This is a genomic window from Paractinoplanes pyxinae (assembly GCF_026626335.1).
In the GTDB taxonomy this organism is placed as follows: Bacteria; Actinomycetota; Actinomycetes; order Mycobacteriales; family Micromonosporaceae; genus Actinoplanes; species Actinoplanes pyxinae.
In genome coordinates, this window is the sequence record NZ_JAPNTZ010000007.1 from 1 (window position 1) to 112,988 (window position 112,988).

Here is a 112,988-nt window from a genome sequence, read left to right on the forward strand (position 1 = left end):
ATCGTCGCGAGCAGGCATCGTCGCGAGCAGGCATCGTCGCGAGCAGGCATCGTCGCGAGCAGGCGCCTTCGTGAGCCCGCCCCCTTCGCGAGCCAGCGCCTTTGTGAGCTGGCTCCTTCGGGAACCGGCGCTTTCGGGAACCGGCGCTTTCGGGAACCGGCGCTTTCGGGAACCGGCCTGAGAGCGGGCCGACCCCGTCGCGAGTCGGCGCCTTCGGGAGTCGGCGCCTTCGGGAGTCGGCGCCTTCGGGAGCCGGCCCCCGCGCCGCGAGCCGGTCCCCGCGCCGCGAGTCGGCCCCCGCGCCGCGAGCCGGCCCCGCCTTGAACCGGCGCCGCCGTGAACAGGGTCCAGCGCGAGCCGGCCACATTGCGGACCGGCCCTTCGCGGACCGGTCCTATCGCGAGAAGGACTTAGCTGATCATGCGTTCTCATCGTGCAGGCACCTCCGCGGCAGCCGGTCCGGCGAACCGGCCGCCGTTAACGGAGGCCGCCCCGGCACGACCCGGCCAGCGGGCCGAGTCGTCTTCCGCCGTGAGCACCGACCGGACGGTGTCCCGCGGTTCCGCGAGCTTCGGCCCGGGCCGCCCCGCAATGGCTTACCGCCACATCAACCTGCACCACTGGTGAACCCCGCTTGACCTGGCTTCGGCTTGAGGCAGCCGCAGCCTGATGGGGTGCCGCGGGCGGAACGGTTTCACGTGGCGCGGCCACGGTCCGGCTCCACGAGGCCGGGCCCCTGGACGCGCCCTTCGCCCGCCGCGACAGGCATCCTGGGGGAACCACCGACATGACGAACCTTGAGCAACCGCCCGACCGCCCGGCTGACGGCGCCGACAGCCCGAATGCCAGGCCGACCGAAACCGCTGCGCCCGCTCACGCTGCCGCGCCCTCTCGCGCTGCCACACCTACTAGCGCCGCAGCGCCCCATCCCTCCGCGGCACCTTCCCAGGCCGCAGCACCCAACAGCGCCGCAGCGCATTCCCACGCCGCGGCGCCTACTTACGCCGATGCGCCTTCTCGCGGTGCTGCGCCGTCTCATTGGGGCGAACCGGCTCGGGCGACGGCGCTATTGAGTCACTTGAATGATCGACCGAGCTGGATCTGCGCCACGTGCGGCGATCCGTGGCCGTGCGCCACTGTGCAGGATCGGTTGCTGGCGGAGTTCCGGGCTTTTCCGTCTGTGTTGACCGTCTATCTGAGTGCTCAGATGTATGACGCCATCGGGGACCTGATCTCGAATGGGCAGATGGCGCCGAACAACCTCTTCGAGCGGTTCGTGGCGTGGGCTCGGAAGGCGACCGTCGTGCCGAAGGACGCCGAAGAGGACGACCTTGTGTCGGCTTTTCGCGAGCAGTGACGCGAGCAGTGACCGGGCCCTGTGGTGCTCCCGCGGGCGAGGCTCGCGGGAGCGGAAGAACGGGCGACGGCTCGGCCGTTCGCGGAGTGCCCTGGGGCACCTCGTGGTGCGGCTTTGCCGCCGCCCGTCCTGCCGCCCGATCAAGTCTCAGCCTTCTCAGTGCGGCGACATCATCATACCTACATGGCTTCGTACGGACAATCCGATGGAGCATCGTGATCACGTAGACTGGCTGGCATGATCGATCCTTCCGCCGACCGCGCGGTCTTTCGCCAGCTGGCCGATCTGCTGCGCAATCAGATCGAGTCGGGCGAGCTGGGGCCGGGCGAGCCGCTGCCCAGCGAGCTGCGCCTGGCGCAGGAGTACGGGATCAGCCGCACCACCGTCCGCCAGGCGATCGGCCAGCTGCGCACCGAGGGGCTGGTGACCGTCGACCGGCCGCGCGGCACCTTCGTCCGGGTGCCCGAGCCGATCGAGGTCATCGCGCTGGCCCGCGGCGACAAGGCGGGCGCCCGCATGCCCACCGACGCCGAGCGCCGCAAATACCGCCTCGGCGAGGGCGTGCCCGTCCTGGTCGTGACGGCCACCGACGGCACCGAGACCGTCCACCCAGCCGACCGCGTGCAACTCACCCGCCCGTAGAACCGGCGCCGCGGCTTGCGAGGCCGCGCCACTGCCTGCCGGGCCGGCTACTTGTGAGGCCGCGCCGCCGATTGCGAGTCCGCCCGTAAGCCGCGCACTCTTGTCGGTCTGAGCCGCCCGTAGAACCGGCGCCACACCTTGTGAGGCCGGGCCACTGCTTGCGAGGCCGCCCGTAAGCCAGCCGTCTCTACGCGCGAAGCCGACGCCTTCTACGCGCAACGCTGCCCCCAAGCCCAGCTTCCCTGCGCGCGGAGCTCGCAAAGCCGACCCCTACGCGCAACGCCGCCCGCGGGCCCGACTTCCCCACCCCCGAAGCCCGCAAAGCCGACACCCCCTACGCGCGACGCCGCCCGCGAGCGCGACTCGCCTACGCGAAGCCGCTCACAGCACCGGCGCCGGTGCGCGCGGAGGCGGCTTCGCTATTTGCGGGTGCGGCGAGTGTGGCCCCGGCCCGTGTGCCACGACTCGATGACCAGGTGGTCGGCCGGGACGCCCACGTAGGTCAGCGCCACCTCGTGGATGTCGATGCGGAAGAGGCCAGCCCCGTCGCCGTGGGGCCAGTCGGGTGGGTGGGGCAGCTCGACCACCACGCCGGAGAGCTTGGCGTCGCCTGGGCCGGATTCCGGGTTGTCGGTCGGTGGCTCGATGGTGGGGGCGTGCATGGCGATGCGGGGGTCGCGGCGGATGTCGCGCAGCTTCATCGAGTCGGCCATCATGCCGAAGGTGAGTTCGCCGTCCTGGAAGGCGGCCTCGGTCGCGCTGATGCGGGGGGAACCGTCGCGCCGGAGGGTGGCGATCGTCTTGTTGGTGCCCGCGTCGAAGAGGGCCTTCACACGCTGGGCGAAGGCCGGTGCGTCTTTCTCGATCTCATGCCAGCTAGCCATGCCGCCGACCCTAGGGCGGGGGTACGACAGAACCGGCGCCGATCAGAAGAGGGTGTAGCGCGACGCGGCGAGCGTGAAGCCGTGGCCGGTGTTCTCGTCCTTGCATGTGAGGCCCAGGCTCTCACTGTCGCAGCGGACCGTACCGGCGCGTAGGGCCTGCCCGTAGTCGAGGGTCGTCTCGGACGTACCCACCAGGGTGTCCCCCGCGCAGGTGAAAGTCACCTTGCCGCCGGTGACCACGAGGCCGTTGCCCCAGTCGAGTTCGCAGTCGGCGGGCTTGGCCGGCGGCTTCCACGACTTGCGGACTATGTCGCATCGCACGTCGGACGGCGTCAGCGCGCACGCGATGTTCTGCGACGGCGTACGGAACATCGCCTCGTCGACCACCGAGGCCTCGACCGGGGCGGGCGCCGGCCCGCCGAAGCCGACGTTCGCCGAGGGCAGCGCCGACGAGTTCGTGGTCGGGCCGTCGTCGTCCGGGGAGCCGGACAGGGAACAGCCGGCGAGCGCGCCCAGCAGGGCCAGCGGGAGAAGGCCGCGGATCATCGGTGCCATGGTGAGGGCAGTCTAGGAAGCTCGGGCAAGACGCGCGTGGCCGCTTGACGATCACGCCCGGAACGAAGACCGTCGACCTGATGGGTACGCGGGACATGCACGAAGGACTGCCGGACGCACTGCGCCAGGCGGTCGACGACTTCGGCCACCACCTGGCCCGGGTCGACAACCGCTCGGAGCAGACCGTCCGGGCGTACGTCGGCGACGTCGTCTCGTTGCTCGACCACGCCGCCGACTCGGGCCTCACCACGCTCGCCGAGATCGACATCGTGCTGCTGCGGGGCTGGCTGGCCGCGCGCATGCGACAGGGCGCAGCCCGGGCCTCGCAGGCGCGCCGGGCCGCCGCCGCCCGGGCCTTCACTGCGTGGGCCTTCCGGGACGGCCGCCTCGCCACCGATCCGGGCGCGCAGCTGGCCAGCCCGAAGCCGCTGCGCACGCTGCCGACCGTGCTGCGCGCCGATCAGGCGGCCACGCTGGTCGAGACGGCCGGCCCGGAAGAGACCGAGGGCCTGCGCGACCGGGCCGTGCTGGAGCTGCTGTACGCCACCGGCGTACGGGTGAGCGAGCTCTGCGGTTTGGACCGCGCCGACCTCGATGAGGGCCGCCGAGTCGTCCGCGTCTTCGGCAAGGGCGCCAAGGAACGCACTGTCCCCTACGGCCTGCCCGCCCAGCGCGCGCTCGACGACTGGTTGCGCCACGGCCGCCCGGAACTCGCCACCAAGGCCAGCGGCGACGCGCTCTTCCTCGGCATGAAGGGCGGGCGCCTGCAGCAGACCGTGGTGCGCCGCATCGTCGACGGCGCCGCGCGGGCCGCCGGGCTGCCGCACACCAAGCCGCACGACCTGCGCCACTCGGCCGCCACCCACCTGCTCGACGGCGGCGCCGACCTGCGTGCCGTGCAAGACCTGCTGGGTCACGCCTCGCTGTCGAGCACGCAGATCTACACCCATGTGTCCACCGAGCGGCTCCGGGCGGCCTTCAAACAAGCGCACCCCCGAGCGTGACCCCGTACGATCGGTTCTGTGAGCGCCCCCCAACCGCCCGTGACCATCCCCGGCGCCCGCCTTCTGTTCTCGCTCGATCCGGGCGTGTCCTATCTCAACCACGGCTCGTTCGGCGCCGTGCCGATCGGGGTGCAGCGCGCCCAGCAGAGGCTGCGCGACGAGATCGAGTCGAACCCGCTGCGCTTCTTCGCCCAGGGCCTGAGCGACCGCATCATCCACACCCGACGCCACATCGCTTCTTTCCTGGGCGCCGACCCTGAGCTGAGCGCGCTCGTGCCCAACGCGACGACCGCAATCTCGCTGGTGCTCAACTCCGTGCGCCTCGAGCCGGCCGACGAGGTGCTGCTGACCGACCACAGCTACGGCGCCGTTGCGATGGCGGCCCGCCGCCGCTGCCGCCGGGCCGGCGCGACCGTGCGGACGGTCGCGCTGCCGATGCCCGCCGCCGACGCCGAGCTGATCAGCCGGGTGCGGGCCGCCCTGCGCCCGGGCCGCACCAAGCTGCTGATCATCGACCAGCTCTCGTCGGCGACGGCGATGACCTTTCCCGTACGCGAGATCGTCGCCGCCGCTCACGAGCACGACATTCCGGTGCTGGTCGACGCCGCCCATGTTCCCGGCATGCTGTCCGTCGAGGTGGCCGCGATCCGGGCCGACTTCTGGGTGGGCAACCTCCACAAGTGGGCCTTCGCCCCGCGCGGCACGGCCCTCATCTCGGTGGCCGCCGAGTGGCGCCGCAAGGTCGAGCCGCTGGTGACCTCGTGGGATCACGACCAGGGCTTCCCCCACGCCGTGGAGTCGCAGGGCACTGTCGACTACACGCCCTGGCTGGCCGCCCCGGCCGGGCTGTTCACGCTGCGCACGCTCGGCTGGGACGAGGTGCGGGCCCACAACACGGCGCTCGCCGCCTACGGCCAGCGGGTGGTGGGCGAGGCGTTGGAGGTGCCGGCCGACGAGCTGCCGCAGCCGGCCGGGCCCGACGTCTCGATGCGCGTCGTGCCGCTGCCGGCCGGGCTGGCCACCACCACGCCCGAGGCCCACGCGTTGCGTCAGCACATCGCCGACAAGCTCGCCGTCGAGACCGCGGTGAACGCCTGGGGCGGCCGCGGGCTGCTGCGGCTGAGCGCCCAGGTCTACAACCGCGCCGACGAGTACGACCGGTTCGCCGAGCGCCTGCCTCAGCTGCTGCACGACTACCGCGCCTGATCGAGCGGGAGCAGCCGCACCCGGCCCAGGCCGAGCAGGGCCAGCGGGTCGAGATAGAGCGGGCCGCGCCGCAGACCCCAGTGCAGGCAGGCCGCCTGCGCGCAACCGCGATGGCCCGCCTCGAGGCGCCCGATCGGGTCGCCCTGGCCGACGAGCGCCCCGAGCTTGACCGAGGCGGTGACCGGCTCGTACGTGGTTCGCAGCCCACCGGCGTGGCCGACGCTGACGACACCGCGACCGGCCACCGTGCCGGCGAACAGGACGATGCCCGCCCCGGCCGACCGAATGACCGCCGACGGCGGCGCCGCGATGTCGACGCCACGGTGCCCGGCCAGCCACGGCTGAGCGGGCGGGTCGAAGGGCCGGACGACGGCGGGCGGCGCGACCGGCCACCCGAAGGACGAGACAACCAGCAGGATCAGCAGACGAAGCATGCCGACCAACCTGCCGGACCAGACCCGCGAAAAACGGGCCTGTGGATAACTACGGCACTAGCCGCCGAAGCCCGGCTCGTCGGGCAGGGAGATGTCCGGCTTCTCGAGCTCTTCCACGTTGACGTCCTTGAACGTCATGACGCGGACATTCTTCACAAACCGGGCCGGACGGTACATGTCCCAGACCCAGGCGTCGTGCATCTCGACCTCGAAATACACCTCGCCGTCGGAGTTGCGCACGTGCAGGTCGACCTGGTTGGCCAGGTAGAACCGGCGCTCCGTCTCCACCACGTAGGAGAACTGGCGGACGATGTCGCGGTACTCCCGGTAGAGCTGCAGCTCCATCTCGGTCTCGTACTTCTCGAGATCCTCTGCGCTCATCGCTTCTCGCCCTCCATGGCCTCATCTTCCCCCACCGACGGCGACGGCTGAGGCTGCTCGCCCGACGCCACGCCGACGGTACTCCGAGGGGTCTGCGGAAGCACCAAGGACGCGGTGGCGGATGCATCAAACAGTACTGGTTGAACCGTCTCGGGCGACACGCGCTGCACCGGCCGGCGTGCCCGGGGCGGACGGTTTCCCCGGCCCGAGGCGGCGGCGACGTTGACGTACGAGAAACGGTGTTCGGCACACGGCCCGTGCTGCTTCAACGCGGCGCTGTGCTCCTCGGTGATGTAACCCTTGTGCACCGCGAAACCGTACGCCGGGAACTGGTCGTCCATCTCGACCATGATGCGGTCCCGGGTGACCTTGGCCAGCACACTGGCCGCGGCCACGCACGCGGCCACCCGGTCGCCCTTCCAAACCGCGAGCCCGGGCACGCCCAGCCCGTCGACCGGGAAACCGTCGGTCAGGACGTACTCGGGCGAGGCGGTCAGCGAGGCCAGCGCGCGGCGCATCGCGGCCAGGTTGCAGACGTGCAGCCCGCGCGCGTCGACCTCGGTGGCCGGGACGATCACCACCGACCAGGCCAGGGCCCGGGCGACCACCTGGTCGTAGACGCGCTCGCGGGCGGCCGGGGTCAGCAGCTTGGAGTCGGCCAGCTCGTCGATCTCGCCGCGCTTGCCCTCGGGCAGCATGGCGGCCGCGGCCACGAGCGGCCCGGCGCAGGCGCCCCGGCCGGCCTCGTCGGCGCCGGCCACGTTACGGAAGCCGCGGCGCTGCAGGGCGCGCTCGAGGGCGTAGAGGCCGCCCTCACGACGGACCACGGTGCGGGGTGGGGCCAGCATCAGGACAGCCGCCGCAACAGGCCGGGCAGCTCGACCGGGAAGATCGACTCGGAGCTGGCCTCGATCTCGTCGGCCGACCACCAGCGGTGCGCGGTGATGGTGGCCTGCTCCTCCTCGTCCATGCCGGCGAAGTCGGCCTGCCAGCCGGGGACGCGCAGGATGAAGAACTCTTGTTCCTGCTCGTACTGCCGGCCGCCGTAGCTGAATTCCGTCCGCTGGCGCCAGAAGGGCTCGCCCAGCTCGGCGGCGTCGACCCGCAGGCCGACCTCTTCGAAAAGCTCGCGGGCGGCGCCCTGCGCGGGCGTCTCGCCACTTTCCAGCCCGCCGCCGGGGGTGAACCACCAGTGGGTGCCGGGACGGGCCGGGTCGCCGCCGTAGAGGAGCAGGGTGCGCCCGGCCGGGTCGACCAGCAGCACGCGGGCGGCGCGGCGTTCGACAACGGTCACGCGAACCAGCCTATTGCGCGAACAGTGGATCTTACGACTGCGGGTCGGGAATCGCTTTGAACCCGTCCGGCACCGACAGCCACGTGGCCCGGTTGACCGGCCAGAACACGGTGAAGGCGCGACCGACGATCGACTTCTCGGTGATGGTCGCCTCTTGCACGTCACCGCCGGAGTCCTGCCAGTGCTCGAGCGAGTCGCCGGAGGCCGAGCGGTGGTCGCCCATCACCCACAGCCTGTCCGGCGGCACGGTCACGTCGAACTTCACGTCGGCCGGGTCGTCCTGCTGGCCGGCCTCGTCGGTGAAGACGTACGGCTCGTCGAGCTTCACGCCGTTGATCGTCAGCTTCTTGTCGGCGGCCTCGGGGTCGTACGAGATGTGGTCGCCCGGCACGCCGATGATCCGCTTGATGAAGTCCTCACCCTCGGCGCCCGACTGCCAGGCGGCCGGCGCCTCGAAGACGATGATCTCGCCGCGGCGGGGCTCACGGAAGTCGTACACCAGCTTGTTGACGAGCACCCGGTCGAGCACGTTGAGCGTGTGCTCCATGGACGGGGACGGGATGTAGAACGTCTGCAGCACGAAGGCTCGCACCAGCACGGCCACCAGGACCGCCACGCCCAGAAGAATCGGAAGCTCGCGCCAGAACGAACTGCGCTTCTTTTCCGTCTGCTCGTCAATCACGAGCGCAGCCTACGTCGCCGGGTCACGAACGGCAGTCCGGAACGCGCGGATATCGCAGCACTTAACAGAAAGGGAAGGGCGAAAATCTCGGTCGCCGGATCGTTCTCGCGCACCGGAACAGTGCCCGGCGCGGCCGCTGTCGGGTGGTCGGCGGCGAACGCCTTCCACTCGTCCGGCACGGACAGGCTGGTGAAGCGGTTGCTCGGCCAGACGATGACGAATGCCCGCCCGATGATGTTGCTGATCGGCACCGGGCCCTGGCAGCGAGCGTCCTGTGAGACCTGGCGATGGTCGCCCATGATGAACATCTCACCCGCCGGAACGACCACCTCGGTGAAGCGCCGGCTCGTGCACTGGTTGGGGTTCGGCGGCTGGTTCAGGTCGGAGTTGAACCCGTCGGCGATGTACGACTCGTCGATCGCGATGCCGTTGACCGTGATCCGCCCCTTGGCGTCGCAGCAGGCGACCTTGTCGCCCGGCAGGCCGATCACCCGTTTGATGAAGTCGCGCTCACCCGGGCGGCTGACGCCGACGAGGTCGCCGATCGTGCGCCCGAGCTTGGCCGCGAAGCTGTTGCTGACCGGCTCGCTGACCTCGGGCGTCCAGTTCTCGTCGCCCCGGAAGACGACGATCTCGCCGCGGACCGGGTCCCGCATGTCGTAGATGACCTTGTTGACCAGCACCCTGTCCTTGACGAGCAGAGTGTTCTCCATCGACCCGCTGGGGATGTAGAACGCCTGCACCAGGAACGTGCGGATCAGCACGGCCAGGCAGAACGCCACCACCAGCAGCAGCGGAAGCTCCTGCCAGAGCGGCATCTCCTTACGCCGGACCAGTCCCTGTCGCCGCCGAGAAGCCGGGCCGTAGCCCTCCATCGGTTCCACGCTTCGTCTCTCCCGCCGCCGACCGGCCGAACCACCCCGGATACAGCACTACCGCCCGAACATTTCCCCTCGCGGGGACTTACGGGCGGTAGTGCTGGAAGGGTTCACAATGATCCCATCCGGCACACGGCAAGAGTAATGCGCGCATGCTGAGGGATCGATGAGATCAGACCGTCTGCTTCTCGCGAAGCTCCTTGATCTTGGCCTTCTTGCCGCGGAGCTCACGCAGGTAGTAGAGCTTGGCGCGGCGGACGTCACCGCGGCTCACGACCTCGATCCGGTCGATGGCGGGGCTGTTGAGCGGGTACGTGCGCTCGACGCCGACACCGAAGCTGATCTTGCGGACCTTGAAGGTCTCGCGGAGGCCGGAACCCTGGCGGCCGATCACGACGCCCTGGAAGATCTGGACGCGGGAACGGTTACCTTCGACGACTCGGGCGTACACCTTCAGGGTGTCGCCGGCCCGGAAACCCGGGATGTCGGTGCGCTGCGACTGGGCGTCGAGAGCGTCCAGCGTGTTCATCGCTGCATCCTCGTTCTTTTTGAAGCGCATCGGGAGTTCGGTGCGCGCTGGGTACTACTGATCCCCCGCCACTCCTGGGGATCCTCGATCTCGAACCACGGCGTGGGCCGAAATCGGCAACCTCACTACTTTGCCACAGACGGCGGCGTGATCTGAAATCCGCCCTCGGTGAGCGTCTTCCTGTCCGCTTTGTCCAAGTCGTCGACAGGGTAAACCGACATCATGTCGGGCCGGCGGGACGCCGTACGCAGCAAGCTCTGGTCCCGTCGCCAGCGCGCGATCCGGCCGTGGTCACCCGAACGCAGGATTTCCGGCACGTCCCGCGATCGCCACGACGCCGGCTTCGTGTACACGGGCGCCTCGAGCAGCCCGGCCGCGTGCGACTCCTCGGTCAGCGAGTCCGCGTTGCCCAGCACGCCCGGCAGCAGCCGCACGATCGCTTCCATGATCACGATGACCGCGACCTCGCCCCCGAACAGGACGTAGTCGCCGAGCGAGACCTCACGGACCGGCATCCGGTCGGCGGCGTCGTCGATCACCCGCTGATCGATGCCCTCGTACCGCCCGCAAGCGAAGATCAAACGGTCGAGCGAGGCGAGTTCGTGCGCGTCGGCCTGAGTGAACGGCTTGCCCACGGGCGACGGAACGACCAGCGTGCCCGGCCCGACCGCGTCGAGCGCCTGCCCCCACGGCTCCGGCCGCATCACCATGCCCGGCCCGCCCCCGTACGGGGTGTCGTCCACCGTGCGATGCACGTCCGAGGTCCAAGTACGCAGATCGTGCACGGCCACGTCGAGCCGCCCGGTCTGCCGCGCCTTGCCGATCAGCGACAGCTCGAGCGGGCCGAAATAGTCCGGGAAGATCGAGATGATGTCGACGCGCATCTACAGATCCAGCAGACCCTCGGGCAGATCGACGACGACGCGGCCCCCGGCCAGGTCGACCGTCGGCACGATCGCGCTCACAAAGGGGATCAGAGCCGTGCCGCCGCCGGTCTTCTTCAGCACGATCAGGTCGGACGAGGGCGCGTGGTCGATCCGCTCAACGGAACCGTGCACAGTGCCGTCGGCCGACTCGACCCGCAGACCGACCAGCTGGTGGTCGTGGAACTCGTCCGGGTCGTCCGGCGGGGTCAGCTCGTCGCTGTCGACCTGCAGGAACACGCCGCGCAGCTCCTCGGCGACGTTGCGGTCGTAGATGTTCTCGAACACCGCGATACCGCGACCCTGATGCCAGCGGATCGACTCGAGCACGAGTTGCTTCGGCACGTCGAACTTGACGCCGGGAACGGCCGCCGGGCCGGTGCTCACACGGCGGTCCCGGGGGACCTCCGTCACGAACACCGACCCGGGGACGAAACGTTCTTCCGGTTCGTCGGTTCGCACGACCACCGAGACCTCGCCCCGGATGCCGTGCGGTTTGCCGATCTGACCGACTACCAGGAGCATCTCAGTACGCGTCGACGATGTCGACGCGGATGCCGCGCCCACCGATCGACCCGATGACCTGCCGCAGGGCCTTGGCCGTACGCCCGCCGCGCCCGATGACCGTTCCCAGGTCCTCCGGGTGCACGCGAACCTCGAGCCGCTTGCCGCGACGCGAGTCGACCAGCCGGACCCGGACATCGTCCGGGTTGTCGACGATGCCCTTGACGAGGTGCTCCAGCGCCGGCCGGAGCGCCCCGTCAGCTCGCGTCGGCGCCGGCACCGGCCGGGTCCTCTGCGGTCTCAGCGACAGCCTCGCGGTTCGGCTCGGCCGGGTCGGCGGCCTTGGTCTGCGCCGGCTTGGCCTCGGCGGCCTCCGGAGCAGCGGCGACCTTCTTGGCCGGCTTGGTGCTCTTGGCCGGGGTGTCGGCGACACCGGCGGCCGACTTGGCCTCGGCCTCGTACACCTCGGTGCGGGACTGCTTCGGCTCCGCGACGAGCAGCGGCGGCGGGGCGGGAAGGCCCTTGAACTGCTGCCAGTCGCCGGTCTTCTCGAGGATGCGCTGCACGGCCTCGCTCGGCTGGGCGCCGACGGAGAGCCAGTACTGCACGCGCTCGGACTTGACCTGGATGATCGAGGGGTGTTCCTTCGGCTGGTAGATGCCGACGTACTCGATGGCGCGGCCGTCGCGCTTGGTGCGCGAGTCGGCGACGACGATGCGGTACTGCGGGTTGCGGATCTTGCCCATCCGCAGGAGCCGGATCTTAACGGCCACGGTGTTTCGCTCCTGATAAATACGAGGCGAGCCAGGGCGCTCCCGTGGGGACAGGAGAGCTGATGTCTCATGGACTGGCAGCACGGAGGGGTTAGAGGGCGCCTCACGCGAGCCGGATACCAGGGGACCATTCTGCCAGACGAGGGTGGGTTGCTCCCAATCGGCCTCGGAAAAGTCAACTTCCAGGTCAAGAGCCACTTCAAGATCAAGATCTGGATGTCCCGGCGGGGTGGGTGGTGCTGACCGTCGTTCCCGCGGGGGCCCGGGCGGGCTTCGCTGGCCGCTGGCGCGTCCAGAACGCGAAACCCACCCGGGCGACGTGCGTGAGTGGTTGCGCCCCGCAACCCCCTGTGGATAAACGCCCCGCCTGTGGACAACGCGCCACGCACCGCGGCCAAGCCTGCTAGCTTCCCCACCCTGGGTGGGGCGGCAGAGAAGGTTTCAGATTCGCGCGACGACCGGGCGGTCCCAGCCTGGGGGCAGGTCGGTGGGGATCGGCCAGGACGGGTCGGGGTGGAAGTTGGTCCAGGTGCCGTCGAAGGGGAACTCTCCGGCCTCGAGCAGCTTGATCACCCGGTGGCCTTCCGCCCAGACTGCCTGCTCGTCGGGGACCCAGTAGAGGTCGGGGCGGGCCAGGCGTTCGGCGAACTCGTCCTCGTCCTTCCAGTGCCAGGACAGGTCGGGGTAGGCGACGATGTCCAGGTCCTGGTCGACCACGTCGATGCCGGCCAGCTCGCCGTCGTCCCAGCGGACGGCGTTCTCTTCGAGGTTGATGTAGTAGTTCTTGAAGTCGTCGGTCTCGGTGCGGAACAGCCAGACGGAGTGGTCGGCGCCCGCGGGGAAGAAGCGGAGGACGCCAGGGCCACGCCAGGTGGTCGGCGTCATCCGCTTTGGGGCGGCTTCCCAGTCGATGAACGAGGGCATGTCGCGGGGGCCGCGGCCGTCCGTCGTGGTTTCGATCGCGGCCGCGGCGCCGCGGGCTATCCAGAGGAGCAGCCCGCGGTCGTCGTCCGACACGACCCGGGCGACGTGCACGAAGCCGAGCCGGCCGCGGTGCGTGTCCCGGTGCAGGACGAGCCGGCCCGGCTCGAAGCGCATCAGTAGGAACGGGCCAGGTAGGCGACCAGGCCGGGTTCCTCGTCGGAGTCGGGCATGCCGCCGTCGGCGCGGGTCAGGCAGCGGACCGTGACGGCCTTGCCGTTCGCCTCTTTCTCGCCGGCCTCGCCCACGGCCGACCACGGCACCCGGGCCCAGCCGGTCTGCGCCGCCTCGATCGCCTCGCCCAGCGTCTTGACCTCGACCGTGTTCGCCTCACGGAAGGCCACCGCCTCGTCGTACAGGCGCTGCTGGTCGGCCTTGAGAGCGCTCGTCACCGCGTCCAGCACCTCGCCCAGCGCGGTCGGGGTCTTGGAGCCGTCGATCCGGCGGGCGATCGTGACGCTGCCGTTGGCCAGGTCACGCGGGCCGACCTCGATGCGGATGGGCACACCCTGCAGCTCGGCGTCCACCGCCCGGCGGCCGAACGGGATGTCGGCCCGATCGTCGAGTTTCACCCGTACGCCGGAAGCCTTCAGCTCGTCGCGCAGCTTGGCCGCCGCCTCGACGACGCCCTCGCCCGCCTTGACCACCATGACCTGCACCTGGATCGGCGCCAGGCGCGGCGGCAGCCGCAGGCCGTTGTCGTCGCCGTGCACCATGATCAGGCCGCCCACCATGCGGGTCGACGTGCCCCACGAGGTCGTCCAGGCGTGCTCGACCTTGCCGTCCTTCGACGAGTACGTGATGTCGAAGGCCTTGGCGAAGTTCTGGCCCAGCTCGTGCGAGGTGCCCATCTGCAGCGCCTTGGTGTCGCCCATCATGGCCTCGACGGTCATGGTGTTCGTGGCGCCGGCGAACCGCTCGCCCTTGGTCTTGCGGCCGGGGATGACCGGGACGGCCAGCAGCTCCTCCATGAACGCCTGGTAGACGTTGCGGTGGATGTTGCGGGCGTGCTCGCGGGCGTCGGCCTCGGTGGCGTGCGCGTCGTGCCCCTCCTGCCACAGGAACTCGGTGGTGCGCAGGAAGGTGCGCGGGCGCAGCTCCCACCGCACGACGTTGGCCCACTGGTTGAGCAGCAGGGGCAGGTCCCGGTACGAGTCGACCCACTTGGCCATGAACTCGCCGATCACGGTCTCGCTGGTCGGGCGGACCACCAGCGGCTCGGCCAGCTGCTTGCCGCCGGCGTGGGTGACCACGGCCAGCTCGGGCGAGAAGCCCTCGACGTGGTCGGCCTCGCGGCGCAGGTAGCTCTCGGGGATGAACAGCGGGAAGTAGGCGTTCTGCACGCCCTCTTCCTTGATGCGCAGGTCCATGTCGGCCTGCATGCGCTCCCAGATGGCCCAGCCGACGGGCCGGATGACCATGGTGCCGCGCACCGGGCCGTTGTCGGCCAGCTGCGCCTTGGCGATCAGGTCCTGGTACCAGCGGGGAAAGTCCTCCGCACGGGGAGTGAGCACACGAGCCATGAGGCGACATCCTAGTCGGGCCGGCTGCGCAACCTGCCGGGCGGGCATCGCGTGTCCTAGGTGGAAGGGCGGTGGGGCAGTGACAGCAGCCGAGGAATTCGACGATTTCTACCGGGACACGTCCCGGCGCCTGGCCAGATACGCGTACGGCCTGACGGGCGACCCCGGCGACGCGCAGGACCTCGTGCAGGAGGCCTACGCCCGCGCCTGGCAGCGCTGGAGGCGCCTGGCCGACTACGAGGACCGCGAGGCCTGGTTACGCCTGGTGGTCAACCGGCTCTCGGCCGACCGGTGGCGCCGGTTGGGCGTACGCCGGGCCCGAGCCGCCGCCGAACCGCCCCCGCCACCTTCGCCCCCACCCTCGGAAGACGCCGTGCTGCTGATCCGCGCGATGCGCACCCTGCCCCTGGCCCACCGCCGCGCCCTCGCCCTGCACTACCTGCTCGACCGCTCGGTGGCCGAGATCGCCCACGAGACCGGCTCGTCCGTCGGCACGGTCAAGTCGTGGCTGTCCCGGGGCCGGGCCGGGCTGGCCGCCGCGCTCGGCGGCGACCACCCCGCCTTCGTCACGAACGGAGCCGACGATGCCCACTGACCTCGACGACATCTTCGGTTCGCTGGGCCGCCAGGCCGACGCGATCCCGCTCGGCACCGCCGAGCAGGCCCGTAAGCGGGGCCGGCAGCGCAGCCGCAACGGCGCGCTGATCGCGGCGGGCGCCGCCGTGTGCCTGGTGCTGGCCGGCGTCGGTGTCATGGTCCGACCCCAGCGCCACGCCGACCATCCGGTCACCCCGGCCCCCTCGGCCGGCCCGTTGCCGGTGGTGGGCTCGCCACTCGAGTTCGACCCGCCGGTGCGGGAATCGTCGGCCCCGGACGTGGCCGGCGGCAAGGTCTACACCGCGTGGAAGGCGGGCGACGGCAAGGTGACCGTGGCCGGAGCCGACCTGCACACGGGCCGGCTCGACTGGAAAGTGACCGGCATGGGCCTCGACGACGAGATCGTCTCGTACGGGGTCCGCGCGGCCGAGCAGGGAATCATGGTCGCCGTCAACGACCAGATCTACGTGTACGACCCGGCCCACGAGAACGCGAACGACTGGGTGCTGACCGCCGGCGATCTCGACGAGGTCGTGCCGTTCGACCAGGCGCTCATCCGCCGGTGGGACATCAACGGGCAGATCGACGCGCACAACTGGCGCACCGGCCGGAAGCTGTGGACGCTCGAGCCCCAGGCCGACAAGGCTGTACGCCTGATCGGGGTGCGGGCCCCCAGCGACGGCCTCACGGCCGACAGCCACTCCGACGGCCGGATGCTGGCGGTGACCAGCAGCGGCAAGATCCAGGTGCGCGACGCCGCGAGCGGTCAGTTGCAGAGGACGATCACGCCCGCGTCACCGGCCCAGGCGGGCAGCATGTTCGTGGCGTACGACGGGTGGCTCTACGAGGGCGGGCCGCCGTGCTGCGACAGTTCGGCCTACCGGGTGGTCGCCACGAATCTGGCCACCGGGGAGTCGTCGGTCGTGCTCACCGAGGGGGTCGGTCACGCGCTGGGCGGGCTGGACGTCTGCGGGCCGGACCGGGTGTGCGTGCTGGATCAGAAGGACGGCGGCACATCGGTGTCGGCCGTCGACGTGCGGCAGCGCAAGAAGATCTGGACGGTGGCCGGCCCGCCCGACGGAAGCTCGCTCTCCTCCTACAACGGCACCATGCTGATCGGTGGCGGCCAGAACATCGTGCTGCTCGACGCGAAGGGCGACGAGCTGTTGAGCACCCCCGCCATCCACGTCGACTGGCTCGACCCGAACCGGCTCCTGGTCATGCCCATCACGGGCGCCGGCACCGTGTCGGTCTTCGACATCACCACCCGCAAGCTGACCGAGCTCGGCACTGTCCCCCAGCGCGTCGACATGTGCGCCCACTCGGCCGACCGCCTAGTCTGTCCCACCACCACCGACCTGCGCATCTACAGCCTGACCGGCTGATCCGCTCAGCGGATGACGCGGCCCTTGAGCACGATGCGGCTCGGCGCGCGGACCACTCGCAGGTCCGCGCGCGGGTCGGCCTCGTAGACGATGAGGTCGGCCAGGCCGCCTTCGACCAGGCCGGGGAAGCCCAGCCAGTCGCGGGCGCGCCAGGAGGCGGCGGCGAGGATGTCCTCGGCGGGGAGGCCGGCCTCTTCGAGGATCAGCATCTCTTCGGCCACGAGGCCGTGGCGGATGCCGCCGCCGGCGTCGGTGCCGACGTAGATGGGGACGCCGGCCTCGTGGGCGGCGCGCACCACGCCGGGGAAGCCGTCGCGCAGGCGGATCATGTGGTCGGCGTACTTGTCGAACTTGCCCCGGGCCCGGTCGGCGATGCCGCCGAACGTGCGGATGTTGATCATCGTGGGGACCAGGGCGGTGCCGCGGCGGGCCATCTCGTCGATCAGGTCGAGAGACAGGCCGGTGCCGTGTTCCACAGAGTCGACGCCGGCCCGGACCATGATGTCGACGCCCTCCTCGGAGAACGTGTGCACGGCGGCCCGCACCCCGGCCGCGTGCGCGGCGTCGACCGCGGCGGCCATGGTCTCGGCGTCCCAGGACGGCGCCAGGTCGCCCTTGTCGCGGTGGATCCAGTCGCCGACGAGCTTGACCCACCCGTTGCCGGCCGCGGCCTGATCGGTGACGGCCGCCCGTACGTCGGCGACCCCGTCCACCTCGATGCCGACGTCCCGTAGATACCGCTTCGGCGGCGCCACATGCCGTCCGGCCCGGGCCAGCCGCGGAATCTCCGGCTCGTCCTCCAGTTCCGGGTACGGGAAGGGCGACCCGGCGTCCCGCAGCGCCAGCACCCCGGCGTCCCGGTCGGTCACCGCGAGTTCGCGCGCCTGATCGAGGCTGGTGATCGGCTTGGCCCCGAACGCGATCCCCAGGTGGCAGTGCGCATCGACCAGCCCCGGCACCACGAACCCGCCGTCACTGATCGTCTCAGCGTCCTTGACCGGCTCGAACGTGACCCGATCCCCCACCAGCCAGAGATCTCTCACATCACCGTCGGGCAGCACCGTGCCCCGCACATGCAAAGCCATGGAACAGTCTTACCCGACGACTACATCACTTGCCCGGGCGGCCGACCTTCTCGAGGAAGTCGCGCCTGCGCGTCCACCCCGGGAGATCCAACGTGATCTCCCACGGCTCGCGCACCGTGACCAGCTCATCGGTGTGCAGCTGCTGGTGGTAGTTGCCGTCCGCACCAAGGCGGTACTGCGTGAAGGTCACTCGCTCTTCGAGCGGATCGATGATCCAGTAATGCGAGATTCCGGCCATTGCGTATTTCTTCATCTTGCTCGTTCGGTCGTCGTGCTTCGAGGACCGAGAGATGACCTCCACGACCAGCGGCACGTCGTCGGGCAGCACCGGCGACCGGTTGGCGCCCTCCACCCGGATGAGGACGACGTCGGGTTTGAGCTCAGTGCGCCGCCCGATCGCGACGGCCTGCTCACCGTTTACGACGAACTCATATTCCGGACAATGTTCCTCGATCGCGACAGCCGTCCGCATCGCGATGACTTGGTGCAGGGGAAGCGCGTGGGGGGTCAAGACGAGCCTTCCGTCGATCAACTCGTAGCGAAGATCCTCGGGAAGGTCAGCCAGGTCGTCGACGGTCAAGTCGTGCCGCTCGAGCAGATGAGGGTCGACCAGAGAGAGAACAGCGGTCATCGAATCCTCCTCGATGGAATCGCGTTCGATCATACTAGTCACCCGACAAGCTGCTCTATGCCAATGTTGAGCAGGCCGGCGACGGCGCCGGCCTGACCGCAGCCTATTTCTTGTCGTCGTCCTTCTTCTGCTGCTTCATCAGCTTGTTGAAGTCGAGGTTGGGCAGATTGAAGCCGCCGCCGGCACCGCCCAGGGCATTCGGGTCGAGGCCCGGGGGCAGCTGGGGCATGCCGCCCGGGAAGCCCGCCGGCAGGCCGCCGCCACCGCCCGTACGGGGACGGTTGTTTCCGCCCTTGGTGCCCTTGCGCTTGTTCTTCGGGCTCTTCGTGGCCTTGCGCCGGTTGCCGCCGGGCAGGCCCATCATGCCGCCCATCTGCTTCATCATCTTCTGCGCGTCGGCGAAGCGGTTGAGCAGCTGGTTGACGTCCATGACCGTCACGCCGGAGCCGTTGGCGATGCGGGCGCGGCGGGAGCCGTTGAGGATCTTGGGGTTGGTGCGCTCGCCCGGGGTCATCGAGCGGATGATCGCCGCGACCTTGTCGAAGTGCTTGTCGTCCAGCTCGGCCAGCTGGTCCTTCATCTGGCCCATGCCGGGCATCATGCCGAGGATGTTGGCGATCGGGCCCATCCGCCGCACGGCGATCAGCTGGTCGAGGAAGTCTTCCAGCGTGAAGGTCTCACCGGCGAGGAGCTTGCCGGTCATCTTCTCTTTCTGGTCCTCGTCGAAGGCCGCCTCGGCCTGCTCGATGAGGGTCAGCACGTCGCCCATGCCGAGGATGCGGCTGGCCATCCGGTCGGGGTGGAAGAGGTCGAAGTCCTCGAGCTTCTCACCGGTCGACGCGAACAGGATCGGCTCGCCGGTGACGTGCCGGACGGACAGCGCGGCGCCACCGCGGGCGTCGCCGTCGAGCTTCGAGAGCACCACGCCGGTGATGCCGACGCCGTCACGGAAGGCCTCGGCCGTCTGCACCGCGTCCTGACCGACCATGGCGTCGATGACGAACAGGACCTCGTCGGGGTCGACCGCGTCGCGGATGTCGCGGGCCTGCTGCATCATCTCTTCGTCGATGCCGAGACGACCGGCGGTGTCGACGATGACGATGTCTTTGGCGGTGCGCACGGCGACGTCGATCGAGTCCTTGGCGACCTTCACCGGGTCGCCGACGCCGCTGCCGGGCTCGGGCGCGTACACGTCGACACCGGCCCGGCCGCCGACCACCTGAAGCTGGTTGACCGCGTTGGGACGCTGCAGGTCGGCCGCGACCAGCAGCGGCTGGTGGCCCTGGCCCTTGAGCCAGCGCGACAGCTTGCCGGCCAGGGTCGTCTTACCGGCGCCCTGCAGACCGGCCAGCATGATCACGGTGGGTGGCTGCTTGGCGAACTGCAGCCGCCGCCCCTCGCCGCCGAGGACGTTGACGAGCTCCTCGTGGACGATCTTGATGATCTGCTGGGCCGGGTTGAGCGCCTGCGAGACCTCGGCCCCGCGGGCACGCTCCTTGAGGTTGAAGATGAAGGCCTTGACCACGGGCAGCGCGACATCGGCCTCGAGCAGCGCGAGACGGATCTCGCGCGCGGTGGCGTCGATGTCGGCGTCGGTGAGCTTGCCCTTGCCCCGGAGCTTGGTGAAGATCCCGGAGAGGCGGTCACTCAGAGTGTCAAACACAGTGCGACTTCCCGTTGGTCAGAAGAGAGCGGCGATAGGGCAAGCCTAGCCGCCCGCGCGACGCCTCACCGGTTCCGCATGCGGTACGTCTTCTGAGCCGCCTCGATACGCCGCTGGGTGCGGGTTCCCGGGGCCAGGCCCTTCTTGGCCTTCGAGTACAGGTAGTACCCGCCGCCGACCGCGAGAGCCCCCACGATCAGGTAGAACAGCACGGGGCCGATCAGCGAGCTGACCACCCAGCCGACTGCGATCACTCCGGCGATCAGCGCCACCAGAAATGCCACGGCCTTACCCATCCCGGCCTCCCAAGATAAAAGTTCGACCTCCACCATGACCCAGCCGGGCAAGCTCGCGCATCGGCCGTAACCCTGAGCGTTTCCCCGTAGGGGTTGAACACGATTGAGTACTCGAAATCGCCCATAACCGGCCGAACCGGATGGAGCCTCGCAACTAGCCAACAAGGGCGCCGTTGGGCGGACCGTGAGCCCCCGGATCCTCCAGTTGACGCCGTGGCCGGTGCGCCGGCGCCTGCTCGGCCAGGTGCAGCGCCGGTTGCTGCCGCTCGTCCCCGAGTCCCGCCGTCTGCGAACGGCCCGGCAGATCGTCCCGCTCAGCCCGGCCTCCCGGTCCACGAGGGCGGCGCGCCGGCTCGATGCGCACCCCGCAGGCGTACGCCGGGAAAATTGCGACCGGGTGCTCGACGCCCTGACCAGCGCCGGCATCGAGTGGTTCCGCATTCCCGTGGCGGCATTGACGCGTACGGGCGTGGCGGTGGCCGAGACCGACCGGCATCGCGCCGTCGGTGTCCTCAAGAGCCTCGGCGCGCACCTGCAGGTCCTCGCGCCCCGCGTGTGGCGGCTGAGCTGGCCCGTCACCGATCCCGAGGGCCGCCTGACGCTGGGTTCCGAGTACGGCTGCGAGATCGAGTTCTGGCGGGCCGAGGGCGGCAACCTGGTCGGCCCGCGCGGCAACCCGGTGGCCGACGTGGTGCCGGCCGGCGAGCCCGGGATCGCCGTGGCCGAGCCGGTGTTCGGCCCGTTCCGAACGGCCGGGAACACCCGCCGCTACCGCACCCGTGAGGTGTTCACGATGGTCAGCCCGGACCGGGTGGCCTTCCCGATCGACGCCGTCTACACCTGGGTCGACGGCGACGACCCGGCCTGGCGGGCCCGCAAGGCCCGGGCGCTGCGCGAGAACGGCTGGGTGGCCGGCTCCAACGAGCAGACGGCCAACGACTCACGCTTCCTCTCCCGCGACGAGCTCCGGTTCTCGCTGCGCTCGCTGCACGCGTACGCGCCCTGGATCCGCCACGTCTTCGTGGTGACCGACGACCAGGTACCCGCCTGGCTGGACACCTCGCGCGACGACCTGACCGTGGTGAGCCACCGCGAGATCTTCGGCGGCACCGGGCGGCTGCCCACCTTCAACTCGCAGGCGATCGAGTCGCGGCTGCACCGGATCCCCGGGCTGAGCGAGCACTTCCTCTATCTGAACGACGACGTCTTCCTGGGCCGGCCGGTGGCGCCCGAAATGTTCTTCACCCCGGGCGGGCTGACCCGCTTCTTCCCGTCCGGCGCGCTGGTCGGCTCGGCCCCGCGCACGCCGTGCGACACCCCGGCCGACTCGGCCGGCAAGAACAACCGCGACCTCATCCAGAGCGCGTTCGGGCGGGTGCTGACGCGGAAGATGAAGCACACGCCGCACCCGTCGCGGCGCAGCGTGCTGGCCGAGATCGAGGAGCGTTTCGCCGACCGGGTGGCGGCGACGGCCGGGCACCAGTTCCGGCACCCCGAGGACATCGCGCTGCTGTCGTCGCTGCAGCAGTACTACGCGTATCTGACCGGGCGGGCCGCACCGGGCCAGATCCAGTACCTCTACACGGATCTGGCCGACCCCCAGACGCCGTTCCGGCTGGCCCGCCTGCTGCACGACCGGCACCTCGACGCGTTCTGCCTCAACGACACGTATTCCAGTCCCGAGGCGATCGCCGAACAGGCCGCGCTGCTGGCCGAGTTCCTGCCGGCCTATCTGCCTTTCCCGTCCCGCTGGGAATTGGCGCAGCCCCGGACGACCACGCGTCCGGTGGTGGCTCGCCAGAAAACCCGCGCGCCGCAATGGGAGGCCGCGCGGTGAGCTTCGACGTGGTCATTCTGGGTCTGGGGTACGTCGGTCTGCCGCTCGCCCATCAAGCGGTGCGCGCGGGGCTGTCCGTTGCGGGTTTCGACGTGCAACCCGATGTGGTCGCGGCGCTCGCCAACGGCCGCTCACACGTCGACGACCTGAGCGATGCCGACATCGGGCAAATGCTCGCCGGCGGTTTCACCCCGACCACCGACGAAACGCTGATCGCCGATGCCCGCAACGCCGTGATCTGCGTGCCCACGCCGCTGAGCGAGGGTGACGGGCCGGATCTGCGAGCGGTCACGGGCGCCGCCGCCGCGATCGGCCGGAATCTTCGTACGGGAATGCTGGTGGTTCTGGAATCGACGACTTATCCCGGCACGACGGACGAGGTGGTGCGGCCCCTGCTCGAACAGGAATCGGGACTGGTGGCGGGATTCGACTTCCACCTGGCGTTCTCGCCCGAACGCATCGACCCCGGCAACGAGCAGTTCGGCCCGAGCAACACGCCCAAGGTGGTCGGCGGGTACACGCCGGCCTGCACCGAACGCGCTGCCGTTTTCTACGAACGATTCGTCGACACCGTCGTGCGTACGCGGGGAACTCGCGAAGCCGAAACCGCCAAGCTGCTCGAGAACACGTACCGGCACGTCAACATCGCCCTGGTCAACGAGATGGCCCGGTTCTGCCACGAGCTCGGCATCGATCTGTGGGACGTCATCCACGCCGCGTCGACCAAACCGTTCGGCTTCCAGGCGTTCTATCCGGGCCCCGGCGTGGGCGGCCATTGCATTCCGATCGACCCGAATTACCTTTCGCACAACGTGCGCAGCAAGCTCGGCTATCCGTTCCGCTTCGTCGAGCTGGCCCAGGAAATCAACACCACCATGCCCGCGTACGTGGCCCGGCGCGCCCAGAATCTGCTGAACTCAGACGGCCAGGCCGTTCACGGCGCCACGATCCTGCTGCTGGGCGTCACCTACAAGCCCGACATCGCCGACCAGCGCGAGTCCCCCGCCACTGCCCTGGCTCGCCACCTGGTTGCCTTGGGCGCCAACGTTATTTTCCACGACCCGCTCGTACCACAGTGGATGGTGCCACGCGCCGACGACCTGGAAGGCACGGTCACGTCGGCCGATCTGGTGATCCTGGTGCAGAACCATCGTGCCTACGACGCCGACCACCTGGCCCGTCTGGCGAAACGCTTCTTCGATACCCGCGGCGCCACCACGATCCCGGACGCGCACCGCCTCTAGCCGGCCACGTGGGCGGTGCTGTCGAGCCAGTGCTGGGCGAGGCCGGCCTCCCCGTCGACGCTGACGCCGGCCAACGGGAGCCGCCGGGTGAGGGTCAGCAGCAGTGCGCCGGCCGGCCCGCTCACGGTCACGTCGGCCGGCTGGGAACCGCGCCGCCAGACCGCCCCGTCCGGCCGCCGTTCCACGAACCAGGCGGCGTCGGAGTCGGTAGCCCGCCACTGCAAGGTCTGGCCGGTGCCGCTTATCGCGTCGGCGGATTCGGACCGGAGCATCCGCCACGTGGGCGAGGTCAGCATCGCGAGGTGGTTGTCGATGAGCGCGGCCGCCACGGCAGGATCGACGTCGGTCGCCCGGCCCGCGGCGCTGTCGGCGTCGGCGCCGTGCACCACCGCCTCGTTGAGGGAGCTGGACATCCAGAACTGCGTGCCGGTCCGCTCGTCCCCCGCCGCGTTGAACACCGGAGCGGCGGCGAGCGCGTCATCGGTGCACGCGGCCGCGACCCGCCGCGACGAAGTCGCAAGCCAGGCCGGCCACTCGCCGGGATCAGTGGGCAGCACGGCCATCTCGGTGGGCAGCCGGGTGGGGTCGGTGATGCGCCGCTCGATGATCTCGGCGACCCAGTTCTGCGTCTGGCCCAAGTGCTCGACCAGTTCCTTGACGGTCCAGCCGGGCGTGGTCGGCACCACGGCGCCGGGCCCCGCCGCGGCAGCCGATTCGGCCAGCCGCCGGGTGTGCTCGACGATCGCCTGCCGGGCCTGTTCCGCGTTCAGCTCGTTGGTCTCCATGCCGCTACAGACCAGCCGACCCACCAGAACTCATCGGCCGGCAGGTCCGTCAACGCAAGCGGACGGGCGTCGGGCCGTGCGTTATTGAGTGCGGCCCAGCACTCGGTTGAGGGCTTCGGTCAACGTACGGGAAGGGTCGTCGGTCAGGGTGAAGCTGCGGAAGCAGACGTAGTTGTCCGGGCGGACCAGCACGCAGCCGGAGTCGGCCACCTCGCGCAGGCGGGCCCAGTCGCCGTAGATGTCTTCGTAGTCGGCTCCGGGGCCGATCGTCACCGCGACGACCGGCAGGCCCTCGGCTGCGGCCACCCACGCTTCTCCGCCCAAGCCGGTGAAAAGCGTGAAGCGGCCCTGACCGCCGATGTCCAGCGTGGACAAGCGGCGGCGGTTGAGGCTGACCCAGGCGTGCGGCAGCTTCGCGCCGGGCCAGGTGGTGGCGTGGTGATACAGCTCGTCGTCGCGGGGGTTGGCCGGCATCTCGGTGCCGTCGGGGATGACCGCTTCCGAGGCGTAGCGCTGGTTGAGTTCGACGCCGTGGGTGTTGAACTCGTAGTTCTTGAACTCGATGGCCTCGCGCAGGGCCTGGCGCTGCTTCTCGGCGGCGGGGGTGGGCAGCTTGCGCGCGTCCATGTTCGCCTGCAGCTGCTCGGGATCGTCGGTCGAGAGCAGGCCCAGCGCCTCGAAGATGCGGGTGGTCTCGCCGATGCTGCGGTTGGCCCGGTCGACGATCTGCTTGCCGATCGGGGCGCGTTCGGCGGTGTACGAGTCGAGCAGCGCCGGATCGGCCGTGCCGTCCAGCACGAGCTTGAGCTTCCAGGCCAGGTTGTACGCGTCCTGGATCGAGGTGTTGGAGCCGAGCCCGTTCGATGGCGGGTGCCGGTGCACGGCGTCGCCCATGCAGAACACCCGGCCGTTCTGGTAGTTCTCGGCGTACAGGTGGTTGACCGTCCAGGCCGAGGACGACTTGATGGTGACGGGCACGGTGTCGTCGCCGATGAGGTGGTGGGCGATGCGGCGGGCGTAGTCCTCGGTGAGGTCCGGCGGCTCGCCGTTGATGTCGTAGCCCCACACGATCAGCCACTCGTGCCACGGGCGGACGCAGCGCACCAGGCCCATGCCGATGCCGCCCACGTCGGATCCGGTCTGCAGCACCCAGTAGAGCGTGCTCGGCCGGTACGCCGTGTACTGGGTCAGGTCGGCCTCGAAGACGATGTTGATGCTGCCCGCCACCCCCATCTGACCCACCATGGGCAGTCCGATGTCCTCGGCCACCTTGCTCCGCCCGCCGTCGGCGCCGATCACGTACTTCGCCCGGATGGTGTACTCGTCACCGCGGAGCCGATCGCGAACCCGAACCTCCGCGAACTCCGGGGACTGGGCCAGCGACAGATACTCGGTCTCGTACCGGAAAGCCGTCCCCCGCGCGATCGCCGCCGACGCCAGCACCGGTTCCATCAGGTGCTGCGGCATGTCGCAGATGCTGGACGGCGAGGCCAGCGCATGGTCGGCCAGCCGGGACGGGTGGGTGTACCAGGTGTGCAGCCGGCCCAGTTCCTCGCCGGCCAGGCTCGAGCAGAACGTCGTGTCGCCCATCAGGTGCTGCGGGGTGGCCAAGGCGACCACCTGCTCCTCGATCCCGGCGTCGCGCAGCACTTCCATGGTGCGCTGGTTGGTGATGTGCGCGCGGGGCGTGTCGGAGAGCCGGCCGTACTTGGTCACCACCATGTTCCGTACGCCGTAAGTGCTCAGCAGCAGCGCGGCGGCCCCACCGGCCGGCCCGCTGCCGACGATGAGGACATCGGTCTCGACGACTTCAGCCATCGGAGGCTCCCAACCTGAAGGTGAACTCGACAGTGCGGCTGCCGTCGGCGGCCGGGGGAAACTCGACGATCAGCTCGTCCTTGACCCCGAACACGGCGTCGGAATCCAGATAGCGCCCACCGGCCACGAACAGCTGAGTGATCAGCTTCCGATAGCCGGGCGCGCTGATCATGAAGTGCAGGTGCGGCGCCCGGTACGGATGACGCCCGGTCGCCCGCAGCATCTGCCCCACCGGTCCGTCGTCCGGGATCGGGTATTCCGACGGCAGGATCGAGCGGAACCACAAAGTGCCGTCGGCCTCCGAGCGCAGCCGGGCCCGCAGCACCGGCCCTTCCAGCTCGGGCAGCTGCACGTCGTAGAAGCCGTCCTGATTGGACTGCCACACGTCCACGACCGCGTCCGGGATGGGCCGCCCGTCGAGGTCGGTGATCCGGACGTCGGCCCGCAGCGGAACCCCCGGCAACCCCTCGGCCAGGTTGGCGCCCGACGGCACCGCGGGCGGCCCTTCGACGTAGAACGGCCCGAGCACGGCCGACGGCGTGGTGTCGGGCGACCGCGAGTTGGTCAGCAGGTCGACCGCGCTCGAGATGCCGAGCGTGTCGCTGAGCAGCACGAACTCCTGCCGGGTGGGCGAGCACAACTGCCCGGTGCGGGTGAGGAAGTCGATGGCCGCCTTCCACTCGTCCTCGGTGAGGTCGTTGTCGACCACGAAGCCGTGCAGCCGCCGCACGAGGTCGCCCAGCAGGCCGGCCAGTCTCGGGTCGGCGGAGGAAGCGAAGCTGGCCACGACCTGCTCGGTGAGGCCGCTCAGGTCGGGCCGGTCGTCGAGCGGCGCCGGCCGGTCGCCGCGCCATGCCTCTTCGAGCAGTGCCAGCAAGCCCGTGTCCTCGCCGGCGATCGTGACCAGGTCGCCCTCGCCCAGCCCCAGTTCGACCAGCGAGCCCGGGGCGCCGAGCCGGGTGGCCAGGTCGAAGACGGCGGTGGGGGCGTCGGGAGCGCCGAGGGCGGCCGCGACCCGCCGCATGACCGCCGGTGCGGAACGCGCCATGACATGCGGCAGCAGCACCGCGTGCGTCTCGGAGTGCGGCAGCCCGTACGTTCCGCCCAGCTGATGGCACAGCTTGTGGTGCAACCCCATCTTGACGGTGCCCAGGCAGATCCCGGCCAGCCACGCGCCGAGCAGGGCGTCCGCGCGCGCGTCCGGATCGTCCGGCCGCGAAGCCAGAACGGGCAGGGCACGGCCGAGCCGGGTGATCGACTCGAGAGCGAAGTTGTCGGTGGCCGGGTTGGCGTCGGGCGAGTAGAGCGCCTCGACCGCGTGTGCCATCGCGTTGAGCCCGCTGGTCACCGTGAGCCCGACCGGCAGCCCGAGGGTGAGCTCGACGTCGTAGATGACCGTCCTCGGCGCCAAGGCCGGGTCGCTGCGCGTCGTCTTCTTCCCGTCGGCCGTCTCACCCAGGATCGGGGTCATTTCCGATCCCGCGTACGTGGTGGGGACGGCGACCTGGGGCAGGCCGGTGCGCGCGACCAGCGCCTTGCCGAGGCCGGTGCTCGACCCGCCGCCGACCGACACCAGGCAGTCCACGTCGTGCGTACGCGCCAGTTCGAGAGCCCGCTCGGTGACCTCGACCGGGGTGTGCATGGCGACGCCCTCGAACCGGGCCACGACCAGCGATCCCAGCACCTCGGCGGCCCGGTCGGCCCGGCCGCCCAGCAGCAGCACCCGGGTCGCGCCGAGCCGTTCCACCTCGTCGCGCAGCCGCTCCAGCGTGCCGGTCCCGAAGACCACCCGCGCCGCGGACCCGGTGTAAACGAAGGACTCCACGGGCTCAGTCTCGGCTCGCCGGCGCGGCAGTTCCTGCACGTACGCGCTGCACAAATCAGGCGCGGCGCAACGCTCCCGGCGTGGTGCCGAGGTGGGCCCGCAGCGCCCGGGTCAGGTGTTCCTGGTGCGAGAAGCCGCAGCGCTGGGCCACCTCGGCGATCGGCCGGTCGGTGCAGCGCAGCAGCAGGCAGGCCGCGTCGACCCGGCGCTGGATGAGGAACTGGTGCGGCGACATCCCGGTGCGCGCCTTGAACTGCCGGGCGAACTGGCTCACGCTCAACCCGGTCGCCGCGGCCAGTTCCCGCAACGGCAGGGCTTCCGACAGACGGTCCTCGACCATTTCCCGTACGGCGTTGAGCTGGCGGTCGGTCAGGCCGGCGCGCACGCTGCCGGCGGGCGGCGCCACCCGGGCCCGGACGCTGTGCCGCCGCACGAGCTGGGCGGCCAGAGCCTGCCCCAGAAGGTCCACATAGGTGCGGGCCGACGGCTCCCAGTGCCGCATCACCTCGTCCAGGTTGAGCAGCAGTTGCTCGACCAGCGGGTCGAGGCTGCCCAGCTCCTCGGCCAGCTCCACCGGTTCGCCGTCGCCGGCCGCGCGCAGCAGCTCGTCGCTGAGGTAGGCGTGCACGGTGTCCAGGTCGCCGCCGAGCTCCACCGTCAGGTCTTTGCCGGCCGGGTGCACGAACAGGCCGCCCGGCGGAACCGTGCGCGAGCTGGTCAGGCCGAGGTGCCCGCGGCGCACGGTGACCGGGCCGTTGCGGTGCAGGATCACCAGGTGGCTGGGGGCGCCGCCGAAGCTGGCCTGATACGGCTGCTCACTCTGGGTCGAGACGTAGAGCTGCTCCCAGCCGAGGCCCCGGCTGGTGCGGTCGGGCCGGACCCAGGGCTGCCGGAGGATCCCGTTGGTGTCGGAGACCGTGAGCTCTGTCACTCGACCATGACACCTCAGCCGGAGCGGAACGTCCAGCGCGAGTTGAGGCCGTAGTTGACGACCGGGATGGCCACCAGCGCGATCCCCTGCACGATCAGATAGGGCCCGGCCACCAGGCCCAGGATCGCCGCGTTGAGGGCGAAGGCCACCGCGGTGACGGTCAGGAAGCGCCCGCCCGCGCTCAGGTGCCCGCTTGAGGATCGGAAGACCCAACTGCGTTGCAGCCCGTACGAGACCAGGACGCTGGCCACGAAACCGGCCGACGAGGCCATGACCGGCCGCACACCGAGCACTTCCGCGAGCAGCAGGCCGCCGCCGAGGTGGGTCACCGCACTGGCTGCTCCACTCACGCCGTACCGGAAAGCTTGTCAACGCTCGGCACGGTCGGCCCGCACCCACTGCTCCGGCAGCGAGGCGACCTGACCCGACCGCTCCTGCACGAGATAGCGGGGACGGCCGCGAACCTCCTCGTGGATGCGGGCCAGGTACTCCCCGATCACCCCGAGACCGAGCAGCAGGAACGTGCCCATCACCAGCAACAGCAGGATCACCGTGGGAAAGCCGGCCACCGAGTCGCCGCCCAGCCAGCGGATCAACGTCTGCGCGCCGAGCAGCACGGCGAACCCGGCGAAGGCCAGCCCGACCATGGTCACCAGGTGCAGCGGGGCCGAGGTGAACGAGGTGAGCCCGTTGACGGCCAGCCGGAACAGCGAGCCGAAGGTCCAGCGCGACCGGCCGCCCGCCCGCTCGTCGATGTCGACCTCGATGGTGCTGCGGCGGAAGCCGATCCAGCTGCTGGTGCCGCGGAAGAACGAGGAGTGCTCGGGCAGCCGCAGCAAGGCCTCCAGAGCCGGGCGGCCGAGCAGCCGGAAGTCGGTGGCGTCGATCAGGTCGACCCGGGTCAGGCCGGTGAACGCCTTGTTGAAGGCGCGCCCGCCGAGCCGGCCGACCAGGCCCTGGCCGGTGCGGTTGCGCTTGACCGCCTCGACCACGTGCGCGCCCTCGCGCCAGCGGCGGACCATCTCGGGGATGGCGTCCGGCGGGTGCTGCAGGTCGGAGTCGATGACCACGACGGCGTCGCCCGCGGCGTGCTCCAGCCCGGCCAGCACGGCCGACTCCTTGCCGAAGTTACGGCTGAGCTTGAGACCGCGTACGGGCGCGTGGAGCACGGCCTGGGCGGCCACCCGGTCCCACGAGTCGTCGGTCGAGCCGTCGTCGACCAGCACCAGCTCGTAGCTCAGCCCGGCCGCCGTCAGCACCTCGGTGAGCCGGCCCACGAAGCGGTCCACGCCGGCGCCCTCGTTGAAGATGGGCGCCACCACGGAGATCATCGGGCTCGATACCGTCACGCTCAGCCAACGACGGCGTGGGAACAAAAGTTACATAAGCTCAGCCTTCAGTCCGGACAAGGGCGGCGGGCGGGGCGGTTGGACGGGTCAGCGCAGCAGCTCGGACAGGGTCGGCGGGTGCGCCCTGTTCACGAAGATCGTGCGGACGGTTCCGTGGTCGCGGTACAGGCGGGACAGCCGTTCCGAGAGCACGTCCTCCCACGACCGGTCCGGCCGGTGCCGCTCCCAGATCCCGCGATCCGGCAGGTACTCCAGCACCACGCCGAGGTCGCGCAGCAGGGCGAAGGCCGAGCAGTCGGTCAGCACGACCGCGCGGTGGTCCGGCTCGATCACCTGGCGCTGCCGCAGGGTCAGCACGAACTCGCGCAGCGGCTCGAAGTCGAGCCCGATCACCACGTACAGGCAGGCCGGCGCCCGCTCCACCGGCTTCGGCCGCGCGGGCGGGAACAGCCGGCCCAGCCACGACCGCCCGGCCCGCAGCCGGTCCCGCTCGCGGCGCAGCTTCTCGCTCCGCCGGCGCTCGTCGACCAGCGTGGCCTCCAGCGTCCGCAGCCGCCCGGCCATGGCGCTCAGCTCCCAGCGCGCCCGTTGCATCGCGTCGAGCGGCTCCCGCACCGACGGCACCTGCACTGCTGTCTCGTGCACCTCAGCCTCCGATCCGTCTGCGGCCCGCGGCCAGCCCGCTGAGCCAGGTCGCCGCCCCGGTCGCGCCGTTGGCGAACGTCAGTTCCTCGCAGCGGCGGCGCAGGGCCTCCCGCACCTCGGGCCGGGTGGCCCGGTCGAGGTCGGCGACGTCGAGCGCGACACCGGCCGCCTGCGCGAACCGGGCCCGGGCGCCGCCGGGGTCGCTCGGACCCGGCACGAACACGCTGGGCACGCCGAAGCGCAGCTGCTCGTGGAAGCCGTGATAGTCGGCCGGGCCGACCACCAGGTCGAACGCCCGCAGGTGGCGGCCGGCCCGATCCCGCCGGACGACCTGGAAGCCGCGCTCGGCGACCGTGCCCGCCCACTCGCCGAGCCGCACCAGCGCGGCCGGGGTGTCGTCCAGCCCGAGTTCGGCCCGGGCGGCCGCCGCGTCCAGCAGGTCGCTCGCGTCGAGCAGCGTGATGGGTTCGGCCCCGTCGGCCAGTTCGCCCGGCACCAGCACGTGGTCGAACCCCACGCCGGCCTCGGCCCCCAGCCCGACCCGGACCACACCCGGCACCTCGGGCAGGTCGCCGAGGTCGAGCCCGCCGGCCACCACGACGTCGGGCCGGTGCAGGTCGACCAGATGGGCCAGACGGTCGCGACGCATCGCGCGGGACGGGATGTGCTCGGTGAGGAAGCCGTCGACCGGGCCGGTCGACAGCGTGACGATCACCGGCGCCACCTGCGGGGGCAGCCGCCGGGCGATCGCCGTCAGCTGGATCAGGGAGTCCTCGTCCCCGCCGACCAGCAGCATCCGCCGGGCGGGCGCGGCCGGCGGCGGCCCGGCGCCCAGGGTGCGGGCGGGCGCGCTGATCCGGGGGCGGATGCCGAAACCGGCCAGCCAGCGCAGATGGGACCGGCCCGACCGCTGTTCCGGATCGTCGACGGCGACGGTGCGCTGCGCCCGTACGTCGGGAAGGTCCTCGACGATCGGGCGGCGGCCCCGGATCACCAGCAGGCGTGCCGTCACCGGCCGGTCGTCGCGGGCCAGGTCGGCCAGGCCGTCGCGGATCAGGTCGCGCACGGGCGGCTCGAACGGCAGCGGCCGCTCGTCACCCGGCAGGGGCACGTGCACCAGAACGGTGCTCAGCGCCGCGTCGGCCTGGGCCCGCACCTCGGTCGCCACCTCGGGCCCGGCGAAACGGAAGTCGGCCAGGATCGCCACGTCGTGAACGGTGGTCGGCACGGCGGATCCCCCTTCTGCGGCTCCTGCAGGGCCTAACGATCTTGAGCACCCAACGTCACGGAGTCGTCACTGAGGGGTCAACCGGAGCGCAACCGAAGGGCATCGGTCGCGCCACCAAATGATCGGGCCCGACGCCGAACTTGAACGGTGAGAGCCCCGGTAGCCACCGGGACCGCTTACCGGAAGGCAGTCGATGCGTTCTTCGATCACCAAGCGTCTGGCCCTGATCGCGATGATCCCCGCCACCCTGCTCGTCGTGGTCGCGTTCGCCTCGTCCGCCCAGGCCGCCGTCACCGGCACCGCCAAGCTGCAGAGCGACATCGCGGTCCTGACCAACAAGCAGCGCGCCGCCCACGGTTGCAAGGCCGTCGTCGTCAGCCCGGCCCTGACCCGCGCCGCCGTCGGCCACAGCGCCTACCAGGCCCGCACCAAGAAGATGAGCCACACCGGTTCGGGCGGCTCGACCTTCATCACCCGTTCCAAGGCGGCCGGCTACAACCGCCCGCTGAGCGAGAATGTCGCGTACGGCTTCGGTTCGGCCGCCGCCGTCGTCAACGGCTGGATGGCCAGCCCCGGCCACCGCGCCAACATCCTGAACTGCAAGGCGATCGCGGTCGGCGTGGGCGTCGCGTACGCGTCCAACGGCAGCCCGTACTTCACGCAGGACTTCGGTTACTGAGCTCCCGCACCACGCGGCGATACGACAGCAGGGCCTCACCCTCACCGGTGAGGCCCTCGGTCGTTTCCAGCCAGCCTTTGCTCGCGTTGTCGCGCAGGAACACGCGCGCCACCGCGGCCAGCCGGCCCACGAGCAGCGGCATGTCCGCTTTCGCGACGGGCTCCGAGACCACCAGCAGGCCGACGTCGTGCACGTCGGCCAGGGTCTCGACGTTTCCCTCCCGCACCTCGGCCACCTCGGTGAGCTGATGGGTGGCGAGTGTCTTGCGCAGGCGGCGTCCGTCCGGGGCGAGCGAGACGATCCGGCCGCCGGATTCCTCGAGCGCGTAAGCCATCCAGACCGTCCCGGCGCCGCCGCCGATCTCGAGCACGAGCCGCGGCCGCCGGGTGCGGATCAGGTGCAGCACGTCGAGCAGGTCGGCTGCCCCGTCCGTGGGCGGCATCGGGGCGCGCGGCTTGACCTGCTGGAAAAGCTGCACAATCGTTTCGACAGCCCGGGTCTGAGCGCCGATCCGGTCGGCCACCTCGCCGTGCCGGTCCCCCGAATGCAGCAGCAACTCCTCCAGGGCGGCGAGCAGCCGGCGCTGGGTGTGGTCGAGGACCGTACGGGCGTCGGTCTGCTGGCGGCGCTGGATCCGCTGCAGCCCGGAGAGCCGGCGGGCCAGCAGCAACAGCCCGGCGAAGAGGATCGTGAAGAAGACGGCAAGCAGGGTGAGGGCCAGGCCGACGTTGCCGGAGAGCGCGGCCGCTGCCACCGCCACACAGAGCACACAGGCCCCGGAGGCCGACACAACCTGACGGCGGGTCAGGCTCCGCAACCGGCGCATCAACTCTCCTCCAGCTCGGCCCGCTCCACGATCAAGAGAAACGCGGGCGGGGTCAGCCGGTTACGCCCGGGCAGAAGGCGACGTCCGCGCGTTGCCGGGCCGCCGTTTCGAGCGACTCGTCGAACCGGCGCACCGAGAAGGGCGAGTTCCCGGGCAGCTTCACGAATTCGGACCGCAGGGCGCAGCGGCGGGCGGCGCCGTCGGGGCTCGGATCGAAGTCGGCCATCTCGACCGCGACCCGGTCGGCCAGGCGGGCGGCCGGGCTGGTCATGGCGATGTCACGCTGCCGCTTGTTGGCCGCCGCCGACACCGTTGCCGCCAGCGCGAAGAGCACGATCGCCGCAACGAGAACGGGTGCGGCCCACCGCCGTACGAAATGAATCAGCGCCACCATCAGCAGCGCCCCCGCCGTCGTGGTCACCGACGAATCACGCCAGCCGTACCCCCACCGCCCCGAGGCCACCAGCTGCTGCACGTCGGCGTTGAGCGAACCCATTGCCGCCCCCAGCAACACCAACGTCCCCGCGGTCAGGGCCAGCGCCAGCGCGTGCCGCCGGCCCACCTGCGACAGCCGCGGCCGATCCCGGATCGCCTGCCACGCCAGCCACCCGATCACCACCAGCGCGGCGGCCAACACCAGGCCACCCAGCCACGACCCGCGGGGAGCAGCCGCCCTCCACATCAGCGGTGGCAGCCAGTCGATGGCTCGTACGGGAAAAGCGGCTAATGTGTCGGGCCCGAACCGGACATCGGAGCCCTTGTAGCAGGTGCCCGCCGAGCAGTAGCGCTGAATCACGACGCGCACGGCGAGGAAGACCGGCAGGAAACCCACCCACAGCAACCCCAGCGCCCGAGCCGGCGCGGCCGTGAACACGCGAGCGGGACGCAGGTCGAGCACCAACCATCCCCGGGCCAGCACGGCAGCGGTCGCCAGCGGCAAGGCCAGATAGGCGATCTCGTTGAAGGCCGCCAGTGCCGCCCCACCCAGCAACAGCAACGGCACCCGCCACAACCGCAGCGGCTTCTCCGGATCGATCCGGCACATCGCCGCGGTGACCCCGAGCACCAAGGCGGCCGACCCCAGATACAGCCCGCCGAACAACACGATCGGACTGGAACCGCCGGCGGCGACGAACCCGGCGGCCACCGCGAAGGGCACCACGGCGGCCACAGTGGACGGTGCGCGGCGGAACAACCGGCCGCGGGCCACCACGCTCTCGGCCAGCAGCACGGCGGCCACGCACAACACCACTGCCGACACGAACGACACCAGGCGGAAGCCGACGTTGACCGGCAGGCCCAGCACCTCGCTCAGCGCGTAGGCGGCCGTGTCCAACGCCTTCTCGAGCATGCGGCCGAACAGCCGGAAGTTGCCCAGCCGCAGATAGCCGGGCAGCGAGTCGACCGTGTGCGGCGCGATCCGCAGCGGGTCGTCGCGGAACATCCCGCCGTGCCAGTAGAGGTTGAACCGGTGGTCGCGGCTCGGCGCCAGCGCGATCAGGGGCGCCAGCACCGGCAGCGGCACCAGCACGGCCCGGGTCAGGGCGCGCCGCCACAGCGCCCCGACCGGCGGGCCCTCGACGACGAAGCGCATCCCGGCACGCGGGGCGGCGGGGGCATCGATCGTCGGGGCGCTCATGCCGAAGCCAACGACCCCACCCTCCGGTCGGTGACGAGCAGCCGGGCCAGCGTGGGCGGATCCCGGGGGTCGATCACGACGGCGTCGGCCGCCCGGTGGTCGCGGCACAGCTGGGCCACCCGGCCGGCCAGCAGGGTTTCCCAGTCCGAGCCGGGCTCGTGCCGCGACCAGGTGGCCGGGTCGGGCAGATACTCGAGGACGACCCCGGGAACCTGCAGGTGGCGCAGCGTCGGCTGGTCGGTGACCACGACCGGCAGGTGGTCGGCCTCGACCAGCACGCGCTGGCGCAGGGCCCGGATCAGCGTGTGCGCGCCGGGCCGCGAGAGCCCGACCGCCACATAGATCCGGGCCGGCATCGCGGCCGCCCGGGCGCCCGAACGCGGTGCCGGCGGCCGCCGCAGCTGCCGGGCCACCGCCGGGGCCGCCCGCACCGGGTCGCGGGCCAGGCCGGCCAGCGCCCGGCCCAGGCGGTAGGACCGGCTGCGCCGCAATGCCAGCACCAGCTCGCGGTTGCGGTCCCGGTCGCGTACGGCGGCGTCGCGTTCGTCCTCGACACAGCGCAACCGTCCGGTCAAGGTGGCCACTTCCCAGCGGGCGACCGCCAGATCGGCCGCGTCCGGTTCATCGAGCACTTCCGGCCTCCACTTCGGATCGTCGCGGACAGAACCCGGCCAGCCAGGCGGCGGCGTCGGCGGCCCCGTTGCCGAACGCCACCTCGGCGCAGCGGCGGCTCAAGGCCTCCCGGGCGGCCGGATCGGCCAGCCGTTCGAGCGCGGCCGCGGCCGCCTCGTCGTCGGTGGCGCAGACGGCCACCCCGGCCGCCGCCGCGAACCGGGCCCGGGTCAGCTCGTCGTCGGCCGCGGACGGGTCGGGCACGAAGACCGTCGGCACGCGGGCGCCGATCAGCTCGTGGAAGCTCGTGTAACCGGCCCGCGAGACGGCCAGCGCCACGTGGCCCAGCTCATGTGGCCCGGCCTCGACCACCGTGAAGCCGGGCAGGGTGGCTTCGACGCCGCGGCAGAGCAGGGTCGGCTCGGTGGCGCGGCGGGGACGCGGCGCCGGCAGTTCGGTGATCGGGTCGACCGTGCTCACTCCGGCCCGGGCGGTGGTGGTCCAGCCCTCGTCCCCGGCCGCGGCGAACTCGCCCGGTTCGAGGATGCCGGCGAAGAGCGCGCCGCGGGCCGCCCACTGGCCGCCGGTGCCGCGCCGCCACATGGCCGGGCGCAGCCACAGCCAGCGCGGGCCGGGGTGCTCGCCGATCGCGGCGGCGATGCCGTCGTGCGGCACCCCGCCGACCAGGACGGCCTGGGGACCGTAGAGCTGGATCAGGTGCCGCAGGCGGTCGCGCACGAAGCCGGTCCAGCGGTCGTCGGCCACGCCGAGCTCGGCCGCGGCCGGCAAGTACTCGGTGAGCAGGCCGGCCGCGTGGGCGTCGGCCAGCCCGGCCGATCCGGCGACGACGACCGCCTCGAGGTCGCCGGGCAGGTGGCGGGCGATGGCCCGGAACCGCGCGATGTCGTCCCCCACCAGCAGCACATGCCGGGTCGGACGGGCCTTCCGAACAGAAGACGTCGTCACCACGCCACGGCTGAGCACGCCCAGGGAGGCCAGCCGGGCGATGTGCGAACCGCTGTCGTGCCAGTCGGTCGCGGGCAGCACCGCACCCGGCAACTGCGCGCGCACCTCGGGGCCGGCCGGCGCCCACACCACGTCCGGGCCGAGGTGCCGCTGCACGCGCGTACGGACCTCGGCGAAGTCGGCCGGCGGCTCGTCGAGCACCACGATCGTGTGCAGGGCGTGCACCCGCGGCTTCCCGGTGACCACCTGCGGCCGGCGGATCAGCAGCACCCGCGCCGCGAGCTCGGGCTCGTCGTCGTGGGCCAGGTCGGCCAGCCCTTCGCGCAGGCAGGCGGCGACCCGGCGGTCGAAGGGGCGGGTGTGCGGTACGTCGTCGGCCGGCACGTGGATCAGCACGGTGGTCAGCCCGGCCGCCGCCTGCGCCCGGACCTCGGCGACGAGGCTCGCCGCGCTGCCGCCGGTGTGCCGCAGATCGGACAGGTGAGCGACGTCGTACACGGCTTGGTCAACGACATTGTTAACCGGGCGATACGGACAATTCGCCCGAGTCGTTGATCACCTGGAAATGCTCTCACCGAGGGGGACCATGCGCGCCACCGGACCTCACCCGCTCGCCGTCGCGGCTCTGCAGGCCCGGTCGATCGCGGCCCGGCAACCTCTGGCCGACATCGCCACCGATCCGTGGACCATCGGCGAACTGGCCCGCGTGATCGCCGTGCAGAACCTGCGCCCGGGCGACCTGACCGAGGCCCTCGACCTGCTCGGCGGTCTGCGCGAGATCGCCGATGTCCATCAAGGACTGCACTGCCAGATCGCGTACGTGTCGGGCGACCACGCCCTGACCCGGGCCCTGCTGGACGCGTACGACCAGGTGCCCGATCCGGTGCGGGCGGCGCTGGCCGTCGACCTCGGTGACGCGCCCCTGGCCGGGCTGCTGCCGTCGCCGAAGGTGCACGTGCCGGACGGTCCGGGCGAGCCGTTCGACCGGGTCACCACCGGGCCGGTGCAGCGCCGCGGCCACGACCGCCGGATCACCACCGTCGTCACCACCGCCCAGCCCGGCTCGACACTGCTCACCGCGGTGCGCTCGCTGACCCGGCAGAGCTGGACCAACCACGAGATCCTGGTCGTCGACGACGGGTCGTCGACCGAGTTCGAGCCGGCGCTGCGGGCGGCGGCCGACCTCGACCCGCGCGTGCGGGTGATCCGCATGGTCGCTCCCGGCGGACCGTTCGTCGCGCGCAACGCCGGGCTGGACGCGGCCACCGGCGACTTCGTGACGTTCCAGGACGCGGACGGCTGGTCCCACCCGCTGCGGCTGGAACGCCAGGTCACGCCCCTGCTGGCCGACGAGCGGCTGTTCGCGACCACGTCGACGGCCCTGGTGGTGACAGCCGATCTGGTGGTCACCCGGCCCGGCCGCACGTCGCTGAACGCGGCCGACCCCTCGTCGCTGATGCTGCGTCGCCCGGTCGCGGCCCGGGTCGGTCACTTCGATCCCGTACGGGCGGGAGCCGACCTGGAGTACGCCGAGCGCGCCCGATCCGTGCTCGGCCCGGCCGCCCTGCACGAGCTCGACGGCCCACCGCTGGCCCTCACCCGGCTCGGCGACCGGCCCGGCTGCCTGCGCTCCTACATCTCGGCCTTCCGCCGCTGGCACGTCCACGTGCGCGAGGGCCGCGAGCCGGCCACCCGGCCGAGGGCCTTCGCCGCCCCGCGCCGGCTGCGTGGCGAGACCGGCGCCCGCGCGTACGACGTCGTGCTGGCCGGCGACTGGACCACGGCCGGCGGGGCCGGCGCCGCCGGGATCGGGCAGTTGCAAGCGCTGGCCGCCCGTCGCCAGCGGGCGGCCCTGCTGCACCTGGACGACCTGGCCAACCTGCGCGAGGGACCGCGCGATCTCGACCCGGCGGTCCAGGAGCTGATCAACAACGGCGACCTGACCCAGATCGAGCTGACCGACGACGCGCGGGCCCGGCTGGTGGTGGCCCGCTCGGCCCGGGTGCTGAGGTACGCCCCGGAAGGTCCCACCGGTGTGCGGGCCCAGCGGGTGCTGATCGAGGACGCCGTGGCCGATCCGGCGGCGGCCGCCGCGGCCAAGCGGTTGTTCGGCCAGTGGCCGCTCTGGACCCCGGCCGGCCCGGACGGCCGCCGCCGGCTGACCACCGGGACCGACGTCACCGTGGCCCGGCTCGACCTGCCCAGCACGCTCGACGCCGGGCAGTGGCGGCTCGACCGGCGCGGCCCGCGGGCCGACCGTCCGGTGGTGGGCCGGCACTGCCGCGGCGGCCCGGCCGAGTGGCGGCGGCTGCGCGAGGAGGTGCCCGAGACCGGGCGCCTGGACGTGCGCCTGCTCGACGCGGCCGGCAGCGCGGACCGCTCGTTCGGGCGGTTCGGGCCGCCGCGCAGCTGGCTGGTCTACGGCCCGGGCGAGGTGAGCCTGCGTTCGTTCCTGGGCCAGATCGACTTCTACCTGCACCTGCCGCCCGACGACGAGCCCGCCGACCCGGGGCCGGACGTGCTCACGGCTCTGGCCGCGGGCTGCGTGGCTGTGCTGCCTTACCGCTACTCGGCCGCCTTCGGGGACGCCGCGGTCTACTGCACGCCGGAGGAAGTGCCGGACACCGTGCGCCTGCTGCACGCCAACCGCCGGGCCCTGCGCGACCAGTCGGCCCGCGGCGCCGAGTACGTCCGCCGCCACCACACCCACGCCTTGTACGCGGAACGGGTGTCCCACCTGGCAACCCAAGGGTGACCACTTGGCACCCGGCGAATCGTCAACCCGCTCCCGCTGCGACCGATTCCTAAGGGCACAAGCAACACAGAAAAGTTTCGAGGCGGCCCCCGCCGCCTCGTATGCGGGACGCACCCTTCCCCCACCCCGCGTACCGCTGCCCCGCCGTCCCCCGCGGCGGGGCAGCAGTATTTCTACGCCGTGGTGGCCGCCGCCGCCTGCGGATGCGTGAGCGCGGTCCACTTGCCCGAGAGCTGCCGCCGCACGGTCAGACCGAAGCCGCCACCCTGCCGGGGCGCCACCCGGGCCGGCTCGTCGTCGACCACCACGGCCGCGGCCGGGGCCAACCGGCGGCCCAGCACGTGCAGGGCCGGGGCCAGCGGATCCGGCGCGGCCGGGGTCAGCGTCCCGTCCACCACCAGCAGGTCGATGTCGGCCAGCCCGGCCAGGGCGTCCACGTCGTACCAGTCGGCCGTCCGCCCGTCGACCGTCAGCCCGGCCAGCGGAACGTGCCGCACCTCGACCCCGCCCAGCCCGTGCTCGGCCACCCGCGCCCGCACCCGGGCCGCCCGGTCCTCGTCGTGGTCCACGGCCACCAGCCGCCCGCCACCCGAGGCGAGCGCGTACCCGAGCCAGACCGTCGACGGCCCGCAGCCCAGCGCCACCGTCAGCCCCGGGCGCCGCTCGCGGGCGACGTGCACCAGCCCCAGCAGGTCGGTCGGGTGCAGGATGCCACCGGTCGGCATCGGCGCCCGCGGCACGACCGCCCGGAACAGCTGGAACATCGCCTCGATCTCACGACTCTGCTCACGCAACAGCAGTTCGGCGCCCCGGGTGGTGAGGCGTTCGGCGCGGGCCATGGCCTCGCTCAGCTCCAGGTGCCGGTCGCCCGCCGCCAGCCGTTCCTTCTCGACCGCCGCCACGACCCGGCGTTGCAGCTGGTCGACGGTGCCACGCAACTCGCGTACGGCGTCCTGGTTGGCCCGATGCAGCCGGGCCAGCCGCCGCGACAGGTGGACCACCCCGGCCAGCACGGCCGCCAGCAGCAGCGCGACCAGGCAGGTGGCCACCGCGGCCTGCCCGGCCACCGAGGCGATCGCCACGCCCGCTGCCACCGCCAGACCGATCGCCAGGCCGGCGAGCTGACGGCGGGACGCCCCGCGCAGCCGCCGGAGGACGGTCCGGGCGATCCTGAACAGCCTGGTCATGCGCACACCGACCTCAACGGCGGGCCGACCCGGCTCGTTACGGGATCGTCAGCAATGTGGGCAGAAGGCTCGTGATCCGCTCGACGAACCGGGCCGGGTCGTGCGCCGCCGCCACGGCCAGCCGGGCCCGCCGGCTCTGCTGCGCAAAGAGCGCCGGGTCGGCCCGGTAACGCTCGATCAGCGCCGGCGTCTCGCTGCGGGTGCAATAGACCGCCGCCTCGGCGTAGAACGGCCGGTAGCGCGGCGGCATCACCACAACGCAGCCCGTCGCGGCCGCCTCCAGCGCCGGGCGCGAATACCACTCGGCCGATTCCCGCGGCGGGAAGTGCAGATAGAAGTCGAGCTGGTGCAAGAACGGACGCGGCTCCAGATCGCCGGCCTGGTAGGCCAGCCAGGTCGGTCCGGTCGGGACGTCGCACGAGCCGGCCGGCCGGTCGGGCAGCCGCACCCGCACGTCGGCCTCGGGCAGCCGCCGGCACACCGCGAGGCTGTCGGCCGCGTCCGGGGGCCAGTTGGCGGCGTCGCACAGGTCGGTGCCGACGACGGCCGTGCCGGCGGTGCGGTCGGCCACCCAGCCGGTGGTCGCGAGGGTGACGGGCAGGTCGTCGGGGTCCAGGTTTCCCACCGTATGCAGGGATTCCCGCACACCGGCGTCGCCGGGGAGCCACACCGGGCTCGCCCCGAACAGCCGCCGTACCGCGTCCGCGCAGGTCGCCGGCTCGTAGCGGTGGTCGGTGCCATCGGACCGCACGGGTGCGCGGTCGGCCACGACAACGGTTCGGGTGGCCCGTACGCCGCTGGAAAACCCCCCGGTGAACTGCATGACCGCCGCCTGGCGGACCACCAGCAGCGCCGCCTCGACCCGGTCCTCCAGCGCCACCCGGTCGACCACGCCCGCGTTCACCAGGTCCTGCACCGGCCCGGCCAGCGGCACCCGGCGCACCTGCAGGGCCCGGTACGACTCGAGCTGCAGCACCGCCACCCGCAGCCCGGCCGCCCCGAGCGCCCGCAGCTCGTCCACCGCGGTGCGCTGCGTGCTCTCCAGGAACCGCCAGTCGGCCACCATCACCACGTCGTACGCCCGGTCCCGCACCGTGCCGAGCAGGTGATCCGGCGCCGGGAAGGCCCGGTCGCTCCCGTCGGCCGGGCGGTACGCGCCGGCCTGCCGGGCCGCGATCACCTGGTGGTGCCGCTGATAGGCCGACATGTAGGCGGTGCGGGCCGGGTGCATCCAGTGCGCCCGGATCTCGGCCCGGGACAGCGACCCGGCCGACAGCCGGATCAGCGCCAGCGGCGGCGAGTCGAGGTGCCGCACCCGCCCGGCCCCGAACGCGGCCTGGATCCGTCCGATGTACTCGGAGTCGGCCGCCTTGCGCAGCCGGTCGAAGTAGCCGGCCGTACGCAGCACCGTGGTCCGCCGCAGCAGCAGCGACGACGGGTTGAACCGGCTGCTGCGCACACCGGGCCGGGTGCACAGCAACTGGTCGGTGACGGCCAGCCCGTCCGAGGTCGTGGCGACCAGCCGCCGATCGTCGATCAACGGCCGCACCTGCCGCTCGACCCGGCGCGGGTGGGACCAGTCGTCGGAGTCCTGGAAGGTCGCGAACTCGCCGCCCGCCGCGTCCAGGCCGGCGTTGCGGGCGGCGTACGTGCCCGAGTTCTCCGGCAGCCGGATCAGCTTGATCCGCTCGCCCAGCGCCACCGCCTCGCGCAGCACCGGCTCGAACTCCGGCGGCGAGGCGTCGTCCACGATGATCACTTCGGTGTTGGTCCAGCTCTGGGCCAGGATCGAGCGCACCGCGGTGAGCAGCCCCCGGTCGGGGCGGTAGGAGGTCACGATCACCGACACCCGGTGGGAGTCCTCCACCTTCTCCGGGGCCACTGCGGTCAGCCGGTCGAAGGGCACGCCGTCGCTCTCGTCCACCAGCAGGCCGGGAACCAGTGCGCGCATCGCGCCCAGCCACGGGCCCAGCGGCCGCGGCCCGGTGAACGGGTTGAGCAGGTCGGCCCGCAGCCCGGCCCGCACCGGCTCCCCCATCCGCAGGTAGCGGCGCATCAGCTTGCGCGTGCGGGCCGGCCCCTCGACGGCCAGCGCCACCTGCGCGTGCAGGGCCTGGTTGGCCGGGGACAGCGCCCGCGCCCCGCACGCCCGCCGGGTCAGCTCGAACAGGGCCAGCGCGTCCTCGTGCTCCTCCTGCAACCCCAGCGTGTGGGCCAGCGCGGCGACCAGGCCGGGGTCGATCCGGCGGCGCCGGCGGCGCAACCACCGGCGATCCCCGGCGCGGGCGGCCGCAAGTAACTCCTCGAGCGTGCCGTGCTCGCCGAGCGCGGCCCGGGCCAGCAGCGCGCGGGCGTCGATCGAGCGGTTGCGGGCGGCGGTGGCGGTCAGCGCGAGGCGGAGCCGGGAGCCGGCCGCCGTCACATGATCATCGAGCAGGCCGGATGGCTGGTGGGGCATGCCCGGGTCAACGGCGCCGCCGGGGCGGCGGTGACGTCGATCTTCAGACCGCGGCCAGCACGGCGGCCGCCACCCGATCCCGCTCGGCGGCGTCGGCCCACGCGCCGACCAGGTAGAACGCGTCCACGACGTCGCCGCCCAGGGTGGAGATGCGGGCCGCGCGCACCTCGGCCCCGGTCTCGTCGAGCGCGGTGGCCACCCGATAGAGCAGACCGGGCGAGTCGGCCGCGCGCAGTTCGAGGACGGCGGCGTCGGTGGCCACGTCGCGCTGCCACACCACGCGCGGCGAGGCGGTGCCGCCGCGCGCGCTCATGGCCCGGGCCCGTACGCGCTGGGTCACCGACACGTCCCCGGCGGCCACGCGGCGCAGGTCGGCCGCGAGCGCGAAGGGGTCGTACGGGCTGCCGTAGCGGGGCTGGGTGAAGAACTCGACGATCGCCCGGCCGTCCACCGTGCTCGCGTTGGCCCCGACCACGTCGAGCCGGTGCATGGCCAGGCAGGCGGCCACGGCGGCGAGCAGCCCCCGGCGGTCGGCCGCGGCCACGGCCAGGCGGTCGCCGTCCAGGTGCACCGCGGGCAGGTCGCCCTCGAGCAGTTCGGGGTCGGGCGCCGGCGGCTCGGGCAGCTCGCCCGTGTCCAGCGCCAGGTGCACGCGGCTGACCAGCTCCTGCATCAGCCGGCCCTTCCAGTCCGACCAGGCGGCCGGGCCGGTGGCCTGCGAGTCGGCCCGGGCCAGCGCGTGCAGCAGGTCGAGGGTGGTGGTGTCGCCGACCGCCTCGGCCACGCTCGAGATGGTCATCGGGTCGCTCAGGTCGCGCCGGGTGGCCACGTCGGGCAACAGCAGGTGCAGCCGCACCATCTTCTCGATCGTGGCCACGTCGGCCGGCGGCAGGCCGATCCGGGTGGCGATGGCGGCCGCGATCGGGGCGCCGACGACGCTGTGGTCGCCGGGCAGGCCCTTGCCCACGTCGTGCAGGAAGGCGCCGATCAGCAGCAGGTCGGGGCGTTCGACCTCACGGGTGTGGGCGGTGGCCTCGTACGCGGCCTGCACCAGGTGCCGGTCGAGGGTGAACCGGTGGATCGGGTGGTGCTGGGGCAGGCTGCGCATCCGGGCCCACTCCGGCAGCCAGGCGTCGATCAGCCCGTACCGGTCGCACGTCTCCCACGTGGGCAGCAGGCCGGGGCCGGAGCCGAGCAGCGAGACCAGGGCGGCCCGGGCGGCCGGCGGCCACGGGGCCGGCAGCGGCGGGCTGAACGAGGCCAGCCACTCGCTGGTGGCGCGGGCGATCGGCAGCTGGACGACGGCGGCCGCGGCGGCCACCCGCAGCGACAGGCTCGGGTCGGGCACGGGGCCGATCGCCGTCCGGGCCAGCACCAGCTCGCCGTCCTGCTCGACCACGTCCCGGGCCACCGGGCGGCGGGACGGCGCGCCCGCGGGCGTTCCCCGGCGGCGTCCGCTGCGCAGCCGGTCGGTGGCGCGCCAGGCGTCGTCGAGCGCGTGGGCCACCGTACGAGCGTCGCCCGCGACCCGCCGCAGAAGCGCGTCTCCGTCGTCGAGGTCGAGCAGCTCGGCCACCGCCGAGCGTTCCTGGGCCACGAGCCGGTCGATCCGGCGCCCGACGGCCAGGTGGAGCGCGTCGCGGGTGTCGAGCAGCCGCAGGTTGGCCGCGCGCACCGCCGGGCGCATGGTGTCGGCCACCCCGGCCCGGCCGATCGCGCGCAGCAACGTCACGTCGCGCAGCCCGCCCGCGGCCTCCTTGAGGTCGCCCTCGAGCAGGAAGGCCAGCTCGCCGTTGGTGGCCCAGCGGGTGGCGGTCAGCTCCCGCAATTGGGGCAGCAGCCGCACCGCGGTGCGCCGCCATTGGTCGCCCGCGGCCGCCACGAGCTCACCGGTCAGGGCCGCGTCGCCGGCCACGTGGCGGGCGTCGAGCAGGCCGAGGGAGACCTTGACGTCGTCGTGCGCGACCGACAGCGCCTCCGGCAGGGTCCGCACCGAGTGGTCGAGGCCGAGCCGGGCGTCCCAGATCGGGTACCAGAGGCCGGCCGCGATCCGGTCGATGCCGGCCGCGCCGTGGTGCAGCAGCACGAGGTCGAGGTCGCTGTAGGGGGCGCACTCGCGCCGGCCCAGGCCGCCCACCGCGACCAGGCTGACCCCGGGCAGGTGACTGGGGAACATCTCTTGCAGCCACGAGTCGAGCGCCGCCGCCCGTTCCTGCCGGGCGGCGGCGCCGATGTGCTCGCGCAGCTTGTCCAGCGAGCCGCCGACCGGCACCTGCGGTGGGGACGGCGGCTCACTGGGCATGCGTGTCAACTCTCTTCGGATCAGAGCGCGTCGAGGCCGCGCTCGCCGGTACGGACCCGGATGACGTCGTCGACCGACGTGACCCAGACCTTGCCGTCACCGATCTTGCCGGTCTTGGCCGCCGTGACGACCGCGTCGACGATCTTGTCGACGTCGATCTCGTCGGTGACCACCTCGACCTTGATCTTCGGCAGGAACTCCACCGTGTACTCGGCTCCCCGGTACACCTCGGTGTGGCCCTTCTGCCGCCCGTAGCCCTGTACCTCGCTCACGGTCAGGCCGCTGACGCCGAGGGCGTGCAGAGCCTCCTTCACCGCGTCGAGCTGGTACGGCTTGATGACCGCGGTCACCAGCTTCATGCTCAGTCCTTCCATCGGGGCGCTCATAGGGTGATTTAACCGGGGACCTTCTGGCTGACGTCGGCCTTGCCGTCGGCGTCCACCGACTGGCCGGGCTTGAGGCCCGCCATGGCGAAGGCGCCGCCGCCGCCCGAGCCGCCGGCCGGGGTGAGGTCGTAGCCGGACTCACCGTGATCCGCGATGTCGATGCCGCCGATCTCGGCCTCCTCGCTGACCCGGCCGAGCTTGACGGCCTTGAGGATCAGGGCGAGCACGGCGGCGATGGCGAACGAGTAGACCGTCACGGCCAGGCTGCCGACGAACTGGCGGCCCAGCTGGGTCGCGCCGCCGCCGTAGAACAGGCCCTCGTTGGCGCCGAGCACGTCGGTGATCGCGCCGTTGACGTCCGTGGTGGCGAACAGGCCGATGAACAGCGAGCCGATCCAGCCGCCGACGAAGTGCACGCCGACCACGTCGAGCGAGTCGTCGTAGCCGAAGCGGTACTTCAGACCCACGGCCAGGGCGCACAGCACACCGGCGATGATGCCGAGCAGCACGGCCGGCAGCGGGGCGATGAAGCCACAGGCCGGGGTGATGGCGACCAGGCCGGCGATGGCGCCGGAGGAGCCGCCGACCAGGGTGGGCTTGCCGTCGCGGATCCACTCGACCACGAGCCAGCCGACCACGGCGGCCGCGGTGGCGAGCTGGGTGTTGACGAAGGCGACGGCGGTGGTGCTGTCGACGGTCAGCTCGGAGCCGGCGTTGAAGCCGAACCAGCCGAACCACAGCAGGCCGGCGCCCAGGGCCACGAACGGCACGTTGTGCGGGCGCATGTTCTCGCGCGGCCAGCCGATGCGCTTGCCGAGGATCAGCGCCAGGGCCAGAGCCGCCGCACCGGCGTTGATGTGCACCGCGGTGCCACCGGCGAAGTCGAGCGCCTTGAGCTGGGCGCCGATCCAGCCGCCGCCCCACACCCAGTGGGCCACGGGCACGTAGACCAGGGTGAACCAGCCGAAGGCGAACAGCACCCAGCCGGCGAACTTGAAGCGGTCGGAGACGGCGCCGCTGATCAGGGCGACGGTGATGATGGCGAACATCATCTGGAAGGCCATGAAGACGTACGTGGGGATGCCGGTCTCGCCCCACATGTCACCGACCCAGCTGGTGCTGGTGCCGGCGTAGCCCCAGTTGCCGATGATGTTGTTCAGGCCCTCGGAGCCGTTGGCGCTGAAGGCGAGCGAGAACCCGTACAGGGCCCACAGGATCGAGATGAGCCCGATGGCGCTGAAGCTCATCAGCATCATGTTCAGAACGCCCTTGGACCGGTTGAGGCCACCGTAGAACAGCGCCAGACCCGGGGTCATGAGCAAAACGAGCGCAGACGACAGGAGCAACCAGGCGGTATTGCCGGTATCGATCTCCACGCTGCCTCCTCTCGGAATGAAGGTGTCCTCTCACACGACCAAGGGGCGGCGTCGCCGGTCGGCCGGTTTCGTGACGAGAGACTTCCGGTCGGAGGTTTCACGCAGGGTCTACACGCGATTTCCGGCGCGTGACGGACTGTTTCGTACGTGTGAAGAAACTCTCACAACCCCCGGCTCAGCGGAGGGCGTACTCCAGGGTGTGCCGCTCGTAGTCGAGCAGGCGGAGATCACGCATCGGCCGACGTAGATGGCCCTTGTGAACAATGCGAACGAACGCGGGGTCGCCGGCCGCCGCCATCCGCCGGATCCCCTCGACGTGGTCGACGATGCGCTTGCGGATCGTGCGGACCAGGCGGTGCCGGTCGCGCGGGATCAGGCCGTACGCGTCGGCGAACAACCGCAGGCGGCGCGGCCGGTTCGGCCTCTTCCAGCCCAGCGTGTACGAATCCCGGTCGCTGAACAGGGGCACCCAGGTCCAGGCGGCGTAGGCCACGTCGTAGATGCGGGCGCCCGGCGAGGCCAGGTCGAAGTCGATCAGGGCCAGGGTGCCGTCGGGCCGCCAGACCACGTTGTGCGGGGCCGCGTCGTGGTGGCAGATCACCTCGGTGTCGGGCGGCGGCGGGCCGAACGAGCGCCACACCGCGCCCGGCGGGGGCACGAAACCGTACTGGGCGTCGTGGAACATCCGCAGCATGGTGGCCACCGTGACCAGCGCCTCTTCGGTAACCCAGTGCGGGGCCAGCGGATATTCGCCGCACTCGCCGTCCAGGTATGACAGGACCTCGCGGCCCTTGTCGTCCATGCCCAGCGCGTGCGGCGACCCGGTGAAGCCCACCCGCTCGAGGTGGTTGAGCAGGCTGTGCACGGCCGGCGTCCACGGCCCAGCGTTGCGCCGGACGGTGTCGCCGACCTTGGAGACGGTGCTGACGTTGCCGCCGTGCAGCGGAATCTCCCGCTCCTGCGTCACGCCCACACCCCCTCGCTGCTTGTGGCTGAACTTCGAGATTACGCGGCGCTGCCAAGCAACGCTTCGACGAACGCGGCCGGCTCGAACGGCGCCAGGTCGTCCGGCCCCTCGCCCAGCCCCACCAGCTTGACGGGAATGCCCAGCTTGCGCTGCACGGCGATGACGATGCCACCCTTGGCGGTGCCGTCGAGCTTGGTGAGTACGACTCCCGTCACGTCCACCACTTCGGTGAACACCCGGGCCTGCTCCAGACCGTTCTGGCCGGTCGTCGCGTCAAGGATGAGCAGCGTCTCGTCGACCGGGCCGTGCTTCTCGACCACCCGCTTGACCTTGCCCAGCTCGTCCATCAGACCCACCTTGTTCTGCAGGCGGCCGGCCGTGTCGATGATCACGGTGTCGATGCCGGTGTCGATGCCCCGCTTGACCGCGTCGAACGCGACGCTGGCCGGGTCGCCGCCCTCGGGGCCGCGGACCGTCTCGGCGCCGACCCGCTCGCCCCAGGTCTGGATCTGGTCGGCGGCGGCCGCGCGGAACGTGTCGGCCGCGCCGAACAGCACCGACCGCCCGTCCGCGATCAGCACCCGGCCGATCTTGCCGCAGGTGGTGGTCTTGCCGGCGCCGTTCACGCCGACCACCAGCATCACCGCGGGCCGCCCGTCGTGCGGGGTGGTCTTCAGGGTGCGGTCCATCTCGGGCTCGAGCGCGGCCACGAGCTCCTGGGCCAGCTGTTCGCGCACCTCGGCCACGGTGCGGGAGCCCAGCACCCGTACCCGCTCGCGCAGCCGGGCCACGATCACCTGGGTCGCCTCGACGCCGACGTCGGCGCTGATCAGGCTGTCCTCGATCTCTTCCCACGCGTCCTCGTCGAGGTGGTCGCGGGAGAGCACGCTGAGCAGGCCCTTGCCGAAGACGTTCTGCGAGCGGGCCAGGCGGGCCCGCAGGCGCACCAGGCGGCCGGCCGTGGGCTCGGGCCTCTCGAGGACCGGCGCCTCTTCGACGGGCGGCTTCTCTTCGACGATCAGGGGCGGCAGGCCCTCGTCGACCTCGGCCGGGACGACCAGGGGCGGCGTCTGCACCCCGGGTTCCGCCGCGGACGGCCGCTCCAGCGTCGTCGTGTCGCCGCCCGTCGACGAGGGGGGCAGCTCACGGCGGCGCATGCGGGGCACCACCAGGCCGATCGCGCCGGCCACTAGGACGACGAGCAGGATGACTGCGGCGACCACGTATTCCATAGCCGAAATCCTGACAGATGGCCCGGCCGCGTGTGGCGTCGGCCGTGGAGTGGCGACCTGTGGCACATGTGGCGCACGATGGTCATCCCCGAGCAACAGCATGGAGGCTCTCCCATGCGCCACACCCCGGCGTACCCGCAGTGACCGCTCATCTGCTCATCGGTCCGCTCCTGCGGCGGGTGGTGGGCGACCGCGCCACCATCTGGGTCGAGACCTCCGAGCCGGCCTACGTGCACGTCGAGGCGGACGGCGGGGGCGCCGGCTCGGCGCCCACCTTCACGGCGTACGGGCATCACTACGCCCTCGTCGTGGTCGAGGGCCTGCGGCTGGGCGCCTCGAGCACGTACAAGGTCCTGCTCGACGACCGCCAGGTGTGGCCGAGCACCGAGTCGTCCTACCCGCCGCCGGCCATCCACACCCGGCCCGCCGGGGACGCCCCGGTGCGCATGATCTTCGGCTCGTGCCGCGAGGCCACCCCCAGCTCGACCACCCGCAAGCTGCCGCCGGACGCCCTCGACGCGTACTCCCGGCGGCTGATGGCCGACCCGCAGAACCCGGAGCTGCGGCCGGACGTGATCGTGCTGCTGGGCGACCAGGTCTACGCCGACAACACCTCGGCCAAGGTGCGCCGCTTCCTGCGCCGCCGCCGCGCCGCCGGCCACGACGGCCCGAACGACCAGGTGGTGACGTTCGAGGAGTACACGAAGCTCTATCTGGAATCGTGGCGCGACCCCGAGGTGCGCTGGCTGTTCGCCACCGTGCCGACCGTCATGATCTTCGACGACCACGAGATGATCGACGACTGGAACACCTCCGAGTCGTGGCGGCACGACATGAACCAGCAGAGCTGGTGGGAGGAGCGGATCACCGGCGGGCTGGCCTCGTACTGGGTCTATCAGCACCTGGGCAACCTGAGCCCGGACGAGCTGGCCACCGACCCGCTGTTCCAGAAGGTCACCACGGTCGACGACGCCACCGACCTGCTGCACGAGTTCGGCCGCACGGTCGACACGGCCGAGCAGACGTACCAGTGGAGCTACGCGCTCGACATCGGCCGCACCCGCCTGGTCATGCTGGACAACCGCTGCAGCCGGGTGCTCACCCCCGACCGCCGCGAGATGCTGCCCGCCGCCGAGTGGAACTGGTTCGTCGACCAGGCCCACGGCGAGTACGACCACCTGGTCGTCGGCAGCTCCCTGCCCTGGCTGATGCCGCCGGCCATCCACTACCTGGAGGCGTGGAACGAGAGCACGGCCGCCTCCCGCCGCCCCTGGGTGGCTCAGGCCGCCGAGAAGCTGCGCCGTGCGGTCGACCTCGAGCACTGGGCCGCCTTCACCCGCTCGTTCAACGCCCTGGGCGAGCTGTTCCGCCGCCTGGGCGAGGGCGGCACCGGCTCCCCCGGCCACCGGGTCGGCGCCGGCGGCGCGTACGCGGCCCCCGCCTCGATCAGCGTTCTGTCCGGCGACGTCCACCACTCGTACGTGGCCGAGGCCGACTTCGGCACCGCCATGGCCACCCCGGTGATGCAGCTGACCTGCTCCCCCGTGCACAACCAGGTGCCCGCCTTCATGCGGCCGCTGATGCGCTTCAGCTGGTCCCGGGCCGCGGCCCACGGCGTACGGGGTCTGGCCCGCTCAGCCTCGGTCCGGCGCCCCGCCTGGACCTGGAAGCGCCTGGCCGGCCCCTACTTCGGCAACGCCATCAGCACCCTGACCCTCCAGGGCCCGCAGGCCACCGCCAAGGTCGAGGGCACCGACAAGGACGGCAACCTGTTCGAGGTGGTCGAGGTCCCCTACCCCTCCGGAAGGTCGAGCGCCTTGCGCAGGTAGTCGAGGTGCTGGGGGCCCGACCAGCGGTAGGCCGACAGACCGGCGGCGCGGGCCCCGCGTACGGCGCGGTCGTCGTCGTCGATGAAGAGCACCAGCTTGGGCGGGAAGCCGATCAGCTCGCAGGCCTTCTCGAAGAACTCGGGGGCCGGCTTGTGGGCCTTGATCTCCCACGAGCTGACCACCACGTCGACCTCGCCGGCCAGGCCGAGGGTCTCCAGGTCGCCGCGCAGGCGGTCGGTGGCGTTGGTGGCCAGGCCCACCTTGCGACCGGCCGCGCGCACCTCGCGGACGAACGCCAGCACCTCGGGGTCGGGCTCGCCCCGGTACGCCTGCCACTGGGCGACCGCGGCGCGGGCCTCCTCGATGTCGAGCGGCAGCCGGGACGCCACGAGTTCCATCCACTCGGCGTCGGTGATCTCGCCGGCCATCGCCGGGCGGTAGATGTCCCACGACATCGCCGTCTCCAGCAGGGCGGCCGGCTTGAGCCCGTTGTCCACCTCGACGGCGATCATCGGGGCCGGGTCCCAGCGGCGCAGCACGCCGTCCAGGTCGATGAGCAGGGCCTGGGCGCGGTCGCGCGGCATAGGGGTTACTCCTCCGGATCGTGCTTGAGCCGCTGGCTGATCACCTGGGTCACACCAGCGCGCATGGTGACGCCGTAGAGGGCGTCGGCAACCTCCATGGTGCGCTTCTGGTGCGTGATGATCAAAAGCTGGCTCTTCTCCCGCAGCTGCGCGAAGAGCGTAATCAACCGGCCCAGGTTGACGTCGTCGAGGGCCGCCTCGACCTCGTCCATGATGTAGAAGGGCGAGGGGCGGGCCCGGAAGATGGCACACAGCATGGCCACGGCGGTCAGCGAGCGCTCGCCACCCGACAGCAGCGACAGCCGCTTGATCTTCTTGCCGGGCGGGCGGGCCTCAACCTCGACGCCGGTGGTGAGCATGTCCTCCGGGTCGGTCAGCACCAGCCGGCCCTCACCGCCCGGGAAGAGCACCTGGAACACGACCTCGAACTCGCGCGCCGTGTCCTCGAAGGCCGAGGTGAACACCTCGAGGATCCGGTCGTCGACGTCCTTGACCACGGTGAGCAGGTCTTTGCGGGTGGCCTTGAGGTCTTCCAGCTGGTCGGAGAGGAACTTGAAGCGCTCCTCGAGCGCGGCGAACTCCTCCAGCGCGAGCGGGTTGACCTTGCCCAGCAGGGCCAGGTCGCGCTCGGCCTTGTTGCCCCGCTTCTCCTGCGTCGGCCGGTGGAACGGGACCGGCTCGGGCGCCGGCTTGCCGTCCTTCTCGGCCTGCGCCACCTCGGCCTGGGTCGGCGGCACCAGCTGGTCGGGACCGTACTCGGTGATCAGCGTGTCGACGTCGAGCGAGAAGTCCTCGGCCGCCTTGGCCTCGAGCTGCTCGATGCGCATCCGCTGCTCGGCTCGGGCCACCTCGTCCCGGTGCACCTCGTTGGTCAGCCGCTCCAGCTCGGTGACCAGGCGCTTGGCCCCGGCCCGGACCTCTTGCAGCTCGGCTTCCCGCAGCGTCCGGGCCTGGGCCAGCTCGTCGCGGACCTCGACCGCCGCCACCAGCGACACCCGGACGCGGGCCAGCGCGGCGGCGGCGCCCAGCGCGACGGCCCGGGCGATCTCGGCGCCCCGGGCCCGCGCGGCACGACGGGCGGCCGCCCGCTCGCGGGCCTGCCGCTCGGCGTTGGCCTGGCGCAGCAGCGAGTCGGCCCGGCCGGCGATCGAGGCGACGCGCTCCTCGGCCGTCCGGACGGCGAGCCGCACCTCCATCTCGTTCTGCCGGGACTGCGGCACGAGCGCGGCCAGCCGGTCCCGTTCGTCGGTCGACGGCTCCTCGTCGATCGGGGTGGCCTCGGCCAGGCGCAACCGCTCCTCGAGCTCGGCCACCCGCATCAGGTCGGCCTCGCGGGCCGATTCGGCCTTCTGCCGGGCCGCGCCCAGACGCTCGGTCTCGGCCTTGGCCGACCGGGCGGCCGCACCCAGCTCGGCCAGGCGACGGGCGGCCGCGTTGCGCTCGCCCTCGGCGGCCCGCTTGGCCTGGGCCGCGACGTTCACGGCCTCCTTGTGCCCGGCCACCTCGGCCCGGGCCTGGGCCATCTGCTCCTTGAGCTCGACGATCGCCTGCTCGGCGGTCTCCCGGCGGGCCTTGGCCTCGTCGACCGCAGCCTGCACCTCGAGGTAGCTGGTGGCCTTGCCCGAGCCACCGGCGGCGGCGTACGCGCCGAGCACGTCACCGTCCGGCGTGACCGCGCGCAGCTCGGAGTTGGCGGCGATCAACGCCACCGCGGCCGCGTGATCGGGCACGAGGACGACATCCCGCAGGGCGCGGTTCAGAGCCGGCCGTACGTCGTCCGGGCATCCGATCACGTCGGGCGCCCACACCGCCCCCTCGGGCAGGGCCGGCCGCAACGCGTCCAGCGACCCCTGCATGCCGGGACCGGCCGGCGACGCCACGACCAGCGCGGCCCGTCCGGCGTCGGCGATCTTGAGCGTGCGCATCGCCTCGACGGCCTCGTCCACGCCGGACAGCGCGACCGCGTCGGCCAGCGAGCCCAGCGCCGCGGCCAGGGCGGCCTCGTGTCCGGGCCGGACGGTGAGCATCGAGGCCAGGCTGCCCAGCAGCCCCGGCACCTCGCCCGCCTTGGCCAGCAGCGCCCCGGCGCCGTCCTTGCGCTTGAGGCCGAGCGCCAGCGCCTCCTCGCGAGCCTTCCAGCTGGCCGCGTCCTTCTCGGCGGCCCGCTCGGCGTCGGAGAGCTCCCTGACCACGGCGGCCGCCCGGTCGTGCCGTTCGACCGCCTCGGCGTGCCGCTCGTCGAGCTCGACGTTGCCCCGGTCGGCCTCGGACGACTCGGCGGCGACGGCGTCCACCTCGGCCTGGGCCGCCTCGGCTCGCATCATCGCGTCGGTGTGGGCCGCGGCCAGGCGCTCGATCTCGTCGGTGGCGCCCTCGGTGCGGGCCCGGGCCGCGTTGACGTTGCCGGTCAGCTTGGCCAGGCCCTCACGCCGGTCGGCGATCGCCTTCGCGGCCGTACGCAGCGCGCCCTCGGCCGCCGCGAGCTGGCGTTCCTGCTCCTGACGGTGCTCGATCGCCTCGGCCAGGCGCATCTGGTCGTCGGTGAGCGCCTCGCGCAGCTCTTCTTCCTGCTCGCGCACCCGCTCCGACTCGGCCACCAGCTGATCGGGGTCCCGGCCGGGCCTTTCCTCGTCGGGGGTGGCCGCGAGGTGGCGCAGCCGCTCGGTGGCCAGCTGCTCGGTCGAGCGGAAACGTTCCTGCAGGGCGGACAGCTTGTACCAGGTGTCCTGGGCGGCCTGCAGCAGCGGCGCGTCCTCGGCGTGGGCCAGCTCGAGGTCGGCCAGGTGCCGCTGGACCTCCCGGTTCTCGGCCTCGACCTGCCCGCGGCGGTCGCGCATGGCCGACTCGTCGGCGATCTCTTTGTCGAGGGTGGTGCGCAGCGTGTGCAGGTCGTCGGCGAGCAGCCGCAGCCGGGCGTCGCGCAGGTCGGCCTGGATGCCGGCCGCCCGCCGGGCCACCTCGGCCTGCTTGCCCAGCGGCTTCAGCTGGCGCCGCAGCTCGGCCGTGAGGTCGGTGAGGCGGTTGAGGTTGACCTGCATCGCGTCGAGCTTGCGGATCGCCTTTTCTTTCCGCTTACGATGCTTGAGGACACCGGCCGCCTCCTCGATGAAGGCGCGGCGGTCCTCCGGCTTGGCGTGCAGCATGGCGTCGAGCCGGCCCTGCCCGACGATGATGTGCATCTCGCGGCCGATGCCGGAGTCGCTCAGCAGCTCCTGGATGTCGAGCAGCCGGCAGGCGTTCCCGTTGATCTCGTACTCGCTGGCGCCGTCGCGGAACATGCGGCGCGTGATCGACACCTCGGTGTACTCGATCGGCAGGGCGCCGTCGTTGTTGTCGATCGTGAGCGTCACCTCGGCCCGGCCCAGCGGAGCCCGGCCGGACGTGCCGGCGAAGATGACGTCCTCCATCTTGCCGCCGCGCAGCGCCTTGGCGCCCTGCTCGCCGAGGACCCAGGCGATGGCGTCGACGACGTTGGACTTGCCGGAGCCGTTGGGGCCCACCACACAGGTGATGCCCGGCTCCAGCCGCAGCGTCGTAGCGGAGGCGAAGGACTTGAAGCCCTTGACCGTCAGGCTCTTGAGGTGCACGGATCTCCGGGGGTCGGACGTCTTTGCTTCGGCGCAGACTACCCCCGGCGTGCCTCAGCAGCCGTAATCGCCGCTCCGCGTCGCCGCGAAACCGGACAAAAAGATGCGCGCCGCCACGGAGTGGAGGCGCGCGATTTCGGGGTGCGTCTTTGGTGCTTCGTTTGGTTCGAGGGGATTGCGGTGGCCGCCGGCCAGGATCGCTCAGCTCAGGCGGCCGGTGGAGCTCAGGTCAGGGCGGGCACGGTCAGCCGCGCGAAATCGTCGGCCTCGGCCGCGGCGGCCGCGAGACGATCATTTTCCGCCCGCAGGCGGGTGACCTCGAACTCCAGGGACTGCACCCTGGAACGCAGACGGGTGACCTCGTCGAGCAGGCGCCGGTCGGGCGCCGCACCTACGTGGCCAAAGAGGGCCTTCGCCATGGTGACTCCTTGAGAAGCACGGCTTCTTCAGTATGGAAAGCGTTGGTGGAGAGGCCGACCAACGCGCGCGCAGCAAACGCCTGCGAACTGTGCTCGAAGGGCACGCTTTGAGCACAGAATCATGCACCCTAGGAAAGTTTTCTCAAGGTGCGGATCGCTCGGGCCCAACTGGAACCGGGCACGAGTAGGCGCGACTGGCGACTCCTCCATAGTCCGCCGATACCCAGTTCCCGTCAAGCGCTGCGGAGGCGTCCCGCCGTGGCGAGGTAGTGAATCATGCCACCCGGCCCGCCCTTCATGGGAGGGGGAGGTGGCGGCGACCGTACCTCGCAACCAAGATCAACCCGGAGTTGTCCACAGGCGTACCCCCTTCCCCACCCACATCACCCGAACGCAAACTCCGTCTTTAACGGACAAATAGGGCGGCAAATCGGGTAAATGTCGCGTAAATCTGTCGCCTATCCGACAGCCTCCCCTGCCTTCGGCGCGCTGTTTCGTTGCCCCCATCGTGAATCCGACCCCGCCGCGCGAGCGCATCTGCATGCTCACCGGCGGCGGTTACCCGTATCGGCGGGACGCCCTCAGCGGATGGTGCCGAACTCTCGTCGAGGGGTTGCGCCGGTTCCGTTTCGAGTTGCTGACCGTGACCGATCGGGAACCGCCGCCGGCCCCCGCCTACCCGCTGCCCCTGAACGTCGGCTCGGCCCGGGCCGTCGCCATCCCCGGCGCCGTCGCGAGCCGGGCCGTGATCAAGAACGAGAGCCGGCGGGAGCGCAACGAGCGCCGCCGCACCGAGGCCGAGCTGGGTCAGGCGGCCGCCGGGCTGCTGTGCCGCGGGCTGATCCGCGAGGAGAACGACGTCGGGCGGGCGTTCGCGGACGGGCTGCGCCGGGTCGCCGAGCGCCCGTCGATGCTGCTCTCGCTGCCGCTGGCCGACGCGTTGCTCGAGGCCTGGCGCACGGGTGACGACCTGCCCCGGCTGAGCATGCGCGACGCCCGGACGGCGGCCAACCTGCTGCGGCACGCGCTCGGGGCGGTCACCGTCGAGGTTCCCGCGGCGGATCTCGTGCACTGTGTGGGCGGCACCACCCCGCTGCTCTCGGCGCTGGGCGGGCGCTGGCGGCAGGGTGTGCCGCTGCTGCTCACCGAGGCCCGGGCCGCCGTCGCCCGGCACAAGCCGCACGAGGACCGCCTGTCGCCGGCGGTCCGGACGGTGCTGCGCCGGTTCCGGGGTTCGGTCGCCCGCACCGGCTACGCCGAGGCGGGACTGATCGCGCCGCTCAGCGCGTACCACCACGAGTGGGCGCTGCGGCACGGCGCCCCGGTGGACAAGATGGTGGCGGTGCCGCCCGGGGCCGATCCGTCGGAGTACCCGGGCGTGGCCGAACTGGAGTCGGATCCGGCCGTGGTCTGGGCCGGCAGCGGCGGGCCGGACAGCGGCCTGTCGCCCTTGCTGGCCGCGTTCGAGCAGGTCGTGGCCGCGATGCCGGGAACCGTGCTGCATCTGGTGGGGGTGACCGCGGCCCACGAGGACTACTGCGCCGAGCAGATCGAGCGCTCCGGGCTGGGCCGGGCCGTACGCCTGCACCCGCTGCCCGCCGAGCGCGGCGACCGGTACACCCGGGCCCACGTGGTGGCCCATGTGCCGGGCCCCGCCGACCCGCCGTACCGGCTGGTCGAGGCCATGATGTCGGGCCGCGCGGTGGTCGGGGTCGACGTGGGACCGGCCGCCGAGACGCTGGGCGACGCCGGTGTGCTGGTGCAGCCGGGCGACCCGGCCGAGCTGGCGATCGCCGTCGTCGACCTGCTGCGGGCGCCGGCCCGGCGCCGGGCGCTGGCCGAGGCCGCCCGCGCACGGGCACTGACCCACTTCACGAACGACCGGGTGGTCCGCATCTACGGCGAGCTCTACGCCGATCTCGCGGCGCCGCCCCCGCCGCCCTCGTTCGAGCTGGCGCTGGCCGTGCCGGCCCCGCGGTCCGAGCCGCCGGTCACCCTGCGCTGGCTGGTCAGTGAAAGGCAGGACGGATGACGATCACCCCCGGCCGTACCCGCACAGCCTCCCGCCGTCCGCGCCGTCGCGTCCCCACCGGCCCGAGGCACAGCGTGCCCCCCACCTTCACCACCCCTCGTCCCGCGTACGCGATGACCCCGCCGCCCGAGGAACCCCGGCCCCCGGCCGAGGAACCGCAGCCGGCTCGTTCGCACCGCGCCCCCGCCCGCCGCTCCTACCTGCGGGCCGCGTTCGTGCGCTGCGCCCTCTATCTGGGCCCGCTCAGCGTGGCCGCGGCCGCCGCCGGCCCGCTGACCGACGTCCCGTGGCCGGTGCCGCTGGCCACGCTGCTGCTGGGCTGGGCCGCCGCGCAGGCGCTGACCAGCGCCGGCGTCTCGGTCGCGCGCCGGGCCGGGCCGGCCGCCGCCGCGCGTCTGGCCGGTGGCGGCTTCGCGGCCGTGGCCGGTCTGTGGTGCTCGCTGGTCTGGATCGCGCCGGACGCGCTGGTCGGCCCGCACCGGGGGCTGGCCCTGGTGATCGGCCTGGGCGGGCTGGGCACACTGGCCACGATCACCGCCGCCCTGGTGACCCGGACCGAGGCCGCCGTGGTCGTGTGGAGCCTGCCCTGCTGGCTGCTGGCCGGGTCGGCGCTGGCCGAGCCGCTGATCGGCCGGACGGCCGAGGTGGGCCTGCTGCTGCCGGCGGCCATCGTGGTGGCTCTCGTCCGGGCCTACCAGCCGGTCGTCGTGCCCGGCGCCCCCGGCCGCCGGCCCCGGCTCACCCCGGCCGAACTGCGCCGCAGCGGTGGCTATCTGGTGATCGGGGCGTCCCAGGCGGTCGTTCTGGGGCAGGTCTGGCAGGCCGGGCCGTCCGGCTCGACCGCGCCGTTCTGGCTGCCGCTGCTGCTGGCCGTGCCCATCCTCGAGGCGCTGATCGGCTGGCACACCGGCCAGGTCGAGGCGGGGCTGGACACGACCGAGAACGGCGCCGACTACCGCAAGCACGTCCGCAGCGTCACTCTGATCACGATCGTCGGGCTGCTGCCGCCGTTCGCGGTGGGGATCGCCCTGGCCCTGGCCGCCTATCAGCTGCCGGCCGCAAAGACCTCGGCCACGGTGCTCGGCCTGGCCGGCGGCACCCTGCTCGGCGGGGTCTTCGCCGTCACCTACCTGCTGGCCGCGCGCTCCCGCACCGCCGTCGCCGCCCTTCTGGCCGCCGCGCCGCCCCTGGTCACCGTGGCCCTGCCGCTGCTGCCGCTGCCCTCCTCCGGCCCCCTGCCGGACGCCGTCGCCGTGCTCGCCGCCACCCACCTGGCCGGCCTGCTCGTCGTGGCCCTGACCGCCCAGTCCGCACCCACCGCCGACGACTCCCGGAGAACATAGTGAAGACCCTGTTCCCCCCGTACGCCCATCCGTCGCCCGAGCTGCCGCTGGACGCCGACACCTGGATCGTCCGCGAGGCGCCCGGCGAACGACGGTCGCTGCACCAGTCGCTGGGCCGGGTCGACCTGGACTGGGGCAGCCGCTCGCTGGCCGACGTGCTGGCCGATGTGGACGCCTGGCGGGCCGACGGCGCCGAGGGTCTGTTCCTGGATCGGGCGCCGGCCGGTTCGGGCGGGGTCGGCCCGGTCGCGCTGACCGTGCGGCTGGCCGCCCGGCGCGGGCTGCACCGGGTGGTGCTCAACCCGGGCGTCCCGACCCATCCGCTCTACCGCGACCTGGGCGTGCGCATCTGCACCTTCGAGGGACCGTGGTCGACCTATCAGAACTGGGACGGCGACGGCTCGCGCCCGGGCGACGGGCACATCGTGCACGGCGTGCCGACCGCCATGCTCACCGCCGCCCGCCGGTTGATGGGCCGTCGTGGGGCCGGGTTCGGGCTGGCCACCGACGCCTCCCCGTACGTCAGCGCCGGATCGCTCGCGGGCGGGGCTGGCAGCGGGGACAGCTGAACGAGGAGCGGTTCATGAACTGCTCGCGCCGGATGACCGTGCCGCACCGGTGGCACGGCTCGCCCTCCCGCCCGTACGCGTTGAGCGAGCGGTCGAAGTAGCCGCTCTCGCCGTTCACGTTGACGTAGAGCTCGTCGAAGCTGGTGCCACCGGCCACGATGGCCTCGGCGAGCACGTCACGCACGTGGGCGAGCAACCGCCGTACGGCGGGCCTGGTCAGTTGATCTGTCGGCCGCGCGCCGTGCAGCTGGGCCCGCCAGAGCGCCTCGTCGGCGTAGATGTTGCCCACGCCCGAGATGAGCGTCTGGTCGAGCAGGGCCCGCTTGACCTCGGTGTGCTTGGCGCGCAGCCGGGCCACGAACAGCTCGTCGTCGAAGAGCGGGTCCATCGGGTCGCGGGCGATGTGGGCGATCTCGTCGGGCAGCTCGGCGCCACCCTCCGAGACGGACAGTCCGCCGAACGTGCGCTGGTCGACGAAGCGCAGCTCGGGACCGCCGTCGGTGAACGTGAAGCGGATGCGCAGATGCTTCTCGTCCTCGGCCTCGGCCGGCTGCATCAGCAACTGGCCGCTCATGCCGAGGTGGCCGATGATCGCGTCGCCCGAGTCGAGCGGGAACCACAGGTATTTGCCGCGGCGGGACACGTCGGCGATCGTGCGGCCGGTCAGCAGGGCGATGAAGTGCGCGTCGCCGGTCACGTGGCGGCGGATCGAGCGCGGGTGGTGCACCTCGACGGTCTTGATCGTGCGGCCCGTCACCCACTTGGCCAGGCCCTGGCGTACGGTCTCGACCTCGGGCAGCTCAGGCACTGCTTCTCCTCTTGAGAACTCACAAGGTGTAGGGCCAGACGGCGACCAGATAGGCGCCGTACCACAGGCCGAACAACGCCCAGGCCGCGATCGATACCACCGCGACACGCGGGCGGGCCCGGCCGGCGGCCACCGCGGCCGGCAGCAGCGTCAACAGTACGGGCACGAGCAACCGCGGCTTCGAGTGGTAGAAGCCGGCCTGGCCATAGACCAGCACCATGGCGATGACGCCGTACACGGCAAGCGGCAGCCAGGGTTTCTGGGCCAGCGCGACACCGGCCGCGGCCAGGGCGGCCAGCAGGATCAACGCCACGCTCACCGGCACCCAGCTGTCGCCCGTGCTCAGCGTCGTGCCCAGGAACGACAGCGTGCTCGAGCCGAAGTCGAAGGCGGTGCCCCAGCCCGCGGCCTGGATGCGGAACCACGCCGCCGGGTCGCCGACCCGCCAGCCGACCCAGGCCAGGAACAACGGCACCCCGGCCAGGGCGACGACCGCGGCCGTGATCGGCTGCCAGGCCTTGGCCCGCGACTCGCGGATCGCCGGCAGCGCGGCCACGGCCAGAGCCACGGCCGCGGCCGCTCCGGTCGGCCGGGTCAGCGCGGTCAGGAAGCCGAGCAGACCGGCCGCCCACCACACCCGCCGATGCGCGGCGACCAGCATCCCGGCCACCAGGGCGAGGAAGATCCCCTCCGAGTACGCCATGGAGAAGACGATGGCGACCGGGGCGCTGAAGCAGATCGCGACCAGCGCCCAGCCCGTCCGCTTGCCGTAGAGCGACGTGCCGAGCAGGTGCACCGCGACCGCCGCCCCGACCGAGGCGACCCAGCTGACCACCAGGGCGGCCGTCGACGCCGGGATGCCGAGCGCGGCCACGGCCCGGATGAGCATCGGATAGACCGGGAAGAAGGCCAGCTCGTTGCCCTGAAGCTGATTTCCCTCGTACGTGTAACCGTGCGGATAGCCGTCGACGGCGACCCGCAGGAACCAGCCCGCGTCCCACACCAGCAGGCGCTGCCGGATCCCGAGCGGCTCGTCGGCGGCCGCGTCCAGCCAGCCCAGAATGATCAGCTGGGCGATCCGGGTCAGCGCGAAGATGCCGACCGCGACGCCTGCCCCGCGCCACGCGCCGGCCTTGTCCCACAGCCTTTCCGTGGCGTCTTCCTCGGCCAGGCTCACTGACCGTTCTCATCCTCGGGCTTGTCGAGCAGGCTGCCGTCGGGCTCGCTGGTGCGCTCGGTCAGGATCCGCCAGGCCGCCGCGGCCGCCCGCTGCTCGGCCTGCTTCTTGCTGCGCCCCTCGGAGCCGCCGTAGCGCTCGCCCGCCACCACCACCCAGGCCGTGAACGTCTTGGCGTGGTCGGGGCCCGAGTCCTCGATCACGTAGTCGGGCACGCCCAGCCCCAGCGCGGCGGTGAGCTCTTGCAGGCTCGTCTTCCAGTCGAGCGCGGCGCCCCGGCCGGCCGACTCGGCCATCAGCGGGTCGAACAGCCGGTGGATCACCTCGGCCGCCACGTCCAGCCCATGCTCCAAGTAGATCGCCCCGAGCAGCGCCTCCAGCGTGTCGGCCAGGATGCTCGCCTTGTCCCGCCCGCCGGTCGTCTCCTCGCCCTTGCCCAGCAGCAGGTGCCGGCCCAGCCCCTCCGGGCCCAGACCGCGGGCCACGTCGGCCAGCGCGTGCATGTTGACCACGCTGGCCCGCAGCTTGGCCAGCTGGCCCTCGGGCAGGTCGGGGTGGTTGTGGAACAGCGCCGACGTGATCACGACGCCGAGCACCGAGTCGCCCAGGAACTCGAGCCGCTCGTTGGTCGGCAGGCCGCCGTTCTCGTACGCGTAGGAGCGGTGGGTGAGGGCGCGCTCCAGCAGGCCGGGCTCGAGGGGGACGCCGAAGGCCTCCTCCAGGGGCAGGGTCGGCGGCCGGCGGCGCTTGTCGTTCATGGAACACCTCGTTGTGTTTCGATCTCGGCCATCGCCGCGACCGCGGCTTGGCGATGCAGCTGGGCGGCGAAGGCGATGCCGGCGGCGAGGTCGTCGGCGGAGGCGGCGCCGTGGCAGACGACCACGGTTCCCTCGACGCCGAGCAGCAGCGCCGCGCGGGGCGGGACCCCTCGCGCCGGGTCGTGCGGCGGGCCGATTTCCGCGTACGCGGTCTCGAGCCCCTTGAGCAGCACGTTCCCGGTGAAGCCGTCGGTCACGACCACGTCGGCGATCGTGCCGGTGACCACGTCGTTGCCTTCGACCAGGCCGATGTAGCGGCCGCCGCCGGGCAGGTCGAGGCCGGCCAGCAGGGGCGGGAGTTCCCGGCGGAGGCGGTCGCCCTTGCCGCGTTCGGTGCCGATGGTGAGCAGACCGACGCGGGGCTCGGCCACACCGTGAACCACCGAGGCGTACGCGGAACCGAGCCGCGCGTGCATGGCGACCGTCTCCTCGTCGGGATCGACCGAGGAGCCCACGTCGAGCAGCACGAGCCGGCCGGCGGCGGTGGGCAGCACGGCGGCGAGAGGGGGACGGCGTACGCCGGGACGACGACCCAGACCGAGCGCGGCCGACGTCACGGTGGCACCGGTGTTGCCGGCCGAGAGCACGGCGTCGGCGGCGCCCTGGGCGACGGCGAGCACGGCCGACCGTACGCCGGACTCGACCCAGCTCTCCACGCGGTCGCCGGGAGCTATGGGCAGCGTGCTTATCCGGGCCTGTTCGCCCGGTGGCAGGGCGCGAAGAACCTCGCCGGCCGCTTCGAGCGGGCCGACGAGAAGCAGGTGAAGGGCCGGATCGGCCTGACAGGCGCGCAGAGCGCCGTCAACCACGACGGCGGGAGCGTGGTCCCCGCCGAGGAGGTCGACGGCGATCCGCGCGGTGCCCGGCTCCCCGACAGTGAGCTGTCCGGAAGCCGCGGCACCGATCGGTCGCCGTAGCTCAGGCGCGACCCGCCCGGTGATCGGGCGCGTCACTTAAGCGCGGCTCAGACCTCGAGGACCTGACGGCCGTTGTAGGTGCCACAGACCGAGCAGGCGGTGTGCGGCAGCTTCGGCGACTTGCACTGGGGGCAGGCCACGGTCTGGACCGCGGTCGCCTTCCAGTTCGCCCGGCGGGACCGGGTGTTGCTGCGCGACATCTTGCGCTTGGGGACGGCCACGGTACCTACTCCTCAGAATCTTTCGTCAGGTTGCGCAAAGCAGCCCAGCGAGGGTCGACTTCCTCGTGGCTGTGATCAGCCGGAAGATCGTCGAAGTGCACCCCACAGTCGGGGCACAGCCCTGGGCAATCCGGCCGGCACAGCGGGTTGGTCGGCAGCGTCAGCACCACCGCGTCCCGCAACGCCGGCTCCAGGTCGAGCAGGTCGCCCTGCATCCGGCCCACCTCGTCCTCGTCCGTCGTCTCCTCCGTGGTGCTGTCCTCGTAGGCGAACAGCTCCGCGATCTTGACGTCGAAGGACTCGTTGATCTCGTTGAGGCAGCGGCCGCACTCGCCGGAGAGCGAGCCACGGACATTGCCGCTGACATAGACCCCCTCGGAGACGGACGTGAGCGTGAGATCAAGCTCGACATCCGACCCCTGCGGGACCGAGATCAGCTCCAGACCGAGGTCGGCCGGTGCCGGGATCACCCGCTTCAGGGCACGCGTCGCACCAGGCTGCCGTGGAAGTTTCGTCGTGTCGACGACGAGCGGCTGCCTGGGGTCCAGGTGACTCTGCGGTGACTTGGGCATCGTTAATCCTCAGCCATGGGTAGGCCGACAGAAAAGGTTACCTGAGCTGCCGCCCTACCGTCGAATCCGGGTCGGTTCGAAGGACCCGGGCTCAGTTAGAACGGCAGAGGGCGCTCCGCGTCTTCCCCTTGGAAGGTTCCGATCTCGCGCAGGGCGTGCATCTTGTCCCGGCCACGCTCTATCGACGCCAGCGCCCGGGTCAGGAACTGCTCGAAGTTGGCCAGGGCGGTGTCGACGTAGTCGTCGACCTCTTCCCGCAGGCGCTGAGCCTCGGTGCGGGCCTCGGCGATGATCCGGGCCCCCTCGTGCTCGGCCGAGACCGTGATCTCGTTGACCGAGACCAGGCGGGCGTGTTCCGTCTCACCCTCGCTGATGATCCGGTCGGCCTCGCGGCGGCCGGCCTCGATGATCCGGTCGCGCTCGTCGAGCACGGCGGCCGCCTTGCGCAGCTCGGACGGGAGCTCGGCACGCAGGTCCTCGAGACGTTCGATCATCTCGTTCCGGTCGTACATGAAATTGGTCCGCGACATGGGCACGGAACGCGACTCCTGCACGAGCTCGATGATCTCGTCGATACGGTCGAGCGCATCCACCGGACTACTCCTGTCCTGTTTCCTGCCACTTTCCCCGCCACAGAGCGTGGTGCGATCACGTTACTGCGTCACCGCCCTCGGCGTGGCGGGCACGCCGAGGGGTCAGTTCTGCTTGAGGCGGGTCACCAGACGCTCGCCGACGAAGTCCGGGACGTACGCCGAGGCGTCGCCGCCCCACTTCACGACGTCCTTGACGAGGCTCGACGAGAGGAAAGAGTAAAGCGGGTTGGTCGGCATGAAGAGGGTCTCCACGCCCGACAACCCGATGTTCATCTGCGCCATCTGCAACTCGTAGTCGAAGTCGCTGACCGCGCGCAGGCCCTTGATCACCACGGCCGCGCCCTGCGACCGGCAGAAATCGACGAGCAGCCCGTGGAACGAGGCGACCCGGACGTTCTCGTACGAGGCGGTCGCCTCGCCGAGCATCTCGATCCGTTCCTCGATCGTGAAGAGGCCCGTCTTCGACTGGTTGATCAGCACCCCGATGATCACCTCGTCGAACAGCCGGCTGGCCCGGCCGACGATGTCGAGGTGGCCGTTGGTGACCGGGTCGAAGGAGCCGGGACACACCGCTCGTCTCATGATCGGCGACCGTACCAAAGCGTGGTCTCGCCGTAACGACGGCTGCGGTCGGCAGTGATGCCGTCCACCCAGGTCACCGCGCCTCCGCGGGTGGCCCGCTCGAGCACGACCACGGCGTCCGGGGTCAGCCAGCCGAAGTCGATCATAGATTGCTGCACGTCGATGAGGTCGCGGTCGGTCACGTCGTACGGCGGATCGGCGAACACGACGTCGTAGGCGCCCCCGTCCGGCGGGCCGGCCACCACCTGCGACACCTTGCCGGTGACGAGCCGGGCAGCGCTACCGACCCGCAGCGTCACGATGTTGTCGCGGATCGTGCGCGCGGCCCGGGCGTCCGCCTCGACGAGAAGGGCGTGCGCGGCGCCCCGGGACAGCGCCTCGAGACCGACCGCCCCCGAACCGGCATAAAGGTCGGCGAACCGGACGTCAGCAAGGTCGATCATGGAGTCGAGGGCACTGAAGAACGCCTCACGGACGCGATCCGTCGTCGGCCGGGTCAGCGCACCGGCCGGTGCGGACAGTCGCCGGCCGCCGTGCGCGCCCGCGATGATCCTGGTCATGAGCGCTCGCGCGGCTCTGCGGTGAACACGAGTCGAAGCTACTTCACCACTTACCGAGCGCAACGAAAGAGTGAACAAATCCGCAGCCGATGCACACGGAGAGCGTCGATACGCCTGCGATCCGTCCATCCAAAATCACGGATCCGCAACAACACCTTTAAGCGGCTCTGAGGGATTTCCCAGATTTCCATAAGTCGCTATGGTCAGGCGCTGTTGCTGACACTCCACCGATTGTCAGCTGTCGACGTGGGGAGGCGTCGTCGCAGGCCATCGCCCCTTTTCCGCCGGCGATCGGCCCGCCCGCCTTCTTGCGCCGTACCCCTGAGTTCCCCAGACAGGAGTAGGCGTGAACCTGCTGAAGTCCAAGCTGCGGCGTGCAACTGCCGCCGCTGCTGGAACGCTCATCGGCCTGGCCGGTGTCGCGTTCTTCGCCTCGCCCGCAAGCGCCCACAGCAGCTATGTCAAGGGCAGCGCGGAATGCGACACGACCACCGGCGAGTGGGTCGTCACCTGGAAGGTGAAGACCGACAACGGCAACGAGCCCGGCGCCGAGAACTACCGCTTCCTGCTCGTCGACGCCAAGCCGACCCCGGTCGACGGCATCGCCCACACGCCGGACGACGCCGACCCGGCGTTCCCGCACAAGAGCAACGAGGTGCTCGTCGGCACCCAGCGGGTCGACGGCCACGCCCGCGGCGCCCGCCTCGAGGTCCAGGTCAAGTGGAGCGACGAGTACGTCCAGTTCGAGCACCAGGTCGGCCGGGTCTGGTTCCACGGCAAGTGCTCCAAGGAAGAGGCGCCGCCGACCGCCAAGCCGGACGCGTCGCTCGCCTCCACCTGTGACGGCGTGACCGTCACCCTGACCAACGGCGAAGACGCCAAGGCCGACGCCGAGTTCGTCGTCGAAGGCTCGGGCGGCTTCACCAAGAACGTCACCGTCAAGCCCGGCGACGAGCCGGCCACTGTCGAGATCCCGTCCGAGCAGGCCGGGAAGGTCGTCGTCACCGAGAAGTCGGCCGACAAGCCGCTGGTCGAGGGCAAGTGGGAAGAGCCCAAGGACTGCACCCCGCCGCCGTCCGGTGGCGAGGCCGAGGTCGGCTACGAGGTCGGCTGCGACTCGATCCTGTTCGGCATCGACAACAGCAAGGGCGACGAGGACATCACCCTGGCCCTCACGCCGAACAAGGGCAAGGCCGTGACCCTGGTCGCGAAGCCGGGCGAGACCAAGACGACCGAGATTAAGGGTCAGAAGGGTCTCATCGTCAAGGCCTCGATCAACGGCGAGGCGCAGAAGCCGGTGAACTTCGACGAGGAGAAGCCGGAAAACTGCGAGACGCCGTCGACCCCGACGCCGACCCCGACCGAGTCGACCCCGGGTGAGGGTGGCGGCCTGCCCGTCACCGGGCCGGTGGCCGGCAGCATCGCTGGTGGCGCGGCCGTCCTGCTGATCGCTGGGGCTGTGCTCTTCTTCCTGGCGCGTCGTCGCAAGGTGAAGTTCACCGCCTGATCGCCGCTGGGTTTCTAAAAGGCGCACCGACCTTTGGTCGGTGCGCCTTTTCGTTGTCTGTCTGGGGGACGGTTTGGGGGCGGGGATGGCCCACTCCGGGCGGTCAGGCTTGATCCCTGCGTGGGCCATCCCCGCCCCCAAACCTTGGGCCGCTTGCGGGTGGGTGCATGGGCCGGGGGGAAGGTCTCCTGCGTTACTAAGGGGGCGGCTCTCATCGCCTCACGAAGGCGGGAGCCTTGGGCGGCTCACACGTTGGGAAGCCTCCGCCTTGCCGGTTGGGAAGCCTTTCTTGCCTCAGATTTGTGGTGGGGGGAAGGAGCCGTCGGGGGTGGGGCGGTACTCCTTGACGTCGGACACCGCGTTGAGCGGCAGCGGCGCGTACAGGTGCGGGAAGGGGCTGCCGTCGGCGGCCGGTGGGTCGCCCTGTTCCCAGGTGATCGGGACTGGTAAGCGGGACTCGTCGATCACCAGCAGCAGGAGGTCGTTGCGGTCGCGGAACAGGGCTGTGGCGGGGATGTGGACCTGGTGTTCGGTGGAGCAGTGGATGAAGCCCTGGGTGGCCAGGGTGTCGCCCTCGTAGACGCCGGCCGCCTGGGCGGCCTCCCACGCCGCGCGCGGCACGATGTGCAGGATCATCTCGTCAGCCCTTTTCCAGGTATTCGGCTCGGTCTTCGTCCACCAGGGCGGCTACCGAGGCGGCCAAGGCTGGGTATTTGGTCAGGTCGGGGTCGTCGCCTACCAGGTCGGCGGCTTCGGAGCGGGCCTCGGTGATCAGTTTGGCGTCGCTGATCAGGGAGAGCAGGCGCAGGTGGGAGTGTTTGCCGGACTGGGAGGCGCCCAGCACGTCGCCCTCGCGGCGTTGTTCGAGGTCGATCTCGCTCAGTTTGAAGCCGTCGGTGGTGGAGGCCACGGCGGCCAGGCGTTCGCGGGCTGCGGTGCCCTCGACGGACTCGGTCACCAGCAGGCAGATGCCTGCGGCGGAGCCACGGCCCACGCGGCCTCGTAGCTGGTGGAGCTGGGAGACGCCGAAGCGGTCGGCGTCCATGATGACCATGACCGTGGAGTTGGGGACGTCCACGCCGACCTCGATCACCGTGGTGGCCACCAGCACGTCGAGGTCGCCGGCGGCGAACTTGCGCATCACGGCGTCTTTCTCGTCGGCCGGCAGCTTGCCGTGCAGGATGCCGATGCGCAGGCCGTGCAGGGGGCCCTCTTCGAGGATGGGAGCGACCTCGAGGACGGCCAGGGGTGGGCGGCGGGCCGGCTCGTTGTCGCTGGGGGGCTCCTCTTCCTCGCCCTCGGCTGTGCCGATGCGCGGGCAGACCACGTACGCCTGATGGCCGGCCTGCACCTCCTCGCGCAACCGGCGCCAGGCGCGGTCGAGGAAGGCCGGCTTCTCGGGCGGCACGACGTGCGACGCGATAGGAGAGCGGCCCCGCGGCAGCTGCGACAGCACTGACGTCTCGAGGTCGCCGTAGACGGTCATGGCGACCGTCCGCGGGATCGGGGTGGCCGTCATGACCAGCACGTGCGGCGGGCGGGCGGCCTTGGCCCGCAGGGCGTCCCGCTGCTCGACGCCGAACCGGTGCTGCTCGTCGACCACCACCAGGCCCAGGTCGTGGAAGTCGACGCCCTCGTAGAGCAGAGCGTGCGTGCCGATCACGATGCCGGCCGTGCCGTCGGCCACCTTGGCCAGCGCGGCCCGGCGGGCGACGGCGCCGAGCGAGCCGGTGACCAGCGTGAGCTGGGTGCCGGCGGGGTCGCCGTCGATCTCGCCGGCCCGGCCCAGGGCGCCCAGCTGGGCGCTGATGCTGCGGTAGTGCTGGGTCGCCAGCACCTCGGTCGGGGCGAGCAGGGCGGCCTGGCCACCCGAGTCGACCACCTGGAGCATCGCGCGCACCGAGACCAGCGTCTTGCCCGAGCCGACCTCACCCTGCAGCAGCCGGTGCATGGGATGGGGCTGAGTCAGGTCGCGCGAGATCTCTTCACCGACCGCGGCCTGCCCCTCGGTCAACTCGTACGGAAGGCTCGCGTCGAACTTGGCCAGGATGCCGCCCTCGACGCGGGGACGGGCCCGGCCGGGCGCTGCGGCGGCCCGGGCGCGGCGCTGCACGAGGGTCAGCTGGACGGCGAATGCTTCGTCCCACTTGAGGCGGTACTTGGCGGCGTACAGGGCTTCTTTGGAACTTGGACGGTGGATCTCACGCAGGGCGGTGCCGATGCCGCCGAGATTGCGTTTGGCCCGGACGGTGGCCGGCAGCGGGTCGGCGGGCGGCTCGAACGTCTCGAGCAGGGTGCGCACGCAGCGGGCGATGACCCAGGTGGGCACGGCCTGCGCCGCCGGGTAGACCGGGATCAGGGCGCCCGCGAACTCCTCGATCTCTTCGGCCGCCTCGTCCTGCGTGGCGTCGACGGCGAGCAGTTGATAGGCCGGGCTGACCAGCTGGCGCTTGCCCCGGAAGTCGGAGACCTTGCCCGCGAACAGCCCCCAGCGGCCGCGCTTGAGCTCCCGCTCGCGCCACGCCTGGCCGAAGAAGGTGCAGGTGAGCGTGGCCCCGGAGTCGTCGCCGATGGTGAGCTCGAGGATGTTGCCCTTGCGCTGGCGCATCGGCTTGACCTGCACCGACTGGATCTGGGCGAGCACGGTGGCCTGCTCGCCGATCTGCAGGCCCCCGATGGCGGTCTCTTCGCCGCGCTCGTCGTAGCGGCGCGGGAAGTGGTAGATGAGGTCGCCCGCGGTGTGCAGGTCGAGGTGGGTGGCCAGCGCCTTGGCGTCGTTCTTTTTCAGCACCTGCTCGAGCGGGGTGCCGGTGGTGGTTCTGGTCTCGCTCATTCCACTCCAACCAGCAGGTGGTAGCGGGGTTGCCCGCCCGTGTAGCAGTGCAGCTCGACGAAGGGCCAGGCCCGGCCGGCGTGCTCGCGCAGGGCCGGTTCGAGCGCGGCCGGGGCGTCGGCCCCGAGAACGAGGGTGGCCAGTTCGCCGCCGCCGCCGAGCATGCGGTCGAGCAGGCGGGCGCTGACCTCGGCCAGATCGTCACCGATGACGTGCACCTCACCGTCGACCAGGCCGAGCAGGTCGCCCGCGCGGCAGGGACCGGCGACGGTGAGGGAGTCGCGCTGGGCGGTGCAGACCTCGCCGTAGCGGCAGGCGCCGGCCGCCTCGGCCATGGCGATGACGTCGTCGGCGAAGGGGCGCAGCGGATCGCGGACGGCCAGCGCGGCCAGGGCCTGCACCGGCGACCGGGTGGGGACGACGCTGACCCGCAGCCCGGCGGCCTCGGCCTCACGGGCGGCCGACAGGGCGACGGCTTGGGTGTTGGCGTCGTTGGGCAGCAGCACGACGCAGCGGGCCCGGGAGGCCTCGATCGCCGCCAGCATCTCCCCCGTCGACGGGTTGCGGCCGACGACGGTGGCCCCCTCGGCCTCGAACAGCGCGGTCAACCCGTCGCCCGCGGCCACCACGACGGCCGCCCGCTCGTGATGGTGCCGGGCGCCGTGGTCGTGCTCGTCGAGCGGGGTGACGCTTATGTCGTACGGTCGTCCGGCGCGCACACCCGCCTCGATGGCCGGGCCGATGCCGGCCGCCGGCACATGAACGTGCACATTCCACGTGGCGACGCCGGGATCCCCGGTGCCGACGACGACCAGCGACTCGCCCAGCGCGTCCAGCTGCCGCCGAAGCTCGTCGACCGCCGCCGCCTCGGCCTCGAGCAGATACTGCACTTCGTAACCCCACGAGCCCTCGCCCCGCGGCTCTTGTTGCCCATCGAACCCGCCGCCGTCAGCCCGGACGTTGCCGAGCCCAGCCGCGAGGACTTCGCCAAGCCCCTCAATGTGGCCGTCAGCATGGGCCGCGGCTCGGCTTTCGCTGTGGCCGACGACAGCGGCAGCGACCTCCGGCGCGGCCCGGCCGGCCGGCGACGACAAAGCATCGACCAGAGCCTCCAGCAGGACGACCAGGCCGCGGCCGCCGGCGTCGACCACACCGGCGCGGGCCAGGGCGGGGAGCTGCTGCGGTGTGCGGGCCAGCGCCTCGGCGGCCGCCCGCGCGGCGGCCCGGGCCACGGCCAGCAGGTCGTCGGACTTGATGCGGGCCGCGGCGTCGGCGGCCGCGGCGGCCACCGACAGCACGGTGCCCTCGACCGGCCGGGCCACAGCGGCGTACGCGGCCTCGGAAGCCGACCGCAGAGCCCGAGCCAGCTCGCCACCCCGGACGGCGGCCGCGGCGGCGACGCTGTCGGCCATGCCGCGCAGAATCTGCGAGACGATCACGCCCGAGTTCCCGCGCGCGCCCAGCAGAGCGCCACGGGCCATGCGGCGAAGGGCGTTGCCTGGAGCCGGTGCCGTGATGTCAACCGGCTCGGACGCCTCCAGAGCCTCTTGCGCCGACGTGAGCGTGAGCACCAGGTTGGTGCCGGTGTCACCGTCGGGCACGGGATAGACGTTCAGCTCGTCGATCTCGCGCTGGTGGGCCCGCAACGCCCGCAGGCCGGCGCCGCACCAGCGGCGGACGGCGGCGGCGTCCAGGGTCTCGAGCACGCGAAAATCGTACTAACCACTACCGACAACTTCTCGTCACGAGCGGGGGCGTCGGGGGCGATTGGCTGTTCCGGGGCGGCATCGGGTAACCTTGCCGGGTTGCCTGCGCGGCGGTGTTCGCTGGGCGCCTTCAAGTTCTCGTTTCGACCCAGGAGTTACCCGTGGCTAGCGTGTGCGACGTCTGTGGCAAGGGACCGGGCTTCGGCCACAACGTGTCCCACTCGCACCGGCGGACCAACCGCCGCTGGAACCCGAACATCCAGTCGGTGCGCACCCCGGCCGGTGGCGGCACGACCAAGAAGCTCAAGGTCTGCACCTCGTGCATCAAGGCCGGCAAGGTCGTCCGCGCCTGATTCAGCTTGTGCGATAACCCCTCAGCCGTCCGGCTGAGGGGTTATCCGTGTTTCTACAGTTCTTTCCCGTACGAGAGCACGCCCTCGTGCCCCTTGTAGTAGCCGAAGTCCTCGATCCGCGCGTAGCCGGCCGACTCGTAGAGGCCGATCGCCTCGGGCTGCCGGTCCCCTGTCTCCAGGATCACGCGGCGGCAGCCGGCCGCGCGGGCCGAGTCCTCGATCGCGGTCAGCATGCGCCGGCCCAGACCCCGCCCCCGGGCCGTGCGCGCCGTGAACATGCGTTTGAGCTCGGCGTCGTCGCCGTGGCGGCGCCAGGCGGCACAGGCCACCAGGCGCTCGCCGTCGTCGGCGACGAGGAAGGCGCCGTCGGGCGGGGTGAAGTCGGCGGCGGCGATGGGCGTGTCGTCGCCGGAACCTCCGTAGCGCTCCGAAAGCTCATCCATCACGTCGACGAGCAGGGCCCGGACCGCCGGTTCGGTGTAGCCGGCCTGCCGAATCTTGAGTTCTTGCACAACGGGCCAGCGTAATCAGCGGAAGTGGTCCCAGCCCACCGGGCCGCTCCACGGCTTGCGGTCGACGGTGACGCCGGTGCCCTCGTGCACCACGCCGATCGCCTGCCAGCCGGGCGGGAGCGGCGTGCCGGGCGGGAACGTGGCGGCCAGCGCGTGATCGTCGCCACCGCCGAGGATCCACTGCAGCGGATCGACCCCGAGCGCGGCCGCCGCGTCCAGCATCTGCCCGGTGACCTCGAACGCGTCGCTGCTCACGTCGACGCCGACCACGCTGGCCCGGGCGATGTGGCCGAGGTCCTGCAGCAGGCCGTCGGAGACGTCGATCATCGCGGTGGCCCCGGCCTGGGCGGCGGCCGGGCCCGCGGCGTACGGTACTTCGGGTCGCCGATACGCCTCGACCAGCGCTTTCGGCGTACGGAACCCGCGCGACAGCACCGTGTAGCCGGCCGCCGCGTAGCCGATCCGGCCGGCCAGCGCGATCACGTCGCCGGGTTCGGCCCCGCTGCGCAGCACCGGCTTGCGCCCGCCGAGATCGCCCAGGGCGGTCACGGCGATGGTCAGGGTGGGGCTGGCCGACATGTCGCCGCCGACCACCGCCGCCCCGACCAGGGCGGCCTCGTCGGACAGGCCCCCGGCCAGGTCTTCGGCCCAGCTGACGTCGAGGTCGGTCGGCGCGCACAGCCCGACCAGCAGAGCCGTCGGGGTGGCGCCCATGGCGGCTATGTCGGCCAGGTTGGCGGCGGCCGCCCGGTGTCCCACGTCCGCCCCGGAGGACCAGTCGCGGCGGAAATGGCGGCCTTCGACCAGCACGTCGGTGGAGGCCACGATCCGTCCGTCGGGCGCGGCGACGATCGCGCTGTCGTCCCCGGGACCCAGCAGCGTCGTCGGACCGTTCTCGAGCCGGGCGACCACCCGGGCGATGAGCCCGAACTCCCCGGCCTCGGCGATGCTCACTTGAGTGGCCTTTCGTTCCTGATGCGGCCCGCTGTCACACGGATCCTTACGGTAGTTTCACGTTCGGGTTACGGCGGAGGCGGAATGGAGTCGGAGCGTGGTACAGGCATACATCCTGATCCAGACCGAGGTCGGAAGGGCCCATGACGTGGCCGCCGCGATCGGCAAAATTCCTGGTGTGGTGCGGGTCGACGCTGTCACGGGCCCTTACGACGTGGTGGTTCTGGCCGAGGCGCACACGGTGGACGACCTCGGTGGCCTCATTGTGAGCAAAGTCCAGTACGTACCCGGCATCATGCGGACGCTCACCTGCTCCGTGGTAAACCTCTGACCATGGTCGACGTGGAGACACCCCCGGCGAAGCCGGCGAAATCGACGACGGATCCGGCGACGCGCCGGGCCGCCCTGTGGGCCACGGTGATCGCCGTGCCGATCGCCGTGATCGTCGGTCTGGTGGCGTTCTCGCAGTTCACGCCGGACGACAGCGAGCCCGCCGCGGCGCCGTCGGCCTCCGCGCCGGCCCCGGTGCCGACCACGCCGGTGCAGCTGGCCGCGGCGAAGCTCGATGCCGGTACGACGCAAGTTTGTCTCGCCGTGACCTCGCAGCTGCCGACCGAACTGCGCGGGCTCACCGGCCGCAAGGTGACCGCCGGGCCCGAGCAGAACGCAGCCTGGGGCGAGCCGCCGATCACCCTCGAATGTGGTGTGACGCAGCCCACCATGTGCGAGCGGATCGACGGCGGCCACGACGGCTGTGTGCCGCTGGACTCGACGATGCTGGCCATGGACGGCGTCTGCTGGTGGGCCAAGGACGGCCCGGCCACCGACGTCTTCACCACCATGGACCGTGAGGTCGCCGTGCGGGTCAGCGTGCCCGGCAGCTACGAGCAGACCGGGCAGTGGGCCAACGAGTTCTCCGAGCCGGTGGTCAAGACCGTGAAGTCGACCACCAAGGGCGTCCCCAGCGGCTGCAAGGGTTAGTGCAGGCCCGATCCGCGCCGGAGGGCGGTGCGGATCAGCCGGTCGACCACCTTGGGGTACTCGAGGCCGGTGGCCGCCCACATCAGCGGGAACATCGACGTCGGCGTCATGCCGGGCATCGTGTTGATCTCGTTGAGGTAGATCTGGTTGTCAGCCGTGACGAAGAAGTCGACCCGGGCCAGGCCGGCGCAGTCGAGCGCGGTGAAGGTGCGGCGCGCGTACTCCTGCACCTGGCTGGTCACCTCGGCGGGCAGGCCGGCCGGGATGTCGTAGCGGCCGCCGTCCAGGTATTTCGCCTCGAAGTCGTACCAGTCGGCCGAGTCGACGTGGATCTCGGCCAGCAGGGACGCCTCGGGGGCGCCGCCGGCCTCGCCCTCGAGTACGCCGCACTCGATCTCGCGGCCCACGACGGCCGCCTCGACGAGCACCTTGGGGTCGATCTCGCGGGCGATGGCGACCGCCTTGTCGAGGTCGGCCCAGTCGGTGACCTTGGTGATGCCGTGCGAGGAGCCGGCCCGCGCGGGCTTCACGAAGACCGGGAGGCCCAGTCGCTCCTTGTCCTGCTCACCGAGGTCGGCGCCGGCCCGCAGAACCGCGTACGGGCCCACCGGGATGCCCTCGGCGATGGCCAGCTTCTTCGTGAACTCTTTGTCCATGGCCGCCGCCGAGGCGAAGACGTTGGCCCCCACGTAGGGCAGGCCGGCCATCTCGAGCAGACCCTGGATGGTGCCGTCCTCGCCGTAGGCGCCGTGCAGCACCGGGAAGACCACGTCGACCCCGGCCAGCGACGAGACGCCGTCGACGGGCTCGCGCACGATCAGCTCGGTGGCCGTCGGGTCGGCCGCCAGCACGACCGCGCTGCCGCTGGCCGCGGTGATCTCGGGCAGCTTGCGGTCGGCGATGGCGAAGGACGACGGATCGGCCGCCGCGACCACCCAGCGGCCCTCACGCGTGATGCCGACGGGAAGCACCTCGTACTGGTCCGGGTCGAGCGCGCGCAGGATGCTGCCGGCGCTCACGCACGAGATCCCGTGTTCGCTGCTGCGACCGCCGAACACGATCGCGACGCGGGTTTTCCGAGGGGTCGTCACTTTCTTTGGGCCTCTCGCTAGCGGGCATGCCGGGGGGAACCCTACTCTGCGTTAGCCACTCGCGGGATCACCCGGCCTCGGGGCCGGGACAGGGGAACGGGCAGTTCATGAGAGCAGCACTCCACGTGATCGCCGGGCCGGGGCCCGGGCAACTCGCGACCATCGCGCACCCGCGCGCTGACGCCTGGCCGGTCGACCATTTCGGCGCGCTCGCCCGCGCCGGGGTGAACGTCCTCGTCTCGGCCTTGACCACCCATGAGCAACATCGGCTGGGCTTCGGCGACACCGTCTCGGTCGCCGCGGCGTACGGGCTGGAGTTTCTGTCTTTCCCGGTGCCCGACGGCGGGGTGCCGCGCGACGAGGCGGTGCAGGTTGTGGCGCTGGCCACCAAGCTGGCCGGTCAGGTGCGCTCGGGCCGCTTCGTCGTGACCCAGTGCTTCGGCGGGATAGGCCGCTCGACTCTGCTGGCCTGCACAACGCTGGTGCTGCTGGGCATCGCCCCCGGCGAGGCGCTGAGCCGGGTCACCGGGGGCTCCGACATGCCGGTGACGCAGGACTGGCTGTACGACTTCGCCGCGTCCCACCCCTCCCGGCGTACGGCCTAAGTGGTCGATCGTTTGATCGCGACGTCCCGCAGCAGTCGATGGGTGGCCACACAACCCAGCACGACCGCCGCGGCCGTCAGCGTCAGCGCGATCGCGTAGGGCAGCCGGGCGATCAGCTCGCCGGAGTCGTCGATCTTGATCAGCCCGTCGCCGGCCAGCGCGGGCAGCGCGCCCGGCGCGATCAGCAGCACCCCGATCCACGGCCGGAACCGGTAGAACCCGGCCGTGATTAGGATGCCCGAGGTGATGAAGCCCGCCGCGGCCGGCAGCACATGCAGGTATTCGGCGGCCGCGTCGCCGAAGCGGAACACCGGATAGCTGCCGGCCCGGTGGTCGGCCAGGCCGAGGACAAGGCTCTCGACGGCGTGCCCGACCACGACCACCGCCGGGAACACGAGTGCGACGCTCCCGGCGAACAGGGCGAGACCACGCAGGAACTCGTGCCGGGTCCGCCCGTTGGCGACGAAGGTCCGCAGGTACATGCTGACCAGCAGGATGCCGGCCACCAGGGGCCAGTACTTGGCGGCCGAGCCGGCGACGACGAGCCAGAAGCTGAACCGCACCGGCCCGGCCGTGGAGATCGCGGCCACCGCCACGACCTCGATCGTGACGAGGATCGCGGCGAACCAGAGGATCATCGGCCGCCACAGCCGGAAGAGGGACGCGACGACACTCACCGGGAAACCTCCAGCCGCTGCGAAGTCAGGTGCACGAACAGGTCCTGCAGACCGAGGGGGCCGAACGTCAGGCCGTCGCGCTCGCCGCGCGCGATCTCATCGGGGTCGAGACGCCCGTCGAGCGTCACGGCCCGTACGCCGCCCAGGCTCTGCTCGCCCAGAACCGCGTGCCCGGCGGCGAAGGCGGACACCCGCTCGGCCGGCCCGGTCACAGTGACCCCGCGGCCGCGCAGGGCGTCCGTCTCGTCGTGCAGCAGGATCCGGCCGCGGTCCATGATGATGACCCGCTCGAACAGGTCGGCCACCTCTTCGATGAGGTGGGTGGAGACGATGATCGTGCGCGGGTGGGCCAGGTAGTCGGCCAGCAGCTCGCGATAGAACAGGGTGCGGGCCACCGCGTCCATGCCCAGGTACGACTCGTCGAGGATGGTCAGCGGGGCCCGCGCGGCCAGCCCCAGCACCACCCCCACCATCGAGCGCTGCCCGCGGGAGAGAGCCGAGATCCGCTTGCGGGCGTCCAGCTCGAAGATGTCGAGCAGCTTGATCGCGTACTCGGCGTCCCAGGTCGGCCGCAGCCAGCCCGCGACCTCGAGCGCCGACCGCACCCGATCCGAGTCGTTCAGGTCAAGCGTGTCGCGGATGAACGCCGTACCGCGCATGACCTCGGGGTTCTCGAAAGCCTCGACCCCGTCGACGAGAACCGTTCCGCGGTGGGGCCGGCGGTAGGAGGCGAGGGCGCTGAGCAGGCTGGTCTTGCCGGAGCCGTTGCGGCCCAGCAAACCGTAGATCTTCTCGGTGGGCAGGCTGAGCCGCACGTCGTCGACGGCCACGGTGTCCCCGTAGCGAACGGTCACGCCCCGCATCTCGATCATCGACGGCTCCCCAGGTAGTGCGTGATCTCCTCGACGCTGATACCGACCCGCTTGGCCTCGTCGAGCACCGGCTCCAGGGCCTCGGCGAAGAACCTCTCCCGCCGCTCCGCCCGCAACTTGGCCGGCGCATCCGGGCTGACGAACATGCCGATGCCGCGGCGCTTGTAGAGGACCCCCTCGTCGACCAGCTGAGCGAAGCCCTTGGCCGCGGTGGCCGGGTTGATCCGGTAGAAGGACGCGTACTGATTGGTGGACATGACCTGCTGGTCCTCCCGGAGCGAACCACTGAGGATGTCGTTCTTGATGCCGTCGGCGATCTGCAGATAGATCGGGCTGCGATCGTGAAACACCGCGAGCCTCCCTACTGCTGTGGTTCATTACTCATGTAACGAATCATAGAGGCGAGAAAGATCGAAATCAAGACGTACGCGTGACGGCGCGCAGCCGATAGCGGAGTGGGCTTCGCGCCGTCGTTGCTCGCGGCCGCACCCGGCCGCCGGCTCATGAAATCGGTCGCGCTGGCGTACCTGCGCACTTGCCGGGAAACAAAGCAGCTGGTTAAGCGACTATAGTCTTTCGACTAGATTGACAGCATCTCGCTGACTGTGCTAAATAGCGATTAGGCGGCGTGCTAACTTGTGATTTGCATGTGTGCTAAATCGGGATTGGAGTCGTGCTGAGCACTTACGTCCGCCGACTGCTCGACGCGGAACTCGCCGCCGTCGTGGCTGCTCATCCCGCTGCCCTCGTCGTCGGCCCCCGCGCCTGCGGCAAGACGACGACAACGCGCCGTCACGCCGGTTCGGTTCTGCGGCTCGATGTTCCCGCGCAGGCTGCCGTGGTCCGTGCTGACCCCGACGCCGCACTTCGCGGGCTCACCGAACCGATCCTGATCGACGAGTGGCAGCTGGCGCCCGAGATTCTGGGCGCCGTCAAACGGACGGTGGACGATGACCCTCGGCCGGGCCGCTTCGTGCTGACCGGATCCTCGCAGGCCGACCTGACGACGTCGGGCTGGCCCGCGACGGGCCGGATCGTCCGGCTGACGATGTATCCGCTCGTCGGGCGGGAACGCCATGGTGATCCGACCATGCCGTCGCTGATCGACCGGATCCTCAGCGACGGCATGGAGGCGTTCGACGGCTCGCCGTCCCCTTGGGATTTGCACGACTACGTCGATGAGGCGCTTTCCAGCGGTTGGCCCGAGGCGCTGCGTGTGCTCGGTGACCGCCCGCGTGACCGGTGGCTCACCGGCTACGTCGACCATCTCGTCACCCGCGAGGCGCCGTCGCTCGGGATCGTGCGCGATCCCGTCCGCATGCGGAAGTATCTTCACGTGCTGGCGGCCAATACCGGCGGCGTTCCGACCCACAAGGTGCTCTACGACGCGGCCGGCATCGACCGTGCGACCGCCGTCAGCTACGACAACCTGCTCGACAGCTTGATGATCACGCAGCGCGTTCCCGCCTGGGCCGGCAATTTCCTGGATCGTGCGGTGCGTCTGCCGAAGCGGTACCTCATCGACCCGGGTCTGCTCAACCCGATCCTGCGGGTGGATCACCGCCGCGTCCTTCGCGACAGCGATCTGCTGGGCCGGATTCTCGACACCCTGGTGGCCGCTCAGTTCCGCGCCGAGTGTGCGCTCAGCGTCGTCGGAGCGGACATGTACCACCTGCGTGACGCCAACGGCCGGCACGAGATCGACCTCCTGATCGAGGCGCGGGACGGTCAAGTCATCGCCGTCGAGGTGAAGGCAACGGCCGCTCCGGCCCGCGAAGATGCCCGTCACCTCGAATGGTTGCGCGAGCGGCTCGGAGCGAGGCTCGCCATGGGACTGCTCGTGCACAGCGGCCCCAGAGTCTTCGGACTGTCCGAACGGATCCTCGCCGTGCCCTTGACCAGTCTGTGGTCCAGGTGATCGAGGCCTCAGGCGGCGAAGGTTTGGGGCAGGGCGCCGGTGTTCCACAGGTTGTCGAGGTGGTCGAGGAAGCCGACCAGGCTGCGTTCGAGTTCTCGGCGTTCGGCGGTGGGCAGGGCGGCCAGCGGGTCGCTGAAGACCAGGCCCTCGGGGTGTTTGGCTCGGGTGCCGACGAATTTGCGGCACGAGGAGCACCAGACGTAGCTGACCAAGGTGGGGCGGCGGGCGTTCTCGGGGGCCGTCACGTAGGCGCGCAGCGAAAGCTTGCCGCAGGACGGGCACTCTCGTTCGCCGGGGGCGGCGAAGAAGCTTTCGCCCTGGGTCATGGCGGCTACCTGGTCACCGGAGAAGCTGTCCCAACTCACTGGGGCACCGTATCCCGGCGGCCCCGGCGAACGTGATCACCGGGGCCGGAAGCGCCGTCAGGCTTCGTCGAGGGCGGCGGTGAGGTCGGCCAGCAGGTCGACCGTGTCTTCGATGCCGCACGACAGGCGTACGAAACCGGGGCTGGTGTCGTCGCCCCACTGGGCCCGGCGGTCGGCTGTGGTGTGGACGCCGCCGAACGAGGTGGCCGCGAAGACCAGTTCGGCCGCGGTCAGGAAGCGGGCCACCCGCTGCGCGTCGCCCAGGTCGAACGAGACGACGCCGGGGATCCGCCGCATCTGGCGGGAGGCCACGGCGTACGACGGGTCGGAGTGCAGGCCGGGCCAGCGCACCCCGGTCACGTCGGACCGGCCGTTCAGCAGGGCGGCCACGGCGGCCGCGTTCTGGCTCTGGCGGGCCAGGCGCAGGTCGAGGGTGGCGATCGAGCGGTGGGCCAGCCAGGCGTCGAAGGCGCCGGGGATGGCGCCGGTGTGCTTGCGCCAGGTCTCGACCTTCTCGTAGACCGCGTCGTCGTTGGTCGAGACGTAGCCCAGCAGCACGTCGGAGTGGCCGGTCAGCGCCTTCGTGCCGGAGGCGACGACCAGGTCGGCCCCGAGCGCCAGCGGGTTCTGGCCGAGCGGGGTGGCCGTGGTGTTGTCGACGGCCACCAAAGCGCCGGCGGCGTGGGCGGCGGCGGACACCTCGCCGATGTCGCACACGTCGAGGCCGGGGTTGGCCGGGGTCTCGAGCATCACCAGGCGTACGCCGGTGAAGTCCGGGAACGGGCCGGCCGTGGGCGCCAGGACCGTCTTGACGCCGAGGTCACGCAGGGTGCTCTCGGCGAAGCTGCGGACCGTGAAGTAGCCGTCGGAGGGCAGCACCACCGTGTCGCCGCTGCGGAGCACCGAGAGCAGCAGGGCGGTGATCGCCGCCTGGCCGCTGGCGAACGTCAGCGTGCGGCCGCCCTCGAGCTCGCCGATCGCGGACTCGAGCAGCCGGCGGGTCGGGTTGTCGGGACGCCCGTACCCGTAGTCGCCGACCTGACCCTCGGCCGGGTCGAGGTGGTAGGGCGCGGCGAAGACCGGGCCGGGCAAAAACGGGTCGCCCGCCTCGGCTTCCGGCAGCCCCGCGTGCACAACCCTGGTTCCGTCGCTGTAGCTCATTCCGGCTTGATCTCCCGACCCATCAGCAGCTTCACGGCGACCCGCGGGTCGACGCCCTCGTGGCACACCCGCTCGACCTGCTCGGTGATCGGCACCTCGACCGCGTGCGCGCGGGCCAGGTCGCGGATCGCCAGGCAGCTCTTCACACCCTCGGCGGTCTGCCGGGCGGCGGTCTGCGCCTGCTCCAGAGTCTTACCGAGACCCAGCTGCTCGCCGAAGGTGCGGTTGCGTGACAGTGGCGACGAACACGTCGCGACCAGGTCGCCCAGCCCGGCCAGACCGGCGAAGGTGAGCGGGTCGGCGCCCAGGGCCACGCCCAGCCGGGCCGTCTCGGCCAGGCCGCGGGTGATCAGCGACGCCTTGGTGTTGTCGCCCAGCTTCATCGCGGCGGCCATGCCGTAGGCCAGCGCGATCACGTTCTTGACAGCGCCGCCGAGCTCGCAGCCGACCACGTCCTCGCTGGTGTACGGGCGCATGTAGGGCAGCGCGATGGCGTGCTGCACGGCCCGGCACCGGTCGTGGTCGGTGCCCGCGACGACCGTGGCCGCCGGCTGCTCGGCGGCGATCTCGGGGGCCAGGTTGGGGCCGGAAACCACCACCACCCGGGCCGGCTCGACCCGGGCCGTCTCGACGATGACCTGGCTCATCCGCTTGGTCGTGCCGAGCTCGATGCCCTTCATGAGCGAGACGATCGTCGAGTCCGCCTCGAACGCGGGCGCCCACTCGGCCAGGTTGCCGCGCAGCGTCTGCGACGGCACGGCGATGGCCACGATCTCGGCCCCGGCCACCGCCTCGGCCACGTCGCCGGTGGCGGTGATGCGCTCGGGCAGCTTGAGCCCGGGCAGCGCGCTCTCGTTGAGATGGTGGTCGCGGATGGAGGCGACGACGGACTCGCGCCGGGCCCACATGGTGACGTCGGCGCCCGCCTCGGCCAGCATCTTGGCGAAGGCCGTGCCCCAGGCGCCGGCCCCGATGACGGCGGCCCGGCTCATCCGGCGTCCTCGGTGCCCGCGGCGGCCTGCCGGCGGGGACGGTCGTAGAGGGCGGCCGGCGGCTGCTGACCGCGCACCTCGCCCAGGAGCACGCTGACGTCGTGCATGATCGCCTCGGTCATCTGCTCGAGCACGGGCTTGGTCGGGGTGGCGCCCTGCCACCGGCTCAGGTCGACCGGCGGACCGGCGGTCACGGTCACCGGCGTACGCCGGAATCGCAGTTTGCTCGTGCGGGGGTCGAAGATGCGTTCGGCTCCCCAGTTGGCCACGGGCACCACCGGCGCGCCGGTGAGCAGGGCCAGCCGGGCCGCGCCGGTCTTGCCCCGCATCGGCCACAGGTCGGGCTCGCGGGTGGTCGTGCCCTCGGGGTAGACCACCACCGCGCCGCCCTGCCGCAGCGCCTCGACCAGCACGTCCAGGGACTTCACGGCCTCGACACTGCCGCGTTCGACCGGGATCTGCTGCACCTTGCGCAGAAAGCCGCCGAGCACCGGCACCTTCCACAGGCTGGCCTTGCCGAGGAAGCGGGGCCAGCGGCCGGCGCCGTAGACGAAGTAACCCACGACGAGCGGATCGAAATGCGACACGTGGTTCGGGGCGATGATGACGCCGCCGGACCGTGGGATGTTCCCCAAGTTCAGCCAGGTCCGCTTCGTCCAGACCTTCAGCACGGGGATCGCCAGTATCGCCGCGAAACGCCGCCAGAACCCGAGCCTGCGGTGCGCCACGGCCCCTCCTGCCCTGCTCGGGCGGCGTGTCCCCGCCGCCCTGGTCGTCGTACCTGCGTCGAAATCATGCCTGCTCGAAGCCTGCGGTACCAGGTAGGGGTCCTTACCGCCGCGCTGGCACACTGGTGACGATGACGACGGGCGACTGGGTGGCGGTCATGCCGGTGAAGCGGCTGGGGGCCGCGAAGAGCCGGCTGCGCGGCGCCGTGCCCGCGCCCCGGCACGGCGAGCTGGCCCTGGCCATGGTGCGCGACACGGTCGCCGCCGTGCTGGCCGCTCCGGCCGTGGCCGAGCTGCTGGTGGTGACCGACGACCCGGTGGCCGCCGCGGCCGTGTCGGCGCTGGGCGCCCGGGTGGTGCCCGACCGCCCGGCGGCCGGGCTGAACGAGGCCATGCGGTACGGCGCCGACGAGGTGGCCGGGCTGGGCCGGCACCGCGCCGTGCTGGCCGGCGATCTGCCCGCGCTGCGCCCCGAGCAGCTCGACGCGGCACTGAAGGACGCCCGGCCCGGCCGCGCCTTCGTGGCCGACGCCGCCGGCAGCGGCACGGTGCTGCTCGCGGCCGGCCCGGGCGAGCCGCTGGACCCGCGCTTCGGGCTCGGCTCGGCGGCGGCCCACGCGGCCTCCGGCGCGCGGGCGCTCGAGGGCGACTGGCCGGGTCTGCGGCAGGACGTCGACACCCCGGCCGACCTGCACACTGTTCTCGGCTTGGGGGCCGGAATCCACACGTGCGCCCTTCTGCGTGACGCGGGACTCAAGGTGGCCTGCGTCTCCGCGGCCTGACCGGTAGCGTCAACGTCATGCAGGGCACGATCGCGACCTTCGACCCCACCTCCCGCAGCGGCACCCTGCTGCTCGACGACGGCACTGAGCTGGCGTTCGACGCGCCCGCCTTCGACGCCTCGGGGCTGCGGAAACTGCGGCTGGGGCAGCGGGTGGCGATCGAGGCGGGTGAGGGCGGCCGCGTCCGCCAGGTGAGAATTCCCGGGGTCGACTGAAACGGTGCAGCCGTGTCCGTTTCACGTTTAGGTAAAACCGGCAATGATGGTGCGATGCAGACCTCGCCCCGGACCCCGAGCAGCCGCCGGCGTGGCTCGAACGGCCGCTTCCTTCCCCGTACGAAAGACGGCGTTACGGCACCCGTGGGCGAGACCGTGGACGCCGCAACCGAAGATCCGAGACCGACGGAGCACCTGGTGACCACCAGCATCGAGACACCCGACCAGACCGAGCCGCTCGAGGGCGACGGCCGGCCCGAGCTGCCGGAGGACCGCTTCCTCAACCGGGAGCTCTCTTGGCTCGACTTCAACGCCCGGGTGCTGGCGCTGGCCGAGGATCCCGAGACTCCGCTGCTGGAAAGGGCCAAGTTCCTGGCCATCTTCGCCAGCAACCTCGACGAGTTCTACATGGTGCGGGTCGCGGGCCTGAAGCGCCGGCTCAACGCGGGCCTGCCGATGCGCGGCGGCGACCGCTCCTCGCTGCGCAACCAGCTCGACATGATCTCGCAGCGCACGGCCGACCTGGTGACCCGGCAGGCGGCCTGCTTCGGCGACGAGGTGCGGCCCAAGCTGTCGGCCGAGGGCATCGAGGTGGTCACCTGGGCCGAACTGGACGCGCCGGAGCGCGAGCGCCTGCGCACGTACTTCCGCGAGCAGGTGTTCCCCGTGCTGACGCCGCTCGCGGTCGACCCGGCGCACCCGTTCCCGTACATCTCGAACCGGTCGTTGAACCTGGCCGTCGTGCTGCGCGACCCCGACGGCGGCGGGAGCGAGTTGTTCGCCCGCATAAAGGTTCCGAACAACGTGCCGCGGTTCGTGACCGTGCAGAACGACAGCCGGGCGGTGCGGTTCCTGCCGGTCGAAGAGCTCATCGCCGCCTACCTCGACCAGCTCTTCCCGGGCATGCAGCTGCAGGAATGGCACCTGTTCCGGGTCACCCGCAACGCCGAGCTCGAGGTCGACGAGGACCGCGACGAAGATCTGCTGCAGGCGCTCGAGCGCGAGCTGGCCCAGCGCCGCTTCGGCCCGCCGGTGCGCCTCGAGGTGGCCGCCTCGATCAGCGACCACGTGCTCGACCTGCTGGTGCGCGAGCTCGACGTCGTCGACTCGGACGTGCAGCGGGTGCCCGGCCTGCTCGACCTCTCGTCGCTGTGGCAGGTCTTCGGCGAGTGCGACCGCGACGACCTGAAGGACCGCCCTTTCGTCCCGGCGACGCACCCGCAGCTGGCCGACGGCGAGGTGCCGCGGAGCGTCTTCAACCGGCTGCGCGAGAGCGACATCCTGGTCCACCACCCGTACCACTCGTTCTCGACGAGCGTCCAGCGCTTCATCGAGCAGGCCGCGGCCGACCCGAACGTGCTGGCCATCAAGCAGACCCTGTACCGCACCTCGGGTGACTCGCCGATCGTCGACGCGCTGGTCGACGCGGCCGCCGCCGGCAAGCAGGTCGTGGTGCTGGTCGAGGTGAAGGCCCGCTTCGACGAGGTGGCCAACATCGCCTGGGCCCGCACACTGGAACGGGCCGGCTGTCACGTCGTCTACGGCCTGGTCGGGCTGAAGACCCACTGCAAGACCGCTCTGGTCGTCCGGCAGGAGGGCAACCAGATCCGTCGGTACTGCCACATCGGCACCGGCAACTACCACCCCAAGACGGCCCGGCTCTACGAGGACTTCGGCATGCTGACGGCCGATCCCGAGGTGGGCGCCGACGTCACCGATCTGTTCAACGTCCTCACCGGCTACAGCCGCCAGCGGTCGTACCGCCGGCTGCTGGTGGCCCCGCACGGCGTACGGCAGGGCCTGATCGAGCGGATCCAGGAGCAGGCCCGCATCGCCCGGGACGGCGGTGAGGCGCTGGTGCAGATCAAGGTGAACTCGCTCGTCGACGAGGAGACGATCGACGCGCTCTACCGCGCCTCGCAGGACGGCGTGAAGGTCGACCTGATCATCCGGGGCATGTGCGCGCTGCGGCCCGGCGTGCCCGGCCTGTCGGACAACATCCGGGTCCGCTCGATCGTCGGCCGTTTCCTGGAGCATTCGCGAGTGTTCCGGTTCGGCGCCGGTGAGGACGCGGAGTACTGGATCGGCTCGGCCGACATGATGCACCGCAACCTCGACCGCCGGGTCGAGGCGCTGGTGCGGGTCACCCTGCCGACCGCCCGCGAGGAGCTGCGGTACGTGCTCGACCTGTCGATGAGCGACGGCACCGAGGGCTTCGACCTGGCCGGCGACGGCACCTGGCACCGGCACCCGGCCAACCTCACCGAGCCGCACGTCCATCTGCAGGAGGCGCTTCTGCGCCGCGTCATCGGCAAGGCGGTCAAGTGAGCGGGAGCACCACGGTTCGGGCCGCCGGCGGCGTGCTGGTGCGCGAGGGCAAGGTCTGCCTCGTGCACCGTCCCCGGTACGACGACTGGGCCCTGCCCAAGGGCAAGCTCGACAAGGACGAGCCACCCGTCCTGGGCGCCGCGCGTGAGGTGCTGGAAGAGACGGGCTGGGCAAGCCGGGTCCGGGCGCCGCTGCCGGCGGTGGCCTACACACTGCCCGACGGCCGCCCCAAGACGGTCGACTACTGGCTCATGGAGGCGGTGGGCGACGGCGGCCCGGTGCAGGACACCGACGAGGTCGACGAGGTCGCCTGGCTGTCCTTCGACGACGCCCTGACCCGGCTCAGCTACGACGACGAGCGGGCCGTGCTGCGGCAGGCGGCCGCCCTGCCCCCGATCACCGCGGTGGTCGTGCTGGTGCGGCACGCGCACGCCGGCGAGCGCAAGAAATGGTCGGGCAACGACGCGCTCCGCCCGATCGACGCGCAGGGCCAGGCCGAGGCGGAACGCTTCGCCGAGGTGTGCGCCGTGATCGGCCCGGAAAGGCTGTTCGCGGCGACGCCGTTGCGCTGCAAGCAGACCCTCGAGCCGGTGGCCGCGGCCCGGGGCGATCTGCCGATCGTGGTCGACGGCGCGTTCGCGGAGCCGGCCGACGCCGACGACGCTCCGGCCAAGGCCAAGCTGGCCGCGCAGCGCCTGCTCGACCTGCGCTCGGGCGGCCTGGCCGCGATCTGCAGCCAGGGCAAGATAATCCCGCACCTGCTGGCCGCCCTGGTCGATCAGGCCGACAGCGACTCCTACAAGACCGCCAAGGGCGAGGCCTGGTTGCTCACCTGGGCCGGCGAGCGCCTGCTCGAACCGGCTCGGCTCTGACCGCGGCGGGCGGGTCGGCCCGCCAGTAGCCGATCAGGTCGCCGGTGAGCCACCGGGCCCGCCACAGCTCGTCCTCGCGCGGCTCCCAGTCGCGCAGGGGCAGCAGCGACACCCGCCAGCCGAGCACACAGACCAGATACCAGTTGTAGAGCGGGATCAGGCCCAGCCAGGCGTCCCGCGGCCGGTACGAGGTCCATGGGGCCAGCAGGCGCACGGCGAGCGCGGCCCAGGCGCCCGTGAGGAGCCAGTCGAGCAGCTGCGAGCCGGTGTACCGCTCGGCCAGCCCGCCGAGCGTCCAGCCCGGCACCACGGCCGCCGCGAACACCGCCGTGGCGATGACCGACCGGCCGACCAGTCCGCGCGGCGATGCGTCACGCCCCATGTCCGCCGACGGTAGGCGGGCGGCGGTTTCCGTGCCCCGCACACACGAAAGGCGTCCACCGATCGGGTGGACGCCTTTCTCCGCTGAATCAGCGCGTCTTGCGCGTGGCGCCCGTGGCGCGAGCCCGGGCCGGAGTGGCGGCCGTGGCCGCGGTCGTGGTCTTGCGGGCGGTCGTCTTCTTGGCGGCCGCCGTCTTGGTCGCGGTGCTCTTGGCCGGGGCGGCCTTCGTGGCGGCGGTCTTCTTGGCCGCCGTCGCCTTGGTGGCGGTGCTCTTGGCCGGAGCAGCCTTGGTCGCGGCCGTCTTCTTCGCCGCCGCCGTCTTGGTCGCCGGAGCGGCCTTCGTGGCGGTGCTCTTGGTGGCGGCGGTCTTCTTGGCCGCCGTCGCCTTGGTGGCGGTGCTCTTGGCCGGAGCAGCCTTGGTCGCGGCCGTCTTCTTCGCCGCCGCCGTCTTGGTCGCCGGAGCGGCCTTCGTGGCGGTGGCCTTGGTGGCGGTGCTCTTGGCCGGAGCGGCCGCCTTGGTGGTGGCCGTCTTGCGGGCCGTCGTCGCCTTGGCGGCGGTTGCCTTCGTGGCCGTGGCCGTGGCCTTCTTGGCCGGGGCGGCGGCCTTGGCGACCTTGCCACTGGCCACCATCTCGCGGAAGGCCGTGCCGGGCTTGAAGGCCGGCACAGACGTTTTCTTCACTTTCACCGGCTCGCCGGTACGCGGATTACGGGCCGTCCGCGCATTGCGTGCCCGCTTCTCGAAGACGCCGAAGCCGGTGATGGCAACCCGGTCGCCCTTGGTGACTGCGTTCTCCACCTCGCTGATGACGGCGTCAAGAGCGGCCGTAGCCGTCTTGCGGTCACCCAGTCGGGCTGCGAGCGCCTCGATGAGCTCGGCCTTGTTCACGGTTTTCCTCCCGAACGTGAGAACTGGGGCTCGTAGGGGTGTTCTTAGTCGTTTCGAGCCCCACTGGCCCAATGCGAGCCATTCTGCGCGCACCGTATGCCCTCTGACCAGCGGACACAAACATTAGTGTCAAAAAAACCCTTGTGTTGCAACGAATTCGCCCCCACCGGGGATGCGGTGGGGGCGAAAAAGCTTGTTCCGGCTTGGATTTGAGCCTCAGGCGACGACCGGCTTGAAGGACGGACGACCCTTCTCGTACGCGGTGATGGCCCCCTCGTGGCGCAGCGTCAGTCCGATGTCGTCGAGGCCTTCCATGAGGCGCCAACGACTGAAATCGTCGATCGGGAACGACCAGGAGGCGTCGTCGGCGACCACTCGGCGGCCCTCGAGGTCCACCGTGATCTGCTTTTCGGGCTCGCTTTCGGCCAGATCCCAGAGGGCTTCGACGGCCTTCTGGTCGAGTTGGACGGGCAGCAGCCCCTCCTTGAGCGCGTTGCCCCGGAAAATGTCGCCGAAGCGGGCCGCGATGACCACCTTGAAACCCCAGTCGCGCAGCGCCCAGACGGCGTGCTGACGTGACGATCCGGTGCCGAAATTGGGGCCGGCGACGAGGATTGTCGAGCCCGCGTGAGCCGGGTTGTGGAGCACGAATCCAGGATCTTCGCGCCAGGCGCTGAACAAACCGTCCTCGAATCCGGTGCGGGTGACCCGCTTCAGATACACGGCCGGAATGATCTGGTCGGTGTCTACATCAGATCGGCGCAGCGGCATCACTTTGCCGCTGTGGGTGACGAACTTGTCCATCTCTTTCGTCTCTCCCTCTACAGGTCGGCCGGGGCGGCCAGGCGGCCCACGACGGCGGTAGCGGCGGCAACCTGCGGCGAGACCAGGTGGGTGCGCCCGCCCTTGCCCTGCCGGCCCTCGAAGTTGCGGTTGGACGTCGAGGCGGCGCGCTGGCCGGGGCTGAGGGTGTCCGGGTTCATGCCCAGGCACATCGAACAGCCCGCGAAACGCCACTCGGCGCCCGCCTCGGTGAAGACCTTGTCGAGACCCTCGGCCTCGGCCGCCTCGCGCACCTTGTACGAGCCCGGCACGATCATCATGCGGACGTCGTCGTGCACCTTGTGGCCGCGCAGCACGTCGGCCGCGGCCCGCAGGTCTTCCAGGCGCCCGTTGGTGCAGGAGCCGACGAAGACCACGTCGACCGGAACCTCTTTGAACGGGGTGCCGGGCTCGAGGGCCATGTAGTCGAGCGCACGCCGGGCGGCGCTGCGGTCGGTCTCCTCGATGAACTCGTCGGGGTCGGGCACCACGCTGTCGAGCGGCGCGCCCTGGCCCGGGTTGGTGCCCCAGGTGATGAACGGGCTGATCGAGGCGGCGTCGAGGATGATCTCGGTGTCGTACTCGGCGCCCTCGTCGGTCACGAGCGTCTTCCAGTACGCCACGGCGGCGTCCCACTGCTCGCCCTGAGGCGCGTGCTCGCGGCCCTTGAGGTAGGCGAACGTGGTCTCGTCGGGCGCGATCATGCCGGCCTTGGCGCCCCACTCGATGCTCATGTTGCAGATGGTCATCCGGCCCTCCATGGAGAGCTTGCGGATGGCGTCGCCGCGGTACTCCACGATGTGGCCGTTGCCGCCGCCGGTGCCGGTCTGCGTGATGAGGGCCAGGATCAGGTCTTTGGCGCTGACGCCGGGGCGCAGCTCGCCGACCACGGTGACCGCCATCGTCTTCGGCTTCGACTGCGGCAGCGTCTGGGTGGCCAGCACGTGCTCGACCTCGCTGGTGCCGATACCGAAGGCCAGCGCGCCGAACGCGCCGTGGGTGGCGGTGTGCGAGTCGCCGCAGACGATCGTCATGCCGGGCTGGGTGAGCCCCAGCTGCGGCCCGATCACGTGCACGATGCCCTGGTTGACGTCGCCCAGCGGGCGGATCTGGACACCGAATTCCGCGCAGTTCTTCCGCAGCGTCTCGATCTGCGTCCGCGAGGTCGTGTCGGCGATCGTGAAGAGCTCGCCGCGCTTGGTGTTGAAGGCCGGGTCGGCGTAGCCGGTCGGCGTGTTGTGATCCTCGGTCGCGAGCGTGAGATCGGTGCGTCGAACCGGGCGGCCCGCCATGCGCAGGCCGTCGAAGGCCTGCGGGCTGGTCACCTCGTGCAGCAGGTGCAGGTCGATGTAGAGCAGATCAGGCTCACCCTCGGCAGCACGCACGACGTGGTCGTCCCAGACCTTCTCGGCCAGGGTCCTCGGAGTGACTCCCACCATCTGGACATCCTAAATTCTGGGAGGTATGTTTCGGCTTGTGGGACACAGTATGAGCGGTGTCGGCGTTCTCGACAAGGCGGTCGTCATCTTGGCGGCCTGTGTCGACGGCGCCAGCCTGGCCGAACTCGTCGACCGTACGAAGCTGCCCCGGGCGACCGCACATCGCCTGGCCCAGGCGCTGGAGATCCACCGCATGCTGGTGCGCGACACCCAGGGCCGCTGGCGCCCCGGCCCGCGTCTGGGCGAGCTGGCCAACGCCGCGCCGGACGTGCTGCTGACCGCGGCCGAGCCCCTTCTTTCCGCATTGCGGGACGCGACCGGCGAGAGCGCGCAGCTGTACTTGCGCCGGGCCGACGAGCGCATCTGCGTGGCCGCGGCCGAGCGCGCGAGCGGCCTGCGGGACACGGTTCCGGTCGGTTCGGTGCTGCCCATGGTGGCCGGTTCGGCCGCCCAGATCCTGCTCGCCTGGGAACCGCCCGAGGCGGTCATGCCGCTGCTCCCCCGGTGCAAGTTCACCGGCCGCACGCTGGCCGAGGTGCGGCGGCGCGGGTGGGCCCAGAGCGTGGCCGAGCGTGAGCCCGGTGTGGCCAGCGTCTCCGCCCCGATCCGCGACCGGACGGGCCGGGTCATCGCCTCCATCTCGATAAGCGGTCCGATAGAGCGTCTGGGCCGCCGTCCCGGCGAGCGGCACGCGATGGCCGTGGTGCGTGCGGGGCAGCGCCTGTCCGGCCTCTGAGGCCAATTCTTTCCCGATCCGGTACGTCGTTCCGCCCGCCACCGAGCCCGGCGCACACACCCTGGGCGTTGTGCCGTTTCGCGCGCGGCCGCCGCCCAGTGCACACACTCCGCGCGTTGCGCCGCTTCCCTGCCGGCCGCCCGGTGCACACACCCCGCGCGTTGCGGCCGTTTCGCGCGCGGACGGCCCGCTGCGGTCCGGACCTTCGTACCCGTATGCGCGCACCTTCGCGCAGGTGGATCGGCCCTGTGTGCACGGGGATCGGCCCTGCGTGCATCTTCGGCTTCCGGCCTGGTGGGGTGTCGTTTCGCGCCGATACTGTCACCGCGTGCGGTTGGTGGGCCGGGAGAGCGAATGCGCCACCCTCGACGCGCTGCTGGCCGCGGCGCGGCGGGGGCGCAGCGCGAGCCTGGTGTTGCGAGGTGAGGCGGGCGTCGGCAAGACCGCCCTCCTGTCGTACGCCCGGAGCGTCGCGCCCGAGACCCTGAGCCTCAGCGGCATCGAGTCCGAGGCCACCTTTCCCTTCGCCGCCCTGCACCGGTTGCTCGTTCCGCTGCTGCCGCAACGAGATCGCCTGCCCGCCGGTCAGCGCGCGGCCCTGGAAGTGGCCTGTGGCCTCACCGATGGTCCCCCGCCCGATCTCTACCTCGTCAGCCTGGCCGCCCTGACCCTGCTCGCCGGCTCGCGCCGGTCGTGCGTGATCGACGACGCGCAGTGGCTCGATCAGGAATCGTTGCGGTCGCTGGCTTTCGTGGCCCGGCGTCTGCACGCCGAGGGTGTGGTGCTGCTGTTCGGATTGCGGGGCGACGATCATCCCGACCTGACCGGCATCCGTGCGCTCGACGTGCTGGGGCTGGCCCGCGAGGCCGGGGTCGCGCTGCTCGGCGAGCTGGTCGACGGCCCGCTCGACCGTTCGGTGGCCGCCTCGATCGTGGACGCCACCCGCGGGAACCCCCTCGCACTGACCGATCTCGGGCGCGAACTGACCGCCGGTGAGCTCAGCGGGGGCACTCCGCTACCCGACCCGATGCCGATCGGCAGCCGGTTGGAGGCGACCTACCTGGCCCGGGTCAACGGCCTTCCCCCGGCCACCCGCACCTGGCTGTTGTCGGCGGCCGCCGAACCCGCCGGTGATCCCGTCCGGCTGGCCGCCGCGGCCGCCGCCCTCGGCATCTCCCCCGACGACGCCGGGCCGGCCGAGTCCGCACGGCTCGTGCTCGTGGGACGTTCGGTCTCGTTCCGCCACCCGCTGGTGCGTTCCGCCGTCTACAACGGCGCCTCGGCCACCGAACGCCGCCGAGTGCATCTCGCCCTGGCCGAGGTGACCACCGACCCGCAGGACGCCGATCAACGGGCCTGGCACCACGCCGCGGCCGCGATCGGGCCGGACGAGGTGACCGCGGCCGAACTGGCCCGGGTGGCCGACCGGGCCGGCGCCCGGGGCGGGCATGCCGCCCGCGCCTCGTTCCTGGTGCGCGCGGCCGAACTCACCGGGTCCCCGGTCGCGCGGGCCGGGTGGCTACTGGCCGCCGCGGGGGCGGCGCTGCAGGCCGGGTCGCCCGTGCGCACTCTCGCCCTGCTCGACACGGCCGACGACGCTTTGCTCGGCCCGGTCGGCCGCGGCGAGGCTCTGCTGATCCGAGCCGTGGCCGCAGTAAGCACGGGCGATCCCGAGGCGACCCGGCGCGCCTCGGCCATGTGCCTGGCCGCCGCCGAGTGCTTCGGTACGGACGCCCCCGACCGGGCCCGGGCCGCGATGCTCCAGGCGGCGGAACACTCGATCTCGGTCGAGTCGTCACTGCACGGCACGACCCAGCGCGAGATAGCCCTGGCCGCCCGCGTCGCCGTCGCCCCCTCGCCGCGGCCGGAACCACAGCCGAGCCCGCAGCCGGGTCCGCTGAACTCCGCCGGCCCGGCGCTGGAGCCGGCCGATCTGCTTCTGGCCGCCTACGCGAACTTCTTCGACGGCGGTTATCCCGAAGCCGGTCCGCACCTGCGACGCGCCGCCGAGGCGATGGCCGGCGCGGACGACGCCGACGTGCTGCGGCACGTCGTACTGGGTGTCACCTTCTGCAATCTCACCTGGGACGACGCCAACCGTCAGACGATCCTGCGCCGGGCCGAGGCGCACGCGCGGGCCACCGGCGCGCTGCAGATGCTCGACCTGGTCGTCTTCCTGGCCGCGATGACCGAGACGGCGTACGGCCGGCTCGCCGAGGCCGACCGCTACGAGGCGACCGGCCGCCGGATCCGGGAATCCATCGGCGTCACCACCCACCAGGAGCAGATCTGGCGCCACCCGGAGCTGCTGGCCTGGCGGGCCGGCGACGGCGTCCACGAGGCCCTGGAACAGGTCGTGCCGGCGGCCGAGGCGATCGGCCTGGGCGCGATGGTCTCGATCATGCGCCAGAGCCTCGCCCTGATCGCCGTCGGCCGCGGCGACTACGCGGCCGGCCTGGTCCAACTGGGCCACCTGGTCGAGCTCGGCACCCCCGGCCTGTACGCGCGGGTGCTGCCCGATCTGGTGGAGTGCGCTCTGCGAGCCGGCGACCGGCGCATCGCCAAGCTGGCCTACGGCGATCTGGCCGTGGCCGTGCGCCACAGCGGAACGCCGTGGGCGAAGGGCCTGCTGGCTCGCTCGCGCGCGTTGCTGGCGGCCGGGGAATCGGCCGAGCCGCACTATCGGGAGGCCGTCGACCTGCTCTCGGAGACGCTCGCGGTGGGTGATCTGGCTCGGGCCCATTTGCTGTACGGCGAATGGCTGCGCCGCCGACGCCGGCGCGGGGATGCCCGGGAGCAACTGTCCGCGGCGTTGCGAATCTTCGAGGCGGAGCGGGCCGAGGCGTTCCTGGGGCGGGTGCGGCGTGAGCTGGCGGCGCTGGGCGGCAGCGTGCGAAACCCCGTACGGGAAAACGAAACGGACCTGACCCCGCAGGAGGCCGCCGTGGCCCGCCTGGCCCGGGCCGGAGGGACCAACGCGGAGATCGCGGCGCATCTGTATCTGAGCGCCAGCACCGTGGACTACCACCTGCGCAAGATCTACCGGAAGCTCGGCGTGCGCTCGCGCCGGCAGCTACGCGAGAGTTCGCACGACTGACTACGCGTTCCACGGGATTCGCCGATGGGTGCGCTCCCAGCACGATCGGCGCATGGCCTTCGTGAGAACCGCCGACGGGGCGGAGATCTTCTACAAGGACTGGGGCGCGGGACGACCGGTCGTGCTCAGCCACGGCTGGCCGCTCTCCGCCGACAGCTGGGAGGCGCAGCAACTCTTCCTGGCCGGCCACGGATACCGGGCGATCGCCCACGACCGTCGCGGGCACGGCCGCTCCACGCAGACGTGGCACGGCAACGAGATGGACACGTACGCCGATGATCTGGCCGCCGTGATCGACGCGCTCGATCTGTGGCGGATCACGCTGATCGGCTTCTCGACCGGCGGCGGCGAAGTGGCGCGCTACGTCGGGCGGCACGGCACCGCACGGGTGGCCCAGGTGGTGCTGGTGTCGGCCGTGCCGCCGTTCATGCTGCGGACGCCGGACAACCCGGGCGGGCTGCCGGTCGAGATCTTCGACAGCCTGCGCGCGGGCTCGCTGGCCGATCGCTCGCAGCAGTACCGGGATCTGGCCGACGGCCCGTTCTTCGGCCACAACCGGCCCGGCGCCGACGTGTCCTCCGGCATCCGGCACGCCTTCTGGCTGCAGGGGCTGCAGTCGGGGCACCGCAACGCGTACGAGTGCATCGCCGCCTTCTCGGGCACCGACTTCCGCGCCGACCTCGACGCGATCGACGTGCCCGCGCTGGTCATCCACGGCGACGACGACCAGGTGGTGCCGTTCGCCGTCGGCGGGCAGGCGTCGGCCGCCCGCCTCAAATACGCCCGTCTCACCGTCTATCCCGGTGCGCCGCACGGCATCACCGACACCCACCGAGAACAACTCGCAGCCGATCTGCTGGCCTTTCTGAAGGAGTACGGCGCATGAAGCCCATCGTTCTGGTCCACGGTTTCTGGGTGACCCCGCGCAGCTGGGAGAACTGGAAGGCGCACTACGAGGCCAAGGGACACCAGGTGATCGCGCCCGGCTACCCCGGCTTCGAGGTCGAGGTGGAGGCGCTCAACGCCGACCCGACGCCCATCGTGAACGTGACCGTGCCGCAGATCATCGCGCACTACGAGGAAGCCATCCGGGCCCTGCCCGAGCCGCCGATCATCATCGGCCACTCGGCCGGCGGCGCCTTCACCCAGATCCTGCTCGACCACGGGTACGGGGCGGCCGGCGTCGCGATGAACTCGGCGCCCACCGAGGGCGTCCGGGTCGTACCCCTCTCGCAGTTGAAGTCGACCTTCCCGGTGCTGAAGAGCCCGGCCAACCGGCACAAGGCGATCCCGCTCACCTTCGAGGAGTGGAAATACGCCTTCACCAACACGTTCACCGAGGACGAGGCGCGGGCCCTCTACGAGCGGTACGCGATCCCGGCCAGCGGTGGCATCCTGTGGGGCGGGGTGCTCGCCAACTTCCAGCCCGGTCACCAGGACACGTGGGTCGATTACCACAACGACAACCGGGCGCCGCTGCTGTTCGTGTCGGGCTCGGAGGACCACATCATGCCGCCGGTGATCCAGGAGTCGAACGCCAAGCACTACAAGTCGAAAACGGTCACCGAGCGACGCGAGTACGAGGGCTACGCCCACCTGCTGCCGGCTCAGAAGGGCTGGGAGCAGATCGCCGACGACGTCCTCGAATGGGCGCTGGCTCACGCCCGATGAGCACACTGACCATCACGCACGTCGGCGGACCGACCACACTGCTCGAGTTCGCCGGCGTACGGCTGCTCGTCGATCCGACCTTCGACGCCCCCGGCCGGCGCTACTCGTTCGGCTGGGGCACGTCCTCGCGCAAGACGGCCGGCCCCGCCGTGCCCGCCGCGTCGCTGGGCCGGATCGACGGCGTGCTGCTGACCCACGACCAGCACGCCGACAACCTCGACGACGCCGGCCGGGCCCTGCTGCCGACGGCGCCGGTCGTGGTGACCACGGTGGCCGGCGGCCGGCGACTGGGCGCGACCGGCCTCGCCCCCTGGCAGACGACGACCATCGGCGGCGTCACGATCACCGCCACCCCGTCGCGTCACGGTCCCGCATGGAGCGTCCCGATCGTCGGCCCGACAACGGGTTTCGTCCTGGAGGCGCCCTCGCAGGGGACGGTCTGGATCTCGGGAGACACCGTCGTCTTCCCCGGAATGCTCGAGGTGGCCGACCGTTTCATCATCGACACGGCGATCCTGCATCTGGGCAAGGTGCAGTTCGGCCTGACCGGTCCCGCCCGATTCACCATGACCGGCCGGGATGCCGCTTCCCTGGTGGAGAGAATCAAGCCGCGTACGGTCGTCCCGGTGCACTACGAAGGCTGGTCCCACTTCCACGAGGGCCGGGCGCAGATCGAGGCCGCCTTCCCGCCGGGCCGCCTGACCTGGCTCACGCCCGGGGTCGCCACTGCCGTCTAGGCGCCGCTGCTCCACCGTTTTGTGTCGGTGCCCAGCGATAGCGTGGTGCCCGTGAACGACATCTCCGTGCGGCGAGTCAACTACGGCTACTTCATCCGCCCCGCCGAGGAAACCGGCACCGGCCGGCCCAGGGTCGAGCCGACCCTGGGCTACGTCGTCACCCACCCCACCGCCGGCGTGATCCTGGTCGACACCGGCATGGGCCGCGACCCCGAGGTCGACGCCTGGTACAACCCCACGCGCATCCCCCTGCCAGCCGCCCTGAAGTCCGCCGGCACCGACATCGACGAGGTCAAGGCGGTCGTGAACTGCCACCTCCACTTTGATCACTGCGGCGGAAACCCGAACCTGGCCGGCCGTCCCGTCTTCGCCCAGACCGCCGAGCTGGCCCTGGCCCGCGCCCAAGAGAGCCACACCCTGCCCGAGCTGGTGGACCATCCAGGCGCCCGAATAGAGGAACTGACCGGCGAGGCCGAGATAGCCCCAGGCGTCTTCATCGTCCCCACCCCCGGCCACACCGCAGGCCACCAGTCCCTGGTGATCAAAAAATCCGACGGCACAGTGATCGTGGCCGGCCAAAGCCACGACAACGCAACCCTCTTCACCTCAGACGTACTAGGCCACCAGGCCGGCGTAGGCACCCAACCCCTCTGGCTGGCCCACCTACTGTCCCTGGACCCCAAACAAGTCCTCTTCGCCCACGACAACGCCATCTGGACCCCCGCCTAACCCCCGCCAGCCACTGGCAGGCGCCAACCCCAGCGGCCGCGGCACCGACACCGCAGCCGACGGCAGTGGCGCCGGCGTGCCCGCCGCCCGCGGCAGTAGCGGTGTGGCCGCTGCCCGCGGCAGTGGCAGTGGGACCGATGCCCGCGGCAGTAGCGGTGGCGCCGGCACCCGCGGCAGCGGCGGTGGCGCCGGTGCCCGCGGCAGCGGCGGTGGCGCCGGTGCCCGCGGCAGTAGCGGTGGCGCCGGTGCCCGCGGCAGTAGCGGTGGGCCAGTGGGGCGCGTGGCGGATGGCCGGTGGCGGCGGTAGCGGATGGCCGGTGGCGGCGGTAGCGGATGGCCGGTGGCGGCTGGCTGGTGGGGGCGGTGGCGGCTGGCTGGTGGGGGCCGGTTGCGGTTGGCGGATGGCCGGTGGCGGATGGCCGGTGAGGGCCGGTTGCGGTTGGCGGATGGCCGGTGGGGGCCGGTGGCGGATGGCCGGTGGCGGATGGCCGGTGGCGGCGGTGGCGGGTGGCCGGTGGGGGCCGGTTGCGGGTGGCCGGTGGCGGTGGGCGGGTGCCGGCGGCGGATGCAAGGTGCCGATGGTGACGGGCTACTTGGGCGAGGTGAGGCCGGGCACTCGACGAAAGTGGAGGTCGCCGACCTGCACATCGGCGGGTAGTTGCCGGTCAGCGTGAGCCAGCCCGCGGCCTCGGGCACTTCGAAGCTGAACCGTGCGCCGGATGCAGGCACGCCGGCCACAACCTGCACGCCAACCGAAGCGCCAGAGGCGATCCCGACGAGGGCGCCAAGCTGGTCCCAAATCTCCCGGACCGTAGCGGCACCCGGTATCGGCGAGCATCACCTGCGGCCACGGCCACCACAACTCACCATGGCCATGAGGGCGATAACGGGCACGACGGCCGCGAGGCGAGACACCAGGCCTACGTCACAGAACTACATCGAGGCGACGGCGGAACAGCAGCGCGGCCGTGCAGAGCAGTTCGGTACGAGCATCAACTTCGGCGACGTCACCGAGACCCGACCCCGAATGACTCAAGTGGGCGGTGACCGGCTGCTCCCGCACCCGAATTCGGCGAAGCCGAAGAGCCACCCCACAAAGTGACGCCGAAGGCGAACGGTCAGGCCCGAAGGGCCTTTCCACCCCAGCCACCCACAGCCGCAGGCACCGTAACGTGGGGGTCTGGGGGCTCGGCCCCCAGGTGAGAATGCGGAATGACCCTGTCTGCGCTTTCTGCAGACAGGGTCATCCGGAATGTAGCCCCGAAGGGATTCGAACCCTCGCTACCGCCTTGAGAGGGCGGCGTCCTAGGCCGCTAGACGACGGGGCCAGGACTTGCTTTGTGCTTGCGCTCTCGCGTTTGCGACGGGCTGAACTCTATCAGAAGTCCAGCGCCGCCCCTCCTGCGGGAGTGTCAGCGCTGGGGTACCAGGACTCGAACCTAGACTAGCTGAACCAGAATCAGCCGGGCTGCCAATTACCCCATACCCCATTGGCCCGGTTTCCCGTGCCGAGAGAGAACTTTACCCGACGCCCTGGGGGCAACCAAATCGGGTTACCTCATCGGAAGAGGGCGGCGTGGGTGCGGGCCCAGTTCTCGTATGTGGTGGCGGGGCGGCCGAGCACGCGGGCGACGGTGTCGACGGCGGGTTGGGGGTGGTCGACGAGCGTGGCTGCGCCTTGCAGGTACCACTCGGCGTGCTCGCCCATGATCGGGCGCAGCTGGTCGACTGCTTCGTCGTGGCTGAGTTCGATGTAGCGCAGTTCACGGCCGAGCGCCCGGCCGATGGCTTCGACCTTCTGCCGCCGGGTCAGCGTTTCGGGGCCGGTGAGTTCGTACGACTTGCCTTCGTGGCCGGGTTCGGTGAGCACCCGGGCGGCCACGGCGGCGATGTCTTCTTGCGCGATGGCGGCGTTGGCCGAGTTGGCGTAGCCGTCGCGCACTTCGTCGCCGGCGCGGATCTGGGCGGCCCACAGGGTGCTGTTGGCCATGAATTCGCCGGGTTCGAGGTGGGTCCAGGGGACGCCACTGGCTTCGACGCCGTCTTCGATCTGCTGCCAGTGGTCGCCTTTGGCGCCGGCCAGGTCGACGATGCGGGTCACGCCGGCTTCGCGAGCCAGGCGGCACACTACGTGCACGGTCGGGATGTGCGGGGCGAGATACATCACGTCAACCCCTTCCAACGCCGTACGCAGTGACGAAGGTCGCCCGATGAAGCCGTGCGCAACCTCGACTCCGCCCGGCAGAGCCGCGCGCTCCGGGGAAACGGTGAGGGCGCGCACATCACGGGCGCCGAGGGCCAGCAGTTCGTCGACGACCATCCGACCCACGTTGGCGGTCGCACCGGTGACCAGGATCTTCATTTCCGTACTCCCTACGGAATCGAGTTCCCGTAGCCTATACGGAATCATGGAAGAGTTTCAGCCCCGGATTTTGCCGCTGCTCTGGCGGCGCTCGGTTCCGGCTCGCAAGGCGGTCGGCCGCCCGCCCCGGCTCAGCGTCGACCTGGTGGTGACCACGGCGATCCGGATCGCCGACGCCGAAGGGCTGGAGGCGGCGTCGATGGCGCGCGTGGCGGCTGAGCTTTCGGTGGCCACGATGAGCCTCTACACGTACGTGCCTTCGCGCCCCGAACTGGCCGATCTGATGGTCGACGAGGTGTTGTGGGCCCGCGATCTGCGCGGCGGCGGCACTTTTCGGGAGCGGGTGCTGCTCTACGCCGAGCGCACCTTCGCCATGTATCGGGCGCACCCCTGGCTGGCCGAGGTGTCTCGGGCGCGGCCGCCGCTCGGGCCGGGCATGCTGGCCGAGAGCGAGTACGTGCTGGCGGCGGTGGCCACGCTCGGCCTGCCGCTGCGTCGGCTGAACGAGGCGGCCACGGCGATCTCGGCCTGGGTCACGTCGGCCGCCCGGCACGAGGCCGAGGGCATCCTGTTACGCCGGACGACCGGGCGCAGCACCGACGAGTGGTGGCTGCAGCGCGGCGAGCTGTGGGAGAGCTGGTTCGACGTCGAGGCGCACCCCACGATGACCGCGATCTGGAACGGCGGCGCCTTCGACCGCGCCGCCGACGAACAGGCCCAGGACGCGTACGAGTACGGCCTGGGCCTGCTGCTGGACGGCATCGAACGCTCAGCCCACGACGAGGCCGGGTGAGAAGGCGGTCAGTCGAGGGAGACGACCGGGTTTCGTAGCTCGCCGATGCCCTGGATGCTGACCGACACCGTGTCGCCCGAGGTGATCTCGCTGACGCCGGCCGGCGTGCCGGTCAGGATGATGTCGCCCGGCAGCAGCGTCATGACGTGTGACACGTACGAGACCAGGGTCGGCACGTCGAAGACCATGTCTTTCGTACGGCCGATCTGGCGCACCTCCATGGCGTCGGGGTTGCGCCCCACCTCGCACCGGATCTCGAGGTCGCTCACGTCGAGGCCGGTGACGATCCACGGGCCGATCGGGCAGAACGAGTCGAAGCCCTTGGCCCGGGTCCACTGCGGGTCGCTGCGCTGCAGGTCACGGGCGGTGACGTCGTTGCCGATGGTGTAGCCGAAGATGGCCTTCTCGGCGCCGGCCCGGTCGACCCGGCGGGCGCCGGTGGCGCCGATGACCACGGCCAGCTCGGCCTCTTCCTCGACGCGCTGGGACTGCGGGGGCAGCCGGATGGCGTCGTTGGGGCCAATCACCGAGGTGGACGGCTTGATGAAGATCAGCGGCTCTTTGGGCACCTCGTTGCCGTGCTCGGCGGCGTGGTCGGCGTAGTTGCGGCCGATGCCGATGACCTTGCTGGAGAAGATCGGGGCGAGCAGGCGGACGTCGGCGAGCGCCCAGCGCTGGCCGGTGAACCGGACCTCTTCGAACGGCAGCGAGCCGATCTCGGCGACGGTCAGGCCCGACGCGTCACCCTCGACGACACCGAAGGACACCCCTCCGGCATGAACAAAACGGGCGAATCGCACGGCTAATCCCCTCTTCGCGGCTTGGCTGCTCTCGGCGAGAAATCTACGCCGGGCCCCCGGCAGAACGGGCCGGGCCGTCACCAGAGTCACGCGGAGCCGGAGCCGGAGCCGGAGCCGAGAGCCGGGCCGGACGCGCCGTTCGAGGAGGGTGACGGCGCGCCGAGCCGCGGAAATGGGTCGAGCGAGAAGATCACCTCGACCGGGACCTCGAAGTAGCGGCTGAGCCGCAGGGCCAGGTGCAGGCTCGGGCTGAACTCGCCGCGTTCCAGGTAGCCCACCGTCTGGTAGTGGACGCCCAGGGCGTCGGCGAGCTGCCGTCGAGTGATGCCCCGTTCCGCGCGCAGCATCGCGATGCGGTTGAAGGTGACCTCACTGCTCACTAGCGGACCATACTGTTCAGCGCCCGCTCCCGCCGCGCGGCCACCGCCGAACCGGACTCGCGCCGCGCCATACGCCGCAGCAGCACCGGGGCCAGCAGCAGCCCGGCCACCGCCCACACGGCGAGCACGCCGAACGTCTCGAAGTGGCGCCACGAGTCACCCAGCTCGACCGCGGCGAACCCGCCGGGCAGGAAGGCCGACCGCATGCCCAGCCCCAGCCAGTAGATCGGGAAGATCTGGGCGATCGCCTGCAGCCAGCCCGGCATCGCGGCGATCGGATAGAAGATGCCCGAGATCGCGACCAGGCCGAACAGCGGCAGCATGATCAGGCCGAAGCTGCGCGGGTTGTCGAAGAACGAGCCGATCGAGGCGCCGATCGGCACCGTGGCCACGACCGCGAGCGGAAGCAGCCAGAGCAGGGTCAGGATGCCGCCGGCGTCGAATTCGATGCCGTCGACCAGGAAGATGCCCGGCACCAGGACGATGAGCAGCGAGGCGAGCGTCATGCCGCCGGTCGAGACCACCTTGCCGATCAGGTAGCCGTTCATGCCGTGCGGGGTGGCCTTGGCCCGCAGCAGCGTGCCGTCCTCACGGTCGACGATCAGGTACTGCGCGATGGTGATCAGACCGCCGAAGGCCACCAGCATGCCGAGCGAGCTGGGCAACGTGCTGGCGCCGAGCGAGAAGTCGGTGCCCGGCACGGTGGCGTCGCCCATGAAGAAGAGCGTGATGAGCAGGCCGAACGACGGGAAGAAGTAGCCCCACAGGTCTTGGGCGTTGGTGAGGGTGTGGCGGAACTCGATGAGCCCCCGGGCGAAGCCGACCCGCAGCGTCTCGATCACTTCCGGCCTCCCTCGAAGTCGTGGACCAGGCGCATGTACGTGTCCTCGAGGCTGTTGCGCCGCACCTCGAGCTCGGTCACGTCGTCGCCGTGCTGCAGCAGCAGCTCGCGGACGAACGGGGTCGGGTTGGCCGCGGAGTGCACGAACCGCTGACCGTCGCGGGTCCAGCGGATCTCGCTCTCGCCGGCCACCCGGCGCGACAACTCGTCGGCCGAGCCGTCGGCGATGATGCGGCCGCCGGAGAGGACCAGGATGCGGTCGGCCAGCTTCTCGGCCTCGTCGAGGTCGTGCGTGGTGAGCAGGACGGTGGTGTCGTCCACATCGGTGAGCCGGTGCACCAGGTCGTGGAACTCGCGCCGGGCCTCGGGGTCGAAGCCGACCGTGGGCTCGTCGAGGAACAGCACGTCGGGCCGGCCCACGATGCCGATCGCCACGTCGAGCCGGCGGCGCTGACCGCCGGAGAGCCGATGGATGCGGACCTCGGCCGCGGCGGTCAGGCCGACCACGTCGAGCAGGTCGTCGACCGGCCACGGCCGCGGCTTGGCCTCGGTGGAGTAACGCCGGTAGTACATGCCCAGGTGGCCGAGCAGCTCGCGGACCCGCCACTTGCCGTGGTCGCGCCAGGACTGCAGCACCACGCCGAGCCGGGCCCGCCAGGCCTCGCCGGCGCCCGCCGGGTCGGCCCCGAGCACATTCACCTCGCCCGACGACCGTACGCGGAAGCCTTCGAGGATTTCGATCGTGGTCGTCTTGCCGGCGCCGTTGGGACCCAGCAGCGCCAGCACCTCACCCCGCCGCGCGGCGAAGCTCACACCGGTCAGGACGTCCTTCGTCCCGTACCGCATCCGCAGATCGCGGACATCGATGACTCGCTCGGCCGGCGGCACCTGCGGGCCCGCCTCGAGCGCCCCCGTCAAAGTCATTCCTCCCATGTGGAGCACGCTAGCAAGAGATGTAGTAGGTGTACTACATACTTAAGTATGTATTCGGCATGCGAGCAATTCGCGCCTAACGGTGATCGTGTTGATCGCTTCGGCTGGATACGCTGAGACCATGGGGATCAAGCAGGTGAGGGCGCTCACCACGACGCTGCCCTCGGTCACCTGGATTCCTCTGGCCCGGGCGCACGCCGAGCGGGCCGACGAGATGACCGCGGGTCACCGCGCCCGGCGCGCCACCGGCGAGAAGCACGCCATCGAAGATTTCCTCTACGACTACTACGGCACCCGGCCCTCGGTGCTGCGCCGCTGGCACCCCGGTGTCGGGGCCGGGCTGGCCCCCGCGCCCGGCGGTCTGGCCGAGCAGTCGGCGTGGAAGTTCTACATGACCTATCCCGACGGGGTGGTCGCGCTCGATCAGGATGCCTATCTGCACGCCCGCGGCGAGAGCGTGCGCTACATCCACGGGCTGCTCACGGCCACGGCGTCGCGCCCGGTGTTCTCGGGCTGCTTCGGCCTGCACGAGTGGGCGATGGTCTATCGCGACCCCGAGCACCGGCACGCGCTGCCGCTGCGCCTCGGCCTGGCCGAAACCGACCGGGTGGTCGAGCAGCACCCGATCCGCTGCACCCACTTCGACGCGTTCCGCTTCTTCACGCCCGAGGCGGTCGGGCTCAACCGGCTGCAGCCGACCCGGGCCACCCAGGTCGACCTCGACCAGCCGGGCTGTCTGCACGCCGCGATGGACGTGCACAAGTGGGCCACCAAGCTGGGCGCGGCCGTGCCCGGCGCCCTGGCCCTCGACTGCTTCGCCCTGGCCACCGACATCCGCGTGCTGGACATGCAGGCCAGCCCGTACGACCTCAGCTCCTACGGCCATCCCCCGGTCAAGATCGAAACCCCTGAGGGCAAGGCCGAGTACGTGGCCCGTCAGCGCGAGTTCGCCCGGCGCGCAGCCGGCCTGCGCGCCCGGCTGATCCGCGTGTGCGAAGAGCTGCTGGGCCCCGAGAACGCCGCCCGCAACCGCGAAGCCGTGGCCCCGTTCAACCACCGCTGACGAAGTCGACCACCAGCCGGGCCGTCACCTCAGGCGCGTCCAGGTGCACGTCGTGGCCCGCACCCGGCACCACCACCAGGCGATCGGGCGCCATGCGCTCCACCTCGGCGTCCGGCATCGTGCCGTTCTCGCCGCGGATCAGCAGCGTGGGCATTGTCAGGCTCGCCCACTCGGTCCAGCGCGCGGTGGCCGCGACCTCGGCTATGGCGGCCTTCATCACGTCGGGGTCGAAGCGCGGCCAGAGCCCGTCGGCGCGGTGGTCGAGGTCGGCGACCCAGGCCTCGGTGATCGCCCGTGGCCCCAGGAAAGCGCGGGCCGCTGCCTCGTCGGCGAACGGCACCGGCCACGAGGCGAAATAGGCGCGCAGCTTCTCCGGGTAGCCGCCGGCCGAAGGGCCGGAGTCGGCCGAGCCGCCCACGCCGCCCTCGATCATCACGAGCCCGCGCACCCGATCGGGCGCGGCCGCCGCGGTCAGCATCGCGGTGTGCGCGCCCATGGACTGCCCGACCAGCCACGCCGGCTCGTCCATCAGGGCAAGCACGTCGGAGACGTACGCCGTACGGGACAGATCTTCGACCCGGCCCGAGTTGAAGCCGTGGCCGCACTGGTCGGGGACGACCACCCGATGACCGGCCTCGATCAGCGATTGGGCCAGCGGCGCCATCTCGGCCGCGCTGCCGGCCAGGCCGTGCAACAGCACGACGAGCGGACCGGTGCCGCCGCTCAGGACAGCGGGACTGCTGCGGACGAGCGTGGTCACGGTCAGTCGTTGGGGTAGGAGCGACGGTTCTTCTTGGTCTCGCCGCGGCGCTTCTTCTCGGCTATGCGGCGTTCGACCGAGCCCTTCGACGGGCGGGTGGCCCGGCGTACGCGTGGCGGCGCGGCGATGGCCGAGGCGATCAGCCCGGCCAGGCGGGCGGCCGCGGCCTCGCGATTGCGCAGCTGGGAACGGTGTTCGGAGGCGGTGACAGTGAGCACACCGTGCACCAGCCGATGGCCCAGCCGTTCGACCGCCCGTTCCTTGAGCATGGTGGGCAGCAGGGCCGAACCGGTGAGGTCCCACGACAGTTCGACGCGGGAATCGGTGGTGTTCACCCCTTGACCGCCGGGCCCGCTGGAGCGGGAGAACCGCCACGCCAGTTCGGCCGCCGGAATGATGAGCCGATCATTGACTCGGATGTCCTCCACCACGGCCCCATCCTGGCACGCTCGCAAGGCACTATGGGTGGGTGACGTCACCCAGCGCGCCGGTCGTCGCGACCGGCTATCCGTGGCCCATCGAAACCACGCGCCTCGACAACGGCCTGCGGGTCGTGGTCAGTGAGGACAGGACCGCCCCGGTGGTCTGCGTCAATCTCTGGTACGACGTCGGCTCACGCCATGAACCCGTGGGGCAGACAGGCTTCGCCCACCTCTTCGAGCACCTGATGTTCGAGGGTTCCCAGCACGTGGCCAAGACCGAGCACATGCGGCTGGTTCAGGGCAACGGCGGCTCGCTCAACGCGACCACGAACCCCGACCGCACCAACTATTTCGAGACCATGCCGGCCGAGCACCTGGAGCTGGCGCTCTGGCTCGAGGCCGACCGCATGGGCGGGCTCGTTCCCGCGCTGACCCAAGAGACGCTGGACAACCAGCGCGAGGTGGTCAAGAACGAACGGCGCCAGCGGTACGAGAACGTGCCCTACGGCGACGCCTGGCTGCGGCTGCTCGCCCTGCTCTATCCCGAGGGCCACCCGTACCACCACGCCACCATCGGCTCGATGGAAGATTTGAACGCGGCCAGCCTGGAGACGTTCAAGGCGTTCCACCAGCAGTACTACGCGCCCAACAACGCCGTACTGACCGTCGCCGGCGACGCTTCCCCGGCCGAGGTGTTCGCGCTCGCCGAGAAGTACTTCGGCCTGCTCGAGCCGGTCGCCTCGATCCCGCCCGCGCCCAGCGCCCACCTGCCCGGCCCGGCCACCTCGCCGGTCCGCGAGACGGTGACCGCGGCCGTGCCGGCGCCCCGGCTCTATCTGTCGCACCGCACCCACCAGTTCGGCACGGCCGGCTACGACGCGATCACCGTGCTGGCCGCCGTGCTCGGCAACGGCCGGGGCAGCCGGCTCTACCAGCGCCTGGCCGACGGCGCCCGGATCGCCCAGCCCGACTACATCGGCTCGTACGGTGTCGATCTGGCCCACGCCCCGGCCCCGCTCATCATCACGGCCACGGCCAAGGACGGTGTCTCGGTCGAGACGCTGGAGGAGGGCCTGTCCGAGGTGATCGCGAGCCTGGTCACCGAGCCGGTCACGCCTGAGGAGCTGTCCCGGGCCAAGGCGCTGCTGACCACCGCGTGGTGGCGGCAGGTGTCCACGGTGGGCGGCCGGGCCGACACGTTGAGCCGCTACGCCACCCAGTTCGGCGACGCGGCCGCCGCCGGCTACCGCCTGCCGCAGTGGCTCGCGGTCACCGCCGACGACGTGACCGAGGCCGCCGCGTACGCGCTCAAGCCCGAGTCCCGGGTCACGCTCACCTACCTGCCCGAGTCGAACGGGGAATCCGCATGACGCTCATCGCCACCCGCCCCGATCCGGGCGACGCCCGCCCGTACACGTTCCCCGACCTGCAGCGGGTGACCGTGGCCGGCGGCACCGTGATCGGCGCCCACCTGCCCGGCCAGGCCCTGGCCAGCGCCATGCTGCTGCTCGACGCGGGCGCCGCCCGGGAATCGGCCGGCCGCGAGGGCACGGCCACCGTGCTGGCCAAGTCGCTGGAGGAGGGCACGGCCGAGCGCGACTCCGCCGCGTACGCCATCGCCTTGGAAAGTCTCGGCGCCGAGCTGTCGCCGGGCGTCGACTGGGACACGTTCCGCGTCGGCGTCTCCGCGCCCGTCCCGCAGCTGCTCGACGCGGTCCGGCTGGCCGCCGAGGCGACGCGCACGCCGCGCCTCGACCCGGCCGACGTCAACCGGGTGCGCGACGACGAGGTGACCGCGCTGCGCATGGACTGGGCCCAGCCCGGCCCAAGGGCCGACGCCGCCCTGCGGGCCGACCTGTTCGGCGCGGCCGAGCGCTTCGGCCGCCCGATGCACGGCGATCCGGCCTCGGTGGCCGCCGTCGAGGTCGACGACGTGCTCGCCTTCCACCAGGCCTGGTTCCGCCGGCCGGGGGTGCTGCTGGTCGCGGGCGATCTGGAGACGCTCGACCTGGCCGCGCTGGGCGAGGCGGCCTTTGCCGGCACCGGGGGCGAGCCGCTGGCCGCCGAGCCGCCGCTGGGCGTGCCGGTGCGGGCCGAACGCCGGATCATCCTGGTCGACCGGCCCGGCTCGGTGCAGTCGACGCTGCGCATCGGCCACCGCGCGCCCGAGCGGGCCACGCCCGACTACGTGGCCATGACGCTGGCCGCCACGGTGCTCGGCGGCGCCTTCACGTCCCGCCTGAACCACCTGATCCGCGAGGTCAAGGGCTACACGTACGGCATCCGGGGCTCGTACGCGATGAGCCGGCGCTTCGGCCGTTTCGAGGTGGCGGCCGGGGTGCAGACCGCCGTCACGGTGCCCGCGATCGTCGACACGCTGGGCGAGATAGCCCGCACCGAGGAGTTCGGCGTGACCGAGGACGAGCTGGCGGTGGCCCGGTCGTGGCGGGCCGGTCAGCTCTCGGTCGAGATGCAGACGCCGGGCTCGATCGTGGGCGCGCTGAGCACGCTGGTCGTCCACGGCCTGCCCGACGACTACTACGCGACCCTGCGCCGGCAATACCTCGAGACGTCGCTGGCCGAGGTGTCGGCCGCGGCCGCCGCGCACCTGCGTTCCCAGGGGCTGACGCTGGTCGTCGAGGGTGACGCCGCGGTCATCCGGGACGAGCTGGTGGCAGCCAAGATCGGTGAAGTCGTCGACTCGGAGATCTGAATCACGGCGATCTTCCCAGAGAGCGGCAAGGTAGGACCGATAGCTTTGCCGCCATGACGATCACCACGACGCCGTCCGAGGTCCGGCCGGGCCGGCGGGTGAGGCGCACCGCGCTTCTCCTGCTGCTGACCCTGCCGGGCCTCGCATGGGCGGCGGTCCGGCTGCTGGGCTGGGAACAGGGTCCCCTGGTGCAGCTGGTGGCTTTTACGCCGTACGCCGCAATGTGGTCTTTCGTCCCTCTGCTCGCCGCGCTGCTGAGCCGCAAGTGGCTGGTGGCCACCGTCGCCGCCCTGGCCACCGTGATGTTCGCCGCCGCCGTGCTGCCCCGCGCCCTGCCCGACCGCGACCAGGGACCGGCGACGGGTGTTCCGGTGACCGTCATGACGATCAACATGTTCATCGGCGCGGCCGACCCGGCGGCCGTGGTACGGCTGGTCCGCGAGAACGACGTTGCCATCCTGGCCGTGCAAGAGTTCACACCCGAGTCGGCGGCCGGGTTGCAGGCGGCCGGCATCGACGCGCTGCTTCCCCACCACGCGCTGGCCGACGAGATCGGCACGACCGGGTCCGGGCTCTACTCCCGCTTCCCGATGACCGGGCAGGCATCGCGGCGCGGCGACGGCGGCGGCCTGCAGGACGGCAATTTGCAGGCGTACGCGACCATCCAGCCGCCCGGCGCGGGCCCGATCTTCGTCGAGTCGGCCCACCCGCTCGCGCCGTACGCGCTGCGCGCCGAGGACGCCTGGCGCGCCGACCTCGCATCAATGCCCCGCCCCGACCAGGGCGGCGTGCCCAAGCTGCTGCTCGGCGACTTCAACTCGACGCTCGACCACCAGCCGCTGCGCGACCTGATCGGGCACGGCTACCGCGACGCCGCCGACGCCACCGGCAAGGGCCTGATCGGCACCTGGGGCCCGTACGACGGTCTGCCCATTCCATCCGTGACGCTCGACCACGTCCTGGCCGACAAGCGCATCGGCGTACGCGATGTCAGCGTGCACGGGGTTTCCGGCAGCGACCACCGGGCAGTTGTCGCAACAGTCACGCTGCCGCCCGCGTCATAGTTGGTATGGCGTGGGGTGACTAGCCTCGCCGCCATGACGATCATCAGCGCGCCGAGCGCCGGTCGCGAGGACGGCCGCCCCCGACGACGACGAAAGGCCGCGCTGACCGTGCTGTTCTGGCTGTTCATCCTGCCGTTCCTGGTGTGGGCCGTGATCCGCCTCGGCGGCTGGGAACGCGGGCCTCTGGTCCAGTTGTTGGCCTTCACCCCCTATGTCGCGGCGGCCGCCTGGGTGCCGGCAATTGTGGCGCTGGCCACCCGCCGCTGGACCGTGGCCGCGGCGGCCGTGGTGGTGGCGATCATGCTGGCCGCGGCCGTGCTGCCCCGGGCCATCCCGAACCGGGACCAAGGCTTGAAGCTGGGCGTCCAGCTCAACGTGATGACCTCGAACATGCTGTTCGGCGGGGCCGACGCGGCCACGATCGTCAAACTGGTCAGCGAGCGGGACATCGACGTGCTGGCGGTGCAAGAGTTCACCACCGAAGGCAAAGAGGCGCTGGCCGCGGCCGGGCTGGGGGCGATCCTGCCGTACTCGTCACTGGCCGACGAACCGCAGGCGGACGGCTCCGGGCTGTACTCGCGCTACCCGATCACGTCGCCCGGCGCTCAGCGCAACGGCGGGGGCTTCATGCAGGCGTACGCGACGGTCCAGGCGCCCGAAGCCGGGCCGGTGATCGTCGAATCGGCGCACCCGCTGGCCCCGTACGCCCGCTCGGCCCTCGGCCAGTGGCGCGAGGACCTGCTGGCCGAGCCGCACGCCGACCAGAGCCAGATCCCGCGGATCCTGCTCGGCGACTTCAACGCCACCCTCGACCACGCCCCGCTGCGCGAACTGATCTCCCGCGGCTACCGCGACGCCGCCGACGCCACCGGCAAGGGCCTGATCGGCACCTGGGGCCCGTACGACGGCGACCCGATCCCACCCGTGACGATCGACCACGTGCTGGTGGACCAGCGGATCGGCGTACGCGAGGTCAGCGTGCACCCGATCCCGAAGAGCGACCACCGCGCGATCATCGCCGTCCTCACGGTCCCCTCAGCCCGATGACCGCCACCACCCGCCTGCTCACGGTCGACGACGCAGCCGAAATGGCCGCGCAGCTGAGGGCCAACCGCGAGTTTCTGGCCCCCTGGGATCCCGACCGCTCCGAGGAGTACTTCACCGAGGAGGGGCAGAGGCGCGTACTGGCCGACCTGCTGCGGCAACACTCGGCGGGGTCCGCGCTGCCCCACGCGATCCTCCTGGACGGGCGAATCGTGGGGCGGATAGCGCTCACCAACATCGCCCGCGGCCCGTTCTTGTCGGGCACGCTCGGCTACTGGGTCGCCCAGTCCGCCAACGGCCGCGGCGTCGCCACCGCGGCGGTCGGGCGAATCGTGCGGCTGGCCTTCGACGATTAGGCTGCACCGCGTCGAGGCGGGCACGCTGGTCAACAACGCCGGCTCCCAGCGAGTGCTCGAAAACAACAAGTTCCAGCGGTACGGCTTGGCCCCTCGCTACCTGTGGATAGCCGGCGCGTGGCGCGACCATGTGCTCTTCCAGCGTCTGGCCGACGAATAAATCCGGTGCGGCGCTTCGCGGAGCCGGATTAGCATCGGGGCATGAGCTTCAGTCAGCTGCGCACGACGACGCCGGGCCTTCCCGGCGTGCGTTCGCGCTGACCTGACCACAGCGCAGAAACGGCCCCGGGCGGGATGCCCGGGGCCGTTTGCCGTGCCCGGACGTCTCGCCCCCTTCCCAAGGAGACCTCCGATGGCCATCGACCACCGCAAACTCGGGCGCGAGCTCGACCTCTTCGACTCCGACCCGCTCATCGGCGCGGGACTGCCGTTCTGGCTGCCGGCCGGCGCCGCGGCCCGGCACGCCGTTGAGTCCTATCTGTACGACCTGGAACGCCGCAACGGGTACCAGCACGTGTACTCGCCGGCGCTGGGTAAACGGCAGCTCTACGAGTTGTCGGGGCACTGGCGCAGCTTCGCCGAGGACATGTTCCCGCCGATGCCGATGGGCGGGGACGAGCTCGTGCTGCGGCCCAGCCTCTGCCCGCACCACGCGTTGATGTACAAGTCCCGCGGACGCTCGTACCGCGACCTTCCGCTGCGGATGGGCGAGCTGGGCGGCATGTATCGGGCCGAGCGCTCGGGCGTGGTGGGTGGGCTTTCCCGCGTACGCGCCATGCAGCTCAACGACGCGCACATCTTCAGCCCGGAGTCGCAGGCCGCCGCCGAGGTGGCCGAGGTGCTGCGGCTCATGCGCGAGGCGCACCGGGCGCTCGGCATCGAACCGTCCTCGTACCAACTGTCGCTGGGTGGCAGCAACAAGAGGGACTGGCCGGAGGCGGAACGGTTGCTGCGGGAGGCGTTGGACGGCATCGACTACGTCGAGGCGCCGGGTGAGGCCGCCTTCTACGGGCCGAAGATCGACGTGCAGATAGCCGACCCGGCCGGGCGCGAGTGGACCCTGGCCACCATCCAGGTCGACCACCATCAGCCGGCGGCGTTCGACCTGGAGTACGCGAACGCGGAGGGCGGCCGGTCGCGCCCGGTGATGATCCACCGCAGCCTGGTCGGGTCGATGGAGCGGCTGTTCGCGCATCTGATCGAGGTGCACGAGGGTGCGTTCCCGCTCTGGTACGCCCCGGTCCAGCTCGCCGTGCTGCCGGTCGCAGAGGCGGAGGATCCGGCGGCGAACGAGCTGGCCCGGGCGGCGATCGAGGCCGGGCTGCGGGTCGAGGTGCTGCGCGACGGTTCGATCGGGGCGCGCGTCCGGTCGAGTGCCGAGCGCAAGATCCCGTACGCGGGAATGATCGGCCGCCGCGAGGCGCCGGACGGCCTGGTCGCCCTGCGGCATCGCGACGGCCGCCGGCTGGAACCGATGCCGATCGCGGCGGCCGTCGCGCTGCTCAGCGAGGAGGCGAAACCCTAGCGTCGGCCTCGATCTCGATGCGCATCCGCGGGTCGGCCAGGCCGCACACCATCATGGTGGCGGCCGGCCGCACCTCGCCGAAGGCCCGGCGCAGCACCGGCCAGCACGGCTCG

At 71.5% G+C, this 112,988-nt stretch carries 109 protein-coding genes, 2 tRNA genes and 5 pseudogenes (1 of these 116 running past the window's edge); 39 read left to right on the forward strand and 77 right to left on the reverse strand.

Features of this window, described 5'->3' with window-relative positions; genetic code table 11:
• The first annotated feature begins 1,138 nt into the window (after positions 1-1,138).
• Positions 1,139-1,357, forward strand: coding sequence for a hypothetical protein (locus OWR29_RS19955; RefSeq protein ID WP_267564459.1), 219 nt, complete (start codon positions 1,139-1,141; stop codon positions 1,355-1,357).
• A gap of 237 nt (positions 1,358-1,594) precedes the next feature.
• Positions 1,595-1,999 carry a GntR family transcriptional regulator gene (locus tag OWR29_RS19960; RefSeq protein WP_267564460.1) on the forward strand — a complete coding sequence of 135 codons (405 nt, stop codon included), beginning with the start codon at positions 1,595-1,597 and terminating at the stop codon, positions 1,997-1,999.
• Between the two features lie 419 nt (positions 2,000-2,418).
• Here OWR29_RS19960 and OWR29_RS19965 read toward each other — a convergent pair whose 3' ends face one another.
• Together OWR29_RS19965 and OWR29_RS19970 are read right to left on the reverse strand one after the other, a co-directional pair.
• Positions 2,419-2,883, reverse strand: a complete 465-nt coding sequence (locus tag OWR29_RS19965) for a pyridoxamine 5'-phosphate oxidase family protein (RefSeq protein WP_267564461.1) — start codon at positions 2,881-2,883, stop codon at positions 2,419-2,421.
• A 42-nt stretch (positions 2,884-2,925) separates the two neighbouring features.
• A complete protein-coding gene (locus tag OWR29_RS19970) occupies positions 2,926-3,429 on the reverse strand; it encodes a DUF6636 domain-containing protein (RefSeq protein WP_267564462.1) in 504 nt (167 codons plus the stop codon).
• A gap of 89 nt (positions 3,430-3,518) precedes the next feature.
• On the opposite strand from OWR29_RS19970, the gene OWR29_RS19975 reads away from it, so the two are divergent.
• Positions 3,519-4,442, forward strand: a complete 924-nt coding sequence (locus OWR29_RS19975; protein ID WP_267565086.1) for a tyrosine recombinase XerC — start codon at positions 3,519-3,521, stop codon at positions 4,440-4,442.
• 18 nt (positions 4,443-4,460) lie between these two features.
• Complete coding sequence (locus OWR29_RS19980; RefSeq protein ID WP_267564463.1) at positions 4,461-5,648, forward strand: aminotransferase class V-fold PLP-dependent enzyme; 1,188 nt, start codon at positions 4,461-4,463, stop codon at positions 5,646-5,648.
• On the opposite strand, the pseudogene OWR29_RS19985 reads toward OWR29_RS19980, so the two are convergent.
• From OWR29_RS19985 to proS, 13 genes and pseudogenes are all read right to left on the reverse strand, one after another.
• Positions 5,636-6,058, reverse strand: a pseudogene (locus OWR29_RS19985) (M23 family metallopeptidase); the annotation flags it as partial. The gene OWR29_RS19980 and the pseudogene OWR29_RS19985 overlap by 13 nt on opposite strands.
• A gap of 81 nt (positions 6,059-6,139) precedes the next feature.
• Positions 6,140-6,463 (reverse strand): DUF2469 domain-containing protein, encoded by a 324-nt coding sequence (locus tag OWR29_RS19990; RefSeq protein ID WP_067505225.1) that lies wholly within the window; start codon positions 6,461-6,463, stop codon positions 6,140-6,142.
• On the reverse strand, positions 6,460-7,311 hold the full coding sequence (locus OWR29_RS19995) for a ribonuclease HII (protein ID WP_267564464.1): 852 nt from the start codon (positions 7,309-7,311) through the stop codon (positions 6,460-6,462). The genes OWR29_RS19990 and OWR29_RS19995 overlap by 4 nt, the downstream gene beginning before the upstream one ends.
• Entirely contained in the window at positions 7,311-7,757 is a 447-nt protein-coding gene (locus tag OWR29_RS20000) for an NUDIX hydrolase (protein WP_267564466.1), read from the reverse strand. Before OWR29_RS20000 ends, OWR29_RS19995 begins: the two co-directional genes overlap by 1 nt.
• Before the next feature lie 31 nt (positions 7,758-7,788).
• Positions 7,789-8,439, reverse strand: coding sequence for a signal peptidase I (lepB, locus tag OWR29_RS20005; protein ID WP_267564467.1), 651 nt, complete (start codon positions 8,437-8,439; stop codon positions 7,789-7,791).
• Positions 8,436-9,314: a signal peptidase I gene (gene lepB, locus OWR29_RS20010; protein ID WP_267565088.1), complete on the reverse strand. Its 879-nt coding sequence runs from the start codon at positions 9,312-9,314 to the stop codon at positions 8,436-8,438. The genes lepB (OWR29_RS20005) and lepB (OWR29_RS20010) overlap by 4 nt, the downstream gene beginning before the upstream one ends.
• Positions 9,315-9,489: 175 nt before the next feature.
• Positions 9,490-9,846, reverse strand: a complete 357-nt coding sequence (gene rplS, locus OWR29_RS20015; protein WP_267564468.1) for a 50S ribosomal protein L19 — start codon at positions 9,844-9,846, stop codon at positions 9,490-9,492.
• Positions 9,847-9,971: 125 nt separating this feature from the next.
• Positions 9,972-10,730, reverse strand: a complete 759-nt coding sequence (trmD, locus tag OWR29_RS20020) for a tRNA (guanosine(37)-N1)-methyltransferase TrmD (protein ID WP_267564469.1) — start codon at positions 10,728-10,730, stop codon at positions 9,972-9,974.
• Positions 10,731-11,294 (reverse strand): ribosome maturation factor RimM, encoded by a 564-nt coding sequence (rimM, locus tag OWR29_RS20025; protein WP_267564470.1) that lies wholly within the window; start codon positions 11,292-11,294, stop codon positions 10,731-10,733.
• Position 11,295: 1 nt separating this feature from the next.
• Positions 11,296-11,553: an RNA-binding protein gene (locus OWR29_RS20030; protein WP_014447131.1), complete on the reverse strand. Its 258-nt coding sequence runs from the start codon at positions 11,551-11,553 to the stop codon at positions 11,296-11,298.
• The gene (rpsP, locus tag OWR29_RS20035) at positions 11,531-12,046 is read right to left on the reverse strand and encodes a 30S ribosomal protein S16 (protein ID WP_267564472.1); all 516 of its coding nucleotides are present in this window, start codon (positions 12,044-12,046) and stop codon (positions 11,531-11,533) included. The genes OWR29_RS20030 and rpsP overlap by 23 nt, the downstream gene beginning before the upstream one ends.
• Positions 12,047-12,487: 441 nt before the next feature.
• Positions 12,488-13,144, reverse strand: coding sequence for a ribonuclease FAU-1 family protein (locus OWR29_RS20040; protein ID WP_267564473.1), 657 nt, complete (start codon positions 13,142-13,144; stop codon positions 12,488-12,490).
• Positions 13,144-14,550: a proline--tRNA ligase gene (gene proS, locus OWR29_RS20045; protein WP_267564474.1), complete on the reverse strand. Its 1,407-nt coding sequence runs from the start codon at positions 14,548-14,550 to the stop codon at positions 13,144-13,146. Before proS ends, OWR29_RS20040 begins: the two co-directional genes overlap by 1 nt.
• A 79-nt stretch (positions 14,551-14,629) precedes the next feature.
• On the opposite strand from proS, the gene OWR29_RS20050 reads away from it, so the two are divergent.
• Both OWR29_RS20050 and OWR29_RS20055 read left to right on the forward strand, forming a co-directional pair.
• Positions 14,630-15,145 carry a SigE family RNA polymerase sigma factor gene (locus tag OWR29_RS20050; RefSeq protein WP_267564475.1) on the forward strand — a complete coding sequence of 172 codons (516 nt, stop codon included), beginning with the start codon at positions 14,630-14,632 and terminating at the stop codon, positions 15,143-15,145.
• Positions 15,135-16,532 carry a PQQ-binding-like beta-propeller repeat protein gene (locus OWR29_RS20055; protein ID WP_267564476.1) on the forward strand — a complete coding sequence of 466 codons (1,398 nt, stop codon included), beginning with the start codon at positions 15,135-15,137 and terminating at the stop codon, positions 16,530-16,532. Before OWR29_RS20050 ends, OWR29_RS20055 begins: the two co-directional genes overlap by 11 nt.
• A gap of 5 nt (positions 16,533-16,537) precedes the next feature.
• Here the strand turns inward: OWR29_RS20055 and OWR29_RS20060 are convergent, their stop codons facing one another.
• From OWR29_RS20060 to OWR29_RS20075, 4 genes are all read right to left on the reverse strand, one after another.
• A complete protein-coding gene (locus tag OWR29_RS20060; protein WP_267564477.1) occupies positions 16,538-17,617 on the reverse strand; it encodes an amidohydrolase family protein in 1,080 nt (359 codons plus the stop codon).
• Positions 17,618-17,642: 25 nt separating this feature from the next.
• A complete protein-coding gene (locus OWR29_RS20065; protein ID WP_267564479.1) occupies positions 17,643-18,281 on the reverse strand; it encodes a Uma2 family endonuclease in 639 nt (212 codons plus the stop codon).
• A 70-nt stretch (positions 18,282-18,351) separates the two neighbouring features.
• Positions 18,352-19,911, reverse strand: a complete 1,560-nt coding sequence (gene ffh, locus OWR29_RS20070; protein WP_267564480.1) for a signal recognition particle protein — start codon at positions 19,909-19,911, stop codon at positions 18,352-18,354.
• 65 nt (positions 19,912-19,976) lie between these two features.
• Positions 19,977-20,207, reverse strand: coding sequence for a hypothetical protein (locus OWR29_RS20075; protein ID WP_267564482.1), 231 nt, complete (start codon positions 20,205-20,207; stop codon positions 19,977-19,979).
• A 184-nt stretch (positions 20,208-20,391) separates the two neighbouring features.
• Here OWR29_RS20075 and OWR29_RS20080 point away from each other — a divergent pair, with 184 nt between their 5' ends.
• The gene (locus tag OWR29_RS20080; RefSeq protein WP_267564483.1) at positions 20,392-22,044 is read left to right on the forward strand and encodes a stealth family protein; all 1,653 of its coding nucleotides are present in this window, start codon (positions 20,392-20,394) and stop codon (positions 22,042-22,044) included.
• A complete protein-coding gene (locus tag OWR29_RS20085; RefSeq protein WP_267564484.1) occupies positions 22,026-23,288 on the forward strand; it encodes a nucleotide sugar dehydrogenase in 1,263 nt (420 codons plus the stop codon). Before OWR29_RS20080 ends, OWR29_RS20085 begins: the two co-directional genes overlap by 19 nt.
• Here OWR29_RS20085 and OWR29_RS20090 read toward each other — a convergent pair.
• The 8 genes from OWR29_RS20090 to OWR29_RS20125 all read right to left on the reverse strand — a co-directional run bounded on the left by OWR29_RS20090 (position 23,285) and on the right by OWR29_RS20125 (position 31,869).
• Positions 23,285-24,073 carry a maleylpyruvate isomerase family mycothiol-dependent enzyme gene (locus tag OWR29_RS20090; protein WP_267564485.1) on the reverse strand — a complete coding sequence of 263 codons (789 nt, stop codon included), beginning with the start codon at positions 24,071-24,073 and terminating at the stop codon, positions 23,285-23,287. The two genes, OWR29_RS20085 and OWR29_RS20090, sit on opposite strands and share 4 nt — an antisense overlap.
• An 81-nt stretch (positions 24,074-24,154) precedes the next feature.
• Entirely contained in the window at positions 24,155-25,891 is a 1,737-nt protein-coding gene (locus OWR29_RS20095) for an FAD-dependent oxidoreductase (RefSeq protein ID WP_267564486.1), read from the reverse strand.
• A complete protein-coding gene (locus tag OWR29_RS20100) occupies positions 25,884-27,716 on the reverse strand; it encodes a maleylacetate reductase and hydroxyquinol 1,2-dioxygenase domain-containing protein (protein ID WP_267564487.1) in 1,833 nt (610 codons plus the stop codon). Before OWR29_RS20100 ends, OWR29_RS20095 begins: the two co-directional genes overlap by 8 nt.
• A 55-nt stretch (positions 27,717-27,771) precedes the next feature.
• Complete coding sequence (locus tag OWR29_RS20105) at positions 27,772-28,647, reverse strand: helix-turn-helix domain-containing protein (protein WP_267564488.1); 876 nt, start codon at positions 28,645-28,647, stop codon at positions 27,772-27,774.
• A 14-nt stretch (positions 28,648-28,661) separates the two neighbouring features.
• Complete coding sequence (locus OWR29_RS20110; RefSeq protein WP_267564489.1) at positions 28,662-28,997, reverse strand: GtrA family protein; 336 nt, start codon at positions 28,995-28,997, stop codon at positions 28,662-28,664.
• Between the two features lie 18 nt (positions 28,998-29,015).
• Positions 29,016-29,978 carry a glycosyltransferase family 2 protein gene (locus OWR29_RS20115; protein ID WP_267564490.1) on the reverse strand — a complete coding sequence of 321 codons (963 nt, stop codon included), beginning with the start codon at positions 29,976-29,978 and terminating at the stop codon, positions 29,016-29,018.
• 105 nt (positions 29,979-30,083) lie between these two features.
• The gene (locus tag OWR29_RS20120; RefSeq protein ID WP_267564491.1) at positions 30,084-30,641 is read right to left on the reverse strand and encodes a hypothetical protein; all 558 of its coding nucleotides are present in this window, start codon (positions 30,639-30,641) and stop codon (positions 30,084-30,086) included.
• 1 nt (position 30,642) lies between these two features.
• Positions 30,643-31,869 carry a hypothetical protein gene (locus OWR29_RS20125; protein ID WP_267564492.1) on the reverse strand — a complete coding sequence of 409 codons (1,227 nt, stop codon included), beginning with the start codon at positions 31,867-31,869 and terminating at the stop codon, positions 30,643-30,645.
• 193 nt (positions 31,870-32,062) lie between these two features.
• On the opposite strand from OWR29_RS20125, the gene OWR29_RS20130 reads away from it, so the two are divergent.
• Positions 32,063-32,548, forward strand: coding sequence for a CAP domain-containing protein (locus OWR29_RS20130; RefSeq protein ID WP_267564493.1), 486 nt, complete (start codon positions 32,063-32,065; stop codon positions 32,546-32,548).
• Here the strand turns inward: OWR29_RS20130 and OWR29_RS20135 are convergent.
• The 4 genes from OWR29_RS20135 to OWR29_RS20150 are packed head-to-tail and all read right to left on the reverse strand — an operon-like array spanning position 32,526 to position 37,089.
• Complete coding sequence (locus OWR29_RS20135) at positions 32,526-33,374, reverse strand: O-methyltransferase (protein WP_267564494.1); 849 nt, start codon at positions 33,372-33,374, stop codon at positions 32,526-32,528. The genes OWR29_RS20130 and OWR29_RS20135 overlap by 23 nt on opposite strands.
• A gap of 52 nt (positions 33,375-33,426) precedes the next feature.
• Positions 33,427-35,013 carry a hypothetical protein gene (locus tag OWR29_RS20140; RefSeq protein ID WP_267564495.1) on the reverse strand — a complete coding sequence of 529 codons (1,587 nt, stop codon included), beginning with the start codon at positions 35,011-35,013 and terminating at the stop codon, positions 33,427-33,429.
• Positions 35,010-35,645 (reverse strand): hypothetical protein, encoded by a 636-nt coding sequence (locus tag OWR29_RS20145; protein ID WP_267564496.1) that lies wholly within the window; start codon positions 35,643-35,645, stop codon positions 35,010-35,012. Before OWR29_RS20145 ends, OWR29_RS20140 begins: the two co-directional genes overlap by 4 nt.
• The gene (locus tag OWR29_RS20150) at positions 35,635-37,089 is read right to left on the reverse strand and encodes a glycosyltransferase (protein WP_267564497.1); all 1,455 of its coding nucleotides are present in this window, start codon (positions 37,087-37,089) and stop codon (positions 35,635-35,637) included. The genes OWR29_RS20145 and OWR29_RS20150 overlap by 11 nt, the downstream gene beginning before the upstream one ends.
• 88 nt (positions 37,090-37,177) lie before the next feature.
• Here OWR29_RS20150 and OWR29_RS20155 point away from each other — a divergent pair, with 88 nt between their 5' ends.
• Positions 37,178-39,346, forward strand: a complete 2,169-nt coding sequence (locus OWR29_RS20155; protein WP_267564498.1) for a glycosyltransferase — start codon at positions 37,178-37,180, stop codon at positions 39,344-39,346.
• 173 nt (positions 39,347-39,519) lie between these two features.
• Here OWR29_RS20155 and OWR29_RS20160 read toward each other — a convergent pair whose 3' ends face one another.
• From OWR29_RS20160 to ftsY, 7 genes are all read right to left on the reverse strand, one after another.
• Entirely contained in the window at positions 39,520-40,533 is a 1,014-nt protein-coding gene (locus tag OWR29_RS20160) for a class I SAM-dependent methyltransferase (protein WP_267564499.1), read from the reverse strand.
• Between the two features lie 37 nt (positions 40,534-40,570).
• Positions 40,571-42,991 (reverse strand): glycosyltransferase family 2 protein, encoded by a 2,421-nt coding sequence (locus tag OWR29_RS20165; protein WP_267564500.1) that lies wholly within the window; start codon positions 42,989-42,991, stop codon positions 40,571-40,573.
• 43 nt (positions 42,992-43,034) lie between these two features.
• Positions 43,035-45,293 (reverse strand): [protein-PII] uridylyltransferase, encoded by a 2,259-nt coding sequence (locus OWR29_RS20170; protein WP_267564501.1) that lies wholly within the window; start codon positions 45,291-45,293, stop codon positions 43,035-43,037.
• Between the two features lie 20 nt (positions 45,294-45,313).
• Complete coding sequence (locus OWR29_RS20175; protein WP_221376040.1) at positions 45,314-45,652, reverse strand: P-II family nitrogen regulator; 339 nt, start codon at positions 45,650-45,652, stop codon at positions 45,314-45,316.
• A 35-nt stretch (positions 45,653-45,687) separates the two neighbouring features.
• Positions 45,688-47,055, reverse strand: coding sequence for an ammonium transporter (locus tag OWR29_RS20180; protein WP_324291256.1), 1,368 nt, complete (start codon positions 47,053-47,055; stop codon positions 45,688-45,690).
• A 175-nt stretch (positions 47,056-47,230) separates the two neighbouring features.
• Positions 47,231-48,022, reverse strand: coding sequence for a phosphotransferase (locus OWR29_RS20185; RefSeq protein WP_133874810.1), 792 nt, complete (start codon positions 48,020-48,022; stop codon positions 47,231-47,233).
• 38 nt (positions 48,023-48,060) lie between these two features.
• Positions 48,061-49,254: a signal recognition particle-docking protein FtsY gene (gene ftsY, locus OWR29_RS20190; RefSeq protein WP_267564503.1), complete on the reverse strand. Its 1,194-nt coding sequence runs from the start codon at positions 49,252-49,254 to the stop codon at positions 48,061-48,063.
• 140 nt (positions 49,255-49,394) lie between these two features.
• Between ftsY and OWR29_RS20195 the strand changes: the two genes are divergently transcribed.
• On the forward strand, positions 49,395-51,083 hold the full coding sequence (locus tag OWR29_RS20195; protein WP_267564504.1) for an alkaline phosphatase D family protein: 1,689 nt from the start codon (positions 49,395-49,397) through the stop codon (positions 51,081-51,083).
• Here the strand turns inward: OWR29_RS20195 and OWR29_RS20200 are convergent.
• From OWR29_RS20200 to OWR29_RS20210, 3 genes are all read right to left on the reverse strand, one after another.
• Positions 51,047-51,667, reverse strand: coding sequence for an HAD family hydrolase (locus tag OWR29_RS20200; RefSeq protein WP_267564505.1), 621 nt, complete (start codon positions 51,665-51,667; stop codon positions 51,047-51,049). The two genes, OWR29_RS20195 and OWR29_RS20200, sit on opposite strands and share 37 nt — an antisense overlap.
• A gap of 5 nt (positions 51,668-51,672) precedes the next feature.
• On the reverse strand, positions 51,673-55,254 hold the full coding sequence (gene smc, locus OWR29_RS20205) for a chromosome segregation protein SMC (protein ID WP_267564507.1): 3,582 nt from the start codon (positions 55,252-55,254) through the stop codon (positions 51,673-51,675).
• A gap of 224 nt (positions 55,255-55,478) precedes the next feature.
• Positions 55,479-55,673 (reverse strand): hypothetical protein, encoded by a 195-nt coding sequence (locus OWR29_RS20210; RefSeq protein ID WP_267564508.1) that lies wholly within the window; start codon positions 55,671-55,673, stop codon positions 55,479-55,481.
• Between the two features lie 508 nt (positions 55,674-56,181).
• Here OWR29_RS20210 and OWR29_RS20215 point away from each other — a divergent pair.
• Genes OWR29_RS20215 through OWR29_RS20225 form a run of 3 tightly spaced genes read left to right on the forward strand, consistent with a single transcriptional unit; the run spans position 56,182 to position 59,617 of the window.
• Complete coding sequence (locus tag OWR29_RS20215; RefSeq protein ID WP_267564509.1) at positions 56,182-57,705, forward strand: DUF3492 domain-containing protein; 1,524 nt, start codon at positions 56,182-56,184, stop codon at positions 57,703-57,705.
• A complete protein-coding gene (locus OWR29_RS20220; RefSeq protein ID WP_267564511.1) occupies positions 57,702-59,048 on the forward strand; it encodes a hypothetical protein in 1,347 nt (448 codons plus the stop codon). Before OWR29_RS20215 ends, OWR29_RS20220 begins: the two co-directional genes overlap by 4 nt.
• Positions 59,048-59,617 (forward strand): spherulation-specific family 4 protein, encoded by a 570-nt coding sequence (locus OWR29_RS20225; RefSeq protein WP_267564513.1) that lies wholly within the window; start codon positions 59,048-59,050, stop codon positions 59,615-59,617. Before OWR29_RS20220 ends, OWR29_RS20225 begins: the two co-directional genes overlap by 1 nt.
• Here OWR29_RS20225 and mutM read toward each other — a convergent pair.
• The 9 genes from mutM to rsmD all read right to left on the reverse strand — a co-directional run bounded on the left by mutM (position 59,571) and on the right by rsmD (position 65,865).
• Entirely contained in the window at positions 59,571-60,425 is an 855-nt protein-coding gene (gene mutM, locus OWR29_RS20230) for a bifunctional DNA-formamidopyrimidine glycosylase/DNA-(apurinic or apyrimidinic site) lyase (RefSeq protein WP_267564514.1), read from the reverse strand. The genes OWR29_RS20225 and mutM overlap by 47 nt on opposite strands.
• A gap of 19 nt (positions 60,426-60,444) precedes the next feature.
• Positions 60,445-61,602, reverse strand: coding sequence for a hypothetical protein (locus OWR29_RS20235; RefSeq protein WP_267564516.1), 1,158 nt, complete (start codon positions 61,600-61,602; stop codon positions 60,445-60,447).
• Positions 61,599-62,360, reverse strand: a complete 762-nt coding sequence (rnc, locus tag OWR29_RS20240) for a ribonuclease III (protein WP_267564517.1) — start codon at positions 62,358-62,360, stop codon at positions 61,599-61,601. Before rnc ends, OWR29_RS20235 begins: the two co-directional genes overlap by 4 nt.
• Complete coding sequence (locus OWR29_RS20245; protein ID WP_267565091.1) at positions 62,357-63,325, reverse strand: phosphate acyltransferase PlsX; 969 nt, start codon at positions 63,323-63,325, stop codon at positions 62,357-62,359. Before OWR29_RS20245 ends, rnc begins: the two co-directional genes overlap by 4 nt.
• 59 nt (positions 63,326-63,384) lie before the next feature.
• Entirely contained in the window at positions 63,385-63,558 is a 174-nt protein-coding gene (rpmF, locus tag OWR29_RS20250; protein WP_221375975.1) for a 50S ribosomal protein L32, read from the reverse strand.
• Positions 63,559-63,563: 5 nt separating this feature from the next.
• Entirely contained in the window at positions 63,564-64,130 is a 567-nt protein-coding gene (locus tag OWR29_RS20255; RefSeq protein WP_267564521.1) for a YceD family protein, read from the reverse strand.
• Positions 64,131-64,225: 95 nt separating this feature from the next.
• Positions 64,226-64,723, reverse strand: a complete 498-nt coding sequence (locus tag OWR29_RS20260) for a hypothetical protein (RefSeq protein WP_267564522.1) — start codon at positions 64,721-64,723, stop codon at positions 64,226-64,228.
• 102 nt (positions 64,724-64,825) lie between these two features.
• Positions 64,826-65,305, reverse strand: a complete 480-nt coding sequence (gene coaD, locus OWR29_RS20265) for a pantetheine-phosphate adenylyltransferase (protein WP_133874798.1) — start codon at positions 65,303-65,305, stop codon at positions 64,826-64,828.
• Complete coding sequence (gene rsmD, locus OWR29_RS20270; RefSeq protein WP_267564524.1) at positions 65,302-65,865, reverse strand: 16S rRNA (guanine(966)-N(2))-methyltransferase RsmD; 564 nt, start codon at positions 65,863-65,865, stop codon at positions 65,302-65,304. The genes coaD and rsmD overlap by 4 nt, the downstream gene beginning before the upstream one ends.
• Positions 65,866-66,211: 346 nt before the next feature.
• Between rsmD and OWR29_RS20275 the strand changes: the two genes are divergently transcribed.
• Complete coding sequence (locus OWR29_RS20275; RefSeq protein ID WP_267564526.1) at positions 66,212-67,372, forward strand: cell wall anchor protein; 1,161 nt, start codon at positions 66,212-66,214, stop codon at positions 67,370-67,372.
• 294 nt (positions 67,373-67,666) lie between these two features.
• Here the strand turns inward: OWR29_RS20275 and OWR29_RS20280 are convergent, their stop codons facing one another.
• Genes OWR29_RS20280 through OWR29_RS20290 form a run of 3 tightly spaced genes read right to left on the reverse strand, consistent with a single transcriptional unit; the run spans position 67,667 to position 71,911 of the window.
• Complete coding sequence (locus OWR29_RS20280; RefSeq protein ID WP_267564527.1) at positions 67,667-68,008, reverse strand: DUF952 domain-containing protein; 342 nt, start codon at positions 68,006-68,008, stop codon at positions 67,667-67,669.
• A gap of 4 nt (positions 68,009-68,012) precedes the next feature.
• Positions 68,013-70,205, reverse strand: coding sequence for an ATP-dependent DNA helicase RecG (recG, locus tag OWR29_RS20285; RefSeq protein ID WP_267564530.1), 2,193 nt, complete (start codon positions 70,203-70,205; stop codon positions 68,013-68,015).
• Positions 70,202-71,911 (reverse strand): DAK2 domain-containing protein, encoded by a 1,710-nt coding sequence (locus OWR29_RS20290; protein WP_267564531.1) that lies wholly within the window; start codon positions 71,909-71,911, stop codon positions 70,202-70,204. The genes recG and OWR29_RS20290 overlap by 4 nt, the downstream gene beginning before the upstream one ends.
• Positions 71,912-72,072: 161 nt before the next feature.
• Here OWR29_RS20290 and rpmB point away from each other — a divergent pair, with 161 nt between their 5' ends.
• Complete coding sequence (rpmB, locus tag OWR29_RS20295) at positions 72,073-72,264, forward strand: 50S ribosomal protein L28 (protein ID WP_026207002.1); 192 nt, start codon at positions 72,073-72,075, stop codon at positions 72,262-72,264.
• Between the two features lie 53 nt (positions 72,265-72,317).
• Here rpmB and OWR29_RS20300 read toward each other — a convergent pair whose 3' ends face one another.
• Positions 72,318-72,776, reverse strand: coding sequence for a GNAT family N-acetyltransferase (locus OWR29_RS20300; protein WP_267564535.1), 459 nt, complete (start codon positions 72,774-72,776; stop codon positions 72,318-72,320).
• Between the two features lie 15 nt (positions 72,777-72,791).
• A pseudogene (locus OWR29_RS20305) lies at positions 72,792-73,733 on the reverse strand (thiamine-phosphate kinase); the annotation flags it as partial.
• Between the two features lie 94 nt (positions 73,734-73,827).
• Here OWR29_RS20305 and OWR29_RS20310 point away from each other — a divergent pair.
• Positions 73,828-74,061 (forward strand): Lrp/AsnC ligand binding domain-containing protein, encoded by a 234-nt coding sequence (locus tag OWR29_RS20310; RefSeq protein WP_133874791.1) that lies wholly within the window; start codon positions 73,828-73,830, stop codon positions 74,059-74,061.
• A 2-nt stretch (positions 74,062-74,063) separates the two neighbouring features.
• Entirely contained in the window at positions 74,064-74,711 is a 648-nt protein-coding gene (locus OWR29_RS20315; protein WP_267564537.1) for a DUF3515 family protein, read from the forward strand.
• Here OWR29_RS20315 and OWR29_RS20320 read toward each other — a convergent pair.
• Positions 74,708-75,802 (reverse strand): D-alanine--D-alanine ligase family protein, encoded by a 1,095-nt coding sequence (locus tag OWR29_RS20320; RefSeq protein ID WP_267564539.1) that lies wholly within the window; start codon positions 75,800-75,802, stop codon positions 74,708-74,710. The two genes, OWR29_RS20315 and OWR29_RS20320, sit on opposite strands and share 4 nt — an antisense overlap.
• 107 nt (positions 75,803-75,909) lie before the next feature.
• On the opposite strand from OWR29_RS20320, the gene OWR29_RS20325 reads away from it, so the two are divergent.
• A complete protein-coding gene (locus tag OWR29_RS20325; RefSeq protein WP_267564540.1) occupies positions 75,910-76,407 on the forward strand; it encodes a protein-tyrosine phosphatase family protein in 498 nt (165 codons plus the stop codon).
• Here OWR29_RS20325 and OWR29_RS20330 read toward each other — a convergent pair.
• The 3 genes from OWR29_RS20330 to OWR29_RS20340 are packed head-to-tail and all read right to left on the reverse strand — an operon-like array spanning position 76,404 to position 78,306.
• Complete coding sequence (locus OWR29_RS20330; RefSeq protein ID WP_267564542.1) at positions 76,404-77,084, reverse strand: hypothetical protein; 681 nt, start codon at positions 77,082-77,084, stop codon at positions 76,404-76,406. The two genes, OWR29_RS20325 and OWR29_RS20330, sit on opposite strands and share 4 nt — an antisense overlap.
• Positions 77,081-77,956: an ATP-binding cassette domain-containing protein gene (locus OWR29_RS20335; protein WP_267564543.1), complete on the reverse strand. Its 876-nt coding sequence runs from the start codon at positions 77,954-77,956 to the stop codon at positions 77,081-77,083. The genes OWR29_RS20330 and OWR29_RS20335 overlap by 4 nt, the downstream gene beginning before the upstream one ends.
• Positions 77,953-78,306, reverse strand: coding sequence for a GntR family transcriptional regulator (locus OWR29_RS20340; protein WP_267564545.1), 354 nt, complete (start codon positions 78,304-78,306; stop codon positions 77,953-77,955). The genes OWR29_RS20335 and OWR29_RS20340 overlap by 4 nt, the downstream gene beginning before the upstream one ends.
• 374 nt (positions 78,307-78,680) lie before the next feature.
• Between OWR29_RS20340 and OWR29_RS48130 the strand changes: the two are divergent.
• A pseudogene (locus OWR29_RS48130) lies at positions 78,681-78,968 on the forward strand (AAA family ATPase); the annotation flags it as partial.
• 78 nt (positions 78,969-79,046) lie between these two features.
• The gene (locus tag OWR29_RS20350; protein ID WP_267564548.1) at positions 79,047-79,874 is read left to right on the forward strand and encodes an ATP-binding protein; all 828 of its coding nucleotides are present in this window, start codon (positions 79,047-79,049) and stop codon (positions 79,872-79,874) included.
• Between the two features lie 8 nt (positions 79,875-79,882).
• Here the strand turns inward: OWR29_RS20350 and OWR29_RS20355 are convergent, their stop codons facing one another.
• From OWR29_RS20355 to OWR29_RS20370, 4 genes are read right to left on the reverse strand one after another with little or no spacing between them, the layout of a single operon-like run.
• Positions 79,883-80,239: a hypothetical protein gene (locus OWR29_RS20355; RefSeq protein ID WP_267564549.1), complete on the reverse strand. Its 357-nt coding sequence runs from the start codon at positions 80,237-80,239 to the stop codon at positions 79,883-79,885.
• A gap of 57 nt (positions 80,240-80,296) precedes the next feature.
• On the reverse strand, positions 80,297-81,400 hold the full coding sequence (locus OWR29_RS20360) for a cystathionine gamma-lyase (RefSeq protein WP_267564550.1): 1,104 nt from the start codon (positions 81,398-81,400) through the stop codon (positions 80,297-80,299).
• Positions 81,397-82,392, reverse strand: a complete 996-nt coding sequence (locus OWR29_RS20365) for an NAD(P)H-dependent glycerol-3-phosphate dehydrogenase (protein ID WP_267564551.1) — start codon at positions 82,390-82,392, stop codon at positions 81,397-81,399. Before OWR29_RS20365 ends, OWR29_RS20360 begins: the two co-directional genes overlap by 4 nt.
• Positions 82,389-83,120, reverse strand: a complete 732-nt coding sequence (locus OWR29_RS20370) for a lysophospholipid acyltransferase family protein (RefSeq protein ID WP_267564553.1) — start codon at positions 83,118-83,120, stop codon at positions 82,389-82,391. Before OWR29_RS20370 ends, OWR29_RS20365 begins: the two co-directional genes overlap by 4 nt.
• A 131-nt stretch (positions 83,121-83,251) precedes the next feature.
• On the opposite strand from OWR29_RS20370, the gene cofC reads away from it, so the two are divergent.
• The 4 genes from cofC to OWR29_RS20390 are packed head-to-tail and all read left to right on the forward strand — an operon-like array spanning position 83,252 to position 87,317.
• The gene (gene cofC / locus OWR29_RS20375) at positions 83,252-83,902 is read left to right on the forward strand and encodes a 2-phospho-L-lactate guanylyltransferase (RefSeq protein ID WP_267564554.1); all 651 of its coding nucleotides are present in this window, start codon (positions 83,252-83,254) and stop codon (positions 83,900-83,902) included.
• A 17-nt stretch (positions 83,903-83,919) separates the two neighbouring features.
• On the forward strand, positions 83,920-84,117 hold the full coding sequence (locus OWR29_RS20380; RefSeq protein WP_267564555.1) for a cold-shock protein: 198 nt from the start codon (positions 83,920-83,922) through the stop codon (positions 84,115-84,117).
• A 54-nt stretch (positions 84,118-84,171) separates the two neighbouring features.
• Entirely contained in the window at positions 84,172-86,445 is a 2,274-nt protein-coding gene (locus tag OWR29_RS20385) for an RNA degradosome polyphosphate kinase (protein ID WP_267564556.1), read from the forward strand.
• Positions 86,442-87,317 (forward strand): NUDIX hydrolase, encoded by an 876-nt coding sequence (locus OWR29_RS20390; protein ID WP_267564558.1) that lies wholly within the window; start codon positions 86,442-86,444, stop codon positions 87,315-87,317. Before OWR29_RS20385 ends, OWR29_RS20390 begins: the two co-directional genes overlap by 4 nt.
• Here OWR29_RS20390 and OWR29_RS20395 read toward each other — a convergent pair.
• The 4 genes from OWR29_RS20395 to leuC all read right to left on the reverse strand — a co-directional run bounded on the left by OWR29_RS20395 (position 87,274) and on the right by leuC (position 90,849).
• Entirely contained in the window at positions 87,274-87,699 is a 426-nt protein-coding gene (locus OWR29_RS20395) for a hypothetical protein (RefSeq protein ID WP_267564559.1), read from the reverse strand. The genes OWR29_RS20390 and OWR29_RS20395 overlap by 44 nt on opposite strands.
• A gap of 88 nt (positions 87,700-87,787) precedes the next feature.
• Positions 87,788-88,588, reverse strand: coding sequence for an HU family DNA-binding protein (locus tag OWR29_RS20400; protein WP_267564560.1), 801 nt, complete (start codon positions 88,586-88,588; stop codon positions 87,788-87,790).
• Positions 88,589-88,804: 216 nt separating this feature from the next.
• A complete protein-coding gene (gene leuD, locus OWR29_RS20405) occupies positions 88,805-89,392 on the reverse strand; it encodes a 3-isopropylmalate dehydratase small subunit (RefSeq protein ID WP_267564561.1) in 588 nt (195 codons plus the stop codon).
• A gap of 17 nt (positions 89,393-89,409) precedes the next feature.
• Entirely contained in the window at positions 89,410-90,849 is a 1,440-nt protein-coding gene (gene leuC, locus OWR29_RS20410; RefSeq protein WP_267564563.1) for a 3-isopropylmalate dehydratase large subunit, read from the reverse strand.
• 49 nt (positions 90,850-90,898) lie between these two features.
• On the opposite strand from leuC, the gene OWR29_RS20415 reads away from it, so the two are divergent.
• From OWR29_RS20415 to OWR29_RS20440, 6 genes and pseudogenes are all read left to right on the forward strand, one after another.
• The gene (locus OWR29_RS20415; protein WP_023561932.1) at positions 90,899-91,585 is read left to right on the forward strand and encodes an IclR family transcriptional regulator; all 687 of its coding nucleotides are present in this window, start codon (positions 90,899-90,901) and stop codon (positions 91,583-91,585) included.
• A 328-nt stretch (positions 91,586-91,913) separates the two neighbouring features.
• Positions 91,914-94,682, forward strand: a complete 2,769-nt coding sequence (locus OWR29_RS20420) for a helix-turn-helix transcriptional regulator (RefSeq protein WP_267564567.1) — start codon at positions 91,914-91,916, stop codon at positions 94,680-94,682.
• A gap of 43 nt (positions 94,683-94,725) precedes the next feature.
• Positions 94,726-95,568, forward strand: a pseudogene (locus OWR29_RS20425) (alpha/beta fold hydrolase); the annotation flags it as partial.
• Complete coding sequence (locus OWR29_RS20430; protein ID WP_267564570.1) at positions 95,565-96,353, forward strand: alpha/beta hydrolase; 789 nt, start codon at positions 95,565-95,567, stop codon at positions 96,351-96,353. The pseudogene OWR29_RS20425 and the gene OWR29_RS20430, both read left to right, overlap by 4 nt.
• The gene (locus OWR29_RS20435; protein WP_267564571.1) at positions 96,350-97,090 is read left to right on the forward strand and encodes an MBL fold metallo-hydrolase; all 741 of its coding nucleotides are present in this window, start codon (positions 96,350-96,352) and stop codon (positions 97,088-97,090) included. Before OWR29_RS20430 ends, OWR29_RS20435 begins: the two co-directional genes overlap by 4 nt.
• 51 nt (positions 97,091-97,141) lie before the next feature.
• Entirely contained in the window at positions 97,142-97,819 is a 678-nt protein-coding gene (locus tag OWR29_RS20440) for an MBL fold metallo-hydrolase (RefSeq protein WP_267564572.1), read from the forward strand.
• 1,255 nt (positions 97,820-99,074) lie between these two features.
• Here the strand turns inward: OWR29_RS20440 and OWR29_RS20445 are convergent.
• From OWR29_RS20445 to OWR29_RS20455, 3 genes are all read right to left on the reverse strand, one after another.
• A tRNA-Glu gene (locus OWR29_RS20445) sits at positions 99,075-99,147 on the reverse strand.
• Between the two features lie 90 nt (positions 99,148-99,237).
• Positions 99,238-99,309, reverse strand: a tRNA-Gln gene (locus OWR29_RS20450).
• Positions 99,310-99,377: 68 nt separating this feature from the next.
• Positions 99,378-100,181, reverse strand: coding sequence for an NAD(P)H-binding protein (locus OWR29_RS20455; RefSeq protein WP_267564573.1), 804 nt, complete (start codon positions 100,179-100,181; stop codon positions 99,378-99,380).
• Between the two features lie 46 nt (positions 100,182-100,227).
• Here OWR29_RS20455 and OWR29_RS20460 point away from each other — a divergent pair, with 46 nt between their 5' ends.
• Positions 100,228-100,974: a TetR/AcrR family transcriptional regulator C-terminal domain-containing protein gene (locus tag OWR29_RS20460; protein WP_267564574.1), complete on the forward strand. Its 747-nt coding sequence runs from the start codon at positions 100,228-100,230 to the stop codon at positions 100,972-100,974.
• A gap of 8 nt (positions 100,975-100,982) precedes the next feature.
• Here OWR29_RS20460 and OWR29_RS20465 read toward each other — a convergent pair whose 3' ends face one another.
• From OWR29_RS20465 to OWR29_RS20480, 4 genes are all read right to left on the reverse strand, one after another.
• A complete protein-coding gene (locus tag OWR29_RS20465; protein WP_267564575.1) occupies positions 100,983-101,774 on the reverse strand; it encodes a fumarylacetoacetate hydrolase family protein in 792 nt (263 codons plus the stop codon).
• Positions 101,775-101,860: 86 nt separating this feature from the next.
• A complete protein-coding gene (locus OWR29_RS20470) occupies positions 101,861-102,121 on the reverse strand; it encodes a helix-turn-helix transcriptional regulator (protein ID WP_267565092.1) in 261 nt (86 codons plus the stop codon).
• 32 nt (positions 102,122-102,153) lie between these two features.
• A complete protein-coding gene (locus OWR29_RS20475) occupies positions 102,154-102,996 on the reverse strand; it encodes an ABC transporter permease (protein ID WP_438872627.1) in 843 nt (280 codons plus the stop codon).
• Entirely contained in the window at positions 102,993-103,919 is a 927-nt protein-coding gene (locus OWR29_RS20480) for an ABC transporter ATP-binding protein (protein ID WP_267565094.1), read from the reverse strand. Before OWR29_RS20480 ends, OWR29_RS20475 begins: the two co-directional genes overlap by 4 nt.
• A 130-nt stretch (positions 103,920-104,049) precedes the next feature.
• Between OWR29_RS20480 and OWR29_RS20485 the strand changes: the two genes are divergently transcribed.
• Complete coding sequence (locus OWR29_RS20485) at positions 104,050-104,991, forward strand: 3-methyladenine DNA glycosylase (protein WP_267564576.1); 942 nt, start codon at positions 104,050-104,052, stop codon at positions 104,989-104,991.
• Here the strand turns inward: OWR29_RS20485 and OWR29_RS20490 are convergent.
• Both OWR29_RS20490 and arfB read right to left on the reverse strand, forming a co-directional pair.
• Positions 104,978-105,751, reverse strand: coding sequence for an alpha/beta fold hydrolase (locus OWR29_RS20490; RefSeq protein WP_267564577.1), 774 nt, complete (start codon positions 105,749-105,751; stop codon positions 104,978-104,980). The genes OWR29_RS20485 and OWR29_RS20490 overlap by 14 nt on opposite strands.
• Positions 105,752-105,753: 2 nt before the next feature.
• Positions 105,754-106,182 (reverse strand): alternative ribosome rescue aminoacyl-tRNA hydrolase ArfB, encoded by a 429-nt coding sequence (arfB, locus tag OWR29_RS20495; protein WP_267564579.1) that lies wholly within the window; start codon positions 106,180-106,182, stop codon positions 105,754-105,756.
• A gap of 38 nt (positions 106,183-106,220) precedes the next feature.
• Between arfB and OWR29_RS20500 the strand changes: the two genes are divergently transcribed.
• The 6 genes and pseudogenes from OWR29_RS20500 to thrS all read left to right on the forward strand — a co-directional run bounded on the left by OWR29_RS20500 (position 106,221) and on the right by thrS (position 112,875).
• Complete coding sequence (locus tag OWR29_RS20500) at positions 106,221-107,543, forward strand: M16 family metallopeptidase (RefSeq protein ID WP_267564580.1); 1,323 nt, start codon at positions 106,221-106,223, stop codon at positions 107,541-107,543.
• Positions 107,540-108,886, forward strand: coding sequence for a M16 family metallopeptidase (locus OWR29_RS20505; RefSeq protein ID WP_267564581.1), 1,347 nt, complete (start codon positions 107,540-107,542; stop codon positions 108,884-108,886). Before OWR29_RS20500 ends, OWR29_RS20505 begins: the two co-directional genes overlap by 4 nt.
• A gap of 53 nt (positions 108,887-108,939) precedes the next feature.
• Positions 108,940-109,950 carry an endonuclease/exonuclease/phosphatase family protein gene (locus OWR29_RS20510; RefSeq protein WP_267564584.1) on the forward strand — a complete coding sequence of 337 codons (1,011 nt, stop codon included), beginning with the start codon at positions 108,940-108,942 and terminating at the stop codon, positions 109,948-109,950.
• A gap of 33 nt (positions 109,951-109,983) precedes the next feature.
• Positions 109,984-110,997, forward strand: a complete 1,014-nt coding sequence (locus OWR29_RS20515; RefSeq protein ID WP_267564585.1) for an endonuclease/exonuclease/phosphatase family protein — start codon at positions 109,984-109,986, stop codon at positions 110,995-110,997.
• Positions 110,994-111,510: pseudogene (locus OWR29_RS20520) on the forward strand (GNAT family N-acetyltransferase). Before OWR29_RS20515 ends, OWR29_RS20520 begins: the two are co-directional and overlap by 4 nt.
• A 192-nt stretch (positions 111,511-111,702) precedes the next feature.
• Positions 111,703-112,875, forward strand: a complete 1,173-nt coding sequence (gene thrS / locus OWR29_RS20525; RefSeq protein WP_267564586.1) for a threonine--tRNA ligase — start codon at positions 111,703-111,705, stop codon at positions 112,873-112,875.
• On the opposite strand, the gene OWR29_RS20530 is transcribed toward thrS, so the two are convergent.
• Positions 112,853-112,988: the end of a RidA family protein gene (locus OWR29_RS20530; protein WP_267564587.1), read on the reverse strand. The gene runs 248 nt beyond the window's last position; 136 of the gene's 384 nt are visible here — the last part of the coding sequence; its start codon lies beyond the right edge, outside the window; its stop codon occupies positions 112,853-112,855. The two genes, thrS and OWR29_RS20530, sit on opposite strands and share 23 nt — an antisense overlap.

Bases quoted from the DNA above. Each gene is read 5' to 3' on its own strand.
- OWR29_RS19960 (WP_267564460.1), top strand. From the start codon at position 1,595: ATGATCGATCCTTCCGCCGACCGCGCGGTCTTTCGCCAGCTGGCCGAT.
- OWR29_RS19965 (WP_267564461.1), bottom strand. From the start codon at position 2,883: ATGGCTAGCTGGCATGAGATCGAGAAAGACGCACCGGCCTTCGCCCAG.
- OWR29_RS19970 (WP_267564462.1), bottom strand. From the start codon at position 3,429: ATGATCCGCGGCCTTCTCCCGCTGGCCCTGCTGGGCGCGCTCGCCGGC.
- OWR29_RS19975 (WP_267565086.1), top strand. From the start codon at position 3,519: ATGGGTACGCGGGACATGCACGAAGGACTGCCGGACGCACTGCGCCAG.
- OWR29_RS19990 (WP_067505225.1), bottom strand. From the start codon at position 6,463: ATGAGCGCAGAGGATCTCGAGAAGTACGAGACCGAGATGGAGCTGCAG.
- OWR29_RS19995 (WP_267564464.1), bottom strand. From the start codon at position 7,311: ATGCTGGCCCCACCCCGCACCGTGGTCCGTCGTGAGGGCGGCCTCTAC.
- lepB (WP_267565088.1), bottom strand. From the start codon at position 9,314: ATGGAGGGCTACGGCCCGGCTTCTCGGCGGCGACAGGGACTGGTCCGG.
- rplS (WP_267564468.1), bottom strand. From the start codon at position 9,846: ATGAACACGCTGGACGCTCTCGACGCCCAGTCGCAGCGCACCGACATC.
- trmD (WP_267564469.1), bottom strand. From the start codon at position 10,730: ATGCGCGTCGACATCATCTCGATCTTCCCGGACTATTTCGGCCCGCTC.
- rimM (WP_267564470.1), bottom strand. From the start codon at position 11,294: ATGCTCCTGGTAGTCGGTCAGATCGGCAAACCGCACGGCATCCGGGGC.
- OWR29_RS20040 (WP_267564473.1), bottom strand. From the start codon at position 13,144: ATGCGCTTCGAGCCGGGCCGGCTCGTCCTGCACCGGGACACGCACCGC.
- proS (WP_267564474.1), bottom strand. From the start codon at position 14,550: ATGGCTCGTGTGCTCACTCCCCGTGCGGAGGACTTTCCCCGCTGGTAC.
- OWR29_RS20055 (WP_267564476.1), top strand. From the start codon at position 15,135: ATGCCCACTGACCTCGACGACATCTTCGGTTCGCTGGGCCGCCAGGCC.
- OWR29_RS20060 (WP_267564477.1), bottom strand. From the start codon at position 17,617: ATGGCTTTGCATGTGCGGGGCACGGTGCTGCCCGACGGTGATGTGAGA.
- OWR29_RS20065 (WP_267564479.1), bottom strand. From the start codon at position 18,281: ATGATCGAACGCGATTCCATCGAGGAGGATTCGATGACCGCTGTTCTC.
- OWR29_RS20075 (WP_267564482.1), bottom strand. From the start codon at position 20,207: ATGGGTAAGGCCGTGGCATTTCTGGTGGCGCTGATCGCCGGAGTGATC.
- OWR29_RS20085 (WP_267564484.1), top strand. From the start codon at position 22,026: ATGGGAGGCCGCGCGGTGAGCTTCGACGTGGTCATTCTGGGTCTGGGG.
- OWR29_RS20090 (WP_267564485.1), bottom strand. From the start codon at position 24,073: ATGGAGACCAACGAGCTGAACGCGGAACAGGCCCGGCAGGCGATCGTC.
- OWR29_RS20095 (WP_267564486.1), bottom strand. From the start codon at position 25,891: ATGGCTGAAGTCGTCGAGACCGATGTCCTCATCGTCGGCAGCGGGCCG.
- OWR29_RS20115 (WP_267564490.1), bottom strand. From the start codon at position 29,978: ATGATCTCCGTGGTGGCGCCCATCTTCAACGAGGGCGCCGGCGTGGAC.
- OWR29_RS20130 (WP_267564493.1), top strand. From the start codon at position 32,063: ATGCGTTCTTCGATCACCAAGCGTCTGGCCCTGATCGCGATGATCCCC.
- OWR29_RS20135 (WP_267564494.1), bottom strand. From the start codon at position 33,374: ATGCGCCGGTTGCGGAGCCTGACCCGCCGTCAGGTTGTGTCGGCCTCC.
- OWR29_RS20140 (WP_267564495.1), bottom strand. From the start codon at position 35,013: ATGAGCGCCCCGACGATCGATGCCCCCGCCGCCCCGCGTGCCGGGATG.
- OWR29_RS20155 (WP_267564498.1), top strand. From the start codon at position 37,178: ATGCGCGCCACCGGACCTCACCCGCTCGCCGTCGCGGCTCTGCAGGCC.
- OWR29_RS20160 (WP_267564499.1), bottom strand. From the start codon at position 40,533: ATGACCAGGCTGTTCAGGATCGCCCGGACCGTCCTCCGGCGGCTGCGC.
- OWR29_RS20165 (WP_267564500.1), bottom strand. From the start codon at position 42,991: ATGCCCCACCAGCCATCCGGCCTGCTCGATGATCATGTGACGGCGGCC.
- OWR29_RS20170 (WP_267564501.1), bottom strand. From the start codon at position 45,293: ATGCCCAGTGAGCCGCCGTCCCCACCGCAGGTGCCGGTCGGCGGCTCG.
- OWR29_RS20175 (WP_221376040.1), bottom strand. From the start codon at position 45,652: ATGAAGCTGGTGACCGCGGTCATCAAGCCGTACCAGCTCGACGCGGTG.
- ftsY (WP_267564503.1), bottom strand. From the start codon at position 49,254: ATGGAATACGTGGTCGCCGCAGTCATCCTGCTCGTCGTCCTAGTGGCC.
- OWR29_RS20200 (WP_267564505.1), bottom strand. From the start codon at position 51,667: ATGCCGCGCGACCGCGCCCAGGCCCTGCTCATCGACCTGGACGGCGTG.
- OWR29_RS20210 (WP_267564508.1), bottom strand. From the start codon at position 55,673: ATGGCGAAGGCCCTCTTTGGCCACGTAGGTGCGGCGCCCGACCGGCGC.
- OWR29_RS20220 (WP_267564511.1), top strand. From the start codon at position 57,702: ATGACGATCACCCCCGGCCGTACCCGCACAGCCTCCCGCCGTCCGCGC.
- rnc (WP_267564517.1), bottom strand. From the start codon at position 62,360: ATGAACGACAAGCGCCGCCGGCCGCCGACCCTGCCCCTGGAGGAGGCC.
- OWR29_RS20255 (WP_267564521.1), bottom strand. From the start codon at position 64,130: ATGCCCAAGTCACCGCAGAGTCACCTGGACCCCAGGCAGCCGCTCGTC.
- coaD (WP_133874798.1), bottom strand. From the start codon at position 65,305: ATGAGACGAGCGGTGTGTCCCGGCTCCTTCGACCCGGTCACCAACGGC.
- rsmD (WP_267564524.1), bottom strand. From the start codon at position 65,865: ATGACCAGGATCATCGCGGGCGCGCACGGCGGCCGGCGACTGTCCGCA.
- OWR29_RS20280 (WP_267564527.1), bottom strand. From the start codon at position 68,008: ATGATCCTGCACATCGTGCCGCGCGCGGCGTGGGAGGCCGCCCAGGCG.
- recG (WP_267564530.1), bottom strand. From the start codon at position 70,205: ATGAGCGAGACCAGAACCACCACCGGCACCCCGCTCGAGCAGGTGCTG.
- OWR29_RS20315 (WP_267564537.1), top strand. From the start codon at position 74,064: ATGGTCGACGTGGAGACACCCCCGGCGAAGCCGGCGAAATCGACGACG.
- OWR29_RS20325 (WP_267564540.1), top strand. From the start codon at position 75,910: ATGAGAGCAGCACTCCACGTGATCGCCGGGCCGGGGCCCGGGCAACTC.
- OWR29_RS20335 (WP_267564543.1), bottom strand. From the start codon at position 77,956: ATGATCGAGATGCGGGGCGTGACCGTTCGCTACGGGGACACCGTGGCC.
- OWR29_RS20350 (WP_267564548.1), top strand. From the start codon at position 79,047: ATGCCGTCGCTGATCGACCGGATCCTCAGCGACGGCATGGAGGCGTTC.
- OWR29_RS20360 (WP_267564550.1), bottom strand. From the start codon at position 81,400: ATGAGCTACAGCGACGGAACCAGGGTTGTGCACGCGGGGCTGCCGGAA.
- OWR29_RS20365 (WP_267564551.1), bottom strand. From the start codon at position 82,392: ATGAGCCGGGCCGCCGTCATCGGGGCCGGCGCCTGGGGCACGGCCTTC.
- cofC (WP_267564554.1), top strand. From the start codon at position 83,252: ATGACGACGGGCGACTGGGTGGCGGTCATGCCGGTGAAGCGGCTGGGG.
- OWR29_RS20380 (WP_267564555.1), top strand. From the start codon at position 83,920: ATGCAGGGCACGATCGCGACCTTCGACCCCACCTCCCGCAGCGGCACC.
- OWR29_RS20385 (WP_267564556.1), top strand. From the start codon at position 84,172: ATGCAGACCTCGCCCCGGACCCCGAGCAGCCGCCGGCGTGGCTCGAAC.
- OWR29_RS20395 (WP_267564559.1), bottom strand. From the start codon at position 87,699: ATGGGGCGTGACGCATCGCCGCGCGGACTGGTCGGCCGGTCGGTCATC.
- leuD (WP_267564561.1), bottom strand. From the start codon at position 89,392: ATGGACAAGTTCGTCACCCACAGCGGCAAAGTGATGCCGCTGCGCCGA.
- leuC (WP_267564563.1), bottom strand. From the start codon at position 90,849: ATGGTGGGAGTCACTCCGAGGACCCTGGCCGAGAAGGTCTGGGACGAC.
- OWR29_RS20415 (WP_023561932.1), top strand. From the start codon at position 90,899: ATGAGCGGTGTCGGCGTTCTCGACAAGGCGGTCGTCATCTTGGCGGCC.
- OWR29_RS20430 (WP_267564570.1), top strand. From the start codon at position 95,565: ATGAAGCCCATCGTTCTGGTCCACGGTTTCTGGGTGACCCCGCGCAGC.
- OWR29_RS20435 (WP_267564571.1), top strand. From the start codon at position 96,350: ATGAGCACACTGACCATCACGCACGTCGGCGGACCGACCACACTGCTC.
- OWR29_RS20455 (WP_267564573.1), bottom strand. From the start codon at position 100,181: ATGAAGATCCTGGTCACCGGTGCGACCGCCAACGTGGGTCGGATGGTC.
- OWR29_RS20460 (WP_267564574.1), top strand. From the start codon at position 100,228: ATGGAAGAGTTTCAGCCCCGGATTTTGCCGCTGCTCTGGCGGCGCTCG.
- OWR29_RS20470 (WP_267565092.1), bottom strand. From the start codon at position 102,121: ATGCTGCGCGCGGAACGGGGCATCACTCGACGGCAGCTCGCCGACGCC.
- OWR29_RS20480 (WP_267565094.1), bottom strand. From the start codon at position 103,919: ATGACTTTGACGGGGGCGCTCGAGGCGGGCCCGCAGGTGCCGCCGGCC.
- OWR29_RS20485 (WP_267564576.1), top strand. From the start codon at position 104,050: ATGGGGATCAAGCAGGTGAGGGCGCTCACCACGACGCTGCCCTCGGTC.
- OWR29_RS20505 (WP_267564581.1), top strand. From the start codon at position 107,540: ATGACGCTCATCGCCACCCGCCCCGATCCGGGCGACGCCCGCCCGTAC.
- OWR29_RS20510 (WP_267564584.1), top strand. From the start codon at position 108,940: ATGACGATCACCACGACGCCGTCCGAGGTCCGGCCGGGCCGGCGGGTG.
- OWR29_RS20515 (WP_267564585.1), top strand. From the start codon at position 109,984: ATGACGATCATCAGCGCGCCGAGCGCCGGTCGCGAGGACGGCCGCCCC.
- thrS (WP_267564586.1), top strand. From the start codon at position 111,703: ATGGCCATCGACCACCGCAAACTCGGGCGCGAGCTCGACCTCTTCGAC.